General features: G+C 40.8%; 115 protein-coding genes, 17 tRNA genes, 2 rRNA genes, 2 pseudogenes and 3 riboswitches (2 of these 139 only partly in view). Of the genes and pseudogenes, 41 read left to right on the top strand and 95 right to left on the bottom strand.

Annotated features, from left to right (window positions below):
- Both ACR42H_RS06870 and ACR42H_RS06865 read right to left on the bottom strand, forming a co-directional pair.
- A protein-coding gene (locus ACR42H_RS06870; RefSeq protein WP_436376867.1) for a coproporphyrinogen III oxidase crosses the window boundary here: on the bottom strand, nucleotides 1-419 show its beginning. The gene continues 1,096 nt to the left of window position 1, outside the view; only the first 419 of its 1,515 coding nucleotides appear in the window; it begins with the start codon at nucleotides 417-419; its stop codon lies off the left edge, out of view.
- 251 nt (nucleotides 420-670) lie between these two features.
- Nucleotides 671-1,537: a Cof-type HAD-IIB family hydrolase gene (locus tag ACR42H_RS06865; protein WP_113883455.1), complete on the bottom strand. Its 867-nt coding sequence runs from the start codon at nucleotides 1,535-1,537 to the stop codon at nucleotides 671-673.
- 231 nt (nucleotides 1,538-1,768) lie between these two features.
- A riboswitch (TPP riboswitch) is annotated at nucleotides 1,769-1,870 on the top strand.
- Nucleotides 1,871-1,958: 88 nt separating this feature from the next.
- Between ACR42H_RS06865 and ACR42H_RS06860 the strand changes: the two genes are divergently transcribed.
- The 5 genes from ACR42H_RS06860 (at nucleotide 1,959) to ACR42H_RS06840 (ending at nucleotide 6,033) form a co-directional block, all read left to right on the top strand.
- Complete coding sequence (locus ACR42H_RS06860) at nucleotides 1,959-2,564, top strand: YkoF family thiamine/hydroxymethylpyrimidine-binding protein (protein ID WP_113883456.1); 606 nt, start codon at nucleotides 1,959-1,961, stop codon at nucleotides 2,562-2,564.
- 1 nt (nucleotide 2,565) lies between these two features.
- A complete protein-coding gene (locus ACR42H_RS06855; RefSeq protein WP_113883457.1) occupies nucleotides 2,566-3,162 on the top strand; it encodes an ECF transporter S component in 597 nt (198 codons plus the stop codon).
- Nucleotides 3,146-4,846: an ABC transporter ATP-binding protein gene (locus ACR42H_RS06850; protein WP_113883458.1), complete on the top strand. Its 1,701-nt coding sequence runs from the start codon at nucleotides 3,146-3,148 to the stop codon at nucleotides 4,844-4,846. The genes ACR42H_RS06855 and ACR42H_RS06850 overlap by 17 nt, the downstream gene beginning before the upstream one ends.
- Nucleotides 4,833-5,612, top strand: coding sequence for an energy-coupling factor transporter transmembrane component T family protein (locus ACR42H_RS06845; protein WP_113883459.1), 780 nt, complete (start codon nucleotides 4,833-4,835; stop codon nucleotides 5,610-5,612). Before ACR42H_RS06850 ends, ACR42H_RS06845 begins: the two co-directional genes overlap by 14 nt.
- 220 nt (nucleotides 5,613-5,832) lie before the next feature.
- Nucleotides 5,833-6,033 (top strand): alpha/beta-type small acid-soluble spore protein, encoded by a 201-nt coding sequence (locus ACR42H_RS06840; RefSeq protein ID WP_009331452.1) that lies wholly within the window; start codon nucleotides 5,833-5,835, stop codon nucleotides 6,031-6,033.
- A gap of 73 nt (nucleotides 6,034-6,106) precedes the next feature.
- Here ACR42H_RS06840 and ACR42H_RS06835 read toward each other — a convergent pair whose 3' ends face one another.
- The 3 genes from ACR42H_RS06835 to ACR42H_RS06825 all read right to left on the bottom strand — a co-directional run bounded on the left by ACR42H_RS06835 (nucleotide 6,107) and on the right by ACR42H_RS06825 (nucleotide 8,367).
- Nucleotides 6,107-6,631, bottom strand: coding sequence for a D-glycero-alpha-D-manno-heptose-1,7-bisphosphate 7-phosphatase (locus tag ACR42H_RS06835; protein ID WP_436375228.1), 525 nt, complete (start codon nucleotides 6,629-6,631; stop codon nucleotides 6,107-6,109).
- Nucleotides 6,632-6,762: 131 nt separating this feature from the next.
- Nucleotides 6,763-7,113 carry a YlbF family regulator gene (locus ACR42H_RS06830; protein ID WP_113883461.1) on the bottom strand — a complete coding sequence of 117 codons (351 nt, stop codon included), beginning with the start codon at nucleotides 7,111-7,113 and terminating at the stop codon, nucleotides 6,763-6,765.
- A gap of 108 nt (nucleotides 7,114-7,221) precedes the next feature.
- On the bottom strand, nucleotides 7,222-8,367 hold the full coding sequence (locus tag ACR42H_RS06825; RefSeq protein ID WP_436375226.1) for a DUF445 domain-containing protein: 1,146 nt from the start codon (nucleotides 8,365-8,367) through the stop codon (nucleotides 7,222-7,224).
- 224 nt (nucleotides 8,368-8,591) lie between these two features.
- On the opposite strand from ACR42H_RS06825, the gene ACR42H_RS06820 reads away from it, so the two are divergent.
- The 4 genes from ACR42H_RS06820 to ACR42H_RS06805 are packed head-to-tail and all read left to right on the top strand — an operon-like array spanning nucleotide 8,592 to nucleotide 13,608.
- Nucleotides 8,592-10,007: a YheC/YheD family protein gene (locus tag ACR42H_RS06820; RefSeq protein WP_436375225.1), complete on the top strand. Its 1,416-nt coding sequence runs from the start codon at nucleotides 8,592-8,594 to the stop codon at nucleotides 10,005-10,007.
- Entirely contained in the window at nucleotides 9,967-11,070 is a 1,104-nt protein-coding gene (locus ACR42H_RS06815) for a YheC/YheD family protein (protein WP_436375223.1), read from the top strand. Before ACR42H_RS06820 ends, ACR42H_RS06815 begins: the two co-directional genes overlap by 41 nt.
- Nucleotides 11,048-12,412: a YheC/YheD family protein gene (locus ACR42H_RS06810; protein WP_436375221.1), complete on the top strand. Its 1,365-nt coding sequence runs from the start codon at nucleotides 11,048-11,050 to the stop codon at nucleotides 12,410-12,412. The genes ACR42H_RS06815 and ACR42H_RS06810 overlap by 23 nt, the downstream gene beginning before the upstream one ends.
- Entirely contained in the window at nucleotides 12,409-13,608 is a 1,200-nt protein-coding gene (locus ACR42H_RS06805; RefSeq protein WP_436375219.1) for a YheC/YheD family protein, read from the top strand. Before ACR42H_RS06810 ends, ACR42H_RS06805 begins: the two co-directional genes overlap by 4 nt.
- Nucleotides 13,609-13,666: 58 nt before the next feature.
- On the opposite strand, the gene ACR42H_RS06800 is transcribed toward ACR42H_RS06805, so the two are convergent.
- On the bottom strand, nucleotides 13,667-13,840 hold the full coding sequence (locus tag ACR42H_RS06800) for a hypothetical protein (RefSeq protein WP_166672517.1): 174 nt from the start codon (nucleotides 13,838-13,840) through the stop codon (nucleotides 13,667-13,669).
- 96 nt (nucleotides 13,841-13,936) lie between these two features.
- On the opposite strand from ACR42H_RS06800, the gene ACR42H_RS06795 reads away from it, so the two are divergent.
- Together ACR42H_RS06795 and ACR42H_RS06790 are read left to right on the top strand one after the other, a co-directional pair.
- Nucleotides 13,937-14,143 (top strand): YheE family protein, encoded by a 207-nt coding sequence (locus tag ACR42H_RS06795; protein WP_436375217.1) that lies wholly within the window; start codon nucleotides 13,937-13,939, stop codon nucleotides 14,141-14,143.
- A gap of 90 nt (nucleotides 14,144-14,233) precedes the next feature.
- Nucleotides 14,234-14,419 (top strand): hypothetical protein, encoded by a 186-nt coding sequence (locus tag ACR42H_RS06790; protein WP_436375215.1) that lies wholly within the window; start codon nucleotides 14,234-14,236, stop codon nucleotides 14,417-14,419.
- 115 nt (nucleotides 14,420-14,534) lie between these two features.
- Here ACR42H_RS06790 and ACR42H_RS06785 read toward each other — a convergent pair whose 3' ends face one another.
- Nucleotides 14,535-14,795, bottom strand: a complete 261-nt coding sequence (locus tag ACR42H_RS06785) for a metal-sensitive transcriptional regulator (RefSeq protein WP_436375213.1) — start codon at nucleotides 14,793-14,795, stop codon at nucleotides 14,535-14,537.
- A gap of 128 nt (nucleotides 14,796-14,923) precedes the next feature.
- Here ACR42H_RS06785 and ACR42H_RS06780 point away from each other — a divergent pair, with 128 nt between their 5' ends.
- Both ACR42H_RS06780 and ACR42H_RS06775 read left to right on the top strand, forming a co-directional pair.
- Nucleotides 14,924-15,817 (top strand): PucR family transcriptional regulator, encoded by an 894-nt coding sequence (locus ACR42H_RS06780; RefSeq protein ID WP_113883470.1) that lies wholly within the window; start codon nucleotides 14,924-14,926, stop codon nucleotides 15,815-15,817.
- A 113-nt stretch (nucleotides 15,818-15,930) separates the two neighbouring features.
- Nucleotides 15,931-17,040, top strand: coding sequence for an ABC transporter ATP-binding protein (locus ACR42H_RS06775; RefSeq protein ID WP_113883471.1), 1,110 nt, complete (start codon nucleotides 15,931-15,933; stop codon nucleotides 17,038-17,040).
- 108 nt (nucleotides 17,041-17,148) lie between these two features.
- On the opposite strand, the gene ACR42H_RS06770 is transcribed toward ACR42H_RS06775, so the two are convergent.
- On the bottom strand, nucleotides 17,149-17,301 hold the full coding sequence (locus ACR42H_RS06770) for a hypothetical protein (RefSeq protein ID WP_436375211.1): 153 nt from the start codon (nucleotides 17,299-17,301) through the stop codon (nucleotides 17,149-17,151).
- Between the two features lie 384 nt (nucleotides 17,302-17,685).
- On the opposite strand from ACR42H_RS06770, the gene ACR42H_RS06765 reads away from it, so the two are divergent.
- Nucleotides 17,686-17,904, top strand: a complete 219-nt coding sequence (locus tag ACR42H_RS06765) for a small, acid-soluble spore protein, alpha/beta type (RefSeq protein ID WP_436375209.1) — start codon at nucleotides 17,686-17,688, stop codon at nucleotides 17,902-17,904.
- A gap of 67 nt (nucleotides 17,905-17,971) precedes the next feature.
- Here ACR42H_RS06765 and fumC read toward each other — a convergent pair whose 3' ends face one another.
- The 10 genes from fumC to ACR42H_RS06715 all read right to left on the bottom strand — a co-directional run bounded on the left by fumC (nucleotide 17,972) and on the right by ACR42H_RS06715 (nucleotide 28,396).
- Nucleotides 17,972-19,354, bottom strand: coding sequence for a class II fumarate hydratase (fumC, locus tag ACR42H_RS06760; RefSeq protein WP_113883473.1), 1,383 nt, complete (start codon nucleotides 19,352-19,354; stop codon nucleotides 17,972-17,974).
- A gap of 456 nt (nucleotides 19,355-19,810) precedes the next feature.
- Complete coding sequence (locus ACR42H_RS06755) at nucleotides 19,811-21,823, bottom strand: ABC transporter ATP-binding protein (protein WP_113883474.1); 2,013 nt, start codon at nucleotides 21,821-21,823, stop codon at nucleotides 19,811-19,813.
- Nucleotides 21,820-23,577: an ABC transporter ATP-binding protein gene (locus ACR42H_RS06750; RefSeq protein ID WP_436375206.1), complete on the bottom strand. Its 1,758-nt coding sequence runs from the start codon at nucleotides 23,575-23,577 to the stop codon at nucleotides 21,820-21,822. The genes ACR42H_RS06755 and ACR42H_RS06750 overlap by 4 nt, the downstream gene beginning before the upstream one ends.
- 628 nt (nucleotides 23,578-24,205) lie before the next feature.
- A complete protein-coding gene (locus ACR42H_RS06745; protein WP_113883476.1) occupies nucleotides 24,206-24,994 on the bottom strand; it encodes an alpha/beta fold hydrolase in 789 nt (262 codons plus the stop codon).
- 381 nt (nucleotides 24,995-25,375) lie between these two features.
- The gene (locus ACR42H_RS06740) at nucleotides 25,376-25,693 is read right to left on the bottom strand and encodes a YbjQ family protein (protein WP_019381404.1); all 318 of its coding nucleotides are present in this window, start codon (nucleotides 25,691-25,693) and stop codon (nucleotides 25,376-25,378) included.
- Nucleotides 25,674-25,877 carry a hypothetical protein gene (locus tag ACR42H_RS06735; RefSeq protein WP_019381403.1) on the bottom strand — a complete coding sequence of 68 codons (204 nt, stop codon included), beginning with the start codon at nucleotides 25,875-25,877 and terminating at the stop codon, nucleotides 25,674-25,676. Before ACR42H_RS06735 ends, ACR42H_RS06740 begins: the two co-directional genes overlap by 20 nt.
- 15 nt (nucleotides 25,878-25,892) lie before the next feature.
- Entirely contained in the window at nucleotides 25,893-26,093 is a 201-nt protein-coding gene (locus ACR42H_RS06730) for a sigma-Y antisigma factor component (RefSeq protein WP_113883478.1), read from the bottom strand.
- Entirely contained in the window at nucleotides 26,090-26,440 is a 351-nt protein-coding gene (locus tag ACR42H_RS06725) for a YxlC family protein (RefSeq protein ID WP_436375204.1), read from the bottom strand. The genes ACR42H_RS06730 and ACR42H_RS06725 overlap by 4 nt, the downstream gene beginning before the upstream one ends.
- Entirely contained in the window at nucleotides 26,394-26,957 is a 564-nt protein-coding gene (gene sigY, locus ACR42H_RS06720; RefSeq protein WP_436375202.1) for an RNA polymerase sigma factor SigY, read from the bottom strand. Before sigY ends, ACR42H_RS06725 begins: the two co-directional genes overlap by 47 nt.
- 152 nt (nucleotides 26,958-27,109) lie before the next feature.
- Nucleotides 27,110-28,396: an MFS transporter gene (locus ACR42H_RS06715; protein ID WP_436375200.1), complete on the bottom strand. Its 1,287-nt coding sequence runs from the start codon at nucleotides 28,394-28,396 to the stop codon at nucleotides 27,110-27,112.
- A gap of 262 nt (nucleotides 28,397-28,658) precedes the next feature.
- Here ACR42H_RS06715 and ACR42H_RS06710 point away from each other — a divergent pair, with 262 nt between their 5' ends.
- Nucleotides 28,659-28,982 (top strand): HPr family phosphocarrier protein, encoded by a 324-nt coding sequence (locus tag ACR42H_RS06710; protein WP_113883482.1) that lies wholly within the window; start codon nucleotides 28,659-28,661, stop codon nucleotides 28,980-28,982.
- Nucleotides 28,983-29,525: 543 nt separating this feature from the next.
- Here the strand turns inward: ACR42H_RS06710 and ACR42H_RS06705 are convergent.
- Entirely contained in the window at nucleotides 29,526-31,601 is a 2,076-nt protein-coding gene (locus tag ACR42H_RS06705; protein ID WP_113883483.1) for a transglycosylase domain-containing protein, read from the bottom strand.
- Nucleotides 31,602-32,114: 513 nt separating this feature from the next.
- On the opposite strand from ACR42H_RS06705, the gene ACR42H_RS06700 reads away from it, so the two are divergent.
- On the top strand, nucleotides 32,115-32,651 hold the full coding sequence (locus ACR42H_RS06700; protein WP_113883484.1) for a universal stress protein: 537 nt from the start codon (nucleotides 32,115-32,117) through the stop codon (nucleotides 32,649-32,651).
- Between the two features lie 50 nt (nucleotides 32,652-32,701).
- Here the strand turns inward: ACR42H_RS06700 and ACR42H_RS06695 are convergent, their stop codons facing one another.
- Nucleotides 32,702-33,169, bottom strand: coding sequence for a helix-turn-helix transcriptional regulator (locus tag ACR42H_RS06695; protein WP_009331481.1), 468 nt, complete (start codon nucleotides 33,167-33,169; stop codon nucleotides 32,702-32,704).
- Nucleotides 33,170-33,439: 270 nt separating this feature from the next.
- On the opposite strand from ACR42H_RS06695, the gene ACR42H_RS06690 reads away from it, so the two are divergent.
- The 5 genes from ACR42H_RS06690 (at nucleotide 33,440) to ACR42H_RS06670 (ending at nucleotide 38,961) form a co-directional block, all read left to right on the top strand.
- Entirely contained in the window at nucleotides 33,440-34,579 is a 1,140-nt protein-coding gene (locus tag ACR42H_RS06690) for a histidine kinase N-terminal domain-containing protein (RefSeq protein ID WP_113883485.1), read from the top strand.
- A gap of 131 nt (nucleotides 34,580-34,710) precedes the next feature.
- The gene (locus ACR42H_RS06685) at nucleotides 34,711-35,253 is read left to right on the top strand and encodes a GNAT family N-acetyltransferase (protein WP_113883486.1); all 543 of its coding nucleotides are present in this window, start codon (nucleotides 34,711-34,713) and stop codon (nucleotides 35,251-35,253) included.
- Nucleotides 35,254-35,495: 242 nt separating this feature from the next.
- Nucleotides 35,496-36,788 carry a hemolysin family protein gene (locus tag ACR42H_RS06680; RefSeq protein WP_436375197.1) on the top strand — a complete coding sequence of 431 codons (1,293 nt, stop codon included), beginning with the start codon at nucleotides 35,496-35,498 and terminating at the stop codon, nucleotides 36,786-36,788.
- Nucleotides 36,789-37,139: 351 nt separating this feature from the next.
- A complete protein-coding gene (locus ACR42H_RS06675) occupies nucleotides 37,140-37,541 on the top strand; it encodes a MerR family transcriptional regulator (protein WP_113883488.1) in 402 nt (133 codons plus the stop codon).
- Nucleotides 37,542-37,605: 64 nt separating this feature from the next.
- A complete protein-coding gene (locus ACR42H_RS06670) occupies nucleotides 37,606-38,961 on the top strand; it encodes a hemolysin family protein (RefSeq protein ID WP_113883489.1) in 1,356 nt (451 codons plus the stop codon).
- A gap of 46 nt (nucleotides 38,962-39,007) precedes the next feature.
- On the opposite strand, the gene ACR42H_RS06665 is transcribed toward ACR42H_RS06670, so the two are convergent.
- Nucleotides 39,008-40,429 carry a sensor histidine kinase gene (locus ACR42H_RS06665; RefSeq protein ID WP_113883490.1) on the bottom strand — a complete coding sequence of 474 codons (1,422 nt, stop codon included), beginning with the start codon at nucleotides 40,427-40,429 and terminating at the stop codon, nucleotides 39,008-39,010.
- Nucleotides 40,419-41,120, bottom strand: coding sequence for a response regulator transcription factor (locus tag ACR42H_RS06660; RefSeq protein ID WP_113883564.1), 702 nt, complete (start codon nucleotides 41,118-41,120; stop codon nucleotides 40,419-40,421). The genes ACR42H_RS06665 and ACR42H_RS06660 overlap by 11 nt, the downstream gene beginning before the upstream one ends.
- Nucleotides 41,121-41,298: 178 nt before the next feature.
- Between ACR42H_RS06660 and ACR42H_RS06655 the strand changes: the two genes are divergently transcribed.
- Together ACR42H_RS06655 and ACR42H_RS06650 are read left to right on the top strand one after the other, a co-directional pair.
- Nucleotides 41,299-41,937, top strand: coding sequence for a hypothetical protein (locus tag ACR42H_RS06655; protein WP_113883491.1), 639 nt, complete (start codon nucleotides 41,299-41,301; stop codon nucleotides 41,935-41,937).
- An 82-nt stretch (nucleotides 41,938-42,019) separates the two neighbouring features.
- A complete protein-coding gene (locus ACR42H_RS06650) occupies nucleotides 42,020-42,337 on the top strand; it encodes an ArsR/SmtB family transcription factor (protein ID WP_113883492.1) in 318 nt (105 codons plus the stop codon).
- Between the two features lie 13 nt (nucleotides 42,338-42,350).
- Here the strand turns inward: ACR42H_RS06650 and ACR42H_RS06645 are convergent, their stop codons facing one another.
- The gene (locus tag ACR42H_RS06645; protein WP_113883493.1) at nucleotides 42,351-43,274 is read right to left on the bottom strand and encodes a cation diffusion facilitator family transporter; all 924 of its coding nucleotides are present in this window, start codon (nucleotides 43,272-43,274) and stop codon (nucleotides 42,351-42,353) included.
- A 211-nt stretch (nucleotides 43,275-43,485) separates the two neighbouring features.
- Nucleotides 43,486-44,781 (bottom strand): NCS2 family permease, encoded by a 1,296-nt coding sequence (locus ACR42H_RS06640; RefSeq protein ID WP_436375195.1) that lies wholly within the window; start codon nucleotides 44,779-44,781, stop codon nucleotides 43,486-43,488.
- A gap of 89 nt (nucleotides 44,782-44,870) precedes the next feature.
- Nucleotides 44,871-44,972, bottom strand: a riboswitch (purine riboswitch).
- Between the two features lie 288 nt (nucleotides 44,973-45,260).
- Here ACR42H_RS06640 and ACR42H_RS06635 point away from each other — a divergent pair.
- Nucleotides 45,261-45,575, top strand: coding sequence for a DUF948 domain-containing protein (locus tag ACR42H_RS06635; protein WP_113883495.1), 315 nt, complete (start codon nucleotides 45,261-45,263; stop codon nucleotides 45,573-45,575).
- 31 nt (nucleotides 45,576-45,606) lie between these two features.
- Here the strand turns inward: ACR42H_RS06635 and ACR42H_RS06630 are convergent, their stop codons facing one another.
- Nucleotides 45,607-46,509: a YihY/virulence factor BrkB family protein gene (locus tag ACR42H_RS06630; protein WP_436375193.1), complete on the bottom strand. Its 903-nt coding sequence runs from the start codon at nucleotides 46,507-46,509 to the stop codon at nucleotides 45,607-45,609.
- Between the two features lie 351 nt (nucleotides 46,510-46,860).
- Here ACR42H_RS06630 and ACR42H_RS06625 point away from each other — a divergent pair, with 351 nt between their 5' ends.
- Entirely contained in the window at nucleotides 46,861-47,754 is an 894-nt protein-coding gene (locus ACR42H_RS06625; RefSeq protein ID WP_113883497.1) for a YitT family protein, read from the top strand.
- 34 nt (nucleotides 47,755-47,788) lie between these two features.
- Here the strand turns inward: ACR42H_RS06625 and ACR42H_RS06620 are convergent, their stop codons facing one another.
- The 17 genes from ACR42H_RS06620 to ACR42H_RS06540 form a co-directional block, all read right to left on the bottom strand.
- The gene (locus tag ACR42H_RS06620) at nucleotides 47,789-48,151 is read right to left on the bottom strand and encodes a YidH family protein (protein ID WP_113883498.1); all 363 of its coding nucleotides are present in this window, start codon (nucleotides 48,149-48,151) and stop codon (nucleotides 47,789-47,791) included.
- Between the two features lie 100 nt (nucleotides 48,152-48,251).
- On the bottom strand, nucleotides 48,252-49,028 hold the full coding sequence (locus ACR42H_RS06615; protein ID WP_436375191.1) for a sulfite exporter TauE/SafE family protein: 777 nt from the start codon (nucleotides 49,026-49,028) through the stop codon (nucleotides 48,252-48,254).
- Between the two features lie 62 nt (nucleotides 49,029-49,090).
- Nucleotides 49,091-49,318 (bottom strand): sulfurtransferase TusA family protein, encoded by a 228-nt coding sequence (locus ACR42H_RS06610; RefSeq protein ID WP_035326750.1) that lies wholly within the window; start codon nucleotides 49,316-49,318, stop codon nucleotides 49,091-49,093.
- A 53-nt stretch (nucleotides 49,319-49,371) separates the two neighbouring features.
- Entirely contained in the window at nucleotides 49,372-50,493 is a 1,122-nt protein-coding gene (locus ACR42H_RS06605) for an MBL fold metallo-hydrolase (protein WP_436375189.1), read from the bottom strand.
- Between the two features lie 42 nt (nucleotides 50,494-50,535).
- A complete protein-coding gene (locus ACR42H_RS06600) occupies nucleotides 50,536-51,114 on the bottom strand; it encodes a sulfurtransferase TusA family protein (protein WP_436375187.1) in 579 nt (192 codons plus the stop codon).
- A gap of 21 nt (nucleotides 51,115-51,135) precedes the next feature.
- A complete protein-coding gene (locus ACR42H_RS06595) occupies nucleotides 51,136-51,612 on the bottom strand; it encodes a DsrE/DsrF/DrsH-like family protein (RefSeq protein ID WP_113883502.1) in 477 nt (158 codons plus the stop codon).
- Nucleotides 51,613-51,767: 155 nt separating this feature from the next.
- Nucleotides 51,768-52,067 carry a rhodanese-like domain-containing protein gene (locus ACR42H_RS06590; RefSeq protein ID WP_436375185.1) on the bottom strand — a complete coding sequence of 100 codons (300 nt, stop codon included), beginning with the start codon at nucleotides 52,065-52,067 and terminating at the stop codon, nucleotides 51,768-51,770.
- 15 nt (nucleotides 52,068-52,082) lie between these two features.
- Complete coding sequence (locus ACR42H_RS06585) at nucleotides 52,083-52,442, bottom strand: rhodanese-like domain-containing protein (RefSeq protein ID WP_113883504.1); 360 nt, start codon at nucleotides 52,440-52,442, stop codon at nucleotides 52,083-52,085.
- Between the two features lie 103 nt (nucleotides 52,443-52,545).
- A complete protein-coding gene (locus ACR42H_RS06580) occupies nucleotides 52,546-52,806 on the bottom strand; it encodes a metal-sensitive transcriptional regulator (protein ID WP_436376864.1) in 261 nt (86 codons plus the stop codon).
- Between the two features lie 21 nt (nucleotides 52,807-52,827).
- A complete protein-coding gene (locus ACR42H_RS06575; RefSeq protein WP_436375183.1) occupies nucleotides 52,828-53,172 on the bottom strand; it encodes a rhodanese-like domain-containing protein in 345 nt (114 codons plus the stop codon).
- 116 nt (nucleotides 53,173-53,288) lie between these two features.
- Nucleotides 53,289-53,423: a hypothetical protein gene (locus ACR42H_RS06570; protein ID WP_258549823.1), complete on the bottom strand. Its 135-nt coding sequence runs from the start codon at nucleotides 53,421-53,423 to the stop codon at nucleotides 53,289-53,291.
- Between the two features lie 371 nt (nucleotides 53,424-53,794).
- Nucleotides 53,795-55,207, bottom strand: coding sequence for a SpoVR family protein (locus ACR42H_RS06565; protein WP_436375181.1), 1,413 nt, complete (start codon nucleotides 55,205-55,207; stop codon nucleotides 53,795-53,797).
- A gap of 128 nt (nucleotides 55,208-55,335) precedes the next feature.
- Nucleotides 55,336-55,887 (bottom strand): PepSY domain-containing protein, encoded by a 552-nt coding sequence (locus ACR42H_RS06560; RefSeq protein ID WP_436375180.1) that lies wholly within the window; start codon nucleotides 55,885-55,887, stop codon nucleotides 55,336-55,338.
- A gap of 95 nt (nucleotides 55,888-55,982) precedes the next feature.
- Nucleotides 55,983-56,675, bottom strand: coding sequence for a PepSY domain-containing protein (locus tag ACR42H_RS06555; protein ID WP_436375178.1), 693 nt, complete (start codon nucleotides 56,673-56,675; stop codon nucleotides 55,983-55,985).
- Between the two features lie 70 nt (nucleotides 56,676-56,745).
- Nucleotides 56,746-58,098: a HAMP domain-containing sensor histidine kinase gene (locus ACR42H_RS06550; protein WP_436375176.1), complete on the bottom strand. Its 1,353-nt coding sequence runs from the start codon at nucleotides 58,096-58,098 to the stop codon at nucleotides 56,746-56,748.
- The gene (locus ACR42H_RS06545) at nucleotides 58,095-58,790 is read right to left on the bottom strand and encodes a response regulator transcription factor (RefSeq protein WP_113883511.1); all 696 of its coding nucleotides are present in this window, start codon (nucleotides 58,788-58,790) and stop codon (nucleotides 58,095-58,097) included. Before ACR42H_RS06545 ends, ACR42H_RS06550 begins: the two co-directional genes overlap by 4 nt.
- Before the next feature lie 127 nt (nucleotides 58,791-58,917).
- Nucleotides 58,918-59,235: a DUF3889 domain-containing protein gene (locus tag ACR42H_RS06540; protein WP_113883512.1), complete on the bottom strand. Its 318-nt coding sequence runs from the start codon at nucleotides 59,233-59,235 to the stop codon at nucleotides 58,918-58,920.
- Between the two features lie 204 nt (nucleotides 59,236-59,439).
- Here ACR42H_RS06540 and ACR42H_RS06535 point away from each other — a divergent pair, with 204 nt between their 5' ends.
- Nucleotides 59,440-59,694, top strand: coding sequence for a YhdB family protein (locus ACR42H_RS06535; RefSeq protein ID WP_009331507.1), 255 nt, complete (start codon nucleotides 59,440-59,442; stop codon nucleotides 59,692-59,694).
- 69 nt (nucleotides 59,695-59,763) lie between these two features.
- Here ACR42H_RS06535 and ACR42H_RS06530 read toward each other — a convergent pair whose 3' ends face one another.
- The 6 genes from ACR42H_RS06530 to ACR42H_RS06505 form a co-directional block, all read right to left on the bottom strand.
- Nucleotides 59,764-60,300, bottom strand: coding sequence for an NADPH-dependent FMN reductase (locus ACR42H_RS06530; RefSeq protein ID WP_113883513.1), 537 nt, complete (start codon nucleotides 60,298-60,300; stop codon nucleotides 59,764-59,766).
- Nucleotides 60,301-60,440: 140 nt separating this feature from the next.
- Nucleotides 60,441-61,088 (bottom strand): response regulator, encoded by a 648-nt coding sequence (locus ACR42H_RS06525; protein WP_258745907.1) that lies wholly within the window; start codon nucleotides 61,086-61,088, stop codon nucleotides 60,441-60,443.
- Nucleotides 61,089-62,258 carry a GAF domain-containing sensor histidine kinase gene (locus ACR42H_RS06520; RefSeq protein ID WP_436375173.1) on the bottom strand — a complete coding sequence of 390 codons (1,170 nt, stop codon included), beginning with the start codon at nucleotides 62,256-62,258 and terminating at the stop codon, nucleotides 61,089-61,091.
- A 107-nt stretch (nucleotides 62,259-62,365) separates the two neighbouring features.
- Nucleotides 62,366-63,088, bottom strand: a complete 723-nt coding sequence (locus ACR42H_RS06515; RefSeq protein ID WP_436375171.1) for an SDR family oxidoreductase — start codon at nucleotides 63,086-63,088, stop codon at nucleotides 62,366-62,368.
- 42 nt (nucleotides 63,089-63,130) lie between these two features.
- Nucleotides 63,131-64,876: a phospho-sugar mutase gene (locus tag ACR42H_RS06510; RefSeq protein ID WP_436375169.1), complete on the bottom strand. Its 1,746-nt coding sequence runs from the start codon at nucleotides 64,874-64,876 to the stop codon at nucleotides 63,131-63,133.
- A 167-nt stretch (nucleotides 64,877-65,043) separates the two neighbouring features.
- Complete coding sequence (locus ACR42H_RS06505; RefSeq protein ID WP_113883565.1) at nucleotides 65,044-66,546, bottom strand: carbon-nitrogen hydrolase family protein; 1,503 nt, start codon at nucleotides 66,544-66,546, stop codon at nucleotides 65,044-65,046.
- 362 nt (nucleotides 66,547-66,908) lie between these two features.
- Between ACR42H_RS06505 and ACR42H_RS06500 the strand changes: the two genes are divergently transcribed.
- On the top strand, nucleotides 66,909-67,349 hold the full coding sequence (locus ACR42H_RS06500; protein WP_436375168.1) for a disulfide oxidoreductase: 441 nt from the start codon (nucleotides 66,909-66,911) through the stop codon (nucleotides 67,347-67,349).
- Nucleotides 67,349-67,819, top strand: a complete 471-nt coding sequence (locus ACR42H_RS06495) for a thioredoxin family protein (RefSeq protein ID WP_113883519.1) — start codon at nucleotides 67,349-67,351, stop codon at nucleotides 67,817-67,819. Before ACR42H_RS06500 ends, ACR42H_RS06495 begins: the two co-directional genes overlap by 1 nt.
- 33 nt (nucleotides 67,820-67,852) lie before the next feature.
- Here the strand turns inward: ACR42H_RS06495 and ACR42H_RS06490 are convergent, their stop codons facing one another.
- Nucleotides 67,853-68,251 carry a YhcU family protein gene (locus tag ACR42H_RS06490; protein ID WP_009331516.1) on the bottom strand — a complete coding sequence of 133 codons (399 nt, stop codon included), beginning with the start codon at nucleotides 68,249-68,251 and terminating at the stop codon, nucleotides 67,853-67,855.
- A 343-nt stretch (nucleotides 68,252-68,594) separates the two neighbouring features.
- Here ACR42H_RS06490 and ACR42H_RS06485 point away from each other — a divergent pair, with 343 nt between their 5' ends.
- Nucleotides 68,595-69,515 (top strand): RluA family pseudouridine synthase, encoded by a 921-nt coding sequence (locus tag ACR42H_RS06485; RefSeq protein ID WP_436375165.1) that lies wholly within the window; start codon nucleotides 68,595-68,597, stop codon nucleotides 69,513-69,515.
- Between the two features lie 114 nt (nucleotides 69,516-69,629).
- Here ACR42H_RS06485 and ACR42H_RS06480 read toward each other — a convergent pair whose 3' ends face one another.
- From ACR42H_RS06480 to helD, 3 genes and pseudogenes are all read right to left on the bottom strand, one after another.
- Entirely contained in the window at nucleotides 69,630-69,890 is a 261-nt protein-coding gene (locus ACR42H_RS06480; RefSeq protein WP_113883521.1) for a GlsB/YeaQ/YmgE family stress response membrane protein, read from the bottom strand.
- Nucleotides 69,891-70,110: 220 nt separating this feature from the next.
- A pseudogene (locus ACR42H_RS06475) lies at nucleotides 70,111-70,889 on the bottom strand (aldo/keto reductase).
- 348 nt (nucleotides 70,890-71,237) lie between these two features.
- Nucleotides 71,238-73,505: an RNA polymerase recycling motor HelD gene (helD, locus tag ACR42H_RS06470; protein ID WP_436375163.1), complete on the bottom strand. Its 2,268-nt coding sequence runs from the start codon at nucleotides 73,503-73,505 to the stop codon at nucleotides 71,238-71,240.
- Nucleotides 73,506-73,898: 393 nt separating this feature from the next.
- Between helD and ACR42H_RS06465 the strand changes: the two genes are divergently transcribed.
- The 4 genes from ACR42H_RS06465 (at nucleotide 73,899) to ACR42H_RS06450 (ending at nucleotide 76,757) form a co-directional block, all read left to right on the top strand.
- Nucleotides 73,899-74,162: a CD3324 family protein gene (locus tag ACR42H_RS06465; RefSeq protein WP_436375161.1), complete on the top strand. Its 264-nt coding sequence runs from the start codon at nucleotides 73,899-73,901 to the stop codon at nucleotides 74,160-74,162.
- Between the two features lie 140 nt (nucleotides 74,163-74,302).
- Nucleotides 74,303-74,941, top strand: a complete 639-nt coding sequence (locus ACR42H_RS06460; protein WP_436375159.1) for a FusB/FusC family EF-G-binding protein — start codon at nucleotides 74,303-74,305, stop codon at nucleotides 74,939-74,941.
- Between the two features lie 187 nt (nucleotides 74,942-75,128).
- Entirely contained in the window at nucleotides 75,129-75,746 is a 618-nt protein-coding gene (locus ACR42H_RS06455) for a DUF47 domain-containing protein (RefSeq protein WP_009331529.1), read from the top strand.
- Between the two features lie 12 nt (nucleotides 75,747-75,758).
- Nucleotides 75,759-76,757 (top strand): anion permease, encoded by a 999-nt coding sequence (locus ACR42H_RS06450; RefSeq protein WP_436375157.1) that lies wholly within the window; start codon nucleotides 75,759-75,761, stop codon nucleotides 76,755-76,757.
- A gap of 37 nt (nucleotides 76,758-76,794) precedes the next feature.
- Here the strand turns inward: ACR42H_RS06450 and ACR42H_RS06445 are convergent, their stop codons facing one another.
- Nucleotides 76,795-77,454 carry an HAD family hydrolase gene (locus ACR42H_RS06445; RefSeq protein WP_436375155.1) on the bottom strand — a complete coding sequence of 220 codons (660 nt, stop codon included), beginning with the start codon at nucleotides 77,452-77,454 and terminating at the stop codon, nucleotides 76,795-76,797.
- Between the two features lie 83 nt (nucleotides 77,455-77,537).
- Nucleotides 77,538-79,208, bottom strand: a complete 1,671-nt coding sequence (locus tag ACR42H_RS06440; protein WP_436375153.1) for a M20/M25/M40 family metallo-hydrolase — start codon at nucleotides 79,206-79,208, stop codon at nucleotides 77,538-77,540.
- Nucleotides 79,209-79,485: 277 nt separating this feature from the next.
- Here ACR42H_RS06440 and ACR42H_RS06435 point away from each other — a divergent pair, with 277 nt between their 5' ends.
- Complete coding sequence (locus tag ACR42H_RS06435) at nucleotides 79,486-80,787, top strand: NCS2 family permease (protein WP_113883529.1); 1,302 nt, start codon at nucleotides 79,486-79,488, stop codon at nucleotides 80,785-80,787.
- Nucleotides 80,788-80,929: 142 nt separating this feature from the next.
- On the top strand, nucleotides 80,930-81,511 hold the full coding sequence (locus ACR42H_RS06430; RefSeq protein WP_113883530.1) for a YitT family protein: 582 nt from the start codon (nucleotides 80,930-80,932) through the stop codon (nucleotides 81,509-81,511).
- Nucleotides 81,512-81,545: 34 nt separating this feature from the next.
- Here ACR42H_RS06430 and ACR42H_RS06425 read toward each other — a convergent pair whose 3' ends face one another.
- Together ACR42H_RS06425 and proC are read right to left on the bottom strand one after the other, a co-directional pair.
- Nucleotides 81,546-82,934 carry an L-cystine transporter gene (locus tag ACR42H_RS06425; protein WP_436375151.1) on the bottom strand — a complete coding sequence of 463 codons (1,389 nt, stop codon included), beginning with the start codon at nucleotides 82,932-82,934 and terminating at the stop codon, nucleotides 81,546-81,548.
- Between the two features lie 218 nt (nucleotides 82,935-83,152).
- Nucleotides 83,153-83,968 carry a pyrroline-5-carboxylate reductase gene (gene proC / locus ACR42H_RS06420; protein WP_113883532.1) on the bottom strand — a complete coding sequence of 272 codons (816 nt, stop codon included), beginning with the start codon at nucleotides 83,966-83,968 and terminating at the stop codon, nucleotides 83,153-83,155.
- 131 nt (nucleotides 83,969-84,099) lie between these two features.
- On the opposite strand from proC, the gene ACR42H_RS06415 reads away from it, so the two are divergent.
- Nucleotides 84,100-84,705, top strand: coding sequence for a DNA-3-methyladenine glycosylase (locus tag ACR42H_RS06415; protein WP_113883533.1), 606 nt, complete (start codon nucleotides 84,100-84,102; stop codon nucleotides 84,703-84,705).
- A gap of 68 nt (nucleotides 84,706-84,773) precedes the next feature.
- Here the strand turns inward: ACR42H_RS06415 and ACR42H_RS06410 are convergent, their stop codons facing one another.
- Nucleotides 84,774-85,919 carry a cation:proton antiporter gene (locus ACR42H_RS06410; protein WP_436375149.1) on the bottom strand — a complete coding sequence of 382 codons (1,146 nt, stop codon included), beginning with the start codon at nucleotides 85,917-85,919 and terminating at the stop codon, nucleotides 84,774-84,776.
- A gap of 292 nt (nucleotides 85,920-86,211) precedes the next feature.
- Here ACR42H_RS06410 and ACR42H_RS06405 point away from each other — a divergent pair, with 292 nt between their 5' ends.
- Nucleotides 86,212-86,445 (top strand): hypothetical protein, encoded by a 234-nt coding sequence (locus ACR42H_RS06405; RefSeq protein ID WP_113883535.1) that lies wholly within the window; start codon nucleotides 86,212-86,214, stop codon nucleotides 86,443-86,445.
- A gap of 330 nt (nucleotides 86,446-86,775) precedes the next feature.
- Here ACR42H_RS06405 and ACR42H_RS06400 read toward each other — a convergent pair whose 3' ends face one another.
- Both ACR42H_RS06400 and ACR42H_RS06395 read right to left on the bottom strand, forming a co-directional pair.
- Entirely contained in the window at nucleotides 86,776-87,993 is a 1,218-nt protein-coding gene (locus tag ACR42H_RS06400; protein ID WP_113883536.1) for a homoserine dehydrogenase, read from the bottom strand.
- Between the two features lie 112 nt (nucleotides 87,994-88,105).
- Nucleotides 88,106-88,207, bottom strand: a riboswitch (SAM riboswitch).
- A gap of 77 nt (nucleotides 88,208-88,284) precedes the next feature.
- On the bottom strand, nucleotides 88,285-88,923 hold the full coding sequence (locus ACR42H_RS06395) for an NUDIX hydrolase (protein WP_113883537.1): 639 nt from the start codon (nucleotides 88,921-88,923) through the stop codon (nucleotides 88,285-88,287).
- Between the two features lie 214 nt (nucleotides 88,924-89,137).
- Between ACR42H_RS06395 and ACR42H_RS06390 the strand changes: the two genes are divergently transcribed.
- A complete protein-coding gene (locus ACR42H_RS06390; protein ID WP_436375146.1) occupies nucleotides 89,138-89,752 on the top strand; it encodes a general stress protein in 615 nt (204 codons plus the stop codon).
- Between the two features lie 58 nt (nucleotides 89,753-89,810).
- Here ACR42H_RS06390 and yhbH read toward each other — a convergent pair whose 3' ends face one another.
- Together yhbH and ACR42H_RS06380 are read right to left on the bottom strand one after the other, a co-directional pair.
- Nucleotides 89,811-90,983, bottom strand: coding sequence for a sporulation protein YhbH (yhbH, locus tag ACR42H_RS06385; protein WP_113883539.1), 1,173 nt, complete (start codon nucleotides 90,981-90,983; stop codon nucleotides 89,811-89,813).
- A gap of 304 nt (nucleotides 90,984-91,287) precedes the next feature.
- Complete coding sequence (locus ACR42H_RS06380; RefSeq protein ID WP_113883540.1) at nucleotides 91,288-91,473, bottom strand: hypothetical protein; 186 nt, start codon at nucleotides 91,471-91,473, stop codon at nucleotides 91,288-91,290.
- Between the two features lie 117 nt (nucleotides 91,474-91,590).
- Between ACR42H_RS06380 and ACR42H_RS06375 the strand changes: the two genes are divergently transcribed.
- Nucleotides 91,591-91,731 carry a hypothetical protein gene (locus tag ACR42H_RS06375; protein ID WP_166672516.1) on the top strand — a complete coding sequence of 47 codons (141 nt, stop codon included), beginning with the start codon at nucleotides 91,591-91,593 and terminating at the stop codon, nucleotides 91,729-91,731.
- Nucleotides 91,732-91,825: 94 nt separating this feature from the next.
- On the opposite strand, the gene ACR42H_RS06370 is transcribed toward ACR42H_RS06375, so the two are convergent.
- The 6 genes from ACR42H_RS06370 to queG form a co-directional block, all read right to left on the bottom strand.
- A complete protein-coding gene (locus ACR42H_RS06370; protein ID WP_436375144.1) occupies nucleotides 91,826-92,062 on the bottom strand; it encodes a hypothetical protein in 237 nt (78 codons plus the stop codon).
- Between the two features lie 265 nt (nucleotides 92,063-92,327).
- Complete coding sequence (locus ACR42H_RS06365; RefSeq protein ID WP_009331560.1) at nucleotides 92,328-94,223, bottom strand: PrkA family serine protein kinase; 1,896 nt, start codon at nucleotides 94,221-94,223, stop codon at nucleotides 92,328-92,330.
- A gap of 414 nt (nucleotides 94,224-94,637) precedes the next feature.
- On the bottom strand, nucleotides 94,638-95,387 hold the full coding sequence (nfsA, locus tag ACR42H_RS06360) for an oxygen-insensitive NADPH nitroreductase (protein ID WP_113883542.1): 750 nt from the start codon (nucleotides 95,385-95,387) through the stop codon (nucleotides 94,638-94,640).
- Between the two features lie 97 nt (nucleotides 95,388-95,484).
- Nucleotides 95,485-95,958, bottom strand: coding sequence for a tRNA (uridine(34)/cytosine(34)/5-carboxymethylaminomethyluridine(34)-2'-O)-methyltransferase TrmL (gene trmL, locus ACR42H_RS06355; protein ID WP_113883543.1), 474 nt, complete (start codon nucleotides 95,956-95,958; stop codon nucleotides 95,485-95,487).
- A gap of 62 nt (nucleotides 95,959-96,020) precedes the next feature.
- Complete coding sequence (locus tag ACR42H_RS06350; protein WP_436375141.1) at nucleotides 96,021-96,905, bottom strand: amidase domain-containing protein; 885 nt, start codon at nucleotides 96,903-96,905, stop codon at nucleotides 96,021-96,023.
- A gap of 196 nt (nucleotides 96,906-97,101) precedes the next feature.
- Nucleotides 97,102-98,238 (bottom strand): tRNA epoxyqueuosine(34) reductase QueG, encoded by a 1,137-nt coding sequence (gene queG, locus ACR42H_RS06345; protein WP_436375139.1) that lies wholly within the window; start codon nucleotides 98,236-98,238, stop codon nucleotides 97,102-97,104.
- A gap of 107 nt (nucleotides 98,239-98,345) precedes the next feature.
- On the opposite strand from queG, the gene ACR42H_RS06340 reads away from it, so the two are divergent.
- Nucleotides 98,346-99,014: a B3/B4 domain-containing protein gene (locus ACR42H_RS06340; protein WP_436375137.1), complete on the top strand. Its 669-nt coding sequence runs from the start codon at nucleotides 98,346-98,348 to the stop codon at nucleotides 99,012-99,014.
- Between the two features lie 124 nt (nucleotides 99,015-99,138).
- On the opposite strand, the gene ACR42H_RS06335 is transcribed toward ACR42H_RS06340, so the two are convergent.
- The 10 genes from ACR42H_RS06335 to ACR42H_RS06290 all read right to left on the bottom strand — a co-directional run bounded on the left by ACR42H_RS06335 (nucleotide 99,139) and on the right by ACR42H_RS06290 (nucleotide 109,169).
- Nucleotides 99,139-99,212: transfer RNA gene (locus tag ACR42H_RS06335), tRNA-Gly, on the bottom strand.
- A 348-nt stretch (nucleotides 99,213-99,560) separates the two neighbouring features.
- The gene (locus ACR42H_RS06330; protein WP_113883547.1) at nucleotides 99,561-100,529 is read right to left on the bottom strand and encodes a sugar phosphate isomerase/epimerase family protein; all 969 of its coding nucleotides are present in this window, start codon (nucleotides 100,527-100,529) and stop codon (nucleotides 99,561-99,563) included.
- 19 nt (nucleotides 100,530-100,548) lie between these two features.
- On the bottom strand, nucleotides 100,549-101,580 hold the full coding sequence (locus tag ACR42H_RS06325; protein ID WP_436375136.1) for a Gfo/Idh/MocA family protein: 1,032 nt from the start codon (nucleotides 101,578-101,580) through the stop codon (nucleotides 100,549-100,551).
- Nucleotides 101,581-101,589: 9 nt separating this feature from the next.
- Nucleotides 101,590-102,618 (bottom strand): Gfo/Idh/MocA family protein, encoded by a 1,029-nt coding sequence (locus ACR42H_RS06320; protein ID WP_436375134.1) that lies wholly within the window; start codon nucleotides 102,616-102,618, stop codon nucleotides 101,590-101,592.
- 1 nt (nucleotide 102,619) lies between these two features.
- Entirely contained in the window at nucleotides 102,620-103,360 is a 741-nt protein-coding gene (locus ACR42H_RS06315; RefSeq protein WP_113883550.1) for a ThuA domain-containing protein, read from the bottom strand.
- A gap of 16 nt (nucleotides 103,361-103,376) precedes the next feature.
- Nucleotides 103,377-104,105 carry a response regulator transcription factor gene (locus tag ACR42H_RS06310; protein WP_113883551.1) on the bottom strand — a complete coding sequence of 243 codons (729 nt, stop codon included), beginning with the start codon at nucleotides 104,103-104,105 and terminating at the stop codon, nucleotides 103,377-103,379.
- A gap of 1 nt (nucleotide 104,106) precedes the next feature.
- A complete protein-coding gene (locus tag ACR42H_RS06305) occupies nucleotides 104,107-105,897 on the bottom strand; it encodes a sensor histidine kinase (protein ID WP_436375131.1) in 1,791 nt (596 codons plus the stop codon).
- A 147-nt stretch (nucleotides 105,898-106,044) separates the two neighbouring features.
- Complete coding sequence (locus ACR42H_RS06300) at nucleotides 106,045-107,331, bottom strand: ABC transporter substrate-binding protein (RefSeq protein ID WP_436375129.1); 1,287 nt, start codon at nucleotides 107,329-107,331, stop codon at nucleotides 106,045-106,047.
- 69 nt (nucleotides 107,332-107,400) lie between these two features.
- Nucleotides 107,401-108,228 (bottom strand): carbohydrate ABC transporter permease, encoded by an 828-nt coding sequence (locus ACR42H_RS06295; RefSeq protein ID WP_436375127.1) that lies wholly within the window; start codon nucleotides 108,226-108,228, stop codon nucleotides 107,401-107,403.
- Nucleotides 108,228-109,169: a carbohydrate ABC transporter permease gene (locus ACR42H_RS06290; protein WP_436375125.1), complete on the bottom strand. Its 942-nt coding sequence runs from the start codon at nucleotides 109,167-109,169 to the stop codon at nucleotides 108,228-108,230. Before ACR42H_RS06290 ends, ACR42H_RS06295 begins: the two co-directional genes overlap by 1 nt.
- Before the next feature lie 174 nt (nucleotides 109,170-109,343).
- On the opposite strand from ACR42H_RS06290, the pseudogene ACR42H_RS06285 reads away from it, so the two are divergent.
- Nucleotides 109,344-109,457 (top strand): annotated as a pseudogene (locus ACR42H_RS06285) (nuclease-related domain-containing protein); the annotation flags it as partial.
- A gap of 282 nt (nucleotides 109,458-109,739) precedes the next feature.
- Here the strand turns inward: ACR42H_RS06285 and ACR42H_RS06280 are convergent.
- The 18 genes from ACR42H_RS06280 to ACR42H_RS06195 all read right to left on the bottom strand — a co-directional run.
- Nucleotides 109,740-109,821, bottom strand: a tRNA-Leu gene (locus ACR42H_RS06280).
- A gap of 23 nt (nucleotides 109,822-109,844) precedes the next feature.
- Nucleotides 109,845-109,933: transfer RNA gene (locus tag ACR42H_RS06275), tRNA-Leu, on the bottom strand.
- A gap of 28 nt (nucleotides 109,934-109,961) precedes the next feature.
- A tRNA-Cys gene (locus ACR42H_RS06270) sits at nucleotides 109,962-110,035 on the bottom strand.
- A gap of 18 nt (nucleotides 110,036-110,053) precedes the next feature.
- Nucleotides 110,054-110,128: transfer RNA gene (locus ACR42H_RS06265), tRNA-Gly, on the bottom strand.
- 4 nt (nucleotides 110,129-110,132) lie between these two features.
- Nucleotides 110,133-110,207 (bottom strand) — tRNA-Gln (locus ACR42H_RS06260).
- Nucleotides 110,208-110,265: 58 nt separating this feature from the next.
- Nucleotides 110,266-110,341 (bottom strand) — tRNA-His (locus ACR42H_RS06255).
- Between the two features lie 11 nt (nucleotides 110,342-110,352).
- Nucleotides 110,353-110,426 (bottom strand) — tRNA-Trp (locus ACR42H_RS06250).
- Between the two features lie 8 nt (nucleotides 110,427-110,434).
- Nucleotides 110,435-110,518, bottom strand: a tRNA-Tyr gene (locus ACR42H_RS06245).
- Between the two features lie 16 nt (nucleotides 110,519-110,534).
- Nucleotides 110,535-110,610: transfer RNA gene (locus ACR42H_RS06240), tRNA-Thr, on the bottom strand.
- Between the two features lie 18 nt (nucleotides 110,611-110,628).
- Nucleotides 110,629-110,701 (bottom strand) — tRNA-Phe (locus ACR42H_RS06235).
- Nucleotides 110,702-110,726: 25 nt separating this feature from the next.
- Nucleotides 110,727-110,803, bottom strand: a tRNA-Asp gene (locus tag ACR42H_RS06230).
- A gap of 3 nt (nucleotides 110,804-110,806) precedes the next feature.
- Nucleotides 110,807-110,880: transfer RNA gene (locus ACR42H_RS06225), tRNA-Met, on the bottom strand.
- 9 nt (nucleotides 110,881-110,889) lie between these two features.
- Nucleotides 110,890-110,965, bottom strand: a tRNA-Val gene (locus tag ACR42H_RS06220).
- Between the two features lie 4 nt (nucleotides 110,966-110,969).
- Nucleotides 110,970-111,044 (bottom strand) — tRNA-Glu (locus tag ACR42H_RS06215).
- 16 nt (nucleotides 111,045-111,060) lie between these two features.
- Nucleotides 111,061-111,151, bottom strand: a tRNA-Ser gene (locus ACR42H_RS06210).
- Between the two features lie 3 nt (nucleotides 111,152-111,154).
- A tRNA-Asn gene (locus ACR42H_RS06205) sits at nucleotides 111,155-111,229 on the bottom strand.
- Between the two features lie 20 nt (nucleotides 111,230-111,249).
- Nucleotides 111,250-111,366, bottom strand: a 5S ribosomal RNA gene (gene rrf, locus ACR42H_RS06200).
- 187 nt (nucleotides 111,367-111,553) lie between these two features.
- Nucleotides 111,554-113,304, bottom strand: a 23S ribosomal RNA gene (locus ACR42H_RS06195); it runs 1,185 nt beyond the window's last position.

The raw sequence follows: 113,304 nt of genomic DNA, 5'->3' as shown, positions 1-113,304 counted from the left end.
TCCTTCAGCTGCTGATGGACTTCATGGAGAGGTGTCTGCTGCTGTATGGCACGGTGAAGCAATTTTGTGGGACGTACCCCAGTCAGAATTCCCCACTTCTGGGTAATGCCTGTCCATTCCTGCAACACAGTCAGATATACATGGGATACTGCATTTTTTATTTGTTTGAAATTCTCTTTTTCTGACTCAGCCGGTATGAATTCCTTCTCAAAATTTGCTGAAAGATTCTTGCCATCTTTATCAGAAAGCCTTGCCATGGCTTTAATGTGCTTTCCATGTTCAAGCTGAAAATTAATTGTCAGATTGGCTGCGGCATTCTCACCCAGCATCACTGCACATTCTTCAAAAAAGAGGTTCCCGATCAGCCGGAGCGGCCGGTGGAACCGATCATCCTGTATACCTAAAATTGAAATCTTCAAATTGATCACCTTTTTTAGAAAATATATTAATCTGTCGATGTCTTTTTTTCTTGGGGCAGCTGCAAAGTGTCTATTTTTCATGTTGACAAACTTCTTTTAGTGTACAGAAATGGGGAAACAAGGTCAATATAAGGGAAAGGATTCCTGTTGGATTACTTATATATATTCATTCTGCTTCTTTTCTCTTTTTCCAGTATCGTAAAGCAAAAAAAAAGAGCCGATTAGACTAATCGAACTCTCTTTCATTGATGTTATTTTAATAGATTCATTTTCTTCAGGAAATCAATTGGATGCTGTTTGCGGAAATGTTCTTTAACCATGTAGCTTACGCCGTTCTGGTCATTGGATCGAGTCAGCCAGTCTGCTGCTTTTTTGACTTCGGCAGGGGCATTGCCCATAGCCACACCAAGGCCGGCAGCTTCAATCATTTCCAGATCATCCTCCGAGTCACCTATAACGACCATTTGGTTTCGTGAAATTCCGAGATGTTCACATAAATAGAGCAAACCATTCAGCTTTGAAACTCCGGCAGGAACAATGTCCATCCGAAGATCACTTAACTTAATGACTTCTACATTTTCAAACATGCCCCTAATGGCTGCCTGAGCATCCTCAAGGTCGCCTTTATCTTCAAAATACACTTCAATTTTTGGCGGTGTGACCGGCTCATCTAAAATGGTGTCACTTAATGAATCCACAAATTGCTGCGAGTAAAAAATGGGATCGCCGGTTGTAAAAACAGTTTTAGCAAGCATATTGGTATTTAGCTTGGTTTTGTTGGCAAGGGAATACTTTTCGTGCACCAGCCTGATTTGACAGGTAAAGCCTTCAAGCAGACGCACGATTTCAAACGTTTCATCTTCCTGTATCCTTTTTACAAATATAGGCTTTTCCTGAGTAGCAGCAATATAAGCCCCCCTGTGTGTGACCAGCAAGGAATTGATTTTCAATGCTTTGGCCGCTTTTTTCGCGGATGGAAAGCTTCTGGATGTGACAAGTGTTACATAAATTCCTTTTTGCTGCACATATTCAATCGCATCTTTTGTTGATTTATGAAGTCTTCCATTTGATTGGAGTAGTGTTCCGTCAATATTTAAAGCAAGCATTCTATATATCATCCATTTTGCCCCCTATTCTCGGTGTGAAATTGTCCTATTACACTTTTATGAAGGGAAGGATTGGATTAGAACATGACATGGACAATGCAGAATTTTTTTTCACAGCTGACCTGTGCCAGTGAAGGCGTTTATCTGTTTTCATAGATCATTTGATTTAAAGAATTATAAATTAGTCATTTACAATTTGTATACTCCGTATTAAGATGGAGTCAATAAAAAACTGCATATCTTATTTTGCACTAGGGGAGCTTTTTGGCTGAGAAGAACAATCCGTTCTGACTCTTATCACCCGATCTGGATAATACCAGCGTGGGGAAGTGCAGGTGAACGGCTATCATTTCTAGTGTATTGATATCATTCAACTGCATTTCCTTATGGGAATGCAGTTTTTTAATTTTATATAATCCAGGAGGATGGCAAAATGCAGGAAAATTACTTATGCGGAACAAGCGAGATTACAGGGTGCAGGTTTTCGATTTATCCAATGACTGACAGGTTTGTGGATGTTATTTTATCTGCTCTAAAGGAAGTGGATACAAGCAAAGTATGGATGGAAACAGATGATGTGAGCACTTGTGTGCGCGGCAGGTCCATTCATGTTTTTGATGTAGTCAAAGCTATTTATCTTGAGACTGTTAGGCATGGTGACCATGTAGTGTTTAACGGCACATTTTCAAATGGATGCCCCGGGGATACTGCCGGAGATGCTTATCTTGCTGAAAATGAAGATAGGGCGAATGAAAAAAAATCTGCAGGAATCAGCCAGGAGGTCGCTGTACAGTTCGCGCTTTATCCGATGGGGATTCCTTCATACATGGACGTCATTATGAACCAAGTCGAGCTCGCTAAGGCTCAGGGAACGTTTACTGAAGGTGTGCATTATGCTTCAAGATTAGATGGAGATGCACACGATGTTTTTAAAACGCTGGAAGATGCTTTCGAAAGCAGTAAGAAAAGCGATTCCACTCATATTGTCATGACGGTGAATATGTCTGCGAACAGTCCTTCCAAGAAGGGGGCTGTGTAATATGCTAGAAAAATGGAAGCTTCGTGAGGTCATTGTCCTGTCTGTACTCGCTGTTGTGTTTGCAGTTGTATACCTGGTGTTCATGCAATTTGGCAACGTGTTATATGGGATGTTTGGCTTAATTGGCTATGATCTGATTTTTGGCATTTGGTTTATTGTTTCAATCATCTCAGCGTATATAATCAGAAAACCCGGAGCAGCCTTTTTATCGGAAACCATCGCAGCAGCCATTGAAGTCATGATTGGCAATGCAGTAGGCCCTCGCCTGATTCTTTCAGGCATGATTCAGGGGATTGGAGCAGAAGCTGTTTTTGCGGCAGCAAAATGGAACAACTACCGGACATGGGTTTTAATTGCTGCCGGCATGGGCTCTTCTGTTACAAGCTTTATTTGGGGCTATTTCATTTCCGGCTATGCAGCCCTATCACCCGATTATGTTACTGCGATGTTTTTTGTGAGACTAATTAGCGGTGCTTTGCTTGCTGGATTGCTAGGGAAATGGCTGAGTGAGAGTCTTGCTAAAACGGGGGCATTAAACAGCTTTCCTATCGGAAAAGAGCTGAGAAGGGAAAAATCCCAAAATGGCATTACATCATAACCAGCCTTTATTAATAACTGAACAGCTTTCCTTCCGGCATGAAGAAGTGAAGAATCCTGTTTTTAAGAATGTGAATTTCAGCCTTTACCCAGGGGAAGCTGTTCTATTATTAGGCCCCAGCGGCTGCGGAAAAAGCACGCTTGCTTTCTGCTTAAATAAATTATATCCGGAAGCCGTTGATGGCGAACTGAATGGCACCATTTCTTTCAAAGGAAAGATTCTGGATGAATTCCGGCCAGGTGAAATTAATCAACACATCGGCATTGTGTTTCAGGATCCGGAAAGCCAGTTTTGCATGCCAACAGTTGAAGAAGAGCTGGCATTTGGCCTTGAGAATATGAAAACACCTCCTGAAGAAATTGAGAGCAAGATAGATGAAGCACTGGAACTTGTTCATCTTCTGTCATTTAAGCATGCCTTAATACATACCCTTTCGGGGGGACAAAAGCAAAAACTTGCACTTGCATGTGTATTGTCATTAAATCCGGATATCCTGATTTTGGATGAGCCGACAGCAAATCTTGACCCGGCTTCAAGCTATGAACTTACCCGCATCATCAAAGAGCTTAAAGAGGAGCAATCCTTTTCCCTTCTAATAATTGAGCACAAGCTGGATGATTGGATTGATTTGACCGACCGCTGCGTGGTGCTAAACCGGGATGGAGAAACTTTATTTAATGGAAGCACTGCAGACTGCTTTAATAAATATGCAGAAGAACTTACGCTTGAGGGTATCTGGCTGCCAAGCGCAGTAAGAGCAGGCCTATTAGGAAAAAAAGCAGGGATTTACAAAGGGGAAAATCTTCCGTTAACTGATCGGGAATTAATTGATGGATTTGTAAATCCCTATACTGCACTTCAGATTTTAGATAACAGGAAGACAATACATCAAGTCTCTGAAGAGCCGGTCATCCTATCGGCAGAGAATCTTTCTTTTCATAAGGATGGGAAGGATTTGCTTAAAAATATTAGTTTTTCAGTTAATAAGGGTGAATTTGTGGCAATAGCCGGTTCAAATGGATCTGGAAAAACAACGCTTTCCAGACTGCTGACAGGATTATATGCTCCATCCAAAGGCAACATCCTTTTTTATGATCGCTCCCTTTCCCAATGGAAGGAGCAGGAGTTAAGACTAAAATTAGGATACGTTTTTCAGAATCCCGAACACCAATTTATTGCAGATTCTGTTTATGAGGAAATCGCCTTCAGTCTGAGAATACAGCGAATGACAGATGCCGAAATACAAAAAATGGTTGAAGATGTTCTGCATCAAGTGAACTTGCTCCAGCACGCTGACATGCATCCTTTTTCCTTAAGTCAGGGACAAAAGCGGCGGCTAAGTGTTGCATCGATGCTGGTGAATGAACAGGATATGCTGCTCCTTGATGAACCAACATTTGGACAGGATGCCAGGACCTCGGCGGAGCTTATGGCGCTTTTGGAAACAAAGATCCATAGCGGAGGCTCCGTGGTAATGATCACTCATGACATGGAAATCCTGCATTCCTATGCCGATAAAGTGATTGTCCTTTCAGAAGGAGAGAAGATTTACGAGGGATTGCCTGATTCATTATGGAAGGAACATGAGATTATGAAAATGGCTTCTCTAAAGGTTCCTTACACAGAAAAACTCAGGAACAAACTTGATGCCATGGATGGGAGGAACAAGTTTGCTCTTACATGAATTTAACCCAAGCATAAAAGCTCTGACTGTGATTGTCTGTGTATTGATTTTGTCCCTTTTCTTTGACCCGGTTACTCCTTTTCTGACCTTAGTGGTGACTGCAGGGGCCACCTTTATTTTTGGTAAGGTTTCATTCAAAAGATGGATTTTACTTTTCTCGCCGTTTATCTTCATGGCTATAATATATATTTGGTCAGCTCTGATTTTTTCAAAGACTATTGAAGGAGAGACCATCCTATGGACATGGGGAATCTTCACATTGACTGAGGAGGGCTTTCAGCGTGCCCTATCTCTTGGCATGAGGGTTTTAAGTTTTACCTCGCTGTCCCTTCTGTTCATTTTAACCACAAAGCCGACAGAATTCCTGCTCAGTCTTATGCAGCAATGCCGGCTCTCTCCAAAGCTTGCATATGGAATCATGGCAGGCTATCGGTTTCTGCCATTAATGAAAGATGAATTTGAGATTATCAGAAGCGCCCACCGGATCAGGGGAATCCCCAAAGCCCGGACACTTTCTGAAAAAATCGCAGAACTTAAGAGGTATTCAGTTCCTCTCCTTGCCGGAGCGATCCGTAAAGCAGAGAGGACAGCAATGGCAATGGAATCAAAAGGGTTCACCGGAGATAGAAACCGGGATTTCTATCAAAAAATCTCTGTTTCCTGGAAGGATTGGGCATATTTCGCCTTTTTTATAGGAGCAGTGCTGGCAAGTGCCTATATTTCATGGCTATTCGGTTTTCTGCAGCTTTACAATGGCGAACTTTAGAAATTCATGTGCGGATGGAGGAAATTTATGTGCGGATAAGGTTTTTTCTGTGCGCTAATGCCCAAATTATATGCGCATAGCTGATTTCAAGTTAAATACACATTAGAGTCAGTCGAAAATTACCTTAATTTACCATATACACCTATGAATAAATCTTATTTTCTCTCCTAAAGCTATGAGTGTAACAATCAAGAAAACTACACCAAAGGAGATGATTTACATGGCAAGAAACAGCAATTCTAATCAGCTTTTAGTATCAGGAGTCAGCCAGGCAATTGATCAAATGAAGTATGAAATCGCAACAGAATTCGGTGTGAACCTTGGTCCGGAAACATCTTCAAGAGCAAATGGATCAGTAGGCGGAGAAATCACAAAGCGCCTGGTGCAAATGGCTGAGCAGCAGCTTGGCGGAGCACGCTAGTCCTTCCACGCAATCATAGTAAAATAAAATGCCGCTTCCAGACAATCCTGGAAGCGGTTTTTTTACTACTCCTCTATTTAAGCATTTGCAAAATATCTTCCACTGCCTCAAAAAGTGAAGAGGCCTGGATATCTGCACTAGTTGGATCAGAGCCGATGAAAACAGTTTTACAGCCAGCCTTCTTGCCTGCCTCAATGTCCCGCTCGTGATCACCTACCATAATGCTCTTAGCCAGATCAAGATGGTGCCTTTCCGCCAATTCCACCAGCATGCCTACATTTGGCTTGCGGCATTCGCACCCTGCTTTCGGTTTATGAGGGCAATAGGCCACCTCTTTAATATGACCGCCTTTTTCTGCAACAAGCTCCTGCAGCCTTTCATGGATTCTCCTTAGCTCTCTTTCTTTCAAAAAACCGAGTCCCACGCCGCCCTGATTGGTCACAACAAAAATTTCATATCCAGCTTGGGTCAGCTCTGCCACAGCTTCTGCTGCTCCTTCAAGTAAATATAACTGCTCAGGCTTGTTAACGAATTTCACCCTATCTGATAAAACCTCGTTCAAAACGCCGTCCCGGTCCAGAAAAATAGCTTTTTTCAATTTACTGCCCCTTCCTTTAAATCAATATCTATCATAAAGGTACCCAAACCTCGTTCAGTTTAATATAGGAAGATGCTTATTCTTATAAAAAAAACCCCCGAAATCAATTCCGGGAGTATTCCAATACTGATTTATTCAACTGCACCATAAAGCTCTTCAAGAGGCTTCATGATGATTTTGTTCATTTCTGCAATCATCATGCTCATGCGCTGTTCTGCTTCCATAAGCTTTGAGATTTGGGCGTGCTGCTGTACAAGTGCGACTGTCTTTTGTGCCTGCTCTACTTCTTCCTGTGTAATATCCTGGCCCATCATTTGTTTTTGCTGAAGTTCCATCTGGATTTTGCGGAAGTTATCAAACATTGCTTTGGCAGACGGATCTGCATTTACATCATCGTATGCTTGTTTTAGAGCCTTATATTCATCGCTTTCCCGCACCGCTTTTTCTAATTCATAGGCTGAATCATATAAATTTACTGCCATAAAAAAACACTCCTTCCAATTCTCGTTCAGTAAGGAAAATTCATCTTCCCCATTTTGAACATCCACTACACTATAACAAACTATGACAGTAAACGCGAGGCGATGCCCTTAATTAATCAATATGGCTATGAATCCTTGAATGAGCCCGATAATCCCCCCAAGGAGGACCCCTAAATTAGTAATCATTTTTAACTCGCTTTTTATTATGGAAAAGACCATTTCTTCCAGTCGTTCCACCGAAAAATTGCTGACCTGTTCACGGACAATTTCGGCGAGACGAAGTCTTTCCATGAACATTTCAGTTTTTTCTGAAAGCCAATCAGAAAGCATTTGAACACTTTTAGGAGCCACTTCATCTATTAATACTGTCCTATAAGGGGCCATAAAAGATGAAATAGGCGTTTTAAATAAATTCTCCAGATTAATGACCTTATGGGCAATATTCTTTAATACTGAAAGAATCTGTTCTTTTTCAAGCTGCTCTTCAATAACTGCAGTGTCCATTTCAAGAACTTTATCCCACTCTCTTTGTAAAAGAGCAGTAATCAGATCGGATGTTCCCTCATTACTTAAAAACTTTATGATTTCCGGCTGAATTTTATCTGCAATATTGATGTTCCCCATGAACATCTGCAGCATGTTGCTCAGCATGCCGCTGCGTTCACGGACAAAATCATCTGCCATTCTTTGTATTCTTAATTTCCCTTCAATGCTGGAAAAATAATCAATCCCTTTTTGAAGGATCGTTGAACTGATTGCCGGGATTTTTTCATCCATTTTATCTAAAAGAGCCTGAGGAATAACATCTTTAAGGGGCCGGCTCCGATATTCACTAATGATTTTTTCATATTTCTGCTCAATTAATAAGTTAATGCGGTTTTCTGCTTTCGCTTGCCCATCCGCGATTCCAAACGCTTCAAGTATGTCCTCTGCTGATTTTTCCGACAGCAGGATAGTCTCAAGCTCTTTTTGAACCAGCCCAGTCATATCACTCCGAAATTGAGCATTGATGAACTTTTTCTTGATGCTTTCTGGTGTCAAAAGATGATTAACAACAAGCTTGCCCATCTGATCAGCCATTTCATCCCTTCGTTTAGGAATCAGACCCGGGGTAAATGGAACCTTCCATTTACCTATGTAAACGGCTTTATAAGGTTTAAAGAGCATTTTAATAGCCAGGTAATTAGTAAACCCGCCAATGAGAGCCCCAATTAACATCATTAAAATTATTGTCATTGCAATTTCCATACTCATCTCTACCTTCCTTAAGTTACAAGCGCCTCTCTAGACGCACCATTTTATTGCCCAGAACATACGATATGGCATCAGCTTTTGCCTATTTTTTCATTATACAGTGAAAACTTCATCAATGGGAGTTTTGCACTTCCTGCCGCAGGTTAAAATCAGCAATCAATTTGTATACAGCATGCGGATTTTTAGAAAAGGCTCAAATAAAGATTAACAAATGAGGAATGATCATGTCAGTTTCTTTATTGCCTATTACGATTGTTCCGGTAAAAATGTTTCAGGAAAATCAATTTCGCATTCAAATTAGCCACTCTCTCGTGCATTACTGGAATATTGATTTGCAAATGCCCCATTTGCTGCAAATCGGCAAGCACACCATTCAGATAACCATTGAAGGAGCAAACATTACGAAAGATGAGCTTGGTTTCAGTGAGCCGCTTCTACAGGAATGCTGCTTGCCAATTGAAGATCTCCATTTTGTTGCCAGTTACTCCCGAAAGGACCTTACTATTACTGCCGGACCGATTATAGGGCTGATGACAGATTTCAATGATAATGGCGAAGAGCCTGACTTTCGCTCTATTCATTCATTTTGCGAAGAATTGCATGAAGTTGTTTCAAATATGGGGGGATATTTTTATGTGTTTCACTTTAGGGATTTTATTAAAGGCAGTCTGCAAGGATACTGCCTTCAGGATAGAAAATGGATAAAACATCCGGTTCCTTTGCCGAGTGTAATCTATAACCGGATTCACTCCCGAATGCTTGAAGCAAGTACCGCTTTTCAATCATTTAAAAACAACCTTATAAAATTTAATATCCCAGTGTTTAATGACCGTTTTCTATCAAAAAAGGAAGTTCATAACCTGCTCTTTTCTGAGGATCATATGCAGCCATATCTGCCTGATACGGCCATAGGAGATGAACAAACCATTATAGATATGCTGGCCAGACACAGACTATTATTCCTAAAGCCCATTCACGGCAGCCAGGGCCGGAATATTATCAGGCTGAGTTTAAACGGCGAAGAAATAATGGCAGAACTATCGACCGGAAACGGCAGGGAGAATACAATCACTTTCAAAAATTATACCCGCTTTGTACAGTGGTTCCAGCAATACCAAAAGAAAACCATTTTTCTGGCACAGCAGGCCATCCCTCTGCAAACCTTTAAAAACAGGCAACTTGATTTCCGTGTGCTCTGCCACAAAAATTTTCAGGATATCTGGAAAGCCACTTCTGCAGTCGCTAGGATTTCTGCTGAGCAGCAATTTGTTTCAAACATTGCCAGAGGCGGGGAAATCATGAAACCTCTAAGAATTTTCTCGATGCTGTCTGATCAGAAAACAGCGGTTCAGCAGCTGGCCTTATTGAAGGAGCTTGCAGTTGAAACAGCAACGATCATCAGCCAGAAATGCGAAGGGTTTGTCGGAGAACTCGGAATTGATATTGGTTTAGATACAAATGGAAAACTATGGATCATCGAAGTGAATTCTAAGCCCTCCAAAAATTTCGAAGACAAAGAAAAAAGAGTAAGACCCTCAGCCAAGGCACTGATCGAATATGCAACGGCTTTATCATTCATCCATAAAGGAGGATTACAGCATGCTTTCATTCGGAATCATGACATTGAACAAACGGAGTGAACAGCCATATTTTATGGAGTTGGCCAGAAGAGCTAATGAATATAACATTAACTGCTTCCGGTTTGTGCCTTCAGAGATCAATCCTATTACAGAAAGAATTACAGGTGATTTCTATAACCCTGCTTCAGGCGGATGGGAGCCAGCAGAATTTACAGCGCCCGAAATCCTTTATGATCGCTGTTTTTACGGAAATGATTCCCACTCAAAACAATGCATGTCCATCGTAAATTGGCTCAAGGCAAGAAATGACATCCAATTCCTTGGCTACGGCTTGCCTAATAAGCTTGAATTGTATGAAATCCTCTCCTGCACAAATATTTCACCCTATTTGCTAAAAACAGAACCCTATACTGACGCTGACCGGTTCTTAGACAGCCTCCTGCCTGATCATCCCCTCATCTTAAAACCAGCTAGCGGTTCACAGGGGCACGGAATCTATTATATTGAGAAAACTGGCAAAAACATTCTTGTTAAAACTGATAAAAAAAATGCTCAGGTTTCCCACAGCTTTGAAAGCGCTGAAAAAGCAGCAGGCTGGCTTAATAACCTGACCGCAAAACGGCGGTACCTCTTCCAGCCATATGTGAATCTATCGAGCAAGGAAGAAAAGCCCTTTGATATAAGGATTTTGCTTCAAAAGGACAGGAATGGCACCTGGAGGGAGCTGGGCCGGGGCATTCGGGCAGGCAGAAATGGCGGCATCGTGTCCAATTTAAGCACGGGCGGCAGCAATATTTCTTTCGAGGACTGGATTACTGAATACCCATCTTCATTGAGGAGTTTTCTTTGCGATGAGCTTTATGACATTATCGATACACTCCCCGTTGCGCTTGAACGAAAGCTTCCTCCGCTATTTGAAATGGGAATTGATATTGGAGTGGAAAACAACGGCTCCATTTGGATTTTGGATATTAACTCAAAACCAGGCAGAAAAACCATCCTGAACAGCCAGCCTGAAAAGAAGGAAGAATTATATACTGCTCCCCTTCACTATGCTAAGTTCCTGGCAGCCGATAAGGAATTGGAAAGGAGAACGAATCATGAGAAAACAATATCAAATTGAAATTTCCAATTCTGCCTCCAAAACAGTTTATATTCCTAATGAGCTTAACCTTCATACTCATTTGACGAAACTGGCTTTTGGCACACATTCGACAGATGCCGTTTTCTTACTTCAGAAAACAAAGAAAAACTCCATCATTATAAGTAAAGATATGGCAGATGCGCTGCATTTCCCTGATCTCAAAATTCCTTTGCATGCCTTTGCCAATAAGGGGACACTGTACCTCGGCCCCCTTGTAGGAATCTTCACATCAGGATTTACCTCTTTTCCTTTAAGACCAGTCGGGGATCGGACTCTGTTTTTTGCCAAATTGCTTTCTGTCAAAAAAACGGTTGGAGCAATTCCGTATTTGTTCGGTGACCAGCATATCAACTGGGAACAAGGAACAATCAGGGGGCTTTTTTATCATGAGGAAGGATGGGAAACGTTTGAAGTGCCTTTTCCGAATGTTGTATATGATCGGCTTCCCAATAGAAAAAGCGAAAGAAGGAACGAACTTAAAGAAGTACGGGACCGCCTGCAGAAAGACTATTTAATTCCCTGGTATAATCCTGGTTTCTTTAATAAATTGGATGTTTATGAAAGACTGCAGAACGATGATGATATTAGTCACTACCTGCCAGAAACCCACCCTTTTTCTTCATTTTCTGTCATAGAAAGAATGCTCGCTGATTATGGGCATGTTTTCCTAAAACCGATTAATGGAAGCCTGGGGCTTGGGATTCATCAAATTATTTATGATAAAAAGGATGGGCATTATTATTGCCGATATAGAGTTCGGGATGAAAACCGTTTGAGAAAGTTTAACAGTCTGGAAAACCTGATGGGGAATATTTTTGCAGGACGGAGTTTAAGCCGGATGCTTGTTCAGCAGGGAATCCGCTTGCTCCGCCATGAACAGAGGACAATTGATTTCAGGATTCATACGAATAAAGATGAAAATGGGGAATGGAATGTAACAGCTTCAGCTGCAAAAATGGCGGGGCCCGGCAGTGTTACAACCCATGTTAAAAGCGGCGGTGAAATCAAAACCCTGGAAGAATTGTTTGAATCCGATGCTGAAAAAGCAGAAGCAGTGGAAAAGTTGAGTAAGGCGGCATTAAAAATCAGCAAAGCCCTGGAACGGAACATGGAAGGAATCATTGGTGAAATCGGCTTTGACTTTGGCTTGGACCGAAATGGCCATGTGTGGCTTTTCGAAGCAAACTCGAAGCCTGGCAGATCTATATTTAAACACCCTCAGCTCCGGGAGTTCGACTTTCTTACCCGCAAGCTTTCGCTTGCATTTGCAGTCTTCCTTGCCGAAGCATCCATTATGAAACCCCAGGAAATAATCAGATGAGGATTTATTATAACTGGGCCAGCAGGAAATGGTTCAGCAGCACCAGCTGTACACTGGGAAGGGATCCTCATCCTCTAAGCACCATTGGGCCGAAGGCGGAACTAAATTCGATTTCCTTTTCATTGTCAATGCAAAACGATAATGCAGGACCGGTGATAGGCATTCTGACCGGAAAAGGAAAGGACCAGTCTATCGCAGGCAATGGCCCTTTATTTAAGTCACTGCAGAAAAACTTACTTCAGCAAAATGGGGTTTCCTATGTATTTACGGCAGACGACCTGAGGGAGAATTCAGTGAATGGCTATATTTATTTTCCCCAGCAGGATAAATGGATTGAGGCAAAATGCCCTCTTCCGCATCTTGTCTACAACAGGGTGCCTTTCCGGAAAATTGAAAAAACTGAAGCCTTTCATAAAGCGAGCCGTTTTTTTAAGGAGCATAATATTCCATTTTTCAACCCGGGTTTTCTGGACAAATTGGAAGTTTTCCAGCTATTTAAGGACCATCCCCCGTTGCAGGAGTATATTCCTGCAACCATTCTTGTCTCCAGTCCAAAAGAGCTTAAGGATTTTATCCGCAAATATAATAATATCTACTTAAAGCCCGCAAACGGGTCCAAGGGCAAAGGGATTTACCATTTAAGCCAGCTGGGAAATGGAATACGATTGAACGGCCTGCACAATTCATTCAGTTTCACTGATTATGAAAATTTCTGGAACCAATGGGGTATTCTTCTGACGAATAAATCTTATTTAGCACAAAAAGCGATCAGCCCTGCCTTAAAGGAAGGCAAGCGATTTGATTTTAGAATTCTGGCCCATTTCAGAGAAGGCAACTATTCTGTTACAGGGATTGGCATCAGGCAGTCTAAGAAACAGGATATTACAACACACATACCGAATGGCGGGGAAATGATTCCATATGAAAGTGTCCGTACGAAAGAACATGATGAGTTTATTCATACTGCAGCAGCTGAGGCAGGAAAGCTCCTTGAGAAGATGAAAGGTTTTTATGGGGAATACTCTATTGATGCAGGATTATCTGACCAGGGCACTTATGTGATTTATGAAATAAATTCCAAACCCATGAGTTTTGATGAAGTTTGGATAGAAGAAAAAAGAATTGAAGAACTGACCCGCTTATTTTTCTCGCTGGCGGGCTTCTCTCACACCAATAAAAATAGCCGTACACCATAGTGTGCACGGCTATTTTTATGCGATTTTTTACAAGTTCCATCCAAAACCGCAAAAGGAATTAATAAGTCGTTACAGGGCTTTTCGCTGTCTTCATTTTATCTTTTTTAGAGGCACTTCCGGCGAATGACTTAAACTGGTCTTTAAGCTTTTGGCGTGCCTCCGTGTTTCTCATTAAATAAGCTGCTCCAAGTGCCATGGCTGACATCATAAATTTATTGTTTCTTTTCATCATCTTTGCCTCCTTTTAATGTTAAAATGTTTCTACATCTATTCCATTCCCCTTTTCAGGAACATTAAACGGGATATTACAACATCTGGAGGAATCCTAATGCTGACACACTTTCAGTTCAAACCTTTATATGAAAATAAACAATTGCCGGGATGGACATTTTCTTTTTACTTTAAAAAGCAAAAAATGACTGGCATCTATCATCCTGACGGTAAAATTGAATGGACATCCGGAGACCCTGCTGGTCAGGAGGATGTCCTGAAATCCCAAATCCATGAATTAATGTTATTTCATGTGTATGAATGAGAAAAAAGTTAGAGGATCCATGCATGACCCTAAGGTTCTTTTGGAAAAATAATCCCGCCAGGATATTTCATTTAAAGGAGCGATTCAAACATGGATAAGAAACGCCAGGTCTCAGAGGACGTGAACTATGAAGGCAGGGACAAAGCTTATATGGATATAGACAGAATCATAAACGAAGGTCTTTCTGGAGGCTCCGTTCATGGACGCGGTGATAATGTTAATATTGAACAGGCTAGGGAACTGCATGAGGAAGAACCTCCAGATGAAGCAGAATAATATTAAGAGGCACCTTAATTCAGGTGCCTCTTATAAAGATTAAACTGTAATAATTTTGAATTAGACAACTGTCTAGCTCCAGGCGCCGATAAGCGGGCACCTGAAGCTTTTCTAATCATCTGCTTTTTACAATCATATTCACTGCTTCCTGGATTGCAATCTCCGCATTTTTGCCTTCGTCAGCAGCTTCCCGAATACATGTCTCCAGATTTTTAGCTACAATATATCCCATTGCACGGTCAACTGCAGAACGGACAGCAGATAATTGTGTTACAACATCCTTGCAGTGTTTTTCTTCTTCCATCATTCGGATAACACCCCGCACCTGCCCTTCCAGCCTCTTCAAGCGGTTTTTCATTTCCGGTGTATATTCCATGAGTCTCCCCCCTTACACTCTCAATTTACTTTATAGAAACAATCACAGATTAAGTTAATTTTTTCAATTAAATTATAACTGCTATAATATAAGAAACACAAAAATTTATCAAACTAAAGGGTAATGATATGTTAAAAAAATTACATGACCAATATCCGGGCTCTCTGCTTGAAAATGAAAAACCTGATTTTAGCTTTTACTCTGATATGTACTGGCTTCATCATGAAGATTCAGGTCAATGGCTTGGCATCCCATCTCAAGAGGTATCTTCAGACGGTCTGATGCTCTTAAAAACTTTATTTGAATTCCATGACTGCTCCATACACCATGCTCCCGCTTCTCAGGCCTGGTTTCAATACCTATTTTCCAATGGAGAATTTCCATCATTAGCAAAAGATGTTCCGTACAGGCTTATTCAATTTAAGATGTCTGAAGGAGATTGGATACGCGAGGATATGGAAGCTGCTTTTAAAGGTTTTTTTGAAAAGGACATTATGATTTTATGGAACGGGCCAGCTGGAGGAGTCATTGTTGAGGAAGCTAACGCCCCTCTTGCCGAAGAAGAATTCATTGCTATTTCCAATGCTTTTGAAAGCGATTTTTTTGTAAAAACAGCCTTTTACATCGGCATTCCGAACAGGCTGGATGCACATTTGCGCAATTATTTTAAAGAAGAACAGCGTTTTTTTGAGCAAGCCTCCTCTTTGCTTCCAGCCGAAAAGGTGCTGAAATACGAAACGCTGTTTCCATCTCTTGTCACCGGAAGTCTGGATGCAACTTTAAAAAACAGCCTGCTTTCACGCCTTTCTTTACTCCAAGAAGACCCAGAACTTCTGCACACCATAAAAATTTTTTTACAGAATAGCTCCAACGTTTCATTAACTGCGAAAAAATTGTATGTCCACCGCAATACGCTGCAATACAGGCTGGATAAATTCACAGATAAAACCGGCATTCAATTAAAAGATTTCAACAGTGCCCTGACTGTTTATTTAGCTTGTTTGCTTGTTGAACAGAAATGATTGAGCACATTGCATAAAAACGCTTTCAGCTTTTTTGTGCAGTTTGGCCATATGGGAAAACCCAAATATCCATTAAACTGTTATTAAGAAAAGAATATTGGGAGGTTACCCTGATGGCAGAATTAAAACTCGATAATATTTATAAAGTTTATGACAATAAAGTAACGGCAGTAGAGGATTTTAACCTTCATATACAGGATAAAGAATTTATCGTATTTGTCGGTCCTTCCGGCTGCGGTAAATCAACAACTCTCCGTATGATTGCAGGCCTTGAGGAAATTTCAAAAGGCGACTTCTATATCGATGAAAAGCGTGTCAACGATGTCCCTCCAAAAGATCGTGATATTGCAATGGTTTTCCAGAACTATGCACTTTATCCGCATATGTCTGTGTATGATAACATGGCTTTCGGCCTTAAGCTTCGTAAATTTCCCAAAGACGAAATCGACCGCCGTGTAAAGGAAGCTGCTAAAATTCTTGGTCTGGAGCCTTATCTTGACCGCAAACCTAAAGCACTGTCAGGCGGTCAGCGGCAGCGTGTAGCCTTGGGCCGTGCGATTGTCCGTGATGCAAAGGTATTCCTGATGGACGAACCTTTATCAAATCTTGATGCAAAGCTGCGTGTTCAAATGCGTGCAGAAATTGCCAAACTTCATCAGCGTCTTCAAACTACAACCATCTATGTAACCCATGACCAGACAGAGGCCATGACAATGGCTACCCGCCTGGTTGTTATGAAAGATGGAGTAATCCAGCAGGTTGGCGCACCGAAAGAAGTTTATGAGAAGCCTGAAAACGTATTTGTAGGCGGATTTATTGGTTCACCTGCCATGAACTTCTTTAACGGAAGGCTTGAAGACGGAAAGTTTGTCATTGGCAAAACCCAGATTGCCGTCCCAGAGGGTAAAATGAAGGTTCTTCGTGATCAAGGTTATACTGGCAAAGACATTGTCCTTGGCATTCGCCCAGAAGACATTCATGATGAGCCAGTATTTATTGATGCTTCTGCCGGTTCTAAAATCAATGCCCGCATTGACGTTTCAGAACTGACTGGTGCTGAAACAATGATTTACTCAAGCATCGAAGGACAGGATTTTGTTGCACGCGTGGATTCCCGCACAGATATTAAGCCAGGCCAAAACCTTGAGCTTGCTTTCGATATGAATAAAGCGCATTTCTTTGATGCAAACTCCGAAAGAAGAATTCGCTCTGAAAAAGAATAATATTGAAGCCCCGTCGATGACGGGGTTTTTTAATACTGCCTGGCTCCAGCGCCTGCCCCTTCGAGGTCACAAACTTGTCTAATTGCGGCTCAGCTTTTCTTTTCCATTCTATTCTTTTATAAACTTTACTGAATCCTGACCGCATGATGGACACTTGAGCAAATGCGGACATTCTTCCCTTTGATAATCCTGGGGATAGCCATCTTCCATTTTCATCTGGTCGATTGGCATATAGGCACTGTAATCATCGTAAAAATCCATTACTCTTCCACTGTCCTCCATACTGCTTCCACAGGAGCTGCAGGTTGCGTCCAGTTTCTCAAACCCGTTGCAGACAGGGCATATCGCCATTTCCAATCCTCTCACTTTCGTTAACTTAGCTGATATTTAATATGGTTTGTTTTTTTAAGCTTCGTTATGTAAAACTCCTAATCAGAAAGTCTTTTCAGGAAAAAATTCCCGATTTGCTAAAAGAATAAACTTTTATAAATCAAACATAATAGAGAGTAACAAAGCGGCATCAAGCACCAGCAAAATAAACGATGGGTTACGCCAGGCAGTGGAGCAGGACATAATCCTTGCGCTGGTGCAATTCCAGCTAACCCAACCAAAAAACCAACACTTATATTTCGAGGAGGAAATCACATGAACAACCAATCATCTAGCAGAAGCAATTCCTCAAACCAATTACTAGTACCAGGAGTAGCACAAGCACTTGATCAAATGAAGTACGAAATCGCTACTGAATTTGGTGTAAACCTTGGTGCAGAAACAACTTCTCGCGCTAACGGATCTGTTGGCGGAGAAATCACAAAACGCCTTGTACAAATGGCTGAACAACAGCTTGGCGGCGGTTCTTTATAATAAAGCAAGATAACAATTGAATAAATTGGCTTTGGCCCTCCTTTCTGAAAGGAGGGCCATTTAATATTTAGATCATTTTTTCGGGTACAACCCAATTCTCATATTGTTCTTCAGTAATATAGCCTGTTTTTAATGCTGCTTCTTTCAATGTTGAATTCTCACTGAATGCGAGTTTTGCTATTTCCGCTGCTTTTTCATAGCCGATATGCGGATTAAGTGCCGTTACAAGCATTAGCGACCTCTCAACATGGCCATTAATCACTTCTTTATTAGCTTCCAGTCCCATCATGCAATTTTCATTGAAAGAGGCCATTCCATCTGCAAGAATTCTGATGCTTTGAAGAAGATTATAGATAATAACAGGCTTGAACACATTCAATTCGAAATTCCCCTGACTGGCAGCAAATCCAATCGAGGCATCATTTCCAAAGACCTGGCAAACCACCATCGTAAGGGCTTCACTCTGTGTCGGATTTACTTTGCCAGGCATGATTGAACTGCCAGGTTCATTTGCTGGTATCGACAATTCCCCAATTCCGCTGCGCGGCCCGCTCGCGAGCCAGCGGACATCATTCGCGATTTTCATTAAATCTGCCGCAAGCCCCTTCAATGTGCCATGAACATGGACAATTTCATTATGGCTGGTCAGGGCCTGAAATTTATTCTCAGAAGATCTGAATGAATAGCCTGTAAGTCTGGATATTTCGTTTGCCATTTCAGATCCAAATGACTTATCTGCATTAATGCCTGTACCCACTGCTGTACCGCCAATGGCTAAGTCAAGCAGGTACTGCTTTGCATCCGTCAGCATTTTTTCGTTCTTTTCAAGCATTGCACGCCAGCCGCTGATCTCCTGGCCCAATGTAAGGGGAGTTGCATCCTGTAAATGGGTCCTGCCTATTTTCACGATTGTATTAAAGGCCCCCTCTTTCAATTTGACTGTGTTTATTAAATCCTTTAATGATGGAAGCAGTTTTTCTTCCATCTCGGTATAGCCCGCGATATGCATGGCAGTCGGAAATGTATCATTCGAGCTTTGAGACATATTGACATCATCATTTGGATGAACTTTAATTTCTTGCTGACCCTTCTTTTCCAGGAATTCGTTTGCTTTTTTCGCCACAACCTCATTTACATTCATATTTGATTGTGTGCCACTCCCTGTCTGCCAGACAGCCAGCGGAAAATGATTGTCAAACTTATGATCAAGAATTTCATCACAGGCCCTTGTGATGGCATCCTTTTTGTCATCAGACAGTTTCCCAAGTTTATTGTTGACCACTGCAGCTGAACGCTTTACCTTTGCAAAAGCATAAATTACTTCCATCGGCATTTTTTCAATGCCGATTTTAAAATTATCCTTGCTCCGCTGCGTTTGGGCTCCCCAATATTTATCCGCAGGCACCTTTACTTCTCCAAGTGTATCCTTTTCAATTCTGAAATCAGCCAAATTTCATACCTCCTTAAATTAACACTATGATTCATATTTATTCTTTTCCCTTATTTCCAAACTTTAATGATAAAAATTGGAATTAAAAAACTGCCGGCGGTAAAGCCGGCAGCTATGCTTTCACAATAGTATATCCTATGAAGTATCCAAGTACCATAATGCTTGCTATCACCAAAGTAATAGAAAATTCCTCCATATGAATCTCCCCCAGATATGTTTAAGATAATATCAAAGTACCATGAATTGACTGATCAGAAATTCTTTGCGCAGTACTATTTTGTGTCCGAAAAGTGAAATTTTATTGAACAAAATGTTTGTGTAAATTATTGGGGATGCGATTCGCGGATAAAACAAAAGATTTCAAGGATGAATTTAATTTTCCTCGGATATGCTCATCATATCAATGTAAAGAAACCTAAAAACCTAAAGAAGAAAGCGCCTTCCGGCGCTTCCCTGCTATCCTGCAAGTGTTGATCCTTGCTGGAGCTGATACATTTGGTAATATTTACCCTTTTTCTCCATTAATTCAACATGGTTGCCTTTTTCAACTATTCTGCCTCTATCCAGAACGAGGATTTGATCAGCATTTCGGATCGTCGACAGACGATGGGCGATAATAAAAGTGGTTCTCCCTCTTTTCAGCACATCCATGGCTTCCTGGATAATCAATTCTGTCTCAGTATCGATGCTTGATGTTGCTTCATCGAGTATCAGGATAGCCGGGTCAAAGGCAAGGGCACGCGCAAAGGAAATGAGCTGCCTCTGCCCGCTGGAGAGCGTGCTTCCTTTCTCAATAACCGGCTCATCGAAACCTTTTTCAAGATGCTGAAAAATCTTATCTGCACCAACATCCTTCAGAGCTTTCTCCACTTTGTCACGCGTTATTTCGGGATCATCAAGACTGACATTGGAAGCAATGGTCCCTGTAAACAAAAAAGGATCCTGCAGGACGATGCCCATATGTTTGCGGAGCTCCTGCCTTGGAATTTGTTTTATATCACTTCCGTCGATCATAATTTTTCCTTCCTGGCAATCATAAAAACGGAAGAGAAGATTCATGATTGAACTTTTCCCTGATCCGGTATGGCCTACCAGCGCAACTGTCTCTCCGTGCTTTGCTTCAAAATTTAGATCCTTCAGCACATATTCCTTCTCTTTATAGCCAAAGTGCACATGTTCGAATGTCACATCCCCTTTATAGCGGGATATTTTATTATCACTAATATCAATGCCCTTTTCATCAAGCAATTTGAAGACTCTTTCACCGGCAACAAGTGCCTGCTCCAGATTGGCCAATTGATTAACAATACCCTGCACCGGCTGAAACAGGCGGTTAATGTAGTCTACAAATGCATAAAGCATTCCGAGTGAAATGACAGATGATACATTTAGCGATTCTCCCCCGAAATACCAAATAAATGCAACAAAGACCACGTTTCTCAGCACTGCCACCAAATTATGTGAGGTCAGTGAATTCAGGCTCAAAAGTTTATTCTGGAAGGTAAAATGCTCTATATTCAGCTTTTCAAAATCCTTTTGTGTATCTTTTTCGCGGCCAAACGCCTGGATGATATTCATTCCCTGAATCGATTCGTTCACCATGCCATTAATATCACTCACCCTGGAACGGATTACATGATTGTATTTCGATGCAAACTTACGGTACACAATTGCCCATACATATAAAATCGGGAGCAGGATTAAACAGAATGCAGCAAGCTTGGCATCTAAAATAAATAAAGCGATATAAATACCTGAGATATATATGGCACTTGTAAAAAAGGTTGCCAGTACTGTCACATAAAGCTCACGTATGGCTTCTGTATCATTAGTTATACGGGCAACTACCTTGCCTGCCGGCAGATTGTCAAAGTAACTGATCGGCAGTCTTTGAATCTGCCCAAAGACATCCTCTCTCATTTGCTGAATGATCCTATTTGCCGACTTTTGCAGAAAAAACCGCTGGCCGTACTGAAAAAATGAAGCGATGACCAGCAATCCAAAGTAAAAGGCCAAAAGCTGAACAATCTTAGGAATCTCAGGTGAATAAAAAAGCATCAATTCTTCACCAGTCAAAGCCTTCCCTTCATATGTTTCGGTTTGGCCGCTTTTTTCAATAAGCAATTTGCCATCTTTATAGGTTCGCTCTCCATCAAAAGCAATGTCACCGCTCATAAAGACGAATTGGCTTCCTGCCTGCAAGATTCGGGCCTGATCTATTTTCTGCTCACCCTGATCAAGGTTTTTCTCTCTTTTATAAAAATGACCATCATATTCTACAGCACCTTCTCCGCCCTCTGTCTGATACCAGACTGATTCTATGCCAAGGATATGGTCATCGATCATTTTCTTCGCTATGAAAGGCCCCGCCAGGTCTGCCGCTACAGCTATCGTAAGCATAAGCAATGCAGCAATAATCGTTTTTTTATAATGAAGTGCGTACCGGATTAAACGCTTCCCAGTGGTCATGAAAGCACCTCCTCTTCCTCAGAGACTTGAGTTTGCTGCCTCAAAAATTGTTCCTTGTACCATCCATCCGCAGTCATTAAGTTCTCATGAGTGCCTTCTTCTGCAATTCCTCCTTCATCAAGGACGATAATATGATCAGCGTGCTGGACGGCTGACATCCTGTGGGTTGTAATTATTGTAGTTTTACCCTTGCGCTCAGTCCGGATATTATCAATGATCTTTTTCTCCGTTTTGGCATCAACGGCTGAAAGTGAGTCATCAAGGATCAGAATTTCCGGATCCTTCACTAGTGCACGTGCAATGGAAATCCGCTGTTTTTGTCCTCCTGATAAGGCCACTCCCTTTTCACCGACCATTGTTTCAAGCCCTTCAGGCAACAGTTCAAGGTCTTTGCGGAATGCTGCCAAATCAATTGCTTTTTGCATGTCTGCTACAGTCGCTTCCTCTTTTCCAAAAAGGATGTTTTCCCGGACAGTTCTGGAGAAAAGAACATGATCCTGTGGAACGTAACCGATCCATCCCCTCGTTCTTTCAAGCTCCTGCTCTTCAATTGGAACATCTGCAATTGCAAGCATCCCGGTGCCTGATGGGTATTCTCTTAATAGCTGCTTTATGAAAGTGGTCTTCCCGCTTCCTGTTTTCCCTACAACCCCCAGCGTTTCCCCTCGCTTGATATGCAGCTTAATCCCTTTGAGATTAGCCATTTTTGAGGAAGGATATTGGAAATGAACATCACTAAAGGTAACACTGGCAGGGGTTTCAACGATAGACGGAGTTTCAGGATTCTTTATATCCTGCTTAGCGGACAATGTTTCCTGTACCCGATCAAGGGAGGCATTTCCCCTTTGCATAACATTAATTAATTCTCCGATAGCGAACATCGGCCAAATCAGCATACCCAAATACACATTAAATGACACGAGCTGGCCCAGGGTGATGGTTTGATGGAAAACAAGATAAGCACCGTAACCAAGTCCTATAAGATAGCTTAAGCCCACAATCACTTTTATGGTTGGCTCAAATAGAGAATCAATTTTGGCCACTTCAATATTTTTGTTGTATACATCTTCAGTAAGTTCATGGAAACGCTGCTGATCCGCTCTTTCCTGCACATAAGCCCGCACTACCCTGACTCCCGAAACGGATTCAAGAACTCTGTCATTGAGTTCTCCGAAGGCATCCTGTGCACTCATAAACCGTGTATGAATTTTCTTTCCGTAAATCTTTATCAGATAAGCCATGATAGGCAGAGGCAATATTGCTGCAAAGGTTAGTTTCCAGCTAACCAAAAATCCCATTGTAAATAATATCGTCAGCATAAATACGCTGGAATCCACCAGTGTCAATACTCCAAATCCGGCTGTAACCGATATAGCTTTCAAATCATTTGTAGCCCTGGCCATTAAATCACCAGTCCGGTTTTTCTCAAAAAATGTTGGGGTCATTTTCAATAGGTGTCCCATAAACTGTGAACGCAGTTTTCTTTCTACCAAAAATGCCCCTCCGAAGAGCTGATACATCCAAATATACGTAATTCCATAGGAAACAATTGTGATAATAGCCAATAAACCAAGGTACTCTATTATTTTAGCACTGCTCATTTCACCCAGATGAATATCATCAATTGCCATTCCTACAAGCCTTGGAGGCATTACATCAAGGATTCCGACAATGATTAGCAGAGTAATGGCAATTGTGTACCTTTTCCAGTTTTCTTTAAAAAACCAGCTTAATTTTCCCAGTATCGAAAACAACGTTCTCTCCCCTTTCCCGCATGAAGCTCAAGTATTAATCACGAGCTTTCATACATAAACAGCCGCAAATCCATAACTAGCCTCCATCCAGATCCTCCGGCAAAATTGTCTTTCTTTTCATTCTGAAAGCATTCATAAAATTACCCTCCTTTTTGTATTGCTGCCGAAACAGCCGCTTATAAAAGCTTAAATATATGGAAACAGGCTGAACCTGCAATTCCTTTTGCTACTTTTGTATTATCGGACAAAAAAAGACATACCGCGGCATGCGATATGTCTTAAATAGACAAAAGAGCCCACGTCACAAAATGTAACCTGTGCTCCTTCAAAATGTACAGGCAGATCCTGTTTACATTTTTATATGCTTTAAAGAAGAGGTTACAAATTTTCTTTTTTCTGTTGTTTTTTGTTGATGATGAATTAAGATCATTTTGTAACCCTCCTTTTCATTTTTTTCCATATTGGTAAGATTATCACCGCTCTCACCAAAAGTCAATCCGCCTTTTTCCTATTCTTAAAAATTTTCTGTCATCTGCTCGTTTAAAAAATTTAAAACCTCGAGAACTGTCTAGCGCAAGCAGCCTCCCCCCTCGAGGTGTCGGGGGTGGACAAGACGCTTCCGCTATTCTTATGATGCCAATCTTCTTTTCTGCCTCCTGATGAAATCGATGGTTATCTGGTTAAAGGCATCAGGCTTATCAATATTGCATACATGTCCTGCACCTGTAATGACTTTGACTGTAGCTGTTTTCGCTTTCTGGGCAATGATCTTTACAGACTTAATAAACAAATGGTCTTCCTGCCCCATAATGAAAAGGGTAGGAATGTGGGATATGCTTGACTGGATTTTTCCAAGGTACGGATTGACTGACTTTGTTAAGGACAGCCAGTTGATGAATTCCTTTTGGCACATTTTTGCTGCCTGTCTTACGAAGGCATGTCTTGATTCAAGATGATTTCTTTTTGGCATGATAATCCAGGCGAAAAGCTGATAAAGAAGCATATACGGCAGCATATACTTAGTTAAATTGGCAATGGCTATTAAAAATCTTGTACGCCAGTTCAATTCTGTTATGGCTCCGCCCAAAATCATGGAAGCCACTCTTTCCGGATGATCCTGCGCAATTGTCTGGATCACTATTGTTCCCAGCGAGATACCTACAAAATGGGACTCGGTGATCTGAAGATGATCAAGCACCTCAACTATTTCCAGAGATACTTCCGAAAAATGATCTCCTTCTTCCCAGGTGCCTCTTCCAGATTGACCATGTCCCCGCAAATCTACCAGCAGAACATTGAAATGCTTTTTGTACTCTCTCATTTGTTTGTACCAAATTGCAGAACTGCCCCCTGCACCATGAACAAAGGTAACCCATGGCAATGATTCATCTTTTACATACGTACGGTAATATAGCATATAAACTCCAATCCACATTCAAGTGTCATTTTCATAGTGTTGTTTTTAAAGCTATTTTCTTATAGATTGTATTTTGCCTATAAATTCAGCCCATTCATCTCCACTGCGGGCACTTGCTTTCCGAGGAAAGGAACAGAGCTCCTCGGTATATTAAACTAAGTTAAAAAAACTAAAAAAGCCTTATTTAAAAGAAGTTTCACTCTATTGTAAAGGATTTCAATGTAAATTGCTTTTAAAATCACAAAAAATTCACTAGTTTCCTTTCAAGTATTTTCTGCCAAATATTCACCTGCAAATCTTTCCCTATTTATCACAAAAAGAAACCAGTCATATCTATCAAAATAAAAAAACCAGCTAAAGTGTCAGCTGGTTTTTCTCCTGTTATTCTTCAATTATAGCTGCGGTTCCGTATGCAATGATCTCTGCAGCATTCTGCATAACAGCTGATGTCTGCAGACGCATTCCAATGATTGCATTGGCCCCTTTTGCTTTTGCATCTTCAACCATTCTGCCTATGGCCTTCTGTCTTGCTTCATCCATCATTTCAGTATATTCGCCAATTTCTCCACCTACAATTGTTTTCAATCCTGCTAGAATATCTTTTCCTATATGTTTTGTCTGTACTGTACTCCCTCTTACAAAACCTTTAATTTCTTTAATCTCTTTCCCAGGTACCGCATCAGTAGTCACGATAATCATTTTGCTCTTCCTCCTCTTTTTCTTTTTTTCTTTCAGCTATCAGTACAATAAATATCGCAAAAATCATTAAAGCATATAAGATATAAAACATAATCGCTGCCTTAATATTGATGAACAGCATGGCTATTCCAAGCAGCTGGCCTCCTGTGGCTGTAAGCAGCAGCATCTGTTTTAACTTTTTCATCCTTCCATCCCTCAATTAGTCTTTTTTCTGCCAAATCTTTCTGACGAAAATCAAGTAAAACAGCGTCGGCATTGGCGCCTGAATTAAACCGATAATTCCCCATAGCCAATAATTGTGGCCATTCTTTCTTGCATCCAGGAATAGGAAGGTACTCTGTGCAATTAAGATGATCCCCACAGCAATCAGCAAAGGGAGGGAAATTTCTTCGCTGCTCATGTGCCATTCACCTGCTTAACAAAGCTGACTGTACTATAAGCCATAATAAAAACAGTAACAATTCCCTGCAGAATAAAAAATACAGCTGGAACCTGATACAGCATGAATAATAAAGAAGTTACAATGAGGAGAGCCGCTACAGTAAAAATAGCTAAGTCCCTGATCAAATTCCTTTTCATCGACTGTTTTTGCTCCGCAACTAAGTTTTCAAAAAATTGCAGATCAGGTGTATAAACCGGGACATTTTCTTCCAGCGATTCCAATCCGTCTTCTATCTTCTTTACAGCAGCCAGATAATTTTCATCTTGATGATCGTGTTCGAGCTGCAGCACTTTCCTGTTCGCCATGAAGCTTCAACTCCTCCCTTACAGACATGATTCCATTGTGCACTCTTGATTTGACAGTGCCTGAAGATATCTTCATCATTTCTCCTATTTCCTCATATGAGTAGCCATAATAATGTTTAAGAACGATAGGTATCCTTATCTCGTCTTTTAATTTCCCCAATGCAGATAAGGCATCATTCCATTCTTCATTTCGGCTTTCAAGATGCCATTTCATGCGTCGGGATACTTCTTCCTCTGCTTTCCATTTACTCTCTCTTTTCGACTTTCGCTTCTGATCAATATACAAATTGGTCGCAATGGAAATCAGCCAGGAAGAAAATTTCGATTTGCCATTGAAGAGGCCAATTTTTTCAACACATTTGGCCATTGTTTCCTGGGCAAGCTCTTCAGCTTCATCAGGATTCATGGTGATTTTGATTAAGTATTTAACCAGAAAGGAATAGTTATTTTTAAAAAGCATGGCAAAAGCGAGCTGATCTCCTCGTTTGGCGTTTATTATAAGGTCTTTCTCCTCCATCAGCTTCTGTTCCTCTCTTCCCTATCATCCCATTGTTACCTATTTATTTCACTCATAAGACGCTCAAGAGATGAAAACGTTCATATTTTATTTAAAAAGTTTTTTCACAAATAAAAAGCCCCTAAAATAGGGACTTTTAGTCTTTTATTACATTATACTGCACCAGTCTGTTCCGAAGAATGTGCTTCACTTCTTTTTTCTGACTTTTTCGTCAAACCTGGAAGCATAAGGCTGTAAAAAACACCAACAAGCGCTAAACAGCCCCCTACCATCCAATAAAGCATTTCCACTTTGAGAAGTCCAGGAAAGCTGACAGCAATAAATCCGAGTGTTAAGGATTGGGAAAGCATCATCAGCGGGCTTATCCATCCCTGTACCCTTCCCATCATCTTCGGATCAACAATGCTTGGCATCCAGCCGCCAATGGCAATGTTCACTAAAGGAAGGCCAAATGCTGCAGCAAATAATAGAGAAAGGAAAATGAACGTGCTTTCTGCAAAAGAGGCAGCAATGATGAAACTCCCGGATAACAATAATCCCGCAATGATCAGCTGATAAAGTTTGAATTTTTGAGCAAGCAAAGAGGCGGCAACGCTCCCAATCAGAACGCCAATCCCAAAGGTTATTCCAAGCAGGACTGAATATTCCTCATAGGCGTGCGGCTCCAGCTTATATTTCAGCATAAAAATTGGCATTATGGAAAACCCGCCGTTTACCACTCCGAAAACGAAGAAACCAACAAGCAGAGCAGATAACAACCTGTGCTTTAGAATATATTTCATTCCAAGATTAAAGTCCTTGAAGACAAGCGCGATATTCAAGTCTTTAAGTTTATGGCCGCCATTCGGCAGGCGGACTTCTTCGGGGATACGGCAGGATCTTATTAATAATGCACTGATGATAAAGGTAAGAGCATCAGTCATAATTGCGCCGTATACTCCCATTGTCCAGTATACAAAAATACCAAGGCCATTTCCGAACAGCATGAAAAGACTCATCACAACCTGGTTTAAGCCCGCAGCAGTGGTATAATCTTCGTTTTTCAATATTCCTTGAATCATTGCATGCTCAGCGGGAAAGAAGAATTTCTGGATTGCACTCCTCAGGAACAATACTGCAAATATGAGCGGCATCCAGCCGATGATAACAGTCAGCAAAAGTACAATTGATAATAATGAGCTGATCCAGTCACAATAATAAGCAATTTTCTGGCGATCCATCCTATCCGCAAACACTCCAACTAAAAAAAACACCGCCAGAGTCGGAACAGAGAACATCAATTCAGTTAATGTAGCATAAAAAGGCTGTTCCGAGAAACGGTCAAGCAAATAAAACATGAATGCAGTTAAACCAATCGTGCTGCCCATCTGAGAAGTAAAGTTAGCGAAGAATAATTTCACATAATTTGCATTTTGAAAGATTCTTTTGAATTTTTCCATCCCTTTTACCTCATTTTCGCGGTTTATATCACCAGTTTAAATAATGGCAAACAATTGATTAAGCGGCTTTTGATGGTTTTTATCTCCTTCCGGAGACTGATAGTGCCTTAACCCTGGTTATCATTAACGACTTAAAAAAGGTAATTATTCACACTTTGATTCAGGGTGGTTTACGGTACAGATTACATGGGTAAATCCCTAGTACAACCACATCATTAATCGATTAATATATAAAATACTTTTTGAAAAGGAGATTATTAAAATGAAAGAAATTATTTCTACCAATGTTTTAGTTCAAAATAGGTTCACAATGAAGAAAATGCTTGAAATTTATCAAGGAGCAAAACAATTTGAAGGCACTACATACCTCTACAGCAAACACAAAGCTGTGGATGCCTCAAACCTGTCTAAATTAGTGTCTTTCCTATTAACAGTGAAGCCGCAAACGACCCTAAAAATCATTGTAGAAGGAAATGAAGTTCAGAAGCACCTGGAAGAAATCAAAGAAATGTGCAGCAACCATGTTTCAGTGCTTCGTATGTCTGAAAAACGCTTAATTAATTCGGCTGAAACATTTCAGCTATAATGACCATTTTATTGCAAAGTGATTGGAGTGAAGATAAATGATACGTACAATTTTTATGGTAGTTGGAGCGATTGTGGTAATTGGCGCGATAATCAGCTGGTTATTCTAAATAATTTCTATTAAAAAAGGCCATCCGGCCTTTTTTTATTTATAAGCTATGTTAAATGGCTGATAAAAACCAGATTCTTCAACCATTTAAACAGCCGGAATCCAGCTTCCAGCAGCAGCTTTTTACGTTTATATTTAATGGACCCTCACTGGTAATTTCTTTCCGCCACATCCCAGGTTCCGTCTTTTCCCACCAATGTGAAATGCCGAAAATCATATACGTCAGAATTCTGATGCCAATCCTACAATTGAAAGGTTATGGTATTTTTGCCTGCAAAAATTGGATGTTCAGGTGTCACCATTCAGCTTCACTTATTGTCCTTCCGATAGATTTTTCGCTAATTGCCGGAAGGTGTCAATTATTCTGCCATGATGCAGAACCCCCTAAAAAAAGAGTACAGTTTTTCACTGTACTCATTAAATGTATATTGTTAATCATTCTTCTTTACCTTTATCTTTTTCTTTCTTTTTATCTTTTTCTTTCCCTTTACTCCATTTCTCTTTCCATTTTTCCTTTTCTTTTTCAATTTTTTCTTTTACCTTCTCTGTTTCTTTTCTTATGTTTTCCTCCCATGCTTTTCTTTGCTGCTCCCTTTCCCTCTGTTCCATCAGGCCAGCAATTTGAGGGACATGAAATGATTCTGCTTCCTGGTTTTTCAGGGCTTCTGCCATGATTTCCCGGAATATCGGAGCCGTGCCTTCACTGCTAGAGGTTGTAAGATAGTTTTTTGCATCTGTCATATCGTGGCCAACCCACACAGCACCTACCAGCTGTGGTGTATAGCCGACAAACCATTGGTCTTTAACGCCATCTATGCCTTCAATGGTCATTTGTGTACTTCCAGTTTTCCCCGCAACTTCTCTGCCGGGTATTTGGGCAGCCTTCCCTGTACCATGCTGAACTACCCCAAGAAGCATGGTTGTCACTTTATCTGCAACATCCTTTGAAATGACTCTCTTGTTTTCACCTTTCCATTCAGCAACTGTCTCTCCATCTTTATCAACTATTTTTGTAATGGAATGGGCTTCCGGCCTTTCACCGCCATTTGCAAACACAGCATATGCCTGTGCCATGGTTAGCGGTGAAACTCCTTCATTTGTACCCCCAAGGGCGAGTGCCAGATTTTGATTGATGGCAGCTTCAGGTATGCCAAACCGCTTTGCGGCATCCACCCCTTTTTCCACACCGATCTCATCCAAAAGCCATACAGCAGGAACATTCAAAGAATCCTTGACCGCTTCATACATCGGCACATTTCCCCGGAACTGGCCATTATAGTTATTCGGCTCATAATCTTCGCCAAATGTCATTCTCTCATCTTTAAGTTCATCAGTAATTCCCCAACCCGCTTCCAGTGCAGCTGCGTATGGTACAATCGGCTTCATTGTCGAGCCAGGCTGGCCTACTTTATGGACAGCGCGGTTATGTCCCAGAAGGGTGTGTTCACCTCTTCCCCCTGCAAGAGCACGGATTCCGCCATTGTGGGGATCCAGAAGTATGGCTCCGCTTTGCACTGGCTGTTCCCCCGTACCTTTAGGGAATAATTGATCATTTTTGTAGGTTTCTTCTACACTGCCCTGCATATCCTGATCAAGCTCTGTGTATATTTGATAACCGTTGCTAAGAAGATCATCAAGGGAAATATTATACTTATTAATAGCTTCTTCAAGAACCACATCTACATAGTAAGGGTACTTCCCTTTAAGGGGATCTCCCCCGCCGTCTTCAAAAACAAGCTTTTCATTCTTAGCTTTTTCCCATTCCTTTTCTGAAATAAAGCTGTGTTCCTTCATGCGATCAAGCACGAGATTTCTTCTTTCAATTGCTATTTCTTCATTTTGGTAAGGATTTATCGCAGAAGGGGCTTTAACCAGCCCTGCAAGCAGTGCTGCTTCGCTAATTGAGAGATCCTCAACATCCTTTGCATAGTATTTCATTGCTGCACGCTTTATCCCCCAGGCGCCTTCTCCAAAATAAACCTGGTTTAAATACATCTGAAGAATTTCATCTTTGCTGTATTCCTTTTCTATCTCAAGCGCAAGGAAGAATTCTTCCAGCTTCCTTTTATATGTTTTCTCTGAAGACAATAAGGCGTTTTTAGTCAGCTGCTGAGTAAGCGTACTGCCACCCTCAACAATTCCGCCAGCCTTCAGGTTTGTAAAAAAGGCTCTGCCTATACCTTTTAAATCGATTCCTCCATGTTCATAAAAACGATGGTCTTCAATGGCAATAACCGCATTCTTCATATGATCAGGAATTTGATCGATTGAAATGCCTTCATTTTTGTTTGCAGAAATCTTGCTGGCTACTTCCTCATCAGCGTCATAAATGACTGTAGATTGTGCAAGCCCTGCTTCAAGTGCACTTATATCCGCATCCTTGTATGAAAAATATACGAAGCTTAAGAAAGCCAAGACTAATGTAGATGCAAGCAATATGGCTACCTGTGTCAGGTGCAGCTTTTTCCAAGTTGACTGAAACTTTTTAATAACAGAAGTTCTCTTTCTCATATTTCCTCCAATATCTCTTGCTGAATATCATTTTGCCAGTTTAACGTCACCTTCAGGCTATAACGATATCAGCATACCTGCAAAGAATATGTTTTCATATAGTATTTTGTTCCCAGCTAAAAACTATAATTCTTCCAGACATATACATATACCCAAAAAATCAAATTTTTTATCATCTTTTGTACATTTTCTTTTTAGTCTGTAAGACCTGGTATTTATAATCCAGTTTAAAAGCCGGCAAATCTCCCAAACCCGGCATCAATGAAAAAAAGCAATCGTAGGCCGAATGCTTTTTGATAAAATGGAATTTTTGCAGACGCTTGGAACTGGACTGCTTCATAGCATTCCATATGAGTTTGCCTCATTTTTATTAATAGTCTACGAAGCAATATCGTTTTTTATGGGGGTATGCACAAATTTTTCAGGAGCCATTTGATTTCTCAATGATTGGCTTCTTGCAATAAAGGGTATATGTCCAATAAGTTTCCTTACCTTAAGAAGGGGTGAACTAGTATGTTCTTTAAAAAAATTGTAGTAGGTTATGATGATACAGATGGAAGCAGACAGGCTTTATATATGGCGATCGAATTGGTTAAGCAGCACCCTGAAGCCCAGCTTCTGATTACACAAGTCTTTGAGGAGACAATTGAAAATGTTCCCATAAGCAATGAGAAGGCAATAGAGCCTGTAAGGACAAATGGGTATCTGCTGGAAGGAATTCAAATACCGCCCCTGCCGGTATATCATGATGAATCCTCTGCCACGACTCACGCAAAAGTGAAACATAGTGTTGACAATACTTTTTTTAATGCAAGGGAAATACTTGAGCCATATAACATTAATGTAAAGTTCGATGTTATAGAAGGAAGTCCCGCTGACAGCATATCTGAATATGCTGCTGTCGAAAATGCCGATTTAATTATAGTGGGCAGCTCAGGCAAAGGCGGAATTAAAAAGATGTTCCTTGGGAGCACCAGCACAAAAATTGCCAAAAATGCTCCTTGCCCTGTGCTTATAGCTAAAGATAAGGAAAATCCGCAAATCCCTTAAAACAGGAAAGCAGCCCGGCGGCTGCTTTTTATATTAATAGAATAAACCTATTATTGAAGACCTTTATTTTCTGCAGCCAGCTCCTCAAACCGTTCCTTAGAAGATGCTTCATCGAAACTGCTGTAAATTCTAAAATGGTCCTGATCAATAATCCTGTAATGCTGGCTGATGATATTCTGCTGAAGGATCAAACCGTTGCTTCTCTTCAATTCCCGCCACCAGAGCTTTCCGCCAAGAGTCTTTTCTTTCCTATAATCGATTCCCTCTCTAGCAATTGTCTCCAGAACTTCAAGGGGTTCGTTTCCAAACAGAAACCTGACTGTTTCCGTTTCCCTGAATAAGGCACAAACAGCCACCACAGTCGACCATCCTGCTTCTGCCCGCCCTTTCTCAATTTGAACCAGGGTCTTCTTTGAAACACCAATAATTTCCGCCATCTTATCCTGTGTATATCCTGCCTCTGTACGGATAAGACGGATCTTATCTGAAACTTTCAGTATAATTTCATCTCTAGTCAATGCAGCTTCATTCCCTTTTTGTTGTTGGTGTAAATTTACACCTGTTTCTATATTATAAAAGAAATAGTGACAATTTTACAAATAAAAAACTGCCTTGTTCTTTAAATATATCAATTCTCCTAAAAAAACGAGTGTGCTTTTTGTCACAAGTACAGCCATAATCCATAGGGTAAAATTACTGTTATTTTCCATTAAATTAACAGAGGATTTTGCTGTAATCTATCGAAATCTATGGGATAACTGTTTTAATGTGAAAAAGTGGAGGGTAAAATGACGATTGAAACAAATAAGGCTATATTGGAACTTCTGCTAACGGAGAAAGAAAACCTTTTAAGTGAATGGAATGAAAAAATCCTTATTAATAAGGATGATCCTTTTAAAGATAAAATCAAAGATAATGGCACCGCCATGTTCCAATTGATTATTCAATTTCTGATAAAAGACGGCGATGAACTTGAAGAATATATTCAGAAGCTGGCCTACTCTGTCGCTGAGCAGCGAGTGAAAGCAGAAATTAATATCGGAGACTTTGTTTATAATGTCAACTTGGGAAGAACAATCTTTCTCGATATATTGAATCGTTCCGAAATACATTTTCATGAACTTCAGAGCCTGTACGAAAAAATCGGTTATTGCTTCGATAAATTCTTATATCACGCTGTATCCAGATATACGGATGCCAAAGATCAGATTATTAAGGAAAAGACACAATTTATCGATTCCACCCATAAAGATAGATTGACTCTGCTGGGCCAGATGACTTCCAGCTTTATTCATGAATTCAGAAATCCGCTTACATCTGTACAGGGGTTTATCCAGCTGTTAAAATCCGAAAATCCTACCATGAAATATTTGGATATCATTTCAAATGAACTGGAGCAGCTGAATTTTAGAATTTCACAATTTTTGCTCCTCTCTAAAAAGGAACTGATCGGAAAAGAGAAAATCACTTTCTCTCTAAATGAATTAATAGATGAAGTCCTGATATTTCTATATCCCAGTATCCTGGATGGAAAGGTTAAGATTCTTCAGGATATGAACAAAGATATATATTTGAATGGCTATGCTGATGAAATCCGTCAAGTATTCATTAATATTATTTTCAATGCCATTGATGTGCTTACTCAGTACCGCAGCGACCCAGTCATTCATATTAAAAGCAAATGGACTCCAGAAGGACACATAAAACTAGATATTGCCAACAATGGGCCGAGAATTCCAGAGCATCTCGTCAGTTCCATTTTCGAACCATTTGTTACAACAAAAACACTTGGAACAGGGCTTGGTTTATTTGTATGCAGAGAGATAATTGAAAAACATCAAGGGACTCTTACCTGTGATACAGAGTCGGATTGGACCGTTTTCAGCATAATCCTGCCAACTGAAAAACAGGCAAAAGTCAAAGGCTGACTCCCAATTGAGGAGCAGCTTTTTCTTATTCCTGGCTTAATAGCTTACATAATTTTGAACCAAAATATATATTTTTATTCAATTTCAGATTATTATTAATATATTTACAGATTATTGGAGGAGATGGTCCCATGTTTTCCTTAAAAGCAGATGAAGATATAGAATTGCAATTATTCCAGCTGCATCATTCAGAAGAGCTTTTCAACCTGGTGGACAGCAACCGCAGTCATTTAAGAGAATGGCTCCCATGGGTAGATAATATGGCTTCACCTGTACAGTATCACTCTATTATTCCAATATGGCTGAAACAGTTTGCCGATAACAACGGCTTTAATGCAGGAATCCGTTATCAGGGAAAGCTTTCAGGCTCTATTGGTTTTCACCAGATCGACTGGAATAACAGACAAACCAGCATTGGATATTACCTTGCAAAAGATTTTGAGGGAAGCGGAATTATGACACGAAGTGTGCAGGCCATGATTAATCATGCTTTCTTTGATTTAAGACTGAACAGAATCGAAATACGCTGCGGGATCAGAAATGGAAAAAGCCGTGCGATACCGGAGAGGCTCGGCTTTCGTCAAGAAGGAATCATCCGGGATGGAGAGTACCTTTATAATCGATATCACGACCTTGCCGTATATGGACTTCTGGCAAGAGAATGGAGTTATTAAATAAAACCGGATGACGCCTGGAGCTAGACAGTTATCTAACTTCAGAACTTATATCTTTATCTTTCGAAAAAGCCTGCCATCAGGCTTTTTTATTATTTACCGGTTACCTTCCTCCTAATTAAGGGTAATTTCTTATTAAGGAAATCCTTTATTCCTGGTTTATCTGTAAAATTCATGAATAAGGGAAAAGTACTTATAATAAAGGAGGTGCCGGCCCCTTACATATCGTGTAAGGGTTTTATATGATCACCCTTAACCTATTTTTATTAATTTTCTTAATTGCATTAACTGCTTTTTTTGTTGCATCTGAATTTGCCATTGTTAAAGTAAGGACTTCACGAATTGACCAGCTTATTATGGAGGGAAATGCTAAAGCCCGTTCAGCAAAACAAGTTATAAGCAGTCTGGATGAATACTTATCTGCCTGTCAGCTTGGGATTACGATTACAGCACTGGGCCTCGGCTGGCTTGGTGAACCGACTATTGAGAGGCTGCTCCATCCCGTATTTGAAAGCATTAACTTACAGGCTTCCATAACTCATATCCTCTCTTTTGTCATTGCTTTTTCTGTTGTGACATTTCTCCATGTGGTTATTGGAGAACTGGCTCCAAAAACCATTGCCATACAGAAAGCAGAGGCAATAACGTTATCTTTTTCAAAACCATTAATATTATTTTACAGGATTATGTATCCATTTATTTGGATTTTAAATGGTTCAGCAAGAATTATTACAGGATTATTTGGACTGAAGCCTGTATCGGAAAGTGAAATGGCCCATTCAGAGGAAGAGCTTCGGATTATCCTATCTGAAAGCTTAAAGAGCGGAGAAATCAATCCATCAGAATATCAGTATGTAGATCGAATTTTTGAGTTTGACAATAGAATTGCTAAAGAGATAATGGTTCCTCGAACTGAGATCGTTACCCTTCCGGAAGATTCATCATTGGCAGAAACCCTGGACCTCATATTGAATGAGCGATACACCAGATATCCTGTTACGGCGGGTGATAAAGATAATATTCTCGGGATTATTAATGTAAAGGAAATCTTAACTGACTGCGTTAGAAAAAAATGCGAAGGCAAACATCCTTTACGGCAATATATTAAACCTGTCATCAGGGTGATTGAAACCATACCCATTCACGATTTGCTCCTAAGAATGCAAAAAGAGCGTTTCCATATGGCAATTCTCCTTGATGAGTACGGCGGAACAGCTGGAGTGGTCACAGTTGAAGATATTCTCGAAGAAATAGTAGGTGAAATTCTAGACGAATTCGATGCCGACGAACTTCCGTTTATTCAAAAGTCAGGAGAAAATCATTATATCCTGGATGCAAAGCTGCTGATTTCAGAGGCAAATGATCTTCTGGGAACATCATTATCTGATGATGATGTAGACACCATCGGAGGCTGGATAATGACGCAGAAGTATGATATCGCTCAAGGAGACTTTATCGAAGAAGAAGGATTCAGATTTATTATTAAGGAAATGGAAGGGCATCATATTTCCTATATTGAAGTTGTGAAAATATGACCTTTATTTGAAATGACCGGGAGCGTTTTTTTTGCTCTTGGTTTTTGTTTGCCATCCGGCTGCAAATGCTGATATAGTCCTCTGCCTGTCAGAAAGCTGCCTTACCTTCAGATTGAATAAGTCTATATGGCTCTTTTGGGTACTAAAAAATTTAATTTTTCCGAATCTTTTCACTTCATATTTTATACATAATTTCATAAAATAAATATAACCCTTTTTTCCAAACTACTACGTTTGACTGTATGGTTTGTGCTAACGTATAATTGATTCTAACTATATCTCTTGATGTAAAGCACTTTCATGGGGTATAAGTATTCAAAACAGAGGTGATATGATGGGGCTTACTATCGTATCGGCGAATTAGCCAATATTGCTAATGTTTCTAAAAGAACTATAGATTACTACACTAGCATTGGCCTAATAAAAGCGAAACGCTCAAAATCAAATTATCGCATATATTCAGAAGAAGTATTGTCTGATTTAAGATTTATTGAGGAATGCAAACTGCTGCATCTTCCGCTTGAAGAGATTAAGAGAAAACTAGAAATGAAAACGAAAAGGGAGATTCAGACAGGGGAAGTTGAAAAGCATATTAACGCAGTCACATTGCAGATTAAACAGCTTCATCAAGAAATAGCTGTTCTCATGCCGCTTATTAATACACTGGATGATGAACAGAAAGATGGCTTTTCCAAGAAGCTGACTATTGAAAGCACTGCATTGCTCCGTTCCCTTTCAGACTTAACCAGCTGATCCCATTTTTCACAAAATCAGGAGGTGACACCCTGCCCGTTTAGGCGGGATAAGGGGAACTTATTTGGACATATTAAACTTGGTTTTTATAGCCATTTTAATTGCTTTAACGGCTTTTTTCGTTACATCGGAATTTGCCATTGTTAAAATACGAAGTTCCAGGATTGATCAGCTAATTGAAGAAGGTAATAAAAATGCAATTGCTGCGAAGAAAGTCATATCGAATTTGGATGAATACCTTTCAGCCTGCCAGCTGGGAATTACCATTACAGCCCTGGGTCTTGGCTGGCTGGGTGAACCGACAATTGAACACCTGCTGCGGCCAGTGATCAATAGTTTCGGATTGCCATCTTCCATTTCGCATGTTATCTCCTTCAGCATTGCTTTTGCTTTTATTACCTTCCTGCACGTAGTTGTGGGGGAATTGGCTCCAAAGACTCTGGCGATACAAAAGGCAGAAGCGGTTACACTGTTAACAACACGTCCTTTAATCTGGTTTTACCGGGTTATGTATCCGATTATTTGGGCGCTAAATGGTTCTGCCCGCCTATTGACCAGCATGTTTGGATTAAAGCCTGCTTCTGAACACGAATTGGCACATTCTGAAGAAGAACTTCGCATTATTTTATCGGAAAGCTATGAAAGCGGCGAAATCAACCAATCTGAGTTTAAGTATGTAAATAAAATCTTTGAGTTTGATAATCGTATCGCCAAAGAAATAATGGTTCCGCGTACAGAAATTGTTTCTCTCTCAAAAGATGATACACTTGAAGACTTCCTGCAAATCGTTCAGGAAGAGAAATTCACTCGCTATCCCATTATAGATGGAGATAAGGATCATATCATTGGCATGGTCAATATTAAAGAAGTCATGACAGATCTCATTATGAACAGGGAATTATCATCAAGCACCCTTGAATCTTACATTCGTCCCATTATCAGGGTCATTGACAGCATACCTATTCATGAGCTGCTGCTAAAAATGCAGAAAGAACGAATTCACATGGCAATCTTAATGGATGAATACGGCGGTACCTCAGGGTTAGTCACTGTTGAGGATATCATTGAAGAAATTGTGGGTGAGATCCGTGATGAATTCGACATGGATGAGGTGCCCATGGTCAGAAAGACGCAAGAAGGCCAATATATCATTGATTCAAAAGTTCTTGTCAGCGAAGTTAATGACTTGCTGGGAACAAACATCAATGATGAAGATATCGATACCATCGGCGGCTGGATTTTGACAGAAAATTACGAAGCCAAACAAGGCGATATGATCGAACATGAAAATTACCGGTTTACAATCCTGGATATGGAAGAGCACCATATTAAGTATATTGAAGTAACTGCAGTACCAGAAACAGAAGAGTCGGCACCCACAAAAGAAGTGCCTTTTACAGAAACAGAGGTATTATCATAAATGATTAAAAGGAACAGCCTGTCAGAGGGCTGTTCCTTTTTTTTCCTTATTGCGAAGATGCTGTTTTCCGAGGAAGCTTAATCGTAAATTTAGTCCCTTTCTCTTTTTCACTGCTGACAGCAATCTCTCCGCTGTGCAGCTGAACAAGCTGTTTAACAATGGAAAGCCCAATGCCAAATTCACCAAAGGAATGGTTGGTCCTGGATAGATCCGCTTTATAAAAACGCAGCCAGATAGACTCGATTTCTTGAGGATCGATGCCTATGCCCGTGTCCTCTATTTCAATCACTGTTTGATCAGGATCTTCTTGTCCTCTTAAAAATATGGAGCCTTGATAGGTGAATTGAATGCTATTCTTAACAATATTAACCAAAATTTGAATTAGCCGGTCATAATCTGCATGAACTGAAACTCCTTCTTCTGCCTCAAGATATATCCTGTTTCCTTTTTCCCCTGCCTGAAATTCCAGCTGTTCCTTAACTATTTCAAATGCTTCCAGAAGATCAATATCCATTTTATTCAGCTGCAGCTGATTGGACCGGATCTTTTCATAATCCAGATTTTCGTTTACCAAACGAATAAGTCTCTTTGCTTCCCTGTCAATCAGGATCATCCCTTTTTCTTTTTCCGCTTCCGGAATCAGCCCGCCTTTAATGCCTTCAGCCAAGCCGCTGATGGTGGTCAAAGGAGTCCTCAGCTCGTGCGAGACATCAGCAATGAATTTCCTCCTTCTATTCTCCAGTCTTTTAATTTCTTCATTAGATTCCTTCAATCTGGCTGCCATATCGTTAAAGTCTTTAGTCAATTCACCGATTTCATCCATATAAGTGTATGGTACATTCACATCATAGTTCCCGGAAGAAATCATAGAGGCAGCATTCCTGAGATCCGTTATCCTCTTGATTAGATTTTTAGAGAGAACCAGGCTTAACAGAATGGTCGCAGAGAGTGAAATAAAGATGGTATATAGCAAAAATCGATTTAATTGGCTGACAACCTCCATTGCTCCAGTTATAGGTGACAGAAGCAAAACTCCGCCAACCAGATTGCCCCCCTGCATATAAGGCATGGCAACCAATGTTACCTCCTGGCCGAAGCGTTCTATATCATGCTTTACAGTTACTTTATTTCCTTTCGAAATTTCAGCCCACTCAGATTTGGTCAGCTGAATCATCGGATCTGATTTAAGGTCGGGATATAAGACCCTCCCTTTATGGTCAAAGAGTATGTATTTTATATTCCTTGCATCAAGCAGCTGGCTGTATTCTGTTAAAAATTGTTCATCACCCTCTATCCTGACTGTTAAATCAGTCAGGATCTGTTCGCCATAGGAATCAAGCTCTGCTACTTTATTCTCAAAAATATAACTCTCAACAAACTGGGAGAAAAGAAGGCTTAATAACAGAAATGCCAGAATAAGGATGCTGACATGACTTATCAGCAGCTGATAAAAATATTTAACTTTCATTGTCTGCTGCCGTTTCATCAAATTTATAGCCCACACCCCATACTGTATGGATAAAAGGCTGCTCATCTGTACCTATTTTTTTCCTGAGCCTTTTAATATGTACATCTACCGTTCTTTCATCTCCATAAAACTGATAACCCCATACACTATCAAGCAGCTGCTCTCTTGTAAAAACCTGTTTCGGATGTTTTACAAGATAATACAGCAAGTCAAATTCCTTTGGGGTCAAATTCTTGAGAAGCTGCCCATTATAATAGGCCTCTCTGGATTCTTTGCTGATTTTGAAGTATTCACTGGCAACATAGTGGGATTCATCCACTGATCCTGCTTCAGCCTGAAACCTGCGTGTCACCGCTTTGATCCTGGCCATTAGCGTCAGCGGACTGAATGGCTTAGTCACATAATCATCAGCACCCATTTCAAGGCCCAGAACCTGATCGGACTCGCTATCTTTAGCCGTCAGCATAATGATCGGGACTTTGCTCAATTCCCTTACTTTACGGCAGAGAGTCACTCCATCCATAATAGGAAGCATCCAATCAACAATAAGCAGGTCCCATCTTTCTTTATTAAAATGCTCAAACCCCTGCTGCCCATCGTGTACAAAGACACCCTGGTACCCTTCTTTCATAAAGAACATCTCAAGCATTGAACAGACACTTTCATTATCTTCCACAACAAGTATTTTCATTTTCCCATCACCGTCCTCGAACAGTCTTCTTTTCTTAATGTAATCGAAATGAGTGTTTTTTTTCAATGAATATATCTGTCCTTAACGTTTTCGTGAAAAAGATAACCAAATTTATTTATGCTTTCGCTATATCTTGGGAAATGCTATATACGAATTATAATTTTGAAAGGAGTGCAGCATGAATAAAAAATTACTATTAGTATTGTCTTTTTCCATTATTTTAATGGGGGCGGCTTTATCCGTTAACGCCGAAACAGCACCAAAGGGGCAATCACCGGCACAAGAGCAGAAGCATGAACACCATCACAGAATGATTGACGAATCCCTAATGAAATCCCTTCTGGAACAAGGATTCACCAAAAAGGAAATCTTCATAGCTGCCCACATTGCAAAGTTTTCAAATAAACAGGTTGGGGACATATTGGCTTTTTATAAAAAAAATAACTCTTCCTGGGAAAAAACAGCACAGCAGTATGGAGTGGATTTAGAGAAAATAAAAAAGCACCAGCATCACATGGATAAGTTCCTGGAAACCAATAAACAAGTTGTTCTGCAAAAGGTCTCCGAGTATTCCGGAAAGTCCCCTCAAGTGCTGCAGGGGTATCTTGACAAAGGAGTCCCTCTTCGTTACCTTATTTCAGGTGCAGCAATGGCAAAGGCGGCAAATAAGGATCTGGGCGAAATAATTCAAATGAAGGAACAAGGAAAATCAATGCCTGAAATAAAAAAGGAACTGAAACTGGAAAAGGAACAAATCCATGCAGAAATGAAAAAACTGGTTGATGAAATTCACCAGGAAGTCAGAAAGAAAAAATAATATGTTAAAACCGCAGAGGGAACACCTCTGCGGTTTCGTTTTATTCAGAACAGAATTATAATGGAAGGCAGAGGTGAACAAAATGACAGAAGAAAACGCGCAGAACCCAGCCGATCTGGATGAAGAAACCTTATTCATGGTTTCCCAGACATTCAAAGCATTATCAGATCCAACCAGGCTTAGAATTCTTCATTTATTATTTCACGGGGAGTATTCGGTAAATGAGATTGCCGAAAATTTATCACTGCTTCAGTCTACGGTTTCTCACCAGCTGCGCTTTTTGAAAAACCTGAGGCTGGTAAAATTCCGCCGTGAAGGAACCACTCTTTTCTACAGCCATGATGATGAACACGTCATTAGTTTATTGAACCAGGCAATCGAACATAGCCAGCATTCATGAACTTTGGCCCCTATTAATTGCAGCTTTCATTTTGGCCGGGGCAGCCTTTTCTTTCTCCTTCCACTTGAATTGTGCTATGCTCAATGCCATATTCATCATGCAGTACCGATTGCGCCGCATGAAGTACTGCATCGTGACCGCCATCATGTTCAATCACAAGATGACAGCTAAGAGAAGGAAAACCTGAAGTAATCGTCCAAATATGAAGATCATGAACATCTTTTACATGTGCTAGGCCAAGGAGTTTCTTTCTAATATCCTCAGGGTTCAGGTGGGAAGGTGTCCCTTCCATTAAAATATGAAAAGACTCTTTTACCACCCTCCATCCGCTTATAAGGATGAGAACTGCTACCATTAAACTGGCAATGGGGTCCGCAATGCCCCAGCCGAAGAAATAAATTAGAAGCGCAGCTGTTATAGCTCCAACAGAACCAAGCAAGTCACCAAGAACATGCAGAAAAGCGCTCCTAACATTTAAGTTATGGTCCTTATCCCCACTCATTAAAATAAATGCCGCTGCGATATTTACGAGCAGCCCGATTGATGAAATCACCAGCATTCCCATACTTTGAACAGCCGGCGGCTCAAGAATGCGGCTGTAGGCTTCATAGAAAATATAGAGAGAAATCAAGAGCAGTGTAATTCCATTAATTGAAGCAGCAATAATTTCAAATCGTTTATAGCCAAATGTTTTTGAATTTGTCGCCTTTTTTTCCCCTATTTTGATTGCCAGAAAACTTAAGCCAAGCGCAGCTGCATCACTCAGCATGTGTCCAGCATCCGATAGCAGTGCAAGGCTGTTAGTCCATACTCCTCCAATTACTTCTACAATCATAAATGAAGCAATCAAAATAAATGCCCACATTAAAGCCTTTTTATTGCCTGTGTGATGGTGATCATGTGAATGCCCATGTCCGTGACCATGACTGTGTCCCATTCGTTCCACTCCTTATATGAATATATGCTCATATATATTATGTATTACTTTGGCTTATTGTTCAATGATTTTTTAATTTTTATTGTTTTCTTTTAATTTAGACTAAAGGAGTGGAGTCAAACATTTAATGATATCCAGCAGAAAGCCATTTTTTCAAAGCAATTATAGGATTCACAAAAAGGCTGCCTGAGTATACAGGCAGCCCTCTTCCTTATGCAAGATAAACAAAATATCCCATAAATGCAATACATAGTCCATACATTATTGGATGAATTTCTTTTGGTCTTTTCAATGCCAGCATTGTGATTGGGTATAAGATGAAGCCGAGTGCAATCCCCGTTGCTACACTGAAAGTCAGGGGCATCATTAAGATCGTTACAAACGCCGGAATAGCAATTTCTAATTTTCCCCAATCGATATGTTTAACTTCCATAGCCATCAGTGCTCCGACAATGATAAGTGCCGGAGACGTAACTTCGGCGGTAATTACACCGAGCAATGGAGAAAAGAATAATGCAATAGCGAAGCATGCAGAGATGATAACAGAAGTGAATCCTGTCCTTCCTCCGGCCGCAATCCCTGAACTGGACTCAATCATGGAGGCAGTTGTAGAAGTTCCAAGCACCGAACCGACTACAGTAGCACTTGAATCTGCCAGAAGCGCTTTTCCAGCATTAGGGATTTCATTATTCTTCATCAATCCCGCCTGGCTTGCAATGGCGATTAAGGCTCCAGCCGTATCAAAAAAGGCAACAAATAAGAAAGTGAATATGACTGCCAGCATTTCCGGCGTAAAGATTTGATCAATATTCAGAAAAACTTCACCAAATGTCGGTTCAAGGCTCGGAATGGCCCCAACAATTTTTTCCGGTTTATCGATAAGGCCAATTAACATTCCAGCAGCAGCTGAAATGACCATACCATAGAAAATGGCACCTTTAACTCCCCTTACCATTAAAACGATTGTTAAGATAAAACAGAAAACTGCAAGCAGTGTGACTGGGGATTTAAAATCGCCAATTGCAACAAATGTCGCCTCATTTCCTACAATCAGACCGGCATTTTTCAATCCGATAAAAGCAATAAAAAAGCCAATGCCCCCTGCTATTGCATGCTTTAAATCCTTGGGTATCATGTTAATAATTTTTTCCCGTATTTTTAATAAGCTTAAAATCACAAATAAAATCCCTGAAACAAATACACCAGTTAAAGCCGTTTGCCATGGAATGCCCATCCCGATGCAGACAGAAAAAGTGAAGAAAGAATTGAGTCCCATGCTTGGTGCAATCCCAATTGGATAATTGGACAGCAAGCCAATTAATAAAGAGCCAATAATTGCCGACAGTGCAGTAGCCGTAAAGACAGCTCCTTTATCCATTCCAGCCTGGCTAAGTATAATTGGATTTACAATTAATATATATGCCATTGATAAAAATGTCGTTAAACCTGCGATTGTTTCCTGTTTATATGATGTTTCTCTTCCATGAAACCGGAAAAAAGATGACATGCCATTCCCTCCTTATTTAGTAACCAATAAAAAAAGCTCCGCAATATGCGAAGCTGCCATAAGAAACAGAAGAAAATAGCATGCCGATTCGAACAAGCTATATCCCCTGTAGTCAAGCTATTTACGGCAGCCCGGTAGAAACGCTCAGACCCTATCTCTGAACATATACAGGTAAAATCTATTGCCACAGCACATCAATTGATCAATGTCCTGCCCAATAAAATTATATATTAATATAATGAAAACAATTCTAGCAAACTCATATATGAAGGTCAATTCTTTAATTTATTCTGAGTATTCCCCTTTATCTTAAAGTTGGTTACAGGGGTTTAATGTTAATTTTTTTTTGTAATGGGTAAACAATAAGGAAAGCAAAGTGCCTTGGTTACCCCCGAAAACTCGAGGGGGAAGGGGCCGGAGCCAGGAGTAATCGAAGTTTGAAAATTTTCTTAAAAACCAGCATGAGGAGGCAGGTCACAATGTTCATTGTATATGCAAGTTTGATTCTTATTGCAGCATCCCTGATCTTTCTGGGCTTCTATGCTTTTAAAGCATACAAGGATGCCAAACCGGCAATTAAGAAACTGACAGCTATAAGCACTGTTATGCAGCTAAAAGCAGATCAATTAAAAAATGGGGTTGATGAACTGACAGCAACCCAGAAAGAAATTCAAAGAGATATCAATTATAAGAAACAGACCTTTAATAATACGATTTCCGCTGTAAAAGAAACACCGAAGAAAATAAAGAAATGGTGGACCATCAAAATACCTTTTATCCACCACATCAAATAAAACGAGGGCTGAGCCCTCGTTTTATTTTTTCCTATTTTATTGAAAGTGTACGATATGCTTCTGCATCTGTTTGCACCTTGGAATTTTCTTTGTCATCTTTCTTTCCTCTGCCAGGCTTGAATGTATTATTTCTGTGATAGAGAGCACTGATTTCCCCGCCAATAACAAGGGCAAGTCCGGTTAAAAAGAACCATAGCATCAATACAATGACTCCGCCTAGGCTTCCGTATGTGGCGGAATAATTCCCAAAATTGCTTACATAAAAGGACAATCCAAATGATATAAGCTGCCACATAACTGTTGCGGCTATTGCACCTGGCAAGACCTGTTTGAAAGGAAAATGTTTATTCGGTGCCACCTTATAAAGAATAGCCAGGACTGTAACCATGATTACAAAAGCAATGGCCCATCTCAATACATTGATCAGGATCTGCATCCCATCAGGTATATTAATAAAATTCTCAACAAAGTTCATGATGACTTTTCCGAACACGGGAAGAACCATAGCAATGATGAATGCTGCGAGCAAACCAAGAGTCAGACCTATGGATATTAGTCTGGATTTTATAAATGACCTCGTCTCCTCCACATCAAAGGCGTCATTCATGGCTCTTATGAAAGCCTGCATTCCATTAGAAGCGGACCATAAAGTACCTATGATACCGAACGTCAGCAGGCCGCCGTTCGGCTTGGTAATGATATCCACTACATTATCTTCAACAACATTAAATGAATCTGACGGCATTACATTCTGCAAGTATGATAATGCTTTTTGAGGATCCAGTGAAAGATATGGAACAATAGAGATAAGCAGAATTAACAAAGGAAAAATGGAGAGCATATAATAATAGGCTTGTTCGGCTGCAAGCCCGGTTGCCCGATCTTTCTTAAATTCCTTTCCGAGCTTCTTGCCAAATTGAATAACCTTATGCATTTTACTACTCCTCCCTTAATCAGCTTATAGCTTGTATGTGTTTATTTCCCCTAAGACCTTTGAGCTAATCGTATTTTAATAAAATATTCATTCCATTTTTGATAGATAAAAAAAAAAGACGCCTTTCCACCAGAACTGAAATTATTCTAATAAGGACTCACAACTTTTCATTATGAATCAGGGTATCCCTTATTTAATATAAGAAATGTTATAATTAGATATAGTTTTTATCAGCTTTATCGAATAATTAATTTGAGCTAAAGTGGCACAAGCTATCATATTATGTTATTAGCTTATTAAAGATGCTCGTTAGTCTGACAGATTTTTCATCAATTAAAATGGGGGTCATTTATGAACGTTTCACTTGAAGCTGCTGTTGAAGCAAATGTACATAAAGGGTTGACTAAAGGCAAACTTGCAAAAAGGATTTTCTTCATCATATTTGGAGCCATCCTTATGGGGGTCGGAATCGAAGAATTCCTAGTGCCCAATAAAATTCTGGATGGCGGAATAGTAGGAATCTCCATTATCCTCTCTCACATGTCCGGCTGGAAACTCGGCTGGTTTATATTCATTTTAAATATTCCATTTTTTTACATAGGATACAAACAGATAGGGAAGACCTTTGCTTTGTCTACATTGCTGGGCATTGCGGTATTATCAGCCACTACCCTCCTCTTGCATGATGTTCCCGTATTTACGGAGGACTTGCTGTTAGCTACAGTATTTGGCGGTATTGTTCTTGGCTTTGGGGTCGGAATGGTGATCAGATACGGGGGATCTTTAGATGGAACAGAGATTCTGGCTATTCTGGTAAATAAAAAACTCCCGTTCTCTGTCGGGGAAATTATTATGTTTTTCAATGTCTTCATTTTTGCTACTGCAGGATTTGTTTTCGGCTGGGACCGTGCCATGTATTCAATCCTTGCATATTTCATTGCTTTCAAGACTATTGATGTTGTCATCAGCGGATTGGATGAATCCAAATCCGCCTGGATCATCAGCGACCAGCACAAGGTAATAGGCGAAGCGATTCTGGCCCGGCTTGGACGAGGCGTTACCTACTTGAATGGGGAAGGTGCATACACTGGAGATGACAAAAAAGTAATTTTTTGTGTCATAACCAGACTAGAAGAAGCAAAATTAAAATCAATTGTCGAAGAAATAGATCAGAGTGCTTTTTTGGCAGTAGCTGATATTGCTGAAGTCAGAGGCGGCAGATTTAAAAAGAAAGCCATTCACTAAGATATCCTTTGCTGCTGAACCCTGGATGCGGCAGTTAAATTAAAATAACAAATAAATAGGTTAGCAATAAGATAAATATCAAAAAGATAACAGCTGTTATTAAGTATATTAGAGATTGGGATGATGAGTAGGTCTGCATGTTAATTCTTTTTCTGACCTGAAAGTAATTCAGGGTAGAGTATACCAGGATTGTCAGACCGGTAACCAAAGAAAATAGACTTAATGAAATGGCAATGCTGTCAGCGAACTTATTTACTCTCTGCACATTATTAAAATGCAGTGTTGAAGCCAAAACGCCTATTCCAATTACAGCGATAGAAGTCCTGACCCATGCGAGGAAGGTTCTTTCATTCGCCAGATGCTGCTGTATGTATTTCGACTCTTTAGCTTCTTCCATTTGAATCAGCTCTCCCCTTAACTAAGTATAAGAATATATTTTCCTCTTAACGATAGGTTAAACTTAAAGGGAACAGCATCCGCTGCCCCCTCCCTATTAATTATAAAATATCCATCCAGATTTTGATTGATGTTGCCAGAATTAAAACAGCCAATATGACTTGGAGGATTTTTGTATTCACTCTCTTTCCTGCAGCAGCTCCTAATGGAGAAGCAATTAAGCTGGCAATGATCATTATGGCAGCTGGAAAATAGTCCACCTGGCCGGTTGCCAATTTACCAGCTGTAGATCCAATCGATGAAATGAACGTGATGGCCAATGATGTCGCAATTGTCATCCTCGTAGGGATCTTTAATATAACCAGCATAATAGGAACCAGTAAAAATGCACCAGCTGCACCTACGATTCCAGCTCCGATGCCGACAATCAAAGCAAAAAAGGCTGCAAGCCATTTATTGAACCTTACTTGATCTAAGGGAATATCATCCAATCCTTTTTTCGGCACGAACATCATGACTGCCGCAATTAAAGCCAATATACCATATACAAGATTAATGGCGCCTTCAGTCATAAACCTTGAACCGTAGCTCCCGATTAAACTTCCAATTAGTATAGCTGAACCCATATAAATAATAAGTGTTTTATTCAGGTATCCGCCTTTTCTGTAAGCCCAGACTCCCCCGATTGTTGCAAAAAACACCTGTACTGCACTTATTCCGGATACTTCATGAGCAGAAAAAGCAGCTAATCCAAATAAAGGCGGAATGTATAAAAGCATAGGATATTTAATGATAGAGCCTCCTATTCCTACCATGCCGGAAATGTAAGACCCGATAAAACCAATTAAAAATATAACGAGTAAAAAGGGTAAATCCATGTGGCTATCTCCTCCTTTTAGCGATAAAAGGGAGTAGAAACCCCCTTTTACCTTTTAATAGATTAGCCTTTTTTTATCCAGAACTTTAACACTCCATTGTCATCCTCATGTTTTAAAAGCTCATGTCCTGTTGACTCTGTCCAGGCAGCCAAATCTTTAACTGCGCCTTTATCTGTTGTATGAACTTCAAGCACTTGCCCTGATTCGATTTCACCTATTGCTTTCTTCGTTTTTACGATGGGCATTGGACAAGCTAAACCCTTTGCATCCAGTACTTTTGCTGCGTTCATGTTCCATTCCTCCAATTTTTATTATTAGTATTTTGAATTATATTACTAAAAGATTATCTTACGGCACAGCGATTTGGACCGATTTCCATTTCACGCTGTTTTTCTTCGTCCGGGCTGATTTTCCCCATATTTGTTTCACGGATTTCCTGATAAGCATTTGGCTGAGGAGGAAGATTCTCAGAAACCAATTTTCTGAACTCCCCTTCGTCTTCAATATTTAGTCCGTGATTTTCAGCAAATAATGTGCCAAGTTTTTCGGATACGCTGCCATCTTCATTTAATTCTTCAATAATCATGAAGTGTGCAGGCAAAACAACTAATTCGCCTGATAGGTCTTTATAACGCTTATAAAGTGTTTCTCTTAAATCTCCAGCCCAATCCCCAGCTTTACCGGCAAGGTCTGGACGTCCGATTGAATCGATGAATAGAATATCACCTGAAAGAAGGTATTGATCGTCCACTACAAAAGATGTTGAACCGATTGTATGGCCTGGTGAATAAACAGCTTGAATACTGATCTTAGTAGAACCAATCATTACTTCGTTTCCATCTTCAAGACGGCTGTATTCAAATGTTACTTCCTCTGCATCCTTAGGAGGAAGCCAGTAAGAAGCACCCGTTTTTTCAGCAATTTTGCGGCCGCCTGAAATATGATCTGCATGCAGATGTGTATCAAAGACATGCTTGATCTCTGCATTCTTTTCAGCAGCAAAATCAGTAAATACGTCTGTCATTCTTGTTGCATCGACAATTGCAGCTTCACCGTTTGAAATCACCATGTAGGACAGACAGCCTTTTCCGATGCGGACGAATTGATACATTTCTCCGCCATCCTTCAAATCGCCCACTTTAACAGGCTCAAGGTGTTCACTCCAAGATTTCATCCCGCCTTTCAGGTAGGAAGCATCGCGTCCTGCTTCTTCAAGCATTTCTGCGACCATTACAGAAGAACCTTCTTTTGCACACACTACTAAAAGCTCTTTATCAGCCGGAATTTTATCAAGAATAGGTTCTACCCCATCAAGAAGATCGAAGTATGGAACATTCAAGTAATCAAATTTTTTGCCTTCAATCTTCCAATCATTAAAGTCGGTTTCATTACGGACATCAAGTATAAATAGTTCTTCATTATGAATAACCTTTTTTGTTACTTCTTTAGCAGACATTGCTTTCATTGTTTATATACCCCCTGATGTATAGTTATGTTTAAAAATTTTTTAGTTAAGCTTCGTTTCTGTTGGTCCATTCCATTCAGACATCCCCGGGACTACATTAATTACATTCGAGAAGCCTTTTTCAGCTAATACCTGGGATGCCATATCACTTCTGCTCCCTGTACGGCATACTACAAAAATCTTTTTATCCTGGTTCAGCTCGCTAATTCTCTCCTCCAATTCTCCGAAGGGGATAGAAATGGCATTGGGAATATGGACGAATGCATATTCAGCAGGTTCCCTGACATCTAGAACAACTATATCATTATTTGACTCCATCTCTTTTAAAAGATCATCGTTAGAGGCAACAGGCTCAAAAGTTGCAGCTTCGCGCTCTTCATTTTCACCTGCTTTTCGTATATAGTGCTTAAGCACTTCGCCTTCTTCCATGGTGCCAAGATATTGGTGTCCCGAGCTTTTTGCCCAAGCCTGGATATCTGCTTTTGAACCTTTATCTGTTGCAAGCACCTCAAGCACTTCCCCCGGATTCAGATTATTGATTGCTTTTTTCGTTCTTACAATCGGCATTGGGCAGGCAAGCCCCTTTGCATCTACTGAAAAGTTTGTTTTTAAAACTTCCATTTATAATTCCTCCTTATATTTTTAGATAAATAAGTTGACATTGCCGTCTTCTGCATCTGCAAGATAAGCAGCTACTCCGGCAAATTCCACACCATCAATTATTTCTTCCTGTTTAAATCCAAGAAGGTCAACAGTCATTTGACATGCTACAAGCTTAATGTCCTGTTCTTTAGCCATTTCAATAAGGTCGCTTACTGGCATAGTGTTGTGCTTTTTCATAATATCTTTTATCATCTTAGGACCCATTCCAGCCATATTCATTTTCGATAAGCCCATCTTTTCCGGACCTCTTGGCATCATTTTGCCAAACATTTTTTCCATAAATGTTTTTTTAACTTGAATTGGCTCATCTTTTCTAAGAGCATTCAGTCCCCAGAAAGTGTGAAAGATGGTTACCTCATGATCGTAAGCAGCTGCACCGTTTGCAATAATATAAGCCGCCATCACTTTGTCATAATCTCCGCTGAATAGAACAATTGTTGTTTTTTTCTTTTCCAATCTTTTATCCTCCCTTTACCCTATAGGGTATATTTATAATCAAAAAAATATATTTATTTCTTATCGCTTTTAAAAAGAACTTAAATACCTAACAGGGTATATACTAGAGTATATTTGACTTTCTGTCAATACCCTATTCTTGGTTGTTTTGCAGATCAATAATCTAATGGCCCTTCCCAATTCATCATACCGCCAAGCATGTTAATTACACTAAACCCCTGCCCTTCAAGTAAGCGTGCAGCTAATCCGTTGCGGTTGCCTGATCGGCAAACCATAACATATTCTTGATTCTTATCCAGCTCATGCATACGAAATTCAACTAATCCAAGCGGAATATGAATATCTGAAGGTATCTTTCCTTCTTTTACTTCATCTGCTTCACGCACATCAATGATATTTAAATTTACTCCGGCAGCAAGTTGCTGCTCAACTTCTTTCACAGTAGTTGTTTTCATATAATATTCTCCCCTTTATCTCCAGGCGCTTACTCCGCCTTTTATGTTAGTAATGTTCTTATATCCAGATTTTTTTAGCATTTTACTTGCTTTGCTGCTTCTCATTCCGCTTTGGCAGATAACAACTATTTCCTTGTCCCTTGATAGCTGTCCCATTTTCTGGTGAAGCTGATGAAGAGGTATGTTCTTAAATCCCGTAATATGGAAGCTGTTGAATTCTGCTGATGTTCTCACATCAATATATTGCTTTGTTTTGTCCTTCATTTCATTCTTGAGCTGAGCAGTTGTCAACTGCTTTACGCCCTTTACCGGAATCAGCTTCTGAGCCAGAAAAATAATAAGCAGGGCGATAATAATTCCATTTGCAATAGTCATTTGCTTCCCTCCGAATTTAGGTGATTCAAAATTTTTTATACTCGGTTAATAATACTCTGTAGGGTATATTATAACTAAATAAAAAAAGGAAGTCAACTAACCATCATCTGCTTTTAACAAGTAAGTTGACAGCTTCTTCAATCATCATGGAACTCTCAATTCCCTTTTCCGAGTTTTCAATAATGCATTGTTCAAGATTCGAACTGACAATAACTGCAATTGCTTTATCAATTGCTGATCTTGAAGCTGTTAGCTGGGTAATAACAGATTTGCAATCTTTTTCATCCTCCATCATTTTTAAAATCCCTCTAAGTTGGCCCTCCGCCCTTTTGATTCGATTTTTAGTTTTTGCATCGAACAGCACAAGCTTCACCCCATTATAGTTTTATTTTACACATTGGCAATCAGGCATTGAAAAACCAACTATATTAAACCCTTTTTTTCGGAGCAACCTTATTCCAATATTTTCCTCTAATGAACTGGATGCAACTAAATGGATTTGGTTATAAGGTATATCTTTTATATGCCTATTTATATATGGAATGGGCAGATTGATCGCTCCGGGTATTTCACAATGACAGGAAACATTATAATCCCTGACATCCAGCAGTGCTATGCCTTCCTTGGGCAGGCATTGATCCAAATGATAACAAGGGATGTCTCTAACAGGATAATACCTTTTAATTAATGGGAAACTGCCTAGCAGCAAGGTTAAAAAAATCAGCAGCATATTTCTCTCCTCTGCATAAATAATTCAATTACAATTCATACAATATACCCTAATAGGTATATAGTCAATACCTTAGTTTTTTAAAATAAAAAAACACCCAAGCGGGTGTTTTTGATTTAGCAGCAGTCGCTTTCATTGCCTAACAAGACTAGTCTTTCATTTTCCTGATCATAGTCTAGAATCATACTTTCCGTATGCGGTTTGATTTCCGGGTCGATTGCCACCTGGATTTCATTTATTGTTTCAATCATATCATCTGCTTCCGGCTCATCCAGAGCCAGTCCAATTTGTGGGCCTCCTCAGCCAAAGCCTGCGAAGTAAACTCTAATGCTGCCCGCATCTTTCTCTTGAAACACTTGCTTCAATAGGTTCCGAGCTGAATCTGTAATTTTCAAGTTTATCATCCTTTCTTATGTTTATAAATGGATTCAAGCTAAATATCAGTAACTGGCAAGTCATCAAATAACCTATTCCCAATACCCCCGCCTGTACACGTTAATATTACTGCAATACTCCAAAGGAAGAAAGTATTTAGTTTATATCCTGCCCATTTTTTCATAAACCTGTTTGTAGCTAAACCTGAAAAAGACGAACCACATCAGATGTGGTTCGTCCTCCATTATTATAAGTATTTTCTATGAATGCTCTTCCCGTCGTAAGTGAAAAGCATATTTTTGCCTTCAACCATGGTTTCCATATGGACTCCTCTTCCCCAAAGCTGGTATACGTATGGCAGTACTTTTTCTAGATACTTAAGATCAAGCTCCACTCCTTCAAACCAGTGCTTTAGGTAAAGCTCTCCATTCTTCATATAATCGCCGTCATTAACCGTCAAATACGGGAATCCTCCATTTACACGCATGCTGACAAGCTGATCACGAACATGCTCCCACTGTTTATCAACAACTTTATAATCCTTTCCCTGCTTTTGGAAAAGATACATATCTTCTCTCATGACAAGGTCTTTTGTTAAATAATTTCTCAAAAAAGAAATATCTGATTCGATTTCACGTACCTCAAACATTTTTTCCCTGCCTGAACCTGGAACTGCACCGCGTCTCTTCATTTCCTGCGTCGGATTGTTATACCTTTCTTCGATATCTTCAAAAATTTTCAGACCCAGATAATATGGATTGATTCCGGTTCTTGACGGCTGAACCACTCCTGCATTCAATTTGGCAAATTCAAGCGCTTCTGCAGATGTCAAATCCATTTCCCTTAAAATACGCTGATGCCAATAGGAAGCCCAGCCCTCATTCATGATTTTTGTTTCTAGCTGCGGCCAAAAATAGAGCATTTCTTCCCGCATCATAGTTAATATATCCCGCTGCCAATCGGTCAGCTCCCTGCTGTAGCTTTCAATAAATAATAGTAAATCCTTTTCAGGTTTTGGAGGGAATTTCTTTTTCTTCTTCTTCGGCTCATGCTTCTTGTTCCTTTCATCCAAACCCCATAAATCATCATAAGGGCTAGGCGCTGCCGTATCACCGCTGCTTTCATATTCATCTTCCGTACTCCATGTGAGCTTCGGTCTCATAAGAGACGGATCAATATGTTCTTCAATTGCCAGCACTGCATCCAGGAAAGTTTCCACTTCCTTCTTCCCAAACTCAATTTCATATTGCCTGATTCTTTCTGCGGTTGCAGCCATGCTCTCTACCATGTCCCTCTTTGTGTTTTGAAAACGGACATTATTTTTAAAGAAATCGCAGTGTGCTAAAACATGTGCCACAATTAATTTGTTTTGAATAAGGGCATTGGAATCGAGCAGAAATGCATAGCAAGGATCCGAATTGATTACAAGCTCATAAATTTTTGATAATCCTAAATCATAATGCAATTTCATCTTGTGAAACTGTTTTCCAAAGCTCCAATGCGAAAACCTGGTCGGCATGCCATAAGCGCCGAATGTATAAATGATTTCTGCAGGACAAATCTCATACCTCATCGGGTAATAGTCCAACCCAAACCCATTTGCAATTTCAGTAATTTCCTGAATGGCATATTCCAATGACTTATTTTCTTCTTCTCGCATTGCCACTCCCCCTTTTAGTCCTTACCATAATCTATGAACCAACAAGAGAATTGATGAGTAGTCTCTCCATAAGCTTGTAACAAATTAAAGCAAAAAGCGGAGCATTTCGCCCCGCTTTCGATTAGACATTAGTCGTCCAATTCGACTTTTAATACCTTTCCTGTTTCAGCATCAATATCAACATCTGCTTCGCCTTTATTTGTTTGCAGCTCAACTTCATATAGGATTTGTCCATTGTCTTCGTCTATATCAATTTCTTTCATCGTTCCATTAACTTCTTTTTCAGCTATTTCAATAGCCTTTTGTTCGGAGATTACATTTTCCCCATTTACCTCTTTTTCGGACTGATCATTGTCATCATCGTCATTTCGCTCTTTATTAATTGAAATGACTTCTCCATCTAAGGCGTGAACTTTAATATAGAAATCTTCTCTCCCGTTCTCAATATCAATTTCATAATACTGTTTGCCATTTGCTCTTTCCAATTCAATGCTCTCTACTCTTCCCTCTGCCTCTGAAAGAGCAATCTTCTTAGCTTCTTCAACAGTGATCAAATCCTGTCCAGTTTCTTTTTTACTCCAAGTGCTTCCTTCTCCATTCGTATCTGCTGCACCTGCTGCAACAGCACCACCCAGCAATAAGGCTCCTGCCAAAGAAATAACTGTAAATTTTTTGTTCATTTTATTTTTCCTCCTTTTTCTTTTCTACAAGTTCAATATAACCGGTGAAAATGAGAGAAAAAGGATAAGAAAATTAAAATTTGATGAGAAAGGGATTAATCATCCCAGGTAACCGACAACACTTTTCCTGTAATAGCATGGATCTCGACAGCTGCCTCCCTGCCATCATCTTTTTCTATCTCAACAAGATAATATGGTCCCTTGTCTGTTTCTCCAAAGCTGATATCATCCACTTCCCCAGGTTCATTTTTAAGAGCAATTTGGACAGCTTCCTCTTCGGTTAGATTTTTGACAGGGCCCTTATTTTCCTCAGCGACACGGGATAAAATTTCTCCATTCAGAGCATCAACAGTAATCTTAATCTTCTCTTCATCTTTCTGAACGATTGCCTCGAAGGCTGACTTTTCTTTTTGAGTCACTTTTTTCAGGGAGAGTAATTCACCATTTTCTTCTGCTTGAATAATTTCCTTTATTTTTTCTTCATCAAGCTGCTTCTGTTCAGCATTAGAAATCTGATCTTTTTTTTCAAAAGAAAGAATTTCTCCCCTTTTTTCACTCAGCTTGATTTGATAGAACCCTTGGTCTCTTTTCATTTCAATCAAATAAGTGCTGTTCACTTTTTTCAAATTCAGAATTTCCCCCTGATATCGGTCTTTTATTATTTCCCTGGCTTCACTCTCCGTAATTGATTCTGAAGAGGAAACATTTGTGAATTGTACTGCAGCAAATACAAGGAGCGCAGCAAGCAGAAGCCCCGAAGCTGAAATTATTATAAGTTTATTCTTCATTTCCTTACACCTCTCCACTTATCTTATTTCTCTATTATCTGATAATAAAATGAGAAAATGATGAGAATGGTTAAGTTATTTTAATGCTTATGGATGCTGCAGTTCCTACTCCTTCAGTACTTTCGAGCCTAATCTCAACCCCAAGAGCATCAGCAATTTCTTTGGCAAGGGACAGTCCCAGTCCCGATCCTCCTGTTTTCCTGTTTCTCGCCTCATCTACCCGGTAAAAACGGTCAAACACTCTTGGTAAATCCTTCTCGGGAATACCCATGCCGCGATCTTCAATCCGGATATAAACTTCACTTTTCTCTGCCCGGGCAGTAACCCTTATGACATCGTCACTGTATTTCCTGGCATTATCCAGAAAAATAAACAGGAGCTGCTTTAATTTATTCTCATCTGTTTGAATAAAGGTATTTCCAGCCAAATTGAATTCCAACTGTATAGTCCTTTTAAAAGCATCTCCATAAGTCCGAATGACTTGGGTTAAAAAACGGTTAAGATCTATCAATTTCAAATCGAGCATCCACTGGTCATCATGCCGTGCAAGCAAAAGAAGCTGTTCTGTCATTTCCTTCATTCTTAATGCCTCTGAATGAATGGCTTCTATTGATTCATTAAATAATTCAGGTTCTTTCAATCCCCTTCTCTTAAGCAGGCTTGAATAACTCTCAATAACAGTTAATGGGGTTTTTAATTCATGGGAAGCATTTGATATAAAAAGTTTTTGCTTTTCATAATTGGATTCCAGAAGATCAATCATATGGTTGAAGGTTTCACCCATTTGATGCAGCTCATCCTGGGATTTCCCCTCCAGTTCAAGACGCTTGAATTGACCGCTTTTTCTAATTTCTTTCATGGTGGCTGTCATTGTCGCAACAGGCCTTGTAATAAACTTACTAAGGATAGCACTGGAAATTAGAACTGGAATCATTGCCAGGACTGTGACAATCCCTAGAACAAAGCGTAGAGTCCTTAATATTTTTTCTGCACTTTCCATGCTTCTGGTCAGCTGAAAGCTCCCTATTTCACCGTCTGGAAGGATCACAGGTGCAGACGCAAACATATATACCTTCTTATCACTTTCCATTGTTTTTATCAATTCACTGCTGATATACTCTGCAGGAATTTCACTGAGCGCCTTTTCATCCAGGGATGTGGAAGTTACTGCCTTATTGTCTGGCTGAACCAGTCTTACCATTCCACTTGTAGGAACAAGGGCCCTAAGCAGTTCAGTTTCCGGAACCTCCCCGATTGAACTTTGCGCAATCTTTGTAATATTAGCCATTTCATTTGAAATGGCTGCCTGCTCATTTTCATATATTAATTTGCTGAAAACAGCATACACAGCAATATTCATGATAAGCAGAAGTACTGCAAAGAGAACGGTTGTATACAAATATATTTTCTTCCTAAGATTCATTTCGTCTCCTTTAATACATACCCTACTCCGCGAATTGTTTGAATAAGAGCAGGCCTCTCAGGCATGTCTATTTTCTTGCGCAAATATCGGATATAGACATCAACCACATTTGTGTCCCCCAAAAAGTCATATCCCCAAACGGCCTCCAAAATCTGTTCCCTGTTCAGGACCTGTCTTTTATTTGTCATTAAATAAACAAGTAAATCAAATTCTCTTGGGGTGAGTTCTATGTGCTGATCTCCCCGGCTTACCTCTCTTGTTTTTTCATTGAGCTTTAAATCCGACACTTCCAGACAGTCATGAACTGCAGGTTCCTCTGTACCTGCTGACTTTATTCTTAGTGCAGCTCGTATTCTGGCAAGCAGCTCTTCAATCTGGAAGGGTTTTGTTATGTAATCATTCGCACCCAAGTCTAAACCAGATACTTTATCTTCCACTGAGCTTTTAGCCGTCAGGAGCAAAATGGGGGTATGTTTATCCTTGCTGCGAATTCTTCGCAGAATTTCTATTCCGCTAAACCCAGGAAGCATGATATCCAGAATAATTAAGTCCCAGCTTCCAGTCCGGTATAACTCCATTGCCTGATAACCATCCATTGCCTTTGTCACTTGATAGCCCTCGAATTCAAGTTCAATTTCCAGAAGCCTCGCAATTTTAGCTTCATCCTCCGCAACAAGAATTGATTCCTTCAAAAAACTCACTCCCCATAATTTTACGGTAATATTCATAATCCAAGATTATCAGAAAAATATTTTTTTATCATTATTTTAAATAAGGAGTTTGTTTGCCAAATACAATGAAAAAAGCCCCCGAAGGAGCTTACTGCGTTTTTCTCTCTACAGATAGGCTAACCGCTTTGTTATCCTTAAGGTTATGTGTGACCCTGACCAGCACGGTTACAGGCTTCCCATCTTCCTTTACAGTAAAAGTGAAGGTGTCTGTCACATCTGTTTCGGTAACTTTTTTCCTTCCTCCATACTGATAATCCACTACTTCTTCCCCAGGATAGTCTTCCTTAACAACTGCGATGGCAATTCTCCCATACTTTTCATAATCCGGTTTTTGGACAGCTCCTGCAAATGAGCCTCCCCCGGCTAATAAACAAACCAGCATAAACATCGATAAATACTTTTTCATTTTTCCTCCAAAGCATGTGTCGTTAATTATATTTTTGGCTCAGTCTTTAATTTTATGTATGGAATTGTCTTATAAATGGATGTGGCCAATATACAGGTAAATGATGAAAACCCTTGTAAATCAACAAGTCCAAGATTTACTTCGAAATAAAATTCAGCATCATCATAAACTATAATCAACTCCTGAAAGAGGAGGAGAGGACAAATGAATAAAGTGGATTATGACCGGGCGCTATATTATACGCACCGGTCAGAATGGGATAACCTGCTGATCCTGATGGTCAGAACAGATGATCAATTTCTTTCGAAGAAGATTGAACATTTTCTACATGCCTACAACTTCGAAAAAGACTATTCTGTCATTGAGAAACATTTATATTCACTGCTGAGATATATTGACCATGCCAATGAATTATCGGAAAAACAGCTGCCAAATACTGTATTTTATGAACTAACCTAATAAAAGAATTCCACCAATAATAAAAACACGGATTTTTTGGTCCGTGTTTTTTTATTTTTATTTTTATTTTTATTTTAATTCCAGCTTCATTTGACCATATGCCTTCATATATACCTGAAGTTCCTTCATTAACCCCTCAACAAGCTTGGCAGGTTCTTCATAAAGGCCATCATTTTCATAATCAAAACAATGCGGATCCAGGACCAGCTGTTTAGGAATAACATTGGCATATACACCTCTGCCGGCAACTCTTAAATTATTCAGGGCATTAATGCCGCCTTTTCCGCCTCCTGCCACAACCAGTAAGCCGACTGGCTTATGCGCAAATTGCTCACTCCCAAGAAAATCGAGCGCATTCTTTAGGGCTCCGCTCATGGCACTGTGGTACTCAGGGGAAGCAAGAACGACTCCATCAGATTCTGCAATCTGCTGGCGCAGATTCTTAACGGCAGGCAGCTGATATTGACCTTCTGTTCCATTATATAAAGGAATTTCTCCAAGACTTAAATCGATCAGTTCAGCATTATATTTCCTTGCAATATAACGTGAGGCTATTCCTGTTCTCCCTTTCAATCGCGGGCTTCCATTAATAATTGTAAGCTTCATCATAAACTCTCCTTTTAGTTCCTATACTATTTAGTATATAGAAATATGCGTTTTTAAACATCGTCAGTATGGCTGAGTTTTATAAAACTTACCTCAGGACTAATTCAGTAAATATCTTCTGCAACTTTAGGATGATTTTTTCAATTTGACTCTGCAATACCATGACGAACTGCATAAAGTGCTGCCTGTGTTCTGTCCGCGAGTTCCAATTTGGACAATAAGTTGGAAACATGGGTTTTGACTGTCTTTTCTGTTATATAAAGGGATGAAGCAATTTCTTTATTGCTCTTCCCTTTTGCAATCTCCCGCAGAACCTCCAGCTCTCTCTTTGTCAGCTCTTCCAGCGGCTGTCTTTCTGTACTGTTTTTATTCGTTAAATGTGTGAGCAGATGGGAGGTGGCTTTTGGATGAAGCTGGTTTTCCCCTTTCATTAGCTGGATAATTGCCTGGACAAGAATATCCGGCTCAATGTCCTTCAGCTGATATCCTGAGGCCCCCGCCTCAATTGCCGGAATTACATGATCCTGGTCTGAAAAGCTTGTGAGTATCATGATTTTCACTTCAGGGCAGCTTGCTTTAATTTGCCTGGTGGCTTCAATACCATTCATAACAGGCATATCCAAGTCCATTAATACAACATCAGGCTGGTTCGTTTGTATCATCTCTACAGCTTCACGGCCGTTCTTTGCTTCTCCGATGATTTCTATTTCCGGCTGTGTTTTGAGAAAAAATACAAGACCCCTTCTAACAACATGATGATCGTCCGCTATTAAAACCTTGATCGCCATCTATTTCCCTCCCTTTTCCAAAGGAATGATAATTTCAATATTCGTTCCTTTGTTTGGCTCTGTTTTTATTTTAAATAAACCATTCATTGCTTCCGTCCTTTTCTTCATGCTTTTGAGACCGAGAGAAGGGATATCGTTTTCACGATAATGAAACCCTCTGCCGCAATCGGAAATCACCATTGCAACTGTTTTTTCATCAACTGTCAATGCTAAATCTGCTGTTGATCCACCAGAGTGTTTTTTGCAATTTGCCAGTGCTTCCTGGCCAATTCTCCAAAGTGTCTCTTCAACTTTTCCGGGCAGACAGATCACACCTTTTACTTTTGAATTGAGCTTCAGGCCAAGCATTTGGCTGTAGGTCTGCATAGCACATACAATCCCATTTTCCAGCCCGCGGGGTTTCAGCTGCCAAATAAGTGCTCTCATCTCGCTTAAAGCTTCCTGTGCGAGATCCTGCATGTAGGAAAAGGTCTCTTTAATTTCAGGGTTATCAGTCATTTCAGCCCCTCCTCTCGCAGTTAAGCTTAAGGAGAACAAAAGCTGGTTGACTGAATCATGAAGGTCCCTTGCCAGCCTGTTTCTTTCCGCAGCAAGTGCCGTCTCCTGTTCGAGCTGTGTCAGCTTGATTCGTTTTATAGCCGTTCCAACCTGAAAAGCCACTGATTCCAGCAAAGCCAATTCTTCTGGTGAAAAATGCGTTTTATCAGGCGAGCCGATATTAAGGATCCCAAATTTTTCTTTCCCTGCTCTCAGCGGGACGGAGGCATGATGGGTAAGCCCATTGGTATCCTTTCTTTGCTCGGCAATGGCATCTTCTATTCTTTTGCATTCAATAATGTTCGAAGCTTTGTTTAACCTGCCGTCATTATAGCGGTCAATACACCAGCAGTCTCCCTTGCACATCGGTCTGCAGTTATCCGCGGTAAGGGCAGGGGGCAGTTTCTCTTCTGCTGCCAGGCGGAAAGCCCCTTGGCTATCAATTAAAAATACCCATCCCGTTTCAAGACCGGTAATATGAAGCAATTTTTGCAGAACCTCTTTAAGAAGGGAATCAATTTCCGTTCCTTCATTCAATATTTCTGCTATTTCTTTTAATATTTTGATTTCAGATTGCCTTTTTTCCCCTAACACCCTTATCCCCCTTGGAACTGTCATATTATGTACTTTCATTATATAACTTTTTTTCCCTTTCTTCCTTGGCATTTGGGAGGAGGCGGACTGCGACCAAAGTTGTATACAGAAAAAACACCGAAGAGCAGGCCTCTTCGGTGAATCGATTATGCAATTGGATAGTTTTGTACAAATGGATGAAGCACGATTTCGTCTATCATCATGTGCTTCGGCGCAGATGCCATGTAAACAACAGCATTGGCGATATCTTCGACCTTCAGCCAATCTCTTTTCTCTTCAAGTCCCTGCTTAGATTCTGCAAAAAACGTATCTACCATGCCGGGATTAATGGTTCCGACGCGGATGCCGTATTCTCTGACTTCCTGAGCTAAAGATCCTGAAAAGCCCTGCACTGCATATTTGGTAGCTGTATAGGCTGATCCATTGGGGATGGTGTATCTGGCTACGTCTGATGAAATGGTAATGATTGTACCGGATTTGCGTTCTTTCATGTGCGGCAGTACTGCCCTGCTTCCGAGGAAAACTCCCTGCACATTTACTTCAAAGACCTTTTTCCACTCGTCCAGTGTTGTTTCATCAACCCGTTTAAAAAAGCCCACCCCTGCATTATTCACCAGAAGATCAAGCTGTTTATACTTCTGAAGAGTTTTTTCAACTGCATCCTTTATTTCGGCTTCATCTGAAATATCCGCCTGAATGGGCAGTACATCTGCATATCCCAATTTTTTAAGATCTTCAGCAGATTGATAAATTTCCTCTGAGCTTCCAATCAGGGTAAGCTTCATGCCCTGCTGGGCCAGTTTAACAGCAATTTCCTTGCCGATACCTCTTGATGCACCTGTTACAATTGCCGTTTGTCCCTTTAACATCGAATCTTCCTTTCTGGCTAATAACCTTCTGGATGTTTAACGCTATTGTATTACCGAACTGCCCATTCTTTCTTCAACGATTTGCATAAAATCACTTTGGACAGATTTCAGTTTTTCCTTGCTGCTGGCTAATGAAGAGGCGCTGATCCCAAAATAGAATTTAATCTTCGGTTCTGTGCCTGATGGCCTTAGGCAGATCCAGGTCCCATCTTCGAAGAAATACTTGATAACATTGGACTTTGGCAGGTCTATTACTTTCTCCCTTCCATCTGCTTCCGTTCTGATTCCTATTAAGTAATCTTCAACAGCCTGGACCTTCATTCCTTGAAGGTCTTTTATCGGATTAGCACGGAAGGATGCCAGTGTCTGCTGGATTTTTTCTGCTCCTTCAATTCCTTTTAGAGTCATTGATTTTAACCCTTCAAGAAAATAGCCATACTCGTCAAATAAACTAAGTAATGCATCATAAAGGGACATGTCCTTCTTTTTATAAAAAGCGGCCATTTCCGCAGCAAGCAAAGCTGCCTGGATAGCATCTTTATCCCTTGCAAAGTCACCAATAAGATAGCCATAGCTTTCCTCATACCCAAACAGGAAGCTGTATTCACCCGTCTCCTCATATTCCTTGATTTTTTCTGCAATGAACTTAAAGCCTGTTAAAACATCGATGGTTTCTACACCGAAAGATGAGGCAACCCTGCGTCCAAATTCTGATGTAACGATCGTTTTTAGCATAATGCCATTGTCAGGCAGTGTATTCTTCTCTTTCTTCTGAGAAAGTATGTAATGAAGCAGCAGCGCACCTGTCTGATTTCCTGTCAAAAGGACATACTCGCCATCTCTGTTCTTTGCAGCAATGCCAAGTCGATCGGCGTCTGGGTCTGTGGCAATTAGTATATCTGCATTTGTTTCACTTCCATCTCTCATGGCAAGTTCAAATGCAATTTTTTCCTCTGGATTAGGACTCTTTACTGTTGAAAATTCAGGATCCGGCAGCTCCTGTTCCTTTACTACATGCACATGTTCATAGCCCAAAGCAGCCAAAGCCTCTCTAACGGGCTTATTCGCTGTACCGTGCAGAGGTGTAAAAACTACATGAACATCCGCTTCCATTGCGGCATCAGGGTTTTCGGAAATGGTAAGGAGCTGCTTCTGATAGGCCTGATCAACTGTAGCCCCAATCATTGTGATAAGGCCTTTCTCTTTTAAACTGTCCTCGTCCATCACTTCAATAAGCAGTTCGTTTTCTATTTCATTTACTTTGCCGATTACAATGTCAGCTTCAGCAGGAGTCAGCTGAGCTCCGTCCGATCCATACACTTTATAGCCATTGTATTCCGGAGGATTATGGCTAGCTGTCACGACTATCCCTGCATAGGCATGCAGGTACCGGACTGCGAATGAAAGTTCAGGTGTTGGGCGCAGCTCGTCAAATACATATGTCTGAATGCCTCTGCTTGCAAGGGTTTTAGCAGCTTCCATTGCAAATTCCGGGGACATGTGGCGTGAATCATATGCTATTGCCACCCCTCTGTTCTTTGCTTCCAATCCTTTTTCTTCTATGTATGCGGCAAGTCCCGCAGATGCCTTGCGGACTGTATATAAATTCATGCGGTTTGTTCCCGGTCCTATTTCCCCGCGCATGCCGCCCGTTCCAAATTCCAGTCCCTTATAAAACGCTTCTTCAAGGAGCTTTTCATTTCCCTGCAGACGTTTCAGCTGTTCAAGTAATTCACTGTCCAAATTCTCATGGTTTATCCATCGTTCTGCCGCTGTCTTCCATTCCATTGTATGACCTCCTAAAGTAAGCTTCACCATATCCTTTTCGAGTTCCACACGGATATTCCTTTTAAAAACATCCGAGTTATTTTGACAAAATTCACTCTAAAATCAGGTATGCTTCCGATGAAAAGCATTGAGCGCCAGGTGAAAGGCGCTCAATCAGCAACTATATATTACTTCTTATATTTAATGCTGTAAATATCATGCCTGCGGTCTTTTAGCTGGCGCACCGTGCCATCCTGTCTTTGACGGCGGAGAATTTCCAGATCAACATCACCAATCAGGACCATTTCAATATTTGGATTGGTCTCTCCCACAATGCCATCCCTTGCAAACTCAAAATCAGATGGTGCAAATATGGCAGACTGTGCATACTGAATATCCATATTCTCTGTTTGCGGAAGATTGCCGACCGTCCCTGAAATAACCGTGTATATCTGATTTTCAACAGCGCGGGCCTGAGCACAATAGCGCACCCGCAAATATCCTTGGCGATCCTCAGTACAGAAGGGTGTAAATATAATTTTTGCACCTTTATCAGTTGCAATCCTCGCCAGTTCAGGAAATTCAATGTCATAGCAAATTTGGATGGCTATTTTTCCGCAATCCGTATCAAATACTTTCACTTCATCCCCGCGGCTGATCCCCCACCATTTGCGCTCATTTGGCGTAATGTGGAGCTTATACTGCTTTTCAATCGTTCCATCGCGGCGGAAAAGATAAGCGATATTATAAATCTCATCATCATCTTCTTTAACAAAATGAGAGCCGCCAATTATATTGATATTATACCTGACTGCCAAATCCGTAAATAACTCGATATATTGCTCAGTGTATTCCGTAAGCTTCCTGACAGCCAGGCTTGGAGACCGTTCATCCAAAAAGGACATTAGCTGAGTGGTAAATAACTCGGGAAATACTGCAAAGTCAGAACCGGAATCAGAAGCAACATCTGTAAAATATTCAACCTGATGGGCAAATTCATCGAAGGATTTAATCTGCCGCATTAAATATTGCACCACACATATACGGACCGGGTAACTTGTTTTGTAAAAACGCTTGGTCATTGGCCTGTAATCAACATTATTCCATTCCATCAGCGTTGCATATTTATTTGACTGCACATCGTCAGGCAAATAGTTCGGGTTAATCCTCATCAGGGTAAAGCCATTCAGGAGCTGAAAGGATAAAACCGGGTCATAGATTTTATGAAGTGAAACCTCGTTCACATACTCACGGGGGTTCATTTCTTTGGCGTATTTATGATAATTCGGAATACGCCCCCCTATGATGATACTTTTTAAATTTAAAGATCTGACAAGCTCTTTTCTTTCCTCATACAGGCGGTGGCCAATTTTCATTCTGCGGTAATCCGGATGAACCATTACTTCTATTCCATAAAGGTTATAGCCTTCCGGATTATGGTTTGTTATGTATCCTTTATCTGTTACGTCATCCCAGGAATGACGGTCATCATACTCATCAAAATTGATAATAAGGCTTGAGCACGAACCAATGATTTCCCCATCATATTCTGCAACAAACTGGCCTTCAGGGAATATACCCAGATGGCTCTCAAGCTGATCCTTCTTCCAGGGTATCATGCCTGGGAAACAGAGCTCCTGCAGGGCAATGATATGATCTATATCTGAATGCCGTGTATTTCTGATAATCATTTTTTTCTCAAACTTCTTTAAATCAAGCTTTGTCAATGGTGGTGCACTCCTTTTGGAAATAATAATTATCCTGGGAGCTGATAAGAAAGTTCAGCCTCTTCCAGTGATACAGCTCTTTTCCCTTTTTTACTGCATTCATAACACCCTCTGAATTTTCTTATCCAATTTCCCTCTTATTCTTATCTTGCGTCTTTTCCTTTATATATATTTCTATAAAGGTGCTGTATATCTTTTTTTATCCTTGCTAATATCATTTCAATATTACAAATGCCCTATTTCTGATGGTCCTTTGAACATGTTAATTTACAAGGGATGTCCAATAGCTTTATAATTTTAGAGTACATATTAATAAGGAGATTATTATGGAGAAAACACAAACAGACCGTCGGGAGAATTTGCTGTTTATTGCCTGGGCAGCATCGGTTCTAGCCATGTTCGGCAGCCTTTATTTTTCGGAAATCAGGCAATACGAGCCTTGCGAGCTTTGCTGGTATCAAAGGATTGTCATGTATCCATTTGCTGTCATATTAGGATTGGCTGTTATTAAGAAAGATTATCGCATCAGCCTTTATACAATGGTGTTATCTGCAGTTGGAGCAGGGATTTCCATATACCACTATTCCATTCAGAAAATTTCATTTATGGCAGACCATGCAGCAGCATGCGGAAGAGTTCCATGTACAGGCCAATATATTAATTGGCTTGGGTTCATCACGATTCCGTTTTTAGCATTAACAGCTTTTACAATTATTTTTATTTGCAGTTATCTTGTCTGGAAGAAAACCAAGGAGGTAGCAGGATAATGAAGAAGGTCATTATTTTTCTTGCCATTATCGTTGCGTTATTCGCAGCTGTTGGAATCTTAACTAAAATGCAAAATGAAGAAAAAGTTTCTGGGAATAACCCATATGAAAAGGATTCACTTCATCCTGAAACAGTCAAACAGCTTGATGACCCAAATTATCAAAATCTGATTCTTCCTGAAGAATTGGACAAAAGGTTAAATGAAAATGAAGATGTAACTGTGTATTTTTATAGTCCGACATGCCCTCATTGCCAGAGGACAACTCCTATTGTGTCTCCGCTTACAGAAGAAATGGGCATTGACCTGGTTCAATTCAACCTGCTTGAATTTGAAGACGGCTGGGACAATTATGGAATTAAGGAGACTCCAACAATTGTTCAATTCAAAGACGGCAAAGAGGTTAACAGAATTACTGGTTACCAGGAAAAAGAAGTCTTTAAACAATGGTTTAATGAGAATTCGAAATAACAAAAAAACGCCTGCGGCTGCAGGCGTTTTTTATTATACGAGCATTTCATTTGCGGCTTTAGCGTAGACACTGAACAAATTATTCCGCGGCATCCTTTCTCCGCAAAAATGACTGTAGGCAAATGGGAATGACAAACCGAATTCTTGAAGTATTTGAACATTTTTGGCGAAAATCATCTCATATTTGTCATTCATCTGACGGGATTCCAGAATAGCCATTAGCGTCTGCAGTCCTGCTATAACCTGATAAGCCTCCTTTAATGTTCCGAAGTATTCAAAGTGCCGTGTAGAAGTATGTAAAATCTTCTGCTGTTCAAATTCTCTTATGTCATCATCTGTGAAATAAAGAGGAAACACATTTGAATAGAATTTTCTAATTAACTCTTGAATTTTTTGTTCCTGATCAGGAGTTGATGCAAATACAACTTTCACTGATAACCCACCTTTGTAATCCTTGTAATCAGTTCGTAATATATACATAAGAATATCATATTCAGAAAGCCCTTTAGGGTGGTAATTATACCCATGGAGAAGGGATTTGTTGACATTTATTCCTCCCGAGGAAATAGATGCCACAGGCATAATGCTTTATAATTAGTTCTAAAGTTCTATATTAACTCCATTTTCAGTAAAATAAAAGTTGATTTTAAATATTACAATAATAATATGTAGACATCTATTCCTTTTATCCGCTGATTATAAAGGCTAATATATTATTGTAATTAATTTATATGTAGAAAAGTCACGATTATTCAATCAGGATAAGGAGCAATTTATGGTAAAAATACAAAGGTTTGGCGAATGGTGTGAAATAGAGGTGCCTGTTCACTGGGAAGGATATTCCATCGATTACATAGTCCGGACATTATGGGGAGCACCAAAAAAACAGACACACAATATGAGGATGAACAGGCAGGTTTTAACCAATGATGAACCAGCCAATTGGACAAACCCGCTGCAGGCAGGGGATAAATTAAAATTCCATTTCTTCCGGGAGGAAGATTTGGGCCTTATACCCACTTATTATGACATCGAAGTACTCTTTGAAGATGATCATTTACTTGTTTTGAATAAGCCTGCAGGCATGGACACACACCCTAATTCTCCAGAACATAATAATACCTTAGCAAACGCTGCAGCCTTTATTATGCAGATGCAGGGCGAATACAGAAGCATAAAACATATACATCGCCTGGACCGAGATACGACCGGTGCCATTTTGTTTGCCAAGCATGCATTGGCAGGAGCGATCCTGGATAAAAAACTGGAAAGAAGAACAATTAAACGTACATATTTAGCATTGGTTCATGGAAGGATTGCAAAGATCAAAGGAACCATCAGCGAGCCAATTGGGCGGGACAGGCATCATCCATCCAGAAGAAGAGTATCTCCCGGCGGCCAGCATGCTGTCACGAACTATGAACTAATTGAATACTTTCCTAAGCAGAAGCTTTCACTAATTAAATGCCGTCTGGATACAGGCAGAACACATCAGATCCGTGTTCACCTCAGCCATATCGGACATCCGCTTGCAGGGGATATTTTATATGGCGGGAAACCTGATTTTCCACGGCAGGCTCTGCACGCCGTAAAACTTGAGATTCCACACCCGTTCTTGGAGGAAACCATAGTCTGTCATGCGCCTTTCTTAGATGATCCTGAGATATTTAAAGGAATTAATCCGTATTGCTTTTAATAACGATTCAGAGCTGCCCTTTAGAGTGGCAGCTTTTATATCCCTAAAATAAAGAGCAGAGGCTTTCAGCGCAAAAAAAGAAGCCCCATATGGGACTTCTTTGAAATGATTCTATTAGTCATGAGATTTACGCATAGCCTTCATGATGAAGCCTACGATGAATACAAGCACGATAGCACCAATTAAAGCAGGAATAATAGCAAAGTCAGCTACTACAGGACCCCAATCACCAAGAATTAATGAACCTAACCATGCACCAATGAAACCAGCGATGATGTTACCAATAATTCCTCCTGGAATATCTCTTCCCACAACCATGCCTGCTAACCAACCAATGATACCACCTATAATTAATGCCCATAAAAAGCTTAACATTGAAAATCACTCCTCGTTTTGATTTGAATTAGTTTCTGTTCAGATTAAGAATTTCATTCAGCAGCTGCGCAGCTTTTGGTGATCTTATCTGCTTGTATAATTAAATTACCCAGGATTCTCTATCTAAAACCAAAAATTAAAAAACTATTCTTCTGGAAAAATTTTATAATCCCCAATAAAACAAAAAAACATCCCTAAGGATGCTTTTTGAATAGCTTTATTAAAAATCAAATCTGTCAGGGTCAGGCCCAAATCGCTGATCTTTATTTAATGTATTCATTTGACTCATTTCTTCTTCAGTTAATTCAAAATCAAAAATATTTGCATTTTCCCTTAATCTTTCTTCTTTAACTGATTTGGGGATTACAATAATACTGTTTTGGAGATGCCATCTTAATATAACTTGTGCTGATGATTTGCCGTGACCTTCGGCAATTTCTTTTATGGCAGGGTTCTCCAGCACTCTGCCCCTTGCAATCGGAGACCAGGCCTCCACTTTTATATTTTGCTCATCACAAAATGCCCTCAATTCTTCCTGAGATAGAAGAGGATGAAGCTCAACCTGATTTACTGCAGGCTTTTCAGCTGCGTTTTCCATAATGTCCTTTAATTGATGAATTTGAAAATTGCTCACGCCAATGGCTCTTACCTTTCCATCCCTATAAAGCTTTTCAAGCGCTCGCCAGGTTTCCAGGTCTCCTTAACTGGCCAATGAATTAGATATAAATCGATGTATTCTAAACCCAGCTTCTTTAAACTCTTATCAAAGGCATCTAATGTTTGCTCATATCCCTGATCCGTATTCCACACCTTTGTCGTTATGAAAAGCTCTTCCCTGGGAACACCGCTTTCTTTTATTGCCCTTCCAACACCCTCTTCATTTTCATAAAAGGCAGCAGTATCAATTTGCCTGTAGCCTATGTTTATTGCATTTTTCACGGTGTCTTCAACCTGCTGGCCCTCTTCTACTTTATATACTCCCAGCCCCAATTGAGGCATTTCAACTCCATTATGTAAGGTTGTTAAAGTGCTGCTGATATCCTTTATATGACGAAATCATCTCCTTCATGTTTTTTAATTCATTTTATCATTTGCATGAAAAGGATACCTACTATTTACACTCCCAAAACAAAAGCGATTGCCCTATGGATGCAATCGCCCATCTATTTAAACGGCATATGCCGGGATTATGATTTCACGGATTTTTCGCCATCCTTTCTTATGTAAGATTGATTTTCCCGGTGTAAAAATGTCCTAAACAATGGACAAAAAATATTTTTTGAAGTTCTCCGAAACAGTTGAATTTTTTTTAAAAAAAGCAGCCTGAAAAATCAGCTGCTAATAGTTTTAACTAATAATAAAATTGTTTTTTTCCATTCCATAGAAATATAATCGGTGCAGAGGCCGTGTCATGGCGACATAAAGAAGCTTAATATCCAATTCCGAGTTTCTGGAAAATTCTTCTTCAAGTGACAGAATCATAACCGCATCAAATTCTAAGCCCTTTGCCAAGTAGGAGGGGACGATGACGATTTCATCCTTTGGTATGCTTTCCTGCTCCTGCAGCAGTTTAAAAGGGAGATTGGCATACTTTTCGAAAAGGTCATGAATGAGCAGACAGTCTTTCATCGTTTTCCCAATCACCGCAAATGTTTTATAATCTTCTTTTTTCAATGAAATTACCTGTTCCTCAAGCTGCTGTACAAGCCTGTGGCCATTATCTCTCTTGATAAATTCAGGACTTTTCCCATGGCGGACAACCGGCTCTACTTCAGGGAATGAATAGGGAAGGAGCTTGAGCAATTCATTCGCCTTATTCATGATTTCCACTGTGGTACGATAGCTTTTTTGAAGCTCTGTATATGTTGCACGCGGAAAAATAAAGTCAAGAACCTCCTGCCAGCTTGTTAGTCCCCTGTAGGAATGAATTCCCTGTGCAAGATCCCCCACTAATGTGAACATATCCGTATCATTTGACTTTTTCAAAGAGAGGAGCTCCATAAAACTGTAATCCTGTGCTTCATCAATGACGATATTTTTTGCCTTCAGCTCTTTAGGGATGCCAAAAAGGCTTTCCTGCAAGTAAAGCATTAAAGCTAAGTCTTCTCTCTCATAAACTTTTTTCCTGAACAATTTCCTGCTGTATTCACATAGTAAATCCGCATCTTTTACAGGCAATTTCCCGCCTGACAATCTTGAAAGACGGATGGAATCTTCAAAAAGGTCCTTATAATAACGGATAAGGCTTTTTTTCGGAAATTGCTTCATGTATTTTGGCACAGCAGTTCTGAAGCTTTTTTTTAATTCTTCCAGCCTGGTTGCTTTTTTATCAAGCGCATCCGAAACATACGTTCTTCTTTTTTCAGGGTCTTTTCCCCTGTTAATGGCCCTTTCGATTCTCTCGTCATAATACGTTTCAATCTTCTTTATGATATTTTTCTTTTTCTTCGCAAGATCATTTTGGAGCACAGCTTTTAATTTTTCGAGCCTTCGATAAAGAGGCAGATAATTGTAATCTTCCAAAAAAAGCTGGAAGAATTTCTTATGGCTGAACAGCCTGAACTTATCTACCATAAAATCATTACTGGGGCAGAAGCTATTATAAATTTCTTTTAGGTAATTGGTAAGGATTATCTGAAAAACAGGCGATCCTTTAATGGATGATGCCCAGGCTGCCAGGTTTACTTCTTCACTGCCATGGTCTTCAAGCAAGTTCACCAATTTACTGTCATCAGCCATTTTAAGATCCTCACCAAGACATGCCAGTACATATTCCTGGAAGGTAGTCTGGCGGACTCTTTCTACCCCAAGCTCTGGAAGAGCTTCTGAAATATAATCAATGAATAGCCTGCTCGGTGCCAGTATCATAAGCTGTTCAGGGGCAAAGTTTTCTTTGTACTGATAAATGAAATAACTAATCCTGTGCAGGGCAATTGTTGTTTTGCCGCTGCCCGCTGCCCCCTGAACAATGATGGGCTTATTCAAATCAGCACGTATTATTTTATTTTGTTCTTCCTGTATGGTTGAAATAATTTCTGTGAGGCGGTTGCTTGAGCTTTTAGACAGTGATTCCTGAAGCAATTCATCTGTAGTCGTGAGGTCTATATCCCGGATCTCATCCAGAAAACCATCTTCAATCATATACTGGCGTTTCAATGACAAATGGCCTGTAAAGCTCTCTTCATAGGAATGGTATTGAACCTCACCCAGCCTGCCTTCATAGTATAAATTGGCTATCGGAGAACGCCAGTCAACGATAATCTGCTCCTGATTCTCCCTTGAATACAATGAAGTTTTGCCTATGTATAAAATCTCTTTTTCATTTAAATCTTCTCTTAAGAAATCAATTCTGGCGAAATATGGCTTTTTCCGGGCTTTTTTCAATTGTTTTAATTCATCTTTGGACATTTCAAAGAAACGGGCATTTGTCAATAAAGAAGAGTAACTTAAACTGGATTCAAGCCAATCAACGTCTTCGAAAGCTTCTTTCATGTTTTCCTGAAACTTATCTTTGCTGGATTCTGAAGTTCTTATTACGACATCAATATAACGTTTCGTAAATTCCAGCCGCTGAGTTTCCTGCTGAAAATCGGGGTGTTCAAATTCAGATGGCATATGTTTCTCCTTTCAATTGTTTTTTCAGCCGCAATGGAGAAATACATATGAGCGTACGCGTGGGCAGAAAAACATATTATCAGAAAAATCTGCAAGAATCAAGGGATGATAAATACAAATTTGATTTTGTCGAATTAGGGTATTAAATGCATTGGCAATCATGTTAATTTATAATATAGAAAAACACTCTTTAGGAGGTGATGAAGGTGGCCATTGCAGTTGCAATGCCTGATAATGCAGCGTCTCATGCAAAGCCTGATATTGGTGGCGATACTTTGCATGAGGCGGTAATAGACTAAATTATTATCGCCCATTCAGCTAAAACCATTTCTGATATCGGCTTTGCACCTTATTCATTTTTTATTATCAAAAATCAATAAGGAGCTGGCAGAAATGAGTTATGTAAAAGCGAAGGCCGTTTTACCGGAGACTTTGATAGCAGAAATTCAAAAATACGTTCAGGGTGAAGCAATTTATATCCCCAAGCCTGAAAAGGACTACCAAAAATGGGGCTCACGCTCTGGAGCGAGAAAGTCCCTGGATGAAAGGAACCATTCCATTAAAGGCGCCTTCAAAAACGGCAAAACAATCTGCCAATTGGCGGAGGAATATTTTCTTTCAGTTGAAACAGTCAAAAAAATAGTTTATAAAAAATGACTTATTCGCACTGAACCTTGTTCAGTGCTTTTTCATATGCCAAGTTCATTTCCTAATCGTTTTAGACATTTACATTTTTATGTAATTCTTTTAAAGTGAAGGTGATATATAAAGGTGCTGAAGGTATAGGAGTGGGTATAATGGAACCTTTCATCAGGAATGATCAATTTAATTTTATTAAATATCAGACGCAAGTGCTAATTAATGGCCATGCATCTGTCAATGATACAGGAGTGCTGAATGCACTGAAATCTCTTTCTGCTGAGAAGGTATTTGGCCTTTTTGAGGAACTTAGCGAGGAACAAAAACAGCTTCTTTCTCAAGTCAGTGATATAAAAGAAAGAGATCAGGCTGATGCCTTCTTGGCACAAATAAAGGAATATGTAATACCGTTTGCATCATTGACGGAGCAATCCATCAAAAAGCTGTTCCCTAAAGCAAAAAAATTAAAGATACCAGCACTTGATAATATCGATTTCAGGGAAATAAGCTACTTAGGGTGGGACGACAAAGGCTCAAACAGGAAGTATATGATCAGTCTGCTGGATGGGAAACTTACTGGCATATATGGAACATTTAAACCGCTGGGCAAAAAAGGGATCTGTGCCATCTGCAACAAATTCGAAGAAACAGGCATGTTCTTAACTGAAACCAAGGGTACTCAGTTGGGCACCTATACAAAAAAAGGGAATTACATTTGCCTGGACAGCCAGAAATGCAATGAGAATTTAAATTCACTGGAAAATCTTCATGATTTTATCGGAAGGCTTAAAGGATAGAGTATCCCCATAAAGAAGACACCGCCTAATTTGGCGGTGTCTTCTTTATGATATGAAAAGGCTCTTCGTTTATTCTCATTAAACTGGGGAATATTACTGTAATAAAAAAAACTATCATATTTTGTCGATTTCGTATAAAATAATGACGTTTGATTGAATTTTTCCTAAAATAATTGGGGGTAAAAAAATGGTTTTTAAGAAGAAGGACAAGTTTAACACATTGTTAAGCAACATTTCCGTGAATTTAAAGGATAGTGCAATTTACTTTGCCGATTATAAAATTAACAATGTCAGTGATTTAAAAACCTTTTCAAAAACAATGAAGGATTATGAAACAAAAGGCGATTCCTATGTTCATGAAGTCATTAAGGAATTAAATAACGCTTTTATTACGCCGATTGAAAGAGAAGATATCCTCCACCTCGCTATGAGCATGGATGATGTGCTCGATGGTTTTGAGGAATGTGCTGATTTATTTGAAATGTATTCCATGACACAGGCTGATGAGTTTATGCTGAAGTTCGTGGATGCAATTAAGAATTGTGCAATTGAAATTGAAAAGTGCGTGGAACTTCTTTCAACTAAGAAATTACTGCAGATCAGAGAGCATGCAATCAAAATTAAAGATTACGAATCCAAATGTGACGGAGTCCGCCGTCAGTCAATCAAGCATCTTTTTGCTACTGAAAAAGATCCAATCCGGATTATCCAGTATAAAGAAATTTATGAAACTCTGGAAGATATTGCTGACAGCTGCCAGAATGTCGCCAATACGCTCGAAACCATCATCATGAAAAATGCTTAAGGGGCGATAACAATGGATGCAGTATTTATTATTACAATCTTAATTGTCATTGGAGCTCTGGCATTTGATTTTATCAATGGATTTCATGATACGGCAAACGCAATAGCTACCTCTGTCTCCACTAAGGCTCTTAAACCAAGGCATGCCATCATATTGGCTGCCGTCATGAACTTTGTTGGTGCCATGACATTTACTGGGGTGGCCAAAACCATAACAAAGGATATAGTGGACCCATTCACTTTGCAGAATGGTTCACTTGTCATTCTGGCCGCTTTAGCTGCTGCGATATTCTGGAACCTGCTGACGTGGTATTATGGCATCCCAAGCAGCTCCTCCCATGCGATCATAGGGTCGATTGCCGGTGCTGCGATTGCGGCAGCTGGATTTTCAGCTTTAAATTACCAGGGATTTTTAAAAATTCTTCAAGCACTTATCTTTTCGCCGTTAATTGCCTTTGCAGTCGGTTTTATCGTTTACAGCATCTTCAAGATTGTCTTTAAACACAACAACCTTACAAAGACAAACCGGAACTTCAGGCTGTTTCAAATTTTCACAGCCGCTCTGCAATCATATACACATGGAACAAATGACGCCCAAAAAGCTATGGGTATTATTACAATGGCACTTATTGCAAACAACTATGTCACTTCAACTGATATTCCATTTTGGGTACAGTTTTCCTGTGCATTAGCTATGGGTCTTGGGACTTCCATCGGAGGCTGGAAAATAATCAAAACGGTTGGTGGAAAAATCATGAAAATCCGGCCGATAAATGGAGTGGCAGCAGACTTAACAGGTGCAATGATCATTTTTGGCGCAACATTTATCCATTTGCCAGTCAGTACTACTCATGTTATCTCCTCTTCTATCCTGGGTGTAGGGTCTGCCCACAGGCTTAAAGGAGTAAAATGGGGAACAGCGCAGAGAATGCTTATTACATGGGTAATCACCTTGCCGATTTCGGCAACTTTAGCTGGCATTGTTTATTTAATCTTGAATGCCATTTTCTAATAAAAATAAAAGGAGCAGGCTGAGCCCGCTCCTTTTTTTAACCCTTGCCTTTCCCCATTACCAGTTCATCAATAGGTATTTCAGAAAAAGCCTTATACCGCAAAACCTTTTCATGGAAGGAAAGAAAATGCGTAACATCATTTGGAACAGCCGCACAGTTCATTCCTGCCTGAACAGCGGCAAGTGATCCATTTACGGAATCTTCAATGGCCAGACTTTCCTCCGGCTCGACGCCTATTTCTTCAAGTGCTTTTATGTAAAGAGCCGGGTCAGGCTTTACTTTTTCAACATCTTCTTTTGTTTTGATGGTTTGAAAATGACCCTCAATTCCAAAATGGTCTAAATAATGCTTAACCCAAACCCTGCCGGAGCTGGATGCGACTCCAAGCTTAAGGCCTTTTTCAGTGCACTTTTCTATTAGGTCCTGAATCCCTTCCCTCAGAATTAAAATATCCCTTTGGCTCTGGAATGCTTTTTCTGTTTTCTCCTGTATAGATTCACGATTCATTTGAATACCTAATTTACTATCAATATAATCAAATAGAATATCATCTTTGGTGCCAATGCCCTTGGCAAAATCCTCAAGGTGAAGCTCAAATTCATAATCTTCAAACAAGACTTGTTTAAAGACCTCATACCATAAAGATTCTGTGTCTACAATGGTTCCATCAAAATCAAAAATTACAGCCTTTATCATTCTGCCACCGCCTCCTGATTTCTTTCCTTACATTAGACGCTATCGGCTATATTAAAGTTACTTTTTGAAGCAAGCCGGGAAACTTAGCTTCCCGGCTTTTGAAGTATTCTTCTTGTAAGCTTTCGGATAATCTCAGGTAAAACTTCAAAAGTATATGGTTTATAGACCCGCTCGGTCCACTTATGGCCAGCCTTCCCATAAACTCCAAGGTTAATGACAGGAATATTTAAATCCCTCATTGCCTTTAATGGAATTGGAAAAAGGCTTTTTATAGCAGGAAAGTTCTTTTTAAGGGATTGTATATCCTCATCCGAGCCATCGAAGGATAAAAAGCTTCCATCAGATAAGTATGGGAAATATTTACGGACCTTAAATATCTCACCTGTTTTCTTAGTCTCTTCAGCAAGCACTTCCTCCAGACGACTTTTTAAAAAGATTCCTCTTTCTGTACTTATATCAACCGTGTTGGCGGGAAGAAAAGGTGTTCCATAAAATAAGATTACTCTAGGTTTTTTCTCAGGGTCTGATTGATGGAGAGCTTCTACAATATCAAAAGCAATCATTCTGGCATCAGTTTCTTTTAGTGAGCTTTGCTTCTTTGCTTCTTCCATAACACTCCCTGTATCTATGCCCTTTTCTTCAAGATATGCCTGAAAGTCCTCTAAAGCCATCACTTCTGTTCCCCAGTCCAGCTGTCTTTCCGGCAGCTTATTGACAGTCCGAAAATCTTTGTAAGCACCTTCCAGCCTGTGTTCCACAGCAATGGACGCATCTTCAGCAATCATCCTCAGTTCTTTCGAAAGCTGCTTCAGTGGCTTTTCATAGAAAAAGTAATTGAAGTAAACCCGGGAGCCAACTGCCGTCTGAACGTCATAGCGTTGTTTATCATCCCTCATATATAAACAGCTTGGAGGAAGCACCAGCTCTCCCTCAAGCTTCTCAGTCAGCTGAAAATTCTGGCTTATCCGTGCAGTCAGCTCCGCAGCAATTAATGTAGGATCAATTCCCGCCAGACTTTCACCCGCATGGGCTTCCCTTCCAAAAATAGAGAAACACGGCAGGATCTTCCCTGCTGTACCGGTGTATACATACTTCGTGGTGTCCCTATCATACAATGGCGAGATAAAATCATTATTTATAGCAGCCATATATTCCAGGTTCATTTTTTCTTTCAGTAATTGCAATTCGGAAAGTGCAGCTCTGCTTCCTTTATGCTCACCCTCCTCATCAGCATTGAACATGACAAGCAAATTTCCTTCCAGTTCATCGCGATTTTCAGAGAAATACAGCAGATTGGCAAGGTGAACAGCAATTCCGCTCTGCATATCCAATGCCCCTCTGCCAAAAAGCCACTTATTAGATCGGGCATCTTCCTGTACTTCTGAATCCGAGTCATACTGTACAAAAAAATCATGCAGTTCGTCCGGGTCATGTGCCAGGCTCTGAATTGGTCCAAAATCTTCTATGCCGACCGTGTCCAAGTGAGCCAGATAAATTATGGTCTTTTGGGCCCTGGTACGTCCCTTGAGGAAGGCAAAAACATTCTTGCGTCCCAATTTATCACCAGGTATTTCCTGGGACCAAACTAAATTTTCATTGTCTTTAAAAGATGGGTAAGAACGGATAATCTCCTCTAAAAAGTCAGCCTTTTGCCTTTCTCCATCTGAATGGTTATAACTCTTCAACTGCACAAGGGCCTTCGTTAAATATTCGGCCTGCTGACTCAAGTTCATTGTTTTTAGATTCTCAAACATAAGCCAACCCCATTTCGTTTTCATTTGACATTAGTTTATAGGCATACTCCATTGATTATCAACACATTTTGATTTAATGGCCGTTTCACGGAAAGCTAGTTTCGTAATCAATGCTTTTTTCTATATATAAGGATGAAACCGCCAATATATAGAATAATACCATTAAGGTCTTGAAATCTATATCAAAAACGAATATTATATTATTTGTGCTTTTTAAACGTTCGTATTTAATTACACATAACACCTAAAAGAAGTTTTAGTTTATGGGGGACTTTATATGTTCAAATTAAAAGAAAATCAAACAAACGTAAAGACCGAGGTTCTGGCAGGCATCACCACTTTCTTAACTATGGTTTATATTGTGGTCGTTAACCCTGTCATATTATCTGATGCAGGTGTACCTTTTGAGCAAGTCTTTTCCGCAACCATTATCGCAACCGTTGCAGGTACTCTTTGGATGGCGCTTTTCGCCAATTATCCGATTGCCATCGCGCCAGGAATGGGCCTGAACGCCTATTTTGCCTACTCCGTTGTCGGCACACATGGAAATATTGATTACATGACTGCATTCTCAGCAGTATTTATTGCAGGTATTATCTTCATTATATTGTCGCTTACCCCTTTCCGGGAAAAACTGATCATTGCGATACCAGATAATTTAAAGCACGGCATTACTGCCGGAATCGGCTTATTTATTGCATTTATCGGCTTGCGGTTAACCGGGCTGATTACAAGCCACCCGACAAATCTTGTTGCACTCGGGGATTTGCATTCTCCACAATCCATTCTTGCTCTGGTCGGCCTTGCTGTGACTTTAATTCTCATGACACTCGGGATTAATGGGGCTTTATTTTTCGGAATGATTCTCACAGCCCTGATTGCCTTCTTTACCGGTCAGCTCTCTTTTGACCAAGGATTTGTTTCACTGCCTTCGCTTCCGGATGGAATCATCATTTTAAATCCATTCGAAGCAATTGGAGATGTTATCCAGCATAGTTTATACGCAGTAGTTTTCTCCTTCCTGCTTGTAACGATTTTTGATACGACTGGAACGATGATCGGGGTTGCCCAGCAGGCTGGATTAATGAAAGGCAAAACGATGCCTAGAGCTCGCGAGGCGCTTTTGTCAGATTCCATCGCTACTTCAATCGGTGCCATGTTTGGTACAAGCCCGACTTCAGCTTATATTGAATCTTCCACAGGTGTGTCAGCCGGCGGAAGAACAGGATTAACAACCTTGACCGTTGCAGGTTTATTCCTGCTTTCAGCTTTCTTCGGACCGCTTGTCAGTGCGGTTTCAGGTCTTGCTGCCATTACTGCACCAGCCCTGATCATCGTTGGAAGCCTGATGATGGGCAGCATTTCACATATTAAGTGGAATGAACTTGATGAAGCATTCCCTGCATTCCTGATTATCTTAAGCATGCCGCTGACATCCAGCATTGCTACAGGAATTGCGCTTGGATTTATCGCTTATCCGCTTATGAAAGTGGTAAAAGGCAAATGGAGAGAAGTTCATCCGCTGGTTTATTTATTTGCAGTGTTATTCTTTTATCAGCTAGCTTTCCTGCCTCACTAAAAAGAAAAGCTGAGGCTCGCCTTATAACAAAAGCTTGTCCAAATCGGACAAGCTTTTTTGTTTTTGTTTTTTAACGCTTCTATTTAATACCTGACCATTCATATTCTATAAGTATAGAATGGACAAGTTAGGGGGATAGCTTATGTATGAAAAGCTGTTTGCAACTTTAATAGGAAGTTTATTATTAGGCATAGGCATTAACTGCTTCCTTGTCCCCCACCATTTGCTTGATGGGGGCATTATTGGCATTGGGCTGATCCTCCATTATTATTACGAGCTTCCCACTGGATTGAGTATGATTATCTTAAGCATTCCATTATATGTACTTGCCTGGTTTTATGAGAAAAAATATTTTTTCTATAGCCTGCACGGCCTCCTGATATCATCCTTCATTATTGATTTGCTTTCTGCTATGCGAGGTCATTTTGAGCTTTCCATATTGCCAAGCTCGATTTTAGGGGGCTGCCTGGTCGGTTTTGGGATAGGCCTTATGCTCCGTTATGAAACCAGCACAGGGGGGACAGACCTGCTTGCACAGCTGATGACAAAGCTCCTCCCTATCAATATCGGCGCTTTGATATTTGTAATTGATGGAGTGGTCATTTTGAGCGGTTTAAAAATTGTCGGTATTGAAAAATTCCTGTACTCGTTTATCACAATTATATTTGTTGGCGCCATGACATCGTTAACAATTATAAGAAAAGAGCAGAATATCGTTAAATGAAAAAAGCGACAGGTGGCGGCACCTGTCGCTTTTCTTATGCTTCTGCTTCTATTTTTTCATTCAAGTCGCTATAAAGATTTCCATCAATTTCACCGGTGATACGGCTCGTTAAGATGCCGGAGGTCATGGATCCGCTGACGTTAACAGCTGTGCGTCCCATGTCAATCAGCGGTTCAATAGAGATCAGCAAGCCGGCCAGTGCAACTGGCAGGTCAAGGGCAGATAATACAAGGATCGCTGCGAACGTCGCACCGCCGCCGACCCCTGCCACACCAAAGGAGCTGATCGCTACAATGAGAATGACGGTAAAAATAAAACCTGGTGACAGCGGGTTAATGCCCACAGTCGGAGCAATCATTACCGCCAGCATTGCCGGATAGATTCCAGCACATCCATTTTGGCCGATGGAAAGACCAAATGATCCTGCAAAGTTGGCAATTCCTTCAGGTACACCCAGTGACTTTTGTGTTTTAATGTTCAATGGCAATGCACCGGCACTTGTTCTAGATGTAAAGGCAAATGTTAATACAGGAAATGCTTTTTTCATATAGGTGATTGGATTTAAACCGCTCAATGTTAAAAGCAGCAGGTGGATCAGGAACATAATGGCAAGTGCTACATATGAAGCAATAACAAATTTACCTAAATTTAAAATGGAGTCGAAATCACTCATGGCAACGGTTTTTGTCATAATGGCCAAAACACCGTAAGGAGTCAAGCGTAAGATTAATGTAACAACACGCATGATGATGGCATAGAATGCATCCACAATTTTAGCGAAAAGTTCAGCCTGCTCTGGTGATTTCCTTCTCACACCCAGATAAGCAATTCCTAAAAAGGCAGCAAAGATAACAACTGAAATGGTTGATGTTGGTCTTGCCCCTGTAAAGTCAAGGAATGGGTTTGCCGGAAGCAAATCCAGCATTTGCTGAGGGAACGTTCTTCCTTCAATGCCCTGATAAGTTTCTTCCAGCTGTTCCCCGCGGGCTGTCTCTGCATCGCCTCCGCTGATTTGGACTGCCTCCAAGTCGAAGCCGACAGCTGTGGCAATTCCGACAGCGGCAGCAACTGCAGTTGTACCTACCAGCAGCCCAAGGATAAGCACACTGATTTTTCCAATATTATTTGTTAATTTAAGCTTAGTAAACGCACCTAAAATAGAAATGAAGACTAATGGCATTACAATCATTTGCAGGAATTTGACATAACCCCCGCCTACCAAATTAAACCAGTCTGCAGATTTGGCAATGATCTCAGCACCCGGTCCGTAAATCAGCTGAAGTGCGAAACCAAACAAAATCCCTAATCCAAGCGCTGTAAACACACGCTTTGAAAATGAAAAATGCTTTTTTTGCATAAAGAACAATACGCCTATAAGCAGAAGCATTATGGCAATATTTAAAACTAAAAGTCCTGTACTCATGGACTGAATCCTCCCCAATAGATGTTTTCATAATGACTTACTATAATACATGTATTCCTATGAGTCAAGTCGGAATTAAAATTTAAATTTTCTTATTATATATTCTATTTTGCCGTGAAATGTTCATTGTTTTCTCTTTTGCTGTGTGCCTAAATTTCAAGAAGCATTAGAAAACCCGCCAGGTGTATAACTGCCGGGTTTAGGTTAATAAATCCTATTTATCTATTTTTTCCGGAAAGGGCCTTTGTTTTTTCAAAACATTGTTCCATTGCACTCATCACCGCTGCACGGAATCCTTTTCTCTCCAGTTCGGCAACGGCTTCAATCGTCGCCCCTCCTGGAGTACAGACCTCATCCTTTAATTCCGCAGGATGCAGACCCGTTTCCAGCACCATCTTGGCTGCCCCCAAAACAGCCTGGGCTGCGAGCTGATAAGACTGGTCACGGGGCAAACCAGATTTTACACCGCCATCTGCCAAAGCTTCAATGAACATATAGGCATAAGCCGGAGAAGAACCGCTGATAGCGGGAATGGCGTCCATCATCTTTTCTTCCATAACAGCTGCTTTTCCAATACATGAAAATATTTTTACCACTTCTTCCAAATCATCTGGAGATACTGATTCATTTGCGGAAAGGACACTCATTCCTTCGCCTACTAATGATGGCGTATTAGGCATGGTGCGAACTGCTCTAATTTTCCGGCCAAATGACTGTTCCAGAAAGGAAAGGCTGATTCCGGCTGCAATGGTTATGATGATGGCATGGGAACGAATGCTATCTTTAATCTCATCAATAACTTCCCCATGTACATCAGGCTTAATAGCCAAAAACAGTATATCCGCTTCTGCCGCTGCTCCAATATTGGAAAGGCGTGTTTGTATATTCCACCTGCTTTTTACATCCTCAAGCGTCTTCTCCGTTCTCGCTGAAGCAATAATCTGGCTTGGATTTACCAAATTGGATTTGAGTATTCCTCCAATTATAGCCTGAGCCATTTTTCCACATCCGATAAAACCGATATTTTTATTCATAATGCCCACATCCTGTATAGTATTTCCTTTTGCTATTATACTGCAGGTATGGTTATGAAAAAATAGCAAAGGGTAAAAACATAAGACACGATGCTGCAACACTAATAAAATAATGTTTGGAGAGATTGAACTTGAAAGATATAAAACCATATGCCCCTCTGCCAGATGACTTCTTTCAGCAGCCGACACTGCTATTGGCGGAGGCACTGCTGGGCTGCTTATTGATCAAAGAAACTGAAGAGGGCATTGCCTCAGGCTATATCGTTGAGACAGAGGCATATATGGGCCCGGAAGACAGGGCAGCTCACAGCTTTGGAAACAGGAGAACAAAGCGGACCGAAATCATGTTCAATGAACCCGGATTTGTCTACACGTATGTGATGCATACCCATTGTTTAGTTAATGTTGTGAGCGGCCCAAAGGAAAAACCGGAAGCTGTATTGATCAGGGGAATTGAACCTGTAGACGGGCTTTATTTAATGAAGAAAAGACGAAAAATGGATGATCTTAAGAACCTCACTAATGGACCTGGTAAATTAACCAAAGCTCTCGATATTACAATAGATGATTATGGCCGGCATTTTACAAGCCCCCCTCTTATGATTGCTAATGGAATTCCTCCCGGGAAAGTCACACACGGAAAACGAATCGGAATTGATAATTCCGGTGAAGCACGGAATTATCCCTGGAGATTTTGGATTGCTGAAAATCCTTATGTTTCACGGAGCAGGAAGTAGGATGAAGAAATTAATAAACAGCAACCGGAAAAACTCCAAAACAAGAGGTTTTCCGGTAATTTTTATTGCTACTGACTGGAATTCCTCTGCACCCGTGAATGAATCCAGAATGATAACTGAAACAGCAGCATGCCGACCAAAGCTGTAATCAGGATATAAGCCCCTGCAAATACTTTAAGGCCCCCTGTGGCCAATCCAGCAATAATTACAGAGAATTCTCCCCTTGATGATAATGATAAACCCGCCTTAAGAGCTTCCTGTTTCGATAGGCCATACCATTGGCCTCCAAAATATCCTGCAGCAAGCTTGTGAATGATGGACCAGATAACAATAATAACCAGAAGACCCAGAGAAGGAATTTCTTCATTAAATTCAAGCGAAAGTCCGAAATTCAAGAAGAAAAATGGAAGAAACAAATTCCTGACGGGAAGTACAACTTCCTCTGTTTTTTCTTTTACCTCCGTTCCGGCAAGAATGATGCCGGCAAGAAATGCGCCAATAACCTCTGACAGCCCCAGAAATACTGCAAATCCGCCATAGGTAATCGCAACTCCGAGAACAAGAATCAAAAAGGAATCTTCATGAGCAACTTTCTTCATCCAATGCTGGGCCTTATGAAGAACTATTCTGCTCATCCAAACTGCAGTGCCGGCAAGAAGAGATACCTTCAGAAAAATAAACAGAAAATCTGAAGCGGAAAAACTATTTCCACCGCTTAGCCCAATCAGCACGGTCACAAGAATCGGGGCAGCGAGGTCTTCAAAAATCAGAAGAGAGAGCATATATTTAGAATCTTTATCTTCAAGGCGATTCTTTGATTCCAGGAGCTTAACAGTAATTGAAGAACTAGTTGCATATACGATTCCGGCAATCAATAAAGAGACAAACATATTTTGACCTGCAGCATAGGCAATTCCCGCAGTCACTCCCACTCCCAAAAAAACATCCAATAGCCCGGATTTCCAGACCTTCCTTCCGTTATTCCTTAATTCACGCACAGAGAATTTGGTGCCAAGCAGAAAGAAAAGCAGAATCAAGCCAATTTCACCTGCAGCTTCAATTAATTTCGCCTCTTTGTAGAATCCAAAAAAACCGATGCCAGCTCCTAAAATAATATAAATAACGATATCGGGAATTCTTAAGATCTTAATCCCGATTATGGCAGTTATATAAAGGGCAATAAAAATGAGCCCAATTGCAAGAGGCAAATTCATATTCCGTATTTCATCCTTTTCTGAATCTGTATTTTTACGGACTTCAATACCCTCTTTGTCTGAATTTCACTCCTGTCAGTTAGATCCAAAATCGGATAGAACAAATTGTGTACTTCCCTCCAAGGATTGTTTTTTCGATTGTGCTTAATCTCGGCAATGAATACTAAAATATTGATATAGAGAAAATTCGACAGGTCCCTGGCACCAATAAAATTTGTCGATAAAAAAACAAGCTATATTACTGGACTTTTTTTATTAAAGCGTTTATTTTACTATAAAAAGGCAATATTCTATGTATAAGTTCAATAAAACGGAATGGGATGGTGTTACGATGGCAGACAAGAAAAATGTTAAAACTCCCGGCAAAGATCTCAATATTGGTGCGAATGTTTCATTAAACGGCCTGGTAACAGCTGTTTTTGATAATATGGTCCATGTCCAGATTGGTGCTAAGATTGTAACGGTCCATGTAAAAGACCTTTATTCTGGATTAAATAAACCTTTATTAAAAAACCAGCAGGCATAAAGTGAAACTTCAATCAGTGGGGGGCTTTATACCCCACTGATTGTAAGTTGAGGCCCACAGGAAGTGCGGATTACAAAGACGTTGACACAGGAAAAGGAAAGCTGCGGCAGCGATGCATAGCTTTTTGGAGGACGTGGCGTTTTTAGTCTTTGTTCTGCTGTCTGGCCTTTATGGGCAGTTGGACTCCCGCTTACCTCTTTCGATTCCTCTGAGTCTTGAAGAGGGGGGCATACTGCCCGTTAGACTTCGATAACATCCACCATCTCTAAACATACTTCAGGAGGGGCAGCTCATAAGCTTGCCCCTCCTGTTTTTCATTATGTTTTCAGGTTATACTGTTTGTACCTGTTTATTTTCCTTTGCAGCCGGAGCATAGTCTCCAAGCACCTGATAAGCCTTCAAATCTGATGTATCTAATAATGACACAGCTTCCAATGATGCCTTAAAGATGAATACTTCTTTTGACACTTTGCTGATTATTTCACACCCCTCAGGCAATTCCGCTTTATCAGCATCACCCCAAATAATCCAAACTGGCTCGTAAATAACAGTTCCCTCCGGCCTGCCTTCCTCAAAGACTGAAGGAATATCCCCTCTGCCTACATGAATCAAATCTTCAATAATTGCGCTAGCTGTCGGAAACATGCCGGCTCCAGGACCCTGCAAGCTGATATTCCCGACTATATCCGCATCAATTGAAACTGCATTTTGCACTCCTTCTACTCTGTACAAGGGATGTTCCTCCCCCGTCAAGACCGGTTTTACAGTACAGCGGATAGTATCTTTTTCCCTCTCAATCGATGCTACATGTTTAAATTTCAGTCCCAGGGAATCAGCCATACGAATTTGTTCAATTGTAATGTCAGTAATGCCTTCTCTAACAGATTTTCCTTGCGCCGGTGCTTTCCCAAACACCAGCTCACTCAGAACAACCGCTTTGTAAAAAGCGTCATATCCTTCGATATCATTTTTGGGATCGGCTTCTGCATATCCTTTTTCCTGAGCTATTTTCAGTGCTTCTTCAAATGATAAGTTCTCTTCGCGCATACTTGTCAAAATGAAATTCGATGTGCCATTTAAAATTCCTTCTATCCGTTCAATCTTGTTGGCATTCAGCAGCTGCTTAATAGTCTGAATTATAGGGATTCCGCCTCCTACTGTTGCTTCGAATCCTAATGATACATTATTCTCTTTTGCGAGCCTAGTAAGCTCACTTCCATGGAATGCAAACATCTCCTTATTTGCTGTAATGACATGGCATCCTCTCGATATTGCCTGGCGCAGATACGTATACCCTGGTTCCCTGCCAACAATGGCATCAATTACGACATCAAGCTTAGGAAGGTCAATAATATCTTGAAAGTCATCAGTTAAAAGCACCTCATCATCAGGCACAGAATGCTTACTCACATTTTTGACAAGGATGGCAGAGACCTTCACTTCTTTCCCGAATATTGCCTGAAGCCTTCCCTGATGTTTGCTGATCGTTTCATACACTCCTTTTCCAACTGTTCCAAACCCCAATAGCCCAATCGTTATCGCTGACATTTCTCATTCCTCCTGGTTCATGTTTAAAGTACAGATACTTATAAAAACAAAAAAACCCTTCCGTCTATTACAGACAAGAAGGGGTTTGAATTTACTTTCCGTTCATTCCGCCTTCTTATCTTCGGAAAATGATTTCCTCTGAATTTGGCACCGTGCATAAATGCTGGTTGCCGAGGCTTCATAGGGTCAGTCCCTCCGCCTCTCTTGATAAGAAGTTTCTAAGTATTCAATTTATATGAATCATAAACATTTATAAGGACTGCGTCAACCTTTTTTGAAAAAATATTTTCTTCAAACGCTTTCATTTTCCTCGAAATCTTCAATAATGATTTCAAGAAAATGCTTAAGAATTCTGGCAGTCATCCCCCAAATAACCTTATCCTCAAAAAAGTAAAATACTTCTTCTACTTTCCTTGTCTGCCAATTGTAATTTTCGCCTCCGGCAATCAAGTCAAAAGGAAAATTTTCTTCGGGCTCTACTTTAAAATTCACGTGATACGTTTCCGGCTTTACTTTTTTTAGAAAGGAAAGAGGCACGGTAAAAACTTCTTCTACTTCGTCAGGGTTTGGCACGATCTGATCAGGATTATGGATAATACCTGCATAAGGGTAAATAATTTGTCCGAAGGAAATCATGTAATCCAACGGGGACACATCTGTGATGCTGTCTTCACTTATGCCAAGTTCCTCTGAGGTCTCACGGATGGCCGTATGCTCCTCATCCCTGTCTTCCGGATCTATTCTTCCGCCGGGGAAACAGACCTCCCCAGGCTGCCTTCTCATTGTAAGTGAACGCACCTCAAAAAGGACATGTGTCTCCTTATTCATCTCAACAAGCGGAAGCAAAATAGCGAATTTTGAAAATCGCTCACTCCCTAAAACGACTGGGGTCCTGTTACTTAATCTTTTAGCCAGTTTCTCAATCTCCATATCCCCACCTCCAGCAGCAATTCCAATTTATTGGCTATTACCTTTATCATACTGTATTTACTGTGTTTTATTAATTCATACGGCTTGTACCATGTAATGATCCAGGACAGTCTATTATTTTGATGACTGTCCGCCCTTCAAAATATAAAAGAAAGTTTCTCCTCCTGCAATTCAGGGAAAATAGAAAATACAATATGACATGAGGAGTGAAAACATGAAGAAAAATATATTAGTAGGCGGGTATGATACACAGGAAGAGCTGAGAGATGCTATTGAAGGGGCAGAGTCAAACGGGTATCAGAAAGACAACCTGGTGATTGTTTCAAAAGATGGTGCGAATCTTGAAAGCTTTGCAGACAATTATGGAGTGAACTTGCGAATAGTCGGATCCCAGGAGCTCGGCAATCAGCGCTTTCTTGATTCAGTGAAAGCCCTTTTTATGGGAGAAAATCCAGCCACAAGTTCAGGAATGGATCCTGATAAAAAAGATGGTACACGGTTTGATGACCATGACCTGGATAAATACGCAAGCATGGTGTTTGATGGAAAATATGTCTTAATCGCAGATTACTACGGGAACTATCCTACTTCCCAGGAAGACAATCAAACGATCAGTGCTGTAGACTCAGAAGGAAACCTCGAAAGCGCTTCAGCACGGGAAGTTGTCCATGAAGCAGATATCAAAACACTGGAAGATAAATCCAGCAACTCATGTGCTGCCGATCATCAGGAAATCAATCGTGTTCACTTTTCCCCCAAGTCTCTTGATGTGAAAACCAGTGCTGAATTAAACTGGGATGATCGGCTTACAAAGGAAAGGCTCAAATAGCAATTGGCCCCCCGTATGGGGTCTTTTTTTAGAAATAAAAAAGAGAGGTTCCCCTCTCTTAAGCATACTTCTTCTTATCTTCCTCCTCTTTGAAGAAACTCTTCATTGCATGGAATACATCTGCTTTTTGCTTAAGGATATAATAGCGAAAATCCTCATTTTTAATATTTTTATAGGCTGACATCAGGGTTGAGTGGCGGTTATACTGGTTGACCTCGCCGTATCCGAACATATTGGACACCTTCATCAGGTCTTCCACAAGCTTAACACAGCGGGCATTGTCAGAGGTCAGGTTATCACCGTCCGAGAAGTGGAAAGGGTAAATATTATATTTGCGCGGGTCGTATTTGACATCAACCAGTTCAAGCGCTTTACGGTAGGCAGATGAACAAATGGTTCCCCCGCTTTCTCCTTTTGAGAAGAAGTCCTCTTCTGAGACCACCTTTGCTTCAGTATGATGGGCAATAAATTCTATCTCAACTGTCTCATATTTGGTCCTCAGGAACCGGGTCATCCAGAAGAAAAAGCTTCTGGCCATATACTTTTCCCAAATCCCCATCGAGCCGCTCGTATCCATCATTGCAAGCACGACAGCCTTTGAATCAGGCTTTACAATTTCATTCCAGGTCTTAAACTTCAAATCTTCCTTATAAATTGGGTGGAAAGCTGCCTTTCCATTCATTGCATTGCGCTTGAATGCCGACATCATAGTCCGTTTCTTATCAATATTACCCATTAATCCAGTCTTTCTGATATCATTAAATTCAATGTCCTCTACCAGATTTTCATCCTGCTCTTTTCTTTTTAAGTTAGGCAATTCCAATTGTTTAAATAAAGCTTCTTCAATTTCCATCAGTGATACTTCTGCTTCAAAATAATCCTCGCCTGCCTGGTCGCCTGCCCCTTGCCCCTTTCCGGGCCCTTTCTGGCTGCCGGATCCATCACGTGCCACTACATCTCCAATCTGGCTATCTCCATCGCCTTGGCCGACATGTTTGTTTTTATCATAGTTATAACGGATTTTGTATTCATCCAATGAGCGAATTGGAATCTTCACCACTTCCCGCCCATTCGACATTACAATGTTTTCTTCCGTTATTAAATCAGGCAAATTGTTGCGGATTGCTTCCTGGACTTTATCCTGATGACGCTGCTGGTCATCATAGCCTTTGCGATGGAGGGACCAATCTTCTTGGGAAATCACAAACTGATGGTTATTGACATTCGTCATGTTAACCCCTCCTTTTAAATTAAATTTCACATATTACAGCTTTCCAACATACAATATCGCGAGTGTCAAAAAATGATGAAACATCCCCAATTCAGCTGTCTGCCTTCTTTTCATAGACTCATTTCCTGGCAGCAAATTTGTTATTAATGCTCCAATACAAAGAAATGTTTATTACTCTATCATATGCGAGAAGACAAAATAATTTACAAATAATTTTGACAATAAGACATTCGCAGCATCTCTTGGACAAGCCCATTTTTTCATATGGGAATCTGCCTATTTAAACAAAAATGAACCTCCGCGGTTAGCGAAGGTTCTTGTCCTTGTTTTTATGCTGAATGGGATCGGGATATTTATCATAATCCTCTTTTAATTCTTTATTTGTCCGCAAATTTTCCATCTGCTTACCCAGATTTTCCATTTCTTCAATATTCTCTGCCATTGAGCTGTTTCTCGGTGTATAATCCTTATCTAATTCTTTCTTTTTCATGAATATCACCTCTGCTGTATTTATACCCCCAATTGGACTTATCTAAACTTTTAGGCAGATTCAGCTGCATAAAAATGGCCAAGCGAAAATAGGATTATATTAAAGGGGGGGATTTTTATGAGCGAAATCCTTTGCTGCGGCTGGTGTGGCGAATTATCACTGTATGATCGGACAGTTTATCTTGAAAACAAGCCAATTTGTCCTGAATGCCAGAAAAAAAAGAAAGAAGCTGCACTAAATATAGAGAAAAATGGATGAAGGGGGCTTTCAGGGCCTCTTTTTTGGGGGTATTTTACTGGAATCTATCATTTTTGATACATTTAGACCGTTTACATTCCGGTTCTGATTTTTTTTATTGCGCCGCTTCACCAATTATTTGCGCCGATACATGTTTTGCGCTGTAACCCGTGTTATTTACCTTTTCCCATTTTTCATTGCGCTTTCGTATCATAATTGTGCCAGGATCCAGCTGATTTGCGCTGCCCAATTTGATTTTTGCGCCGCAACCCTTGTTATTTACGCCTTTCTCATCTTTTATTGCCTCTCGTATCATAATTGCACCGGGATTCAGCTGATTTGCGCTCCCCAATTATTTTTGTGCCACAACCCGTGTTAATTTCGCTTCCTCATTCTTTATTGCCTCTCGTATCAAAATTGCGCCGGAATCCAGCTAATTTGCTCTGCCCAATTGATTTTTGCGCCGCAACCCGTGTCATTAGCGCCTTCCTCATTCTTTATTACGCTCTCCTAAAATGATTGCGCCTGTACTATACTTATTCGCCCCCCACCTCATTCTGCTCTTTTATTCATCCGCAAAAATAAGCCTGGCAGCAACTCTGCCAGGCCCTTCTTTTTTAACGATTCAGCAAGCTTCCGACATAGCGGAGCAGTTCGTTTGCTGATGTTGAGTTATAGCCATGTTCGTCAATTAATCTTGCTACAACTTCATTCACTTTCTTCAGCTGCTGCTCATCCGGCGTTTTTGAAGATGTGGTGATCTTCACGACATCTTTCAGGTCAGCGAAAAGCTTCTTTTGGATAGCTTCACGCAGACGGTCATGTGAATTATAATCAAAGCGCTTGCCTTTTCTTGCGTAAGCTGAGATACGGATGAGGATTTCCTCCCTGAATGCTTTTTTCGCATTCTCAGAGATACCGATCTGCTCTTCGATTGAGCGCATCAGCTTTTCATCCGGACTGATTTCCTCACCGGTTAATGGGTCGCGCAGCTTCGCTTTATTGCAGTATGCTTCAACATTATCAAGGTAGTTTTCCATAAGCGTTTTCGCAGATTCTTCATAAGAATAAACAAATGCCTTTTGTACTTCTTTCTTAGCAATATCATCATACTCTTTGCGGGCCAGAGAAATAAAGTTCAGGTATCTTTCCTTCAGTTCTGGAGTAATGGATGGATGCTGATCCAATCCTTCTTTAAGTGACCGCAATACATCCAGGGCATTGATGCTTGTGATATTTTTGCGGATGATTGTAGAAGAGATTCTGTTGATGACATAGCGCGGGTCAATACCGCTCATGCCTTCATCTGCATGCTCTTTTTTCAATTCTTCCACATCAGCCCTGTTATAGCCTTCAACGCTCTCTCCATCATACAAACGCATTTTTTTAACTAAGTCTATATCGCCTTTTTTCGGATCCTTCATGCGGGTTAAAATCGTAAACATCGCTGCAACCCTCAGGGTATGCGGTGCAATATGCACATTGGAAACATCGCTTTCACGGATCATTTTATCGTAAATCTTCTCTTCCTCAGAAACCTTTAAATTATATGGGATTGGCATAACGATAATTCTGGAATGCAGAGCTTCATTCTTTTTATTGGAAATGAATGAACGATACTCTGTTTCATTCGTGTGAGCAACAATTAGCTCATCTGCCGAAATCAAGGCGAAGCGGCCAGCTTTAAAGTTGCCTTCCTGAGTCAGGGATAATAAATGCCATAAAAATTTCTCGTCGCACTTCAGCATTTCCTGGAATTCCATCATTCCTCGGTTTGCTTTATTTAGTTCCCCATCGAAACGATAGGCACGAGGATCTGATTCTGAACCATATTCTGCAATGGTTGAAAAGTCAATGCTTCCAGTCAGATCGGCAATATCCTGAGATTTTGGATCTGAAGGGCTAAAGGTTCCAATCCCCACCCTGCGGTCTTCTGAGAAAATAATTCTTTCGATTAAAACATCTTCTATGCGGCCGCCATACTCCTGTTCGAGACGCATACTATTCAATGGCGAGAGGTTTCCTTCAATTCTTATTCCATATTCATCATGAAAGTCCTTGCGGAGGTGATGAGGGATTAAATGAAGCGGATCTTCATGCATTGGACAGCCCTTAATAGCATAGACCGCTCCCCTATCAGCGTGAGAATATTGCTCTAAACCTCTCTTTAGCATTGTCACTAAAGTTGATTTACCGCCGCTGACCGGCCCCATTAATAAAAGAATCCTTTTGCGGACATCGAGGCGTTTGGCAGCAGGATGGAAATACTCTTCTACCAGCCTTTCCAATGCTTCTTCTAATCCAAAGAGCTGATTGCTGAAAAATTGATATCTTTTTTGCCCCTTCACTTCTTCGACACCGGCATCCTTAATCATATTATATACCCGTGAATGTGCTGACTGGGCAACCCATGGCTTCTCTTTAACAATTTCTAAATACTCTCCAAAAGTCCCTTCCCATTTAAGCTTTTCTTCCTCGTGTCTGTACATCTCAATTTTTTTTAGAATATCCATAAGGACCTCCCCCTGTCGCATTATCAGAGACGATTAATATACTCTATGCGCCCCGGCAATCGAACATGCGTAAACTATTGAGAGTTTGGTTTGTACTTTTTACGGGAATTAATTATAAGGAACACTTTGCTGCGCGATCTAACTGTAAAAAAAACTCCATACTTTTCATTCACAGTTATTCATTTTTGGGCTATAATAAGCTTATATTTACATGCTTGCCTATTGAGATACCGCTAAAGGAGGATTACATATACATGGGTACAATTATTATTATCGGTGTAATGGTTGCTTTCCTTGCTGCTATTTTCGCTGCTGGTTATGATGACAAGCCAGGCGTAAACAAAAAATAAGCTGCTGATCATTCAGCAGCTTTTTTCTTATTTGGAGGGCAAACTCTTGGTATTTCAATATACCCTACCTTAAATCCATTTTTTTCTTCTGTACAAAATCCTTCATATACATTCGTGTCTGCTTTTCGAGCATGCCGGCGATTTGACCAGTCCACGTGTCATTCCGCTTGCCGCCCGTACGCTCAGCATAATACTCTGAAATGATTTTATTATACATTTTCAGCTCTTCGCGGTAGGCAGTTTCATCCTGCTTGTATTCATTTTCATGGTATATATGCTGAAGAGGCAGCCTTGGTTTTTTATCGTTCTTTTTGGAAGGATAGCCAACAGCCAGTCCAAACAAAGGAATTACGCGATCCGGTGTTTTTAAAAGCTCAGCTACACCTTCAAGATTGTTTCTTATTCCGCCAATATAGCAGATTCCCAATCCCAGCGATTCAGCAGCAACCGCAGCATTCTGTGCAGCCAATGCTGCATCAATGACAGCCACCATAAATTTCTCTGTGCTTTCAATGGAAGGAATTACATTGATATTTTCCATTTGTCCCATGACTTCATGACGATGCAAATCAGCACAAAATACGAAAAAATGGCCATTTTCCGCTACATAATTCTGATTGCCTGCAAATTCAGCAAGTTTCGCTTTCTTTGCTTTATCGGTAAGACCGATTATTGAATAGGCTTGAACAAAACTTGAGGTGGACGCACCTTGAGCAGAAAGTACAATCGTTTCTATCTGTTCTTCGGATAGAGCCCTGTCTTCAAAATTCCGCACGGAGCGATGGTCCATCAGCAAATTGGTCACTTCATTCATCACATCTCATCCTTTCCATATGTACTTTTTCATTTTACCCAGAAAGGAAAGGATTCTCCAAAGGAAAAGGCCCGAAAAATACCAGGCCTGCTGTTTCCTATTTTAAATGCAAGTAGTCCAGCTGCCGCAGTGCTTCATAAACAAGAATGGCTGCAGTGTTGGATAAGTTAAGCGAACGGACTTTATCGTTCATTGGAACCCTTAATGCGCGCTCTTTGTTGCTTTCAATGATATTCTTCGGAAGGCCCGTCGTTTCTTTGCCGAAAATAAAATAATAATCCTTCCCGACATTGCTGTAATCGAAACTGGAATGCGGCTTGGTGCCATACTTCGTTAAGTAGAAGTATTCACCGCCTTCACTGCTTTTAAAAAAATCGTCCAATGATTCATGATAGACGATCTTTACAAATTGCCAATAATCCAAGCCTGCACGCTTCAGCATTTTATCTTCCGTCGAGAAGCCAAGCGGCCGGATCAGATGCAATGTCGTATCAGTAGCCGCACAAGTACGGGCTATATTACCAGTGTTGGCCGGAATTTCCGGCTGATATAATACTACATGCAATCCCACTTTTTTCACCTCTAAATTAAATCTGCATGTGTTATTATATCACTTTGAAATCACCATACAAATTACTGGTCATCTGCTATAGACAAAAATTTATATTTAATATTCGGTGTATAGGCTGTTGAATCCTCATAAGCCCAATAACGCATTCGGCTGTTATAAGTATGAGCATTGACCAGGGGCATTCCCGAGGCATCTTTTCCCGTCACGATCGTTGTATGGTCAAATCGTCCGTCTCCCTGAAAATCATAGCAAATAACATCTCCAATTAAGAGCTGATCCGGACTGGAGACTTCCTCCGCTCTTAACCCAGCATTCGAACTCGGCAGATACCACCGCAATGAATTCGCTACTGTCCAGCTGTAGCTCCAATTCCCGCTTCTCATCCACCACCCTTTTCCGCGGTTAGGATACCCCCTCATCGGGCCGCCGCCTACATGAAGGCACTGTGAAATATAATTGGTGCAATCCACTTCAAATTTTTTATAAGCCGGATTATAGCTGTTCCACCATTTTTCTGCATACTGCACTGCTCTCATGCGGTCATACTCATACTCATACTCAAGCCTTACTTCCTCTCCATATTCTTGGTCTTGAGACGCTTCATCTTTTTGAATCTCTTTAAAAGGGTTTTTCTCCCGATCCTCGACAAACACTCCCTTATAAAAGTCGGCTATGCGCTCTTCAATTTCTTCTTCCATATAGAATACGTCTTTTTGCTTAATTAAATATTTAAAGTGAACTCTGTATTCAACCTGCTTAACATCATCCTGCTCCCTTCCAACCGTGATCACTTTTCCGGTTGCCTGGGCTTTAACAATCTCACCGGACCGGCCGGAAAGAGATTCTTTCTTCTTTTCAATTTTAGGGCAGGTATGAATTGAACTTCTTGAATGGGAAACGCACTGCTGCACTCTTTTTATTAACAGCTCCTGAAGCTGGTCCCTCACGCATCTCACTCCTCTCCTATTCAATACATATGAAAGGAAGCAGAGGACTTTGCTTAATTTTTCGTGCAATATAACAGTAAGTCAGCCGGACTGAACAGTTTCTCTGCATTTGAATTTTTTCCTTTGCATATTGCACCAAGAAAAAAATTAAATTTCTCCATAAAAATGGCCATAGAAAAAGAGGGAGATTCCTCCCTCATCGTTTTTCAATAAAACTTAAACCTTTTTCAATCTCAGCAATGGCCTCTCCGTCTTTTTCCTGCTGCAAAGCCTGTTCCAGGGCAGCAAGTGATTTCTCACCGCCAATTTTCCCGAGTGCCCAGGCAGCCGTACCACGGATCACCGGCCGAGGATCTTCTGTCATGACTTTAATCAGATCTTCTACAGCTGTTTCATCTTTATAGTGAGCCAAGGCAATAATGGCATTCCGCTGGATCGGCTTTTTACCTCTCCAGGAGCCTGAAACCGGGCCATATTTTTCTTTAAATTCCCGGTTGCTGATAAATAGAAGCGGCCTTAAAAGCGGCTTTGCCACTTCCGGATCCGGCTCCATCTCTTCGTGCAGATGAAAATCCTTGCCTTTATTTTCAGGGCATACGGTTTGACAGGTATCGCACCCATAAAGTCTGTTCCCCAGTTTTTCTCTATATGGCTCTGGAAGAAAGCCTTTTGTCTGCGTCAGAAACGCGATGCACTTCTGTGCATCAAGCTGACCTCCCTGAATTAAAGCACCAGTAGGACAGACGTCTACACATTTATTGCAGCTGCCGCATCTGTCTTCCATTGGTTTATCCGGCTCAAATGGCAGATTCGTTATCATTTCTCCAAGATAGACATAAGATCCGAATTCAGGTGTGATGATAGAACAGTTCTTTCCGCTCCAGCCAATTCCGGCACGCTGCGCTACGGCCCGATCCACAAGCTCACCTGTATCCACCATGGATTTGCATATCGCCTCAGGGATTCTTGACTGAATGAATCCCTCAAGTTTCTGCAGACGTTCCCTCAAGATATGATGATAGTCTTTCCCCCATGAAGCGCGGCAGAAAATTCCTCTTCGTTCACCTCTTTTGCTGACAACTCTGACCTTCATTTTGGAAGGGTAAGCAACAGCTATTGAGATAATGGATTTGGGCTTGTCCAATAGCAGGCCCGGATTCACTCTCTTCTCAATATCAGGCTCTTCAAATCCTGATTGATATTGAAGTTCCTGCTGACGAATCAGTCTATTTTTCATCTCATCAAAAGTGCCGGCTGCTGTAAAACCGATTTTATCTATACCAATTGTTTTGCTGTATTCAATCACTTCCTGCTTGAATTGGGCAAAATTCATTGTATAACCTCCTTTCATGAAAATTACATTTATATGAAAGCCTTTAATTTTTTGAATCACCGATTATTATGATAAACTATTTTAAAGTAATTTTGGAGGTGGAAAGCTTGGAAATTACGATTGCTCCCGAGTTGTGCAGGTTATTTCCCCAATTTAAAATTGGATTCATTACATATAAAAATATAGAAGTCGGACAATCTCCTCAAATGGTAAAGGGCAGACTCCAGTTATTTCAGGAATCAATTTATTTTGACTTAGAGGACAAGAATGTTACAGAATTTGAAGGGATCAAAGAATGGAGACAGATTTTCAAAACAGCAGGCAAGGATCCAAATCGGTACCGCCACTCTGCAGAAGCACTATACAGGAGAATTAAAAAGCAAAATTATCTGCAGCCGGTCAACAGCTCCATAGATATTAACAACTTCTTTTCCCTCGAATATCAAATACCGATTGGCGTGTATGATGCCGATATGCTTTCAGGCAATGTGACTATCAGGTTAGGCAAAGAAGGAGAAGAATATAACGGTTTAAACGGGAGACCCAACTCGCTATCCAATTTAATTATTAGCGAAGATGCGTCAGGGCCATTTGGCAGTCCGTTTGTCGACTCTGAAAGGACAGCGGTGACGGAACAGACTAAAAATGCCGTTCAGATCGTTTATTTGCGCCCTTCTCTGGAAATGGCAAAGGCTGAAAAAATGGTTGAGTCCTTAATGAACATGTACACGCAAGTGCATGGAGGAGAAGAAAACTTTAAGGTAATTGGATGTTAAAAAAGTTTATTAAAAGTCGAGCGGGATCTGCGGATGCCGCCCGATCTTTTTGCATAATAGCCAAAGAAAATGAAAAAACGCAATACCTCGTTCTTTTTGAACGAAACACTGCGTTGGCTATGTATGGAGCGGGTGAAGGGAATCGAACCCTCATCATCAGCTTGGAAGGCTGAGGTTTTACCACTAAACTACACCCGCATTTGTATGAAGTTACTGACTACTGATTTTTTTCCCGTTCTTGCATGCCTCTTCCTCTAAAAGCTTTTTCAAGAAGCCTATGCGTCGAGGCAACTCGGAGATGATTCATGGATGTGTTGCTCGTGGCTGAGGTTTTACCACTAAACTACACCCGCATTTGTGTATTTATATTTAATCATTAATGAAATTATTCCTAGATCCTTTGTCGATTTTTATCAACAGCAAAATAAACATTGTGTCGAATCAACTATTTAATAATACTAAATTCAGCCACAATGGTCAACCTTTTTTTGAGAAATTTGTCGAAAATACAGGAAAGGATTTATAATCCTCCCCTGCTAAAGTTGTTTACACCCACCACATTTCTGAAGGCTGCTCTTCGATTAAGATCGATTTAAGGTTCCTGACTGCCCTTGTAAATCCTTCTTCTATAGACATAAGCGGATCTTCATGCTCAATGCTGACAACATAATCATACCCGAATGTCCGTAAAGCGCTCATCATATCCGACCATTCCTGCAGGCCGTGTCCGCACCCGACTGACCTGAATGTCCAAGCTCTGGTCTGAACATTTCCATACGGCTGCATATCCGTTAAACCGTACATATTAACATTTTCCTGGTCAATATAGGTATCTTTTGCATGAAAATGATGAATGGCATTTTCTTTCCCCAGAATCTTTATTGCTGCAACAGGGTCGATTCCCTGCCACCATAAATGGCTTGGATCCAGATTGGCTCCAATGGCGTCACAGGTTTCTTCCCTTAATTTCAGAAGGGTATAAGGAGTATGCACAAGGAATCCGCCATGGAGTTCAAGACCAATTTTCACATTATGATCTTTTGCAAATTGCCCGGCTTTCTTCCAGTAAGGAATGAGTTTCTCCTCCCATTGCCATTTCAGCACTTCTCCATACTCATTCGGCCATGGAGCAACCGGCCAATTTGGATGCTTGGCCCCTTCCCCATCACCTGCAGTGCCGGAAAAACAGTTAACAACCGGAACATTCATTAAGCTGGCTAACTTAATTGTGTCATATAAAACGCGGTCCGATTCCTCTGCAAATGCGCTATCAGGTGAAATCGGATTGCCATGGCAGCTAAATGCGCTGATTTCAAGACCTCTTGATAAAACCTTGTTCAGGTAATCATCCCTGAGTTCTTTACTTTCTAAAAGCTCGTGCAAACTGCAGTGCGCGTTTCCGGGATATGCTCCGGTTCCGATTTCAATAGCCTTAAGCCCTGCAGCTTTCACATGATCAAGCATTTCTTCAAATTTTTTCTCAGCAAATAAAACGGTAAACACACCAAGCTTCATTAAAATCCCCTCCAGGCTTCTATTCTCTTCTGCCCATTTCACTGCTTTTATAAATTGCATCAATAATTCTGGTTGTCTGCAGTGCTTCTTCTGCGTCTACTATAAATGCTTCTCTCCCCAAACAGCTGTCAATAAAGTTTCGCGCCTGAGCCAAAGCATAGTCATCCTCCCCTGGCAGCCATTCTGAGTGTGTATTAAGCAGCATTCCATGTTTGGATTGGTTCAAGCTGAATGGGAATAAATCAATTCCTCCATCCTGCCCTGAAAGGCTGAGACTTTCTTCATCCTGTTCGATATTGGCTGACCATGAGGTTTCAAAAAGCAGGGATGCTCCATTGGCAAATTTTATATAAGCTGTCACATGGTCATCGACATTAAAGGATTGATGGTCAAAACTTCCCCATAGATTCACCTGCTCAGGCATTCTGCTCAATGTATTATAAGCTGTACCGGAAACCTCGGTTTCCTCCGGGTTTCCCAGAAGCCAAAGCGAGAGGTCAAGCAAGTGGCATCCATAATCAATCAAACTCCCTCCGCCCTGAAGTTCCTTATTGGTGAAAACACCCCATCCCGGCACCTTTCTTCTTCTCATCGCCCGTGCCCTGGCTGCAAATGGAAGACCAATTTCATCTTCTGAAATGAGTTTTTTGGCAGCTTGAGCCTCTTTCATAAACCGGTAGTGGTAGGCAATGGCCAAAACCTTTCCAGACCTGTCTCTGGCTTCTATCATTTTCCTGCATTCTTCTGCTGTCATGGCCATCGGCTTCTCACACAAAACATGCAGCCCAGCCTCCAGTGCAGCAGCCGTAATCTCAGCATGAAACTTATTCGGTGTACAAATAACTACAGCATCTGTTTCACTGAACACTTCTTTATAATCTGTGAAAACGCTGTTAATTCCAAACTTCTTTGCAGCCAATTGTGCAGTATCCGCATTCACATCGCAAATAGCTGTTATGGATGCATTATCCGATAATTTTAATAAAACGGGAATATGCCTGGACTGGGCTATTCCGCCAGCACCGATAATTCCGATCCGAAGTTTCTTCATTGATGCACCTCAATTAATTCTGACAATCTGCTTTGTTTCGCTTGCCTCCAGCGCAGCAAGTATCACCTGGAGCGACTTCATTCCCTCAGAACCAGGAATCGCAGGCTCCTGTTCATTTAAGATACTTTCAAGAAAATGATCAATGACGCCTGAATTCTTTTGTCCTCCTTCTTCATTTGTCTGAATCCCGCCGAGTTCGTACTTCACTGTATCACCGTTTGCATACTGAACAATGAGAGAATGCACCGGATCATCCTCTAATCTCAAAATTGCCTTTTCTCCATAAATAATGGTGGAATTGTCTTCTTTTGAGACATAAGACCAGCTTGCAGCCAATGTACCGATTACACCGCTTTCCGTTTTCAAAACGCATACCGCTGTATCATCGACATCAGCATCAATCTTAGCACTTGTCTCTACAAACGCTCCTACCTCAGTAAACTCTTCTCCCAGCAGGTAACGCAGTAAGTCGGTCTTATGTACACCAAGGTCGCCCATGGCGCCAATAAAAGCCTGGTTTTTTTTGAAGAACCAGCTTTCTTTGCCATCTGCACTCCATCCCTCTGGCCCGCCGTGGCCAAAAACCGTCCGGAAACTATAGATTTTTCCCGCTTCACCTTCTGCAATCAATTCCTTTGCTTTTTTATGCGATGGAACAAAGCGCTGATTATGAGCAATCATTAATTTCTTTCCATTTTTACTTGCTGCTTCAATCATGTCCTTTGCTTCTTCCATAGAAGTTGCCATTGGCTTTTCACATAAAACATGCTTGCCGGCGTTTAATGCTGCAGCTGAAATGGGAGCATGCAGATAATTCGGGGTGCAGACACTCACTGCATCTATATCCTTATTAGCCAACAATTCTCTATAATCGGTGTACACCTCCGCCCCGTACAAGCCGGCAAACACATTTGCACGCTCTTCATTAATATCACATACCGCTGCAATGACAGCACCGCTGCTTGCATGATATTCAGGCATATGCCTATGCTTGGCTATACTTCCACAGCCAATTATTCCAATTTTGAGTTTTTTCATCTTAATTCTCCACTCCTTCTTGACTCACTCTAATTCTCTCCAATGGCTTCGCATTCCCATAGACCGGTACAGGAAGATCAGCTGGTTTAGCCCAATTAACAGCATTTTTAATAACCTGCTGAACGTCCTTATGATAATAAGTTGGATATGTTTCATGTCCTGGGCGAAAATAAAAGATTTTCCCTTTTCCGCGCCTGTATGTACAGCCGCTCCGAAAAACTTCTCCGCCTTCAAACCAGCTCACCATTACAAGTTCATCCGGTGCCGGGATATCAAAATGTTCCCCATACATTTCTTCTTTTTCAAGTTCAATATATTCTCCAAGTCCTTCTGCAATGGGATGGCCTGGATCTACAATCCAAATCCGTTCCTTTTCATCCGCTTCTCTCCATTTTAAATCACAGGATGTTCCCATCAATGCTTTAAAAATTTTAGAGAAATGGCCAGAATGCAGGACAATCAGCCCCATTCCGTCCAGCACTCTTTGTTTTACTTTTTCAACGGTTGCATCCTCAACTTCCCCATGCGCAAGATGTCCCCACCAGACCAAAACGTCTGTTTCCTGTAAAACAGCATCACTAAGTCCATGCTGGGGCTCATCCAATGTAGCTGTCTTTACTTTATGATCTTCTTCCTTTAAAAAGTCTGCAATGGCACGGTGAATACCATCCGGATAGACAGACTTTACCTTTTCATCCCTTTGTTCATGTCGATTCTCATTCCAAACAAGCACGTTGATCATGATCTTCCTCCTTCTGTTAATTCATACTTCGATATTCATTTGGGGAAATCCCCACTGTCTTTTTAAACACTTTGCTAAAATACTTTTCATCCTGATAGCCGACCTGGAAAGCAATTTCATAGATTTTCAGTTTAGGGTTCTGCAGAAGCTCTTTTGCCTTGTTCATTCGAACATTCGTAATAAAATCTGTTATGGTAGCCTGGTATTCCTGTTTAAACTTCCTGGAAATGTACTCCCTGCTTAAATAAAATCTATCTGCAATTTCCTGCAGGTTAATATCCTTGTTATAGCTTTCCAGCAAAAACTGTTCTATTTGCTGAATCACATTCATCTCTCCGTCATGCTCCTGCTTGCATTCCTCAGGAGTACTTTGCTGTTTCCATTCATTTATAGCTTTTTCCAGGGTTTCATTCAGTATTTCAGGATCAATAGGCTTCAAGATATAATCAAAGCTTTTATAACAGATGGCATTCCTCATATAGTCAAAATCATCATATCCGCTGACGACAATCGTCTTGCTGGATAAACCCGAAGAATGAATCCATTTTAAAAGGCTTATGCCATCTCTCTTTGGCATGCTCATATCAGTGAATATGATTTCCGGGCGATGCTCTTTAATCAGCTTTATGGCCTCATTTCCATCAACAGCCTCCATGATTGTGTCAATACCAAAGCGGCTCCAATCTCCCAGAAGAAGCAAGCCTTCCCTCACATGTTTTTCATCATCCACAATAATTGCTTTCATCTTATCCACCTTCCATCCTTTTTGGAAGTTTAATAGAAACAAGCAGCCCGCCTCGCTCAAGATTCTTAAGCTGCAGGAATGCCCGATTGCCATAATAGAGTTTTAACCGGGTGTAAACATTCTTCAGTCCGATATTCGTTAACTCACCCTTTTGCCCCATCCTGTCATTCATCAAATGAAATCGGATTTCCTCCAGCCTGCTCTCAGAGACGCCTGTGCCATTATCCTCGATCAGAATATCCAGATAAAATTCATCCTGTCTGCAGGTGATACTAACCTCTCCAGCTTTTTCCCGCGCATCAAAACCATGCTTAAAGTAATTCTCCACTATTGGCTGTAGAATCATTTTCGGAACAGGAAACCCCATTGCTGCTTCATCAAGCTGAAAACTGAACTGAAGCTGGTCACCAAACCTCTCTTTTTGCAGCAGGAGATAAGACTTGGTATGTTCGATCTCTTTTTGAAGAGGAACCATATCCTCCTCCATATTCATACTGTACCGCATGATTTTAGAAAGGCGGGTAACAGACGAATAAATCTGCGGACCCTGATTTTTTAATGCTGCTGTTCCGATAGACTGCAACGCGTTATATAAAAAATGCGGATTAACCTGTGACTGCAGAACCTTTAGCTGATTGGTCTTGTTTTCAAGCTGAAGTTTATACTCCCGATTGATTAAATCATTAATTTTATCGATCATTTGTTTAAAACGATCACCGAGATAGCCAATCTCATCATTGCCGAAAGATTGAAAACGGACATTAAGGTTTCCCTTTTCAACCTGATCAATATATTTCAGCAGGATTCTGATTGGTGAAGTGATTCTAACAGAGATAAATAGAGTGGCAAGAATAACCAGTATGAGTCCTATTACACCAAACATGATATTGATTTTCGCCACGCTGAATGCACTTTCATATAAAGTGATATATGGGACACGCTTAACAAGATACCAGCCGCCAGAATTTTGCGATAATTGATCGTATATCATGACGCCGTTGAAAGAACCTTCTTTCCATTCAACCGTGCCATTTTCTTTATTTGTACTCATTACCCAATCGATCCAATCAGTCGACTTAGAATCTTCATCAGTTTCATCAGTTGAACGGTAGATCAATTCACCTTCAGGAGATATTATATAGAATTCTTCATTTTCACCCGAATAAAGATTACGGCTGATATTGGTTATTTGATCTGGTGAGAACTCCAGTGAGATATATGCCAATACATCATCTGATGGAATATTGATTAAAGATCTGTGAAGCGTTATTACATTTTTAGGCTTTTTGTCCTCAGGCTCCTTTATCTTATGAATAGGCTCAAGATACATATTACTTGGACTTTCTTTGGCTTTTACGTAAAATTCCTGATTGGCATTTGTCAGCTTCTTTGAAAAAATAACTGTAGAGCGCCTGGAAGCTGTTATAAGACGATCTTCCTTTGCAACAGCAATGTTAACTCTTTTGATATTTTCTTCTGCATACAGTATGGTAGAAATTACATTTCTTACAGCTTCCACTGCCTGATAATTATTTTCCTTTTGGGGATCTTTTAAAAAGTTTATTAAACCTGGATTATTGTAAAGGGATAGTGTTAATCCGTCCAGCTCATTTATGTAACCCTCCAGGTTCACTTTTCCTTGATATAATAGGTTGCTATTTTCCTTAATGGCCTGGTCTTTCAATGATTCCGCTGTATGATAATAAGTGATGATTATAGACGCCCCAAATGGAACGATCGTGGCTACCATCAATAGAACAATCAGTTTATTTCTAATGCTCTTTTTGAACATTTACATCCCCCGCTGCTTTGTCTTTTACAATAGTATAAAGCGAACTTCCCTTTTTGGGGATGCCTTTTTGTTATGGGGTTTTGCATATAATTAAAATATAAAACAGAAAGCATATCTTCCGCAGACATGCTTCCTGTTTAACCAAATTTATTTCAGATTATCCCAGGATGCCTGGAAGCGTTCTACGACCGTATCATAGTCAATCTTTCCTGCAGCGTATTCCTGGATTGTTGCAGCAAACTCTTTATTTGCACCATCCGGCCACCTGAACCATGTCCAAGGAACGGTTTTCTCTTCCTTAGAATACTCAAGAATATGCTGTCCAAGCGGGCCTAAACCGGTTGGTTCTATATTGTCGAAGGCAGGAATGAACGCAAACTCTTCTGTGATATAACGCTTTCCTGTTTCAGAAGAAACCATCCAGTCAAGGAATAATTTTGCTTCTTCAAGATGCTCTGAATTTTTATTAAGAACCCAGTTGTTCGGAACGCCTACCGGTAAACGGTCTGCTTCAGCCTCATCATCAGTAAGCGGAATTGGCAGGAATCCCATATTAATTTCAGGGTTGATTTCAAGAATCATGTTTTCTGTCCAGTTCCCCTGCTGAAGCATTGCTGTATTGCCGGATGCAAATAGCGTTACTTGCGTATTATAATCTGTTGTTAATGGATTATCATTTCCAAAGTTTATTTCAGTATCAAGCACTTCTTTGAACTCTTTAAATTTATCATTGCCAGTAATTTTTTCAGATCCGCTGTATAAGCCCTCAATAAATGCCACCGGATCTTCCTGCTGTGCAAATGGAATATTTAGTAAATGCTGGCCAATGACCCACCACTCTCCATAACCGGCAGAGAAAGGAGTAATTCCTTTATCTTTTAGTTTTTCAGAAGCATCCTTCAGTTCAGAAATCGTATTAGGTGGTTCAGTGATGCCTGCTTCTTCAAATAAATCCTTATTATAAATGAAACCGTATCCTTCAAGGTTTACAGGCATTCCATAAAGTTTGCCGTCTGTATCAGTCATTGGAACTTTTCCAATTGGAAGCACATGCTCTGCCCAAGGCTCATTCGAAAGATCTGCAAGATGCTCTTTCCAAAGCTCCAATTCTTTAAATCCGCCATTGTTAAAAATGTCAGGCTGTTCGCCGGATGCAAACTTTGCTTTTAATGCAGCACCATAATCAGCACCGCCGCCGACTGATTCAAGCTTTACTTTAATATTCGGATGCTCTTTTTCGAATTCACCGATCATTGCCTGAAGCTGATCGGCAATCTCCACTTTAAACTGGAACAAATTCAATGTTACCACTTCATCATCATTATTTGAATCATCCTTTGGCTTTTCATCCCCTGAAGAGCTGGAAGAAGAACAGCCCGCCATAATGCCCGCCATCAGAACCAATGACAGCAGTAATAGAGCAAAGCGTTTCATTTTGTTTCCCCCCTGAATAATTTTTTATATAAACTTTAACAGCCCATATGGCCGCAAAAGTCTCTATAACTACTTGATGGAACCTTGTGCAATGCCTTTAATAATATGCCTCTGCAGAAACAGGAAGAAAATAACAACAGGTGTAATGCCCATCACAAGGGCGGCCAGTCCCATGTCCCATTGCTTTGTATATTGTGCAAAGAATGAACTTGTGGCCAAAGGAATCGTCCTTAGTTCTGCATCCTGAAGCACAAGAAGTGGCAGAAGATAATCATTCCAGATCCATAATGTATTTAAAATAATAACCGTTACAGTGATTGGCTTTAGAAGCGGAAAAACAATTCTCCAAAAGACCCCAAACTGGCTGCACCCATCAATTCGGGCCGATTCTTCTATCTCTATTGGAACTGTTTTAATAAATCCGTGATACAGGAAAAGCGATAATGGTACACCAAAGCCAAAATACATAATGATGAGACCAGGTATGCTGTTTGTCAGATTCAGCGTGCCTCCCAGCTTCATCAGCGGTATCATGACCGTCTGGAAAGGAATAACCATCGCAGATACAAATAACGCAAACAGGATTTTGCTGAATTTCCCCGGGGTTCGGACCATCTTCCAGGCAGCCATGGAACTAATGACAACCAGTCCAATATTGCTGATCACCGTAATTATAAGCGAATTCCAGAAGGCCCGCGGGAAATTAATAATATCCCATACCTTCAAGTAATTGGAGAATAAAAACTCCTGCGGCCACGCTGCAGCATCAATCAAAATATCTGCAAAACCTTTTACAGAATTGATGATCACGAAATAAAAAGGTATGAGGAATATGATTCCTAATACGATTCCGATAATCTCGAGCAGAAACGTAACCTTCGTATATCTGGGACTCATTAGGCCTCAACCTCCCTTTTCTTGGTCATCATAACCTGAACCGTTGTAAAAATTGCTACAACAAGGAAGAACAAAATGGATTTCGCGGTACCCAGACCATACCGGTTATTCTGGAATGCTTCCTGATAAATATTAATTGCAACAGATTGTGTTGAATTAAATGGACCTCCGCCTGTCAGTGAAATATTCAGGTCGAAAATCTTAAATGCCATTGAAATAGTTAAAAAGAAACAAATCGTAAACGCCGGCAAAATAAGAGGAATAATAATTTTCGTCAGAAGTGTCCAGCTTGATGCCCCATCGATCCTGGCGGCCTCCAGCAATGTCTGATCAACCCCCTGCAGCGCTGCAATATAAATAACCATCATATATCCGCTGATCTGCCAGGCAAACACAATTACAATTCCCCAGAATGCTGTTGACTCATCCCCAAGCCATGGCAGCTTAAATACGGATAGATCTGTAAGATTTCCAATTGCAGCAAACCCTTTTACAAAAATAAACTGCCAGATGAACCCAAGCAATAATCCCCCGATAACATTAGGAATGAAGAACACAGTCCGCAATAAATTTCTGGACTTCAATGCTGCGTTCAATAATAATGCAAGCCCAAAACCTAGTAAATTACTAATAATAACCGAGGCTAACATAAACTTGGTAGTAAAAATGAAGGAATCAAAAAACTTGGGATCATTTTTAAAGATCTTTATATAATTTTCAAGTCCGACCCACTCAACTACAGAACTGACACCATTCCAGGAAGTAAAAGAATAATAAATTCCCATCAAAAAAGGAATGATTTGAATCACCAGGAAAAAAATCAATGCCGGTCCTACAAATGCGCTGTATGTTAGCATTTTTTTCAGATTTGCTTTTTTCCTGGATACTGTTTTAACCTCTGAATTGACTGCTGCTTCCCCGACTTCAATCTTTGTCTCCAAATCTCTTCACCGCCCCCTCATCTCTTGCAAACGCTTTCCTACATTATATTTGAAACCGTTTGCATATATAGGTGACTGGATTGACTAAAATGGTGCAATATTTTGACTTCTTTAAAAGGATTAGCTTGTGGAAATGGAAAACATTGCATAGAATGAAGCTATCTTGAACATAGAGATGTGGGCTTTTTCCAAATAGATTCATTATTAATCACTGGAGGCTGCATCTACATTTTTGAAGTCAAGAATTATGAGGGAGACTTTTATATCGAACAGGACAGATGGTATACAGCACCATCCTAATAAAAGTTGTTTCAATGCAGGGTTCCGAAAGATTCAGAGGGTGGTTTCGAGAGGGGGTTCTTAACTGTTCGGAAGGTTCCTATGAAACAAGATAAACCAGGTTTGAATTACTAAAGTAAGCAACAGATGTGTGTTACGTCCAAGATAGATAATATTACATCACAATCAGCAGAATGGCTGCATTGATATTTGCTATCCGCTTTAAAAATTTGCACAGATATTAATTAAACAACAAAAAAAGATTTCCCTATTGGGAAACCTCTTTTTAGATACCGGTGGTCGGGGTCGAACCGACACTCCAGAAGGAACACGATTTTGAGTCGTGCGCGTCTGCCAATTCCGCCACACCGGCATATTAAAATGTAGTAAATCTTGTGGTGCCGAGGACCGGAATCGAACCGGTACGGTAGTCACCTACCGCAGGATTTTAAGTCCTGTGCGTCTGCCAGTTCCGCCACCCCGGCGTATATCAGCGAATCAAGATTTAGATTATGGAGGCGGCAACCGGATTCGAACCGGTGGTAAAGGTTTTGCAGACCTCTGCCTTACCACTTGGCTATGCCGCCATAAAATGAAGTTTATTCTGGAGCGGAAGACGGGATTCGAACCCGCGACCCTCACCTTGGCAAGGTGATGTTCTACCACTGAACTACTTCCGCAAAATGGCTGGGCTAGCAGGATTCGAACCTGCGAGTGACGGAGTCAAAGTCCGGTGCCTTACCGCTTGGCTATAGCCCATTGATAGTTCATATCACATTTATATGAGAGTTATACTCGTACTGTTACTATAAATTTATGGGGCGACTGATGGGAATCGAACCCACGAGTGTCGGAGCCACAATCCGATGCGTTAACCACTTCGCCACAGCCGCCATTATAATATTGGCAGGGGTAGTAGGAATCGAACCCACATCAAAGGTTTTGGAGACCTTCGTTTTACCATTAAACTATACCCCTATATAAATTGGTGGAGGGGGGCAGATTCGAACTGCCGAACCCGAAGGAGCGGATTTACAGTCCGCCGCGTTTAGCCACTTCGCTACCCCTCCATATTAGCATAAAGAATGGTGCCGGCAAGAGGACTTGAACCCCCAACCTACTGATTACAAGTCAGTTGCTCTACCAATTGAGCTACACCGGCAAATCAATTCAGTAAAGGTGGCTCAGGACGGAATCGAACCGCCGACACAAGGATTTTCAGTCCTTTGCTCTACCGACTGAGCTACTGAGCCACATATTATTTACTTTTTGTAAAAATGGCGGTCCGGACGGGACTCGAACCCGCGACCTCCTGCGTGACAGGCAGGCATTCTAACCAACTGAACTACCGGACCAGATTGCGGGGGCAGGATTTGAACCTGCGACCTTCGGGTTATGAGCCCGACGAGCTACCGGACTGCTCCACCCCGCGACAATAATATGGTGGAGGATGACGGGATCGAACCGCCGACCCTCTGCTTGTAAGGCAGATGCTCTCCCAGCTGAGCTAATCCTCCAAAATGGTGACCCCTACGGGATTCGAACCCGTGTTACCGCCGTGAAAGGGCGGTGTCTTAACCGCTTGACCAAGGGGCCAATATAGAAATTATAATGGCGGAGAGCAAGGGATTTGAACCCTTGATACGCGGTTAGCGTATACACGATTTCCAATCGTGCTCCTTCGGCCACTCGGACAGCTCTCCATTTGGCTCCGCAGGTAGGATTCGAACCTACGACCGTTCGGTTAACAGCCGAATGCTCTACCACTGAGCTACTGCGGAATAATGATATTTGTAAAACAGCCCGGCAGCGTCCTACTCTCACAAGGGGACAGCCCCTAACTACCATTGGCGCTGAGAAGCTTAACTTCCGTGTTCGGTATGGGAACGGGTGTGACCTTCTCGCCATCGCCACCAGACTATTTTTTCAAAGACAAGTATTATTATACCGTCTTTTTATCATTTTTCAAGAGGAAATTTACTTTTTTTCGTTCCCTCAAAACTAGATAATGCATGAAGAAGCATTTGCCGAGTATTCACCAATGACTTGTCTAGCTTCGGCTCCTAACTTCTCTCGAAGTTGAACAGTCGCCTCCGCTTTTCGTTTTGGTTAAGTCCTCGATCGATTAGTATCAGTCAGCTCCACATGTCGCCACGCTTCCACCTCTGACCTATCAACCTGATCATCTTTCAGGGATCTTACTAGCTTGACGCTATGGGAAATCTCATCTCGAGGGGGGCTTCATGCTTAGATGCTTTCAGCACTTATCCCTTCCGCACATAGCTACCCAGCGATGCCTTTGGCAAGACAACTGGTACACCAGCGGTGCGTCCATCCCGGTCCTCTCGTACTAAGGACAGCTCCTCTCAAATTTCCTGCGCCCACGACGGATAGGGACCGAACTGTCTCACGACGTTCTGAACCCAGCTCGCGTACCGCTTTAATGGGCGAACAGCCCAACCCTTGGGACCGACTACAGCCCCAGGATGCGATGAGCCGACATCGAGGTGCCAAACCTCCCCGTCGATGTGGACTCTTGGGGGAGATAAGCCTGTTATCCCCGGGGTAGCTTTTATCCGTTGAGCGATGGCCCTTCCATGCGGAACCACCGGATCACTAAGCCCGACTTTCGTCCCTGCTCGACTTGTAGGTCTCGCAGTCAAGCTCCCTTGTGCCTTTACACTCTGCGAATGATTTCCAACCATTCTGAGGGAACCTTTGGGCGCCTCCGTTACTTTTTAGGAGGCGACCGCCCCAGTCAAACTGCCCACCTGACACTGTCTCCCGCCCCGATAAGGGGCGCGGGTTAGAATTTCAATACAGCCAGGGTAGTATCCCACCGACGCCTCCACCGAAGCTAGCGCTCCGGCTTCTCAGGCTCCTACCTATCCTGTACAAGCTGTACCAAAATTCAATATCAGGCTACAGTAAAGCTCCACGGGGTCTTTCCGTCCTGTCGCGGGTAACCTGCATCTTCACAGGTACTATAATTTCACCGAGTCTCTCGTTGAGACAGTGCCCAGATCGTTACGCCTTTCGTGCGGGTCGGAACTTACCCGACAAGGAATTTCGCTACCTTAGGACCGTTATAGTTACGGCCGCCGTTTACTGGGGCTTCGATTCAAAGCTTCGCTTGCGCTAACCTCTCCTCTTAACCTTCCAGCACCGGGCAGGCGTCAGCCCCTATACTTCGCCTTGCGGCTTCGCAGAGACCTGTGTTTTTGCTAAACAGTCGCCTGGGCCTATTCACTGCGGCTCATCAGGGCTATTCACCCTAATGAGCACCCCTTCTCCCGAAGTTACGGGGTCATTTTGCCGAGTTCCTTAACGAGAGTTCTCTCGCTCACCTTAGGATTCTCTCCTCGCCTACCTGTGTCGGTTTGCGGTACGGGCACCTTTTCCCTCGCTAGAGGCTTTTCTTGGCAGTGTGGAATCAGGAACTTCGGTACTAAATTTCCCTCGCCGTCACAGCTCAGCCTATGTGGTAACGGGATTTGCCTCGTTACCGGCCTAACTGCTTGGACGCGCTAATCCAGCAGCGCGCTTACCCTATCCTCCTGCGTCCCCCCATTGCTCAAACGGTAAAGAGGTGGTACAGGAATATCAACCTGTTGTCCATCGCCTACGCTTTTCAGCCTCGGCTTAGGTCCCGACTAACCCTGAGCGGACGAGCCTTCCTCAGGAAACCTTAGGCATTCGGTGGATGGGATTCTCACCCATCTTTCGCTACTCATACCGGCATTCTCACTTCTAAGCGCTCCACGGGTCCTTGCGATCCCGCTTCAACGCCCTTAGAACGCTCTCCTACCACTGACATCGTAAGATGTCAATCCACAGCTTCGGTGATACGTTTAGC

The sequence above is a fragment of the Cytobacillus sp. BC1816 genome (assembly GCF_051353635.1).
In the GTDB taxonomy this organism is placed as follows: Bacteria; Bacillota; Bacilli; order Bacillales; family Cytobacillaceae; genus Cytobacillus; species Cytobacillus oceanisediminis_C.
The sequence above is the reverse complement of the archived record's forward strand: the minus strand, read 5'-3'. Positions and strand labels throughout refer to the sequence as shown.

Coding starts and splice junctions, on each gene's coding strand:
- ACR42H_RS06305 (WP_436375131.1), bottom strand. CDS start 105,897: ATGTTCAAAAAGAGCATTAGAAATAAACTGATTGTTCTATTGATGGTA.
- ACR42H_RS06450 (WP_436375157.1), top strand. CDS start 75,759: ATGGATGCAGTATTTATTATTACAATCTTAATTGTCATTGGAGCTCTG.
- ACR42H_RS06575 (WP_436375183.1), bottom strand. CDS start 53,172: ATGCTGCTGATTTTTTTAACCTTGCTGCTAGGCAGTTTCCCATTAATT.
- ACR42H_RS06585 (WP_113883504.1), bottom strand. CDS start 52,442: ATGACTATTGCAAATGGAATTATTATCGCCCTGCTTATTATTTTTCTG.
- ACR42H_RS06745 (WP_113883476.1), bottom strand. CDS start 24,994: ATGCTATATTACCGTACGTATGTAAAAGATGAATCATTGCCATGGGTT.
- helD (WP_436375163.1), bottom strand. CDS start 73,505: ATGCCATCTGAATTTGAACACCCCGATTTTCAGCAGGAAACTCAGCGG.
- ACR42H_RS06380 (WP_113883540.1), bottom strand. CDS start 91,473: ATGAAAAAGAAAGAATTAGATAAGGATTATACACCGAGAAACAGCTCA.
- ACR42H_RS06425 (WP_436375151.1), bottom strand. CDS start 82,934: ATGAGTACAGGACTTTTAGTTTTAAATATTGCCATAATGCTTCTGCTT.
- ACR42H_RS06635 (WP_113883495.1), top strand. CDS start 45,261: ATGTTCATTGTATATGCAAGTTTGATTCTTATTGCAGCATCCCTGATC.
- ACR42H_RS06805 (WP_436375219.1), top strand. CDS start 12,409: ATGAGGATTTATTATAACTGGGCCAGCAGGAAATGGTTCAGCAGCACC.
- ACR42H_RS06435 (WP_113883529.1), top strand. CDS start 79,486: ATGTTCAAATTAAAAGAAAATCAAACAAACGTAAAGACCGAGGTTCTG.
- ACR42H_RS06815 (WP_436375223.1), top strand. CDS start 9,967: ATGCTTTCATTCGGAATCATGACATTGAACAAACGGAGTGAACAGCCA.
- ACR42H_RS06485 (WP_436375165.1), top strand. CDS start 68,595: ATGGTAAAAATACAAAGGTTTGGCGAATGGTGTGAAATAGAGGTGCCT.
- ACR42H_RS06375 (WP_166672516.1), top strand. CDS start 91,591: ATGAGCGAAATCCTTTGCTGCGGCTGGTGTGGCGAATTATCACTGTAT.
- ACR42H_RS06840 (WP_009331452.1), top strand. CDS start 5,833: ATGGCAAGAAACAGCAATTCTAATCAGCTTTTAGTATCAGGAGTCAGC.
- yhbH (WP_113883539.1), bottom strand. CDS start 90,983: ATGACGAATGTCAATAACCATCAGTTTGTGATTTCCCAAGAAGATTGG.
- ACR42H_RS06630 (WP_436375193.1), bottom strand. CDS start 46,509: ATGCATAAGGTTATTCAATTTGGCAAGAAGCTCGGAAAGGAATTTAAG.
- ACR42H_RS06620 (WP_113883498.1), bottom strand. CDS start 48,151: ATGGAAGAAGCTAAAGAGTCGAAATACATACAGCAGCATCTGGCGAAT.
- ACR42H_RS06785 (WP_436375213.1), bottom strand. CDS start 14,795: ATGGAATATACACCGGAAATGAAAAACCGCTTGAAGAGGCTGGAAGGG.
- ACR42H_RS06530 (WP_113883513.1), bottom strand. CDS start 60,300: ATGAAGCTTACAATTATTAATGGAAGCCCGCGATTGAAAGGGAGAACA.
- ACR42H_RS06500 (WP_436375168.1), top strand. CDS start 66,909: ATGGAGAAAACACAAACAGACCGTCGGGAGAATTTGCTGTTTATTGCC.
- ACR42H_RS06775 (WP_113883471.1), top strand. CDS start 15,931: ATGGCAGAATTAAAACTCGATAATATTTATAAAGTTTATGACAATAAA.
- ACR42H_RS06715 (WP_436375200.1), bottom strand. CDS start 28,396: ATGGAAAAATTCAAAAGAATCTTTCAAAATGCAAATTATGTGAAATTA.
- ACR42H_RS06565 (WP_436375181.1), bottom strand. CDS start 55,207: ATGCGAGAAGAAGAAAATAAGTCATTGGAATATGCCATTCAGGAAATT.
- ACR42H_RS06735 (WP_019381403.1), bottom strand. CDS start 25,877: ATGAAAAAGTTAAAACAGATGCTGCTGCTTACAGCCACAGGAGGCCAG.
- ACR42H_RS06515 (WP_436375171.1), bottom strand. CDS start 63,088: ATGTTAAAGGGACAAACGGCAATTGTAACAGGTGCATCAAGAGGTATC.
- ACR42H_RS06365 (WP_009331560.1), bottom strand. CDS start 94,223: ATGGATATTCTAAAAAAAATTGAGATGTACAGACACGAGGAAGAAAAG.
- ACR42H_RS06315 (WP_113883550.1), bottom strand. CDS start 103,360: ATGATCAACGTGCTTGTTTGGAATGAGAATCGACATGAACAAAGGGAT.
- ACR42H_RS06570 (WP_258549823.1), bottom strand. CDS start 53,423: ATGATTGAAACAATAAATGAAATCCAGGTGGCAATCGACCCGGAAATC.
- ACR42H_RS06710 (WP_113883482.1), top strand. CDS start 28,659: ATGAAAGAAATTATTTCTACCAATGTTTTAGTTCAAAATAGGTTCACA.
- ACR42H_RS06740 (WP_019381404.1), bottom strand. CDS start 25,693: ATGATTATCGTGACTACTGATGCGGTACCTGGGAAAGAGATTAAAGAA.
- ACR42H_RS06495 (WP_113883519.1), top strand. CDS start 67,349: ATGAAGAAGGTCATTATTTTTCTTGCCATTATCGTTGCGTTATTCGCA.
- ACR42H_RS06800 (WP_166672517.1), bottom strand. CDS start 13,840: ATGATGAAAAGAAACAATAAATTTATGATGTCAGCCATGGCACTTGGA.
- ACR42H_RS06440 (WP_436375153.1), bottom strand. CDS start 79,208: ATGTTTGAGAATCTAAAAACAATGAACTTGAGTCAGCAGGCCGAATAT.
- ACR42H_RS06820 (WP_436375225.1), top strand. CDS start 8,592: ATGTCAGTTTCTTTATTGCCTATTACGATTGTTCCGGTAAAAATGTTT.
- ACR42H_RS06680 (WP_436375197.1), top strand. CDS start 35,496: ATGATCACCCTTAACCTATTTTTATTAATTTTCTTAATTGCATTAACT.
- ACR42H_RS06400 (WP_113883536.1), bottom strand. CDS start 87,993: ATGTCAGCGATAACGATTGGGCTATTGGGGTTTGGAACAGTTGGAAAA.
- ACR42H_RS06645 (WP_113883493.1), bottom strand. CDS start 43,274: ATGGGACACAGTCATGGTCACGGACATGGGCATTCACATGATCACCAT.
- ACR42H_RS06650 (WP_113883492.1), top strand. CDS start 42,020: ATGACAGAAGAAAACGCGCAGAACCCAGCCGATCTGGATGAAGAAACC.
- sigY (WP_436375202.1), bottom strand. CDS start 26,957: ATGGAGGAGAAAGACCTTATAATAAACGCCAAACGAGGAGATCAGCTC.
- ACR42H_RS06525 (WP_258745907.1), bottom strand. CDS start 61,088: ATGGCGATCAAGGTTTTAATAGCGGACGATCATCATGTTGTTAGAAGG.
- ACR42H_RS06560 (WP_436375180.1), bottom strand. CDS start 55,887: ATGAACAAAAAATTTACAGTTATTTCTTTGGCAGGAGCCTTATTGCTG.
- ACR42H_RS06610 (WP_035326750.1), bottom strand. CDS start 49,318: ATGAACGCAGCAAAAGTACTGGATGCAAAGGGTTTAGCTTGTCCAATG.
- ACR42H_RS06795 (WP_436375217.1), top strand. CDS start 13,937: ATGCTGACACACTTTCAGTTCAAACCTTTATATGAAAATAAACAATTG.
- ACR42H_RS06615 (WP_436375191.1), bottom strand. CDS start 49,028: ATGGATTTACCCTTTTTACTCGTTATATTTTTAATTGGTTTTATCGGG.
- ACR42H_RS06325 (WP_436375136.1), bottom strand. CDS start 101,580: ATGAAGAAACTTCGGATCGGAATTATCGGTGCTGGCGGAATAGCCCAG.
- ACR42H_RS06830 (WP_113883461.1), bottom strand. CDS start 7,113: ATGGCAGTAAATTTATATGATTCAGCCTATGAATTAGAAAAAGCGGTG.
- ACR42H_RS06850 (WP_113883458.1), top strand. CDS start 3,146: ATGGCATTACATCATAACCAGCCTTTATTAATAACTGAACAGCTTTCC.
- ACR42H_RS06555 (WP_436375178.1), bottom strand. CDS start 56,675: ATGAAGAATAAACTTATAATAATTTCAGCTTCGGGGCTTCTGCTTGCT.
- ACR42H_RS06810 (WP_436375221.1), top strand. CDS start 11,048: ATGAGAAAACAATATCAAATTGAAATTTCCAATTCTGCCTCCAAAACA.
- ACR42H_RS06660 (WP_113883564.1), bottom strand. CDS start 41,120: ATGAAAATACTTGTTGTGGAAGATAATGAAAGTGTCTGTTCAATGCTT.
- ACR42H_RS06520 (WP_436375173.1), bottom strand. CDS start 62,258: ATGAAAGTACATAATATGACAGTTCCAAGGGGGATAAGGGTGTTAGGG.
- ACR42H_RS06780 (WP_113883470.1), top strand. CDS start 14,924: ATGTTAAAAAAATTACATGACCAATATCCGGGCTCTCTGCTTGAAAAT.
- ACR42H_RS06600 (WP_436375187.1), bottom strand. CDS start 51,114: ATGGAAGTTTTAAAAACAAACTTTTCAGTAGATGCAAAGGGGCTTGCC.
- ACR42H_RS06550 (WP_436375176.1), bottom strand. CDS start 58,098: ATGAATCTTAGGAAGAAAATATATTTGTATACAACCGTTCTCTTTGCA.
- ACR42H_RS06755 (WP_113883474.1), bottom strand. CDS start 21,823: ATGACCACTGGGAAGCGTTTAATCCGGTACGCACTTCATTATAAAAAA.
- ACR42H_RS06410 (WP_436375149.1), bottom strand. CDS start 85,919: ATGAATTTGCCTCTTGCAATTGGGCTCATTTTTATTGCCCTTTATATA.
- ACR42H_RS06725 (WP_436375204.1), bottom strand. CDS start 26,440: ATGGCGAACAGGAAAGTGCTGCAGCTCGAACACGATCATCAAGATGAA.
- ACR42H_RS06590 (WP_436375185.1), bottom strand. CDS start 52,067: ATGAAAACAACTACTGTGAAAGAAGTTGAGCAGCAACTTGCTGCCGGA.
- proC (WP_113883532.1), bottom strand. CDS start 83,968: ATGAATAAAAATATCGGTTTTATCGGATGTGGAAAAATGGCTCAGGCT.
- ACR42H_RS06300 (WP_436375129.1), bottom strand. CDS start 107,331: ATGAAACGCTTTGCTCTATTACTGCTGTCATTGGTTCTGATGGCGGGC.
- ACR42H_RS06480 (WP_113883521.1), bottom strand. CDS start 69,890: ATGTTAAGCTTTTTATGGGCATTAATTATAGGTGGTATCATTGGTTGG.
- ACR42H_RS06330 (WP_113883547.1), bottom strand. CDS start 100,529: ATGAAGCTTGGTGTGTTTACCGTTTTATTTGCTGAGAAAAAATTTGAA.
- ACR42H_RS06310 (WP_113883551.1), bottom strand. CDS start 104,105: ATGAAAGCAATTATTGTGGATGATGAAAAACATGTGAGGGAAGGCTTG.
- ACR42H_RS06465 (WP_436375161.1), top strand. CDS start 73,899: ATGAGTTATGTAAAAGCGAAGGCCGTTTTACCGGAGACTTTGATAGCA.
- ACR42H_RS06770 (WP_436375211.1), bottom strand. CDS start 17,301: ATGGATTTTTACGATGATTACAGTGCCTATATGCCAATCGACCAGATG.
- ACR42H_RS06460 (WP_436375159.1), top strand. CDS start 74,303: ATGGAACCTTTCATCAGGAATGATCAATTTAATTTTATTAAATATCAG.
- ACR42H_RS06430 (WP_113883530.1), top strand. CDS start 80,930: ATGTATGAAAAGCTGTTTGCAACTTTAATAGGAAGTTTATTATTAGGC.
- ACR42H_RS06395 (WP_113883537.1), bottom strand. CDS start 88,923: ATGGAGATTGAGAAACTGGCTAAAAGATTAAGTAACAGGACCCCAGTC.
- ACR42H_RS06535 (WP_009331507.1), top strand. CDS start 59,440: ATGAATAAAGTGGATTATGACCGGGCGCTATATTATACGCACCGGTCA.
- ACR42H_RS06295 (WP_436375127.1), bottom strand. CDS start 108,228: ATGAGTCCCAGATATACGAAGGTTACGTTTCTGCTCGAGATTATCGGA.
- ACR42H_RS06860 (WP_113883456.1), top strand. CDS start 1,959: ATGCAGGAAAATTACTTATGCGGAACAAGCGAGATTACAGGGTGCAGG.
- ACR42H_RS06455 (WP_009331529.1), top strand. CDS start 75,129: ATGGTTTTTAAGAAGAAGGACAAGTTTAACACATTGTTAAGCAACATT.
- ACR42H_RS06445 (WP_436375155.1), bottom strand. CDS start 77,454: ATGATAAAGGCTGTAATTTTTGATTTTGATGGAACCATTGTAGACACA.
- ACR42H_RS06690 (WP_113883485.1), top strand. CDS start 33,440: ATGACGATTGAAACAAATAAGGCTATATTGGAACTTCTGCTAACGGAG.
- ACR42H_RS06540 (WP_113883512.1), bottom strand. CDS start 59,235: ATGAAAAAGTATTTATCGATGTTTATGCTGGTTTGTTTATTAGCCGGG.
- ACR42H_RS06665 (WP_113883490.1), bottom strand. CDS start 40,429: ATGAAAGTTAAATATTTTTATCAGCTGCTGATAAGTCATGTCAGCATC.
- nfsA (WP_113883542.1), bottom strand. CDS start 95,387: ATGAATGAAGTGACCAATTTGCTGATGGACCATCGCTCCGTGCGGAAT.
- ACR42H_RS06625 (WP_113883497.1), top strand. CDS start 46,861: ATGAACGTTTCACTTGAAGCTGCTGTTGAAGCAAATGTACATAAAGGG.
- ACR42H_RS06790 (WP_436375215.1), top strand. CDS start 14,234: ATGGATAAGAAACGCCAGGTCTCAGAGGACGTGAACTATGAAGGCAGG.
- ACR42H_RS06405 (WP_113883535.1), top strand. CDS start 86,212: ATGTATAAGTTCAATAAAACGGAATGGGATGGTGTTACGATGGCAGAC.
- ACR42H_RS06655 (WP_113883491.1), top strand. CDS start 41,299: ATGAATAAAAAATTACTATTAGTATTGTCTTTTTCCATTATTTTAATG.
- ACR42H_RS06705 (WP_113883483.1), bottom strand. CDS start 31,601: ATGAGAAAGAGAACTTCTGTTATTAAAAAGTTTCAGTCAACTTGGAAA.
- ACR42H_RS06685 (WP_113883486.1), top strand. CDS start 34,711: ATGTTTTCCTTAAAAGCAGATGAAGATATAGAATTGCAATTATTCCAG.
- ACR42H_RS06730 (WP_113883478.1), bottom strand. CDS start 26,093: ATGAGCAGCGAAGAAATTTCCCTCCCTTTGCTGATTGCTGTGGGGATC.
- ACR42H_RS06510 (WP_436375169.1), bottom strand. CDS start 64,876: ATGGAATGGAAGACAGCGGCAGAACGATGGATAAACCATGAGAATTTG.
- ACR42H_RS06390 (WP_436375146.1), top strand. CDS start 89,138: ATGAAGAAAAATATATTAGTAGGCGGGTATGATACACAGGAAGAGCTG.
- ACR42H_RS06700 (WP_113883484.1), top strand. CDS start 32,115: ATGTTCTTTAAAAAAATTGTAGTAGGTTATGATGATACAGATGGAAGC.
- ACR42H_RS06605 (WP_436375189.1), bottom strand. CDS start 50,493: ATGAAAGCAATGTCTGCTAAAGAAGTAACAAAAAAGGTTATTCATAAT.
- ACR42H_RS06505 (WP_113883565.1), bottom strand. CDS start 66,546: ATGATTATCAGAAATACACGGCATTCAGATATAGATCATATCATTGCC.
- ACR42H_RS06855 (WP_113883457.1), top strand. CDS start 2,566: ATGCTAGAAAAATGGAAGCTTCGTGAGGTCATTGTCCTGTCTGTACTC.
- ACR42H_RS06765 (WP_436375209.1), top strand. CDS start 17,686: ATGAACAACCAATCATCTAGCAGAAGCAATTCCTCAAACCAATTACTA.
- ACR42H_RS06825 (WP_436375226.1), bottom strand. CDS start 8,367: ATGAGTATGGAAATTGCAATGACAATAATTTTAATGATGTTAATTGGG.
- ACR42H_RS06865 (WP_113883455.1), bottom strand. CDS start 1,537: ATGATATATAGAATGCTTGCTTTAAATATTGACGGAACACTACTCCAA.
- ACR42H_RS06640 (WP_436375195.1), bottom strand. CDS start 44,781: ATGTCATCTTTTTTCCGGTTTCATGGAAGAGAAACATCATATAAACAG.
- ACR42H_RS06320 (WP_436375134.1), bottom strand. CDS start 102,618: ATGAAAAAACTCAAAATTGGAATAATTGGCTGTGGAAGTATAGCCAAG.
- queG (WP_436375139.1), bottom strand. CDS start 98,238: ATGAATTTTGCCCAATTCAAGCAGGAAGTGATTGAATACAGCAAAACA.